Genomic DNA, 106,613 nt, shown 5'->3' with positions numbered 1-106,613 from the left:
GTTCAAATGGCTATTCTACGTTTGATTGGTTTTGGAAAAAAAGAAGAATTTAAGAAAGTGCTAGCAATTTTAAGAAAGAAAAAGCCTGATAGGACAAGGATCCTATGAAATTTGTCGTGTACAGAGACCCAAGCCATGACTTTTGCCGCTGCGCTACTGTTTTTCCGCAATGAAACAGGCTTTGGCGGTAACAACGGCTTTACCGGTTTTAAAACCATCTTAGGTCTAGATATTACCTCTGCACCAATGCGTGCAACCTTGTGTTTCCTCACTGCACTGACTTTGCTGGTCTGTTTTGTCGGTTTACGCCACCTGATGAATAAACCCTATGGTCGTGTACTTGGTGCAATTCGTGACAGTGAAAACCGTTTGCAATATTTGGGTTACCGCACCTTATGGTACAAGCTCTCTGCATGGGTGTTGTCTGCCGTGATCGCAGGGATTGCAGGTGCTCTGTATGTCCCTCAAGTCGGCATTATTAACCCGAGTGAAATGAACCCTGTCAATTCGATTGAAATGGCGGTGTGGGTGGCTGCAGGAGGGCGCGGTACGCTGATTGGCCCAATTTTGGGTGCAGGTTTAATCAATGGGGTGAAGACCTATTTCACGGTGGCTTATCCAGAGGCATGGTTATTGATTTTAGGTGCGCTGTTTATTGTGGTAACGATATTCTTGCCAAAAGGCGTGATTGGGCTATTAGAGCGGTTTAAAAAGGAGCGAAGCGAATGAATGATCAATGGGTTCAACCGCATGGCGGTCATGCTGTTGAAGGTTATGGACGACCGAAGGAGCAGGGTGCGGACTTCAGTCACGGGATTGCCCTGTATTTGGAAAAAGTCAGCGTTTGGTTTGATTCTTTCCGCGCATTAAATGATTTGTCGTTATATATCAAAGAAGGTGAGCTGCGTTGCATCATTGGTCCCAATGGTGCAGGCAAAACCACGCTTATGGATGTGATTACCGGTAAAACTCGCCCAAAAGAAGGTTCGGCTTTTTTTGGGCAAACCTATGATTTGGCAAAAATGAGCACGGAGCAAATAGCAGAAGCCGGAATCGGTCGTAAGTTTCAAAAGCCTACTGTATTTGAAAATTTTACCGTCATGGAAAACCTGTTATTGGCTGCACCTAAAGATAAACGAGTGAAAAAGAGTTTTTTCAGCAAACTCGATCCAGATGCGCAAAACGCATTGGACGAATCTTTAGCACAAATCCGCTTAGAAGAATTGATCCATAAACCGGCAGGGCTGTTGTCACATGGTCAAAAGCAGTGGTTAGAAATAGGCATGCTACTAATGCAGCGTCCAAAATTGATTTTGCTGGATGAACCTGTAGCAGGAATGACCGATGCTGAAACAGAGCGTACCGCAGAGCTGTGTTTAGAGTTGAAAAAGAACCATACCCTTGTTGTGGTTGAACATGACATGAGCTTTATTGACACCATCAGTGAAAAAGTCACCGTGTTGGCGCAAGGTGCGATTTTGGCAGAGGGTACATTGGCCGAAGTCCAAGCCAATGAAGATGTCATTGAAAAATATCTTGGACGTTAAGGAGCAGACCATGTTAGAAGTCAAAGACGTCAATCAGTTTTATGGTGGCAGTCATATTTTAAGAGATGTGACATTTGCCGCTCCTGTGGGCGCATGTTCGGTGGTGCTCGGGCGAAATGGTGTGGGTAAAACCACCCTCTTAAAATGTTTAATGGGTATGTTACCGATCAAGTCTGGGCAGATCTTACTGGATGGCAAAGACATTTCTAAACTGAGTCCAGAGCAACGTGTACGTGAAGGCTTGGCTTATGTACCGCAAGGACGGGATATTTTCTCGACCTTGACCGTTGAAGAAAATATTTTGATTGGGATGGCAAAATTTAAGGGCGCTAAGACCCGAAAAGTGCCAGAACATCTCTACGAAATTTTCCCCGTATTGGATGAAATGAAACATCGTCGAGGTGGAGATTTATCTGGTGGTCAGCAGCAACAATTGGCGATTGCCCGTGCGCTCGCTTCCGAACCACGGGTATTGATTTTAGATGAACCGACCGAAGGCATTCAGCCCTCGATTATTAAAGATATTGGCCGTGTGATTCGTCAGTTAGCCGATGGTGGAGAAATGGCGATTGTTTTGGTTGAGCAGTTTTACGATTTTGCAGAAGAACTGGCAGATGAATATACCGTGATGGCGCGGGGGCAAGTGATTGCACAAGGTGTCGGTAGTGAAATGCCTGAAAAAGGCATTCGGGAACTGGTGGCGATTTAACATTTAGTTGACTGCGATGTGTGGCGGGCTTGTATCAATCAAGCTCGTTACTCTTTTAATTCAATTTACTAAGATCAAAAAATCGTTGCTGATCATGGCAGTTGAATCAAAAAAACGAGTGGCATAAATTTTTTTTGTTTTAAGCCATAAGCTTGCGTTGTTCTCAGTATAGTCATTTGAAGTTTCAGCATGTCGTGCTTAAGTGATGCTAAACGCAGTACTCAGACTTTGGTAAAGGGCGAATGTGCATCCATCAGTATTCGATCAAATGCTGCCGAATATACAAAATATCTGCTTTATTTTTGTGTGGATTACATTAATCTAAATGTACGACATAACAAGAAGATAAGAATATGGACGCGATATTATATTTGATCCCACCGAATGATTTAGAAACACTGATTTTAGAAGCTGACACCCCTCAAGATGTCTTGGATTCACCCTTTGTACAACACTCCTTATTTTTAGGGGAAGCGTGGCAAGAGTTGAATCCATTATTAAGCGTGAACAGTGATTCAGTTGCGGCACTGAGTTATGCCATTCAGGCAGAACATCCATTGTCAGAGCGACGCCCAGGACTGAGTCTTGCAGTGCATTACAATACCGTAGTTCGCGTTGCAGAAATCCATCAGGCATTACAACAGTTAAGCGTGGATGAAATCAAAAAACGTTATTTGGTCACGATTGCAGAAACCGCACCTGAGCAAGAGCTTAAATTGGCCGAATTAAAACTGCTTTTTTTACAGTTACAAGATCTTTATCGTGATGCGGTGCGTCATAATTTATCGGTGCTGAGTGTGATACTAGATGGTATTCGTTTGGATAAATTACCATAAACACAGCTCAACACGGGTTATAACTGAAGTTGCATCAGGACCAGATCACGCCATTCATCAAATTTTTGTCCCACTTCAGGCATATAACCTGTTTGCTTAAAGCCTAATTTTTTGTGCAGGGCAATCGAGGCGCTATTGCCGTGATCAATGCCTGCAATCATCACATGTATATTTTGGCTTTTTGCATGCTGAATTAGGTGCTCTAATAATTGCTGACCGAGACCAAGTCGAGCATAGTTTGGGTCAATATAGACAGAATGCTCAACAGTATGTCGATAGCCAGCAAAATGACGGAAAGAACCATAGTCAGCATAACCGGCGATTTGCTGTTGATCCTGATCTTCAATCACCACAAATGGAAAATTTTGCTTTTGCAAATCCAGCAATTTCTGTTGGAAAGAGTCAAGGGTATAAGCTTGATCATTCCATGTCGCAAAGCCGTTGAGAACTTCATGATTATAGATTGCGAGAATGGCCGCTAAGTCTTGTAGAATTGCAGGTCGAATGAGAAAAGACATGCGCAAATTTCTGATAAAAATAAAGTTAATTTAAAAGCTTAGGCATAAAAAAAGCAAGGTAAAGAACCTTGCTTTTTTCTTCATCGCGTTCTGAGTTGAACTTAGAAGTGGTATTTCACCAAAGCGCTGACATCGTTTTGGTCCTGACCTTTCAGACCATATTTGTTGTTCCAAACCGAGTGTTCAACACCTACGTAGAGCTTAGTCTTAGGAGAGATATGCTTACCGATATTCCATTTATATTGGCTTGTCCAGTTTAATTCACTAGCTTGTGCCCCTTTTTCAGCTGTTGACCAGTCAAGGAAAGCATCTACTAGAAAATCTTCAGAGCCGATTTTAAATGGCACAGCATAAGTGATTGTCATTTGATAATCATCTTTAGTACCGGCTGATTTAGAATCGTTATCGGCTTTATAGAAGTTGATGTTTGCATACTGTGTATATGGAATGTCTAAAGCAAAGCCAATACCATACAAGAAGTTATTAAACTCAGAATTTTTGTCGTAGCCGGCATTATGTTCCCAAGTCGTTGCAATAAGAACGTCTTTGATCGGACCCATAGAAAGGTCTTTACCAGAAACTTCACCTAAGCTAAGGCGCGGTGCTAGCTCAAGGTAAGTCGATGCTTCATCATCTTTGTCCCAAGCTTGGTCAACGAAGAAGAATACATCTGAATATTTCAGTTTAGCGGCATATTCAGCTGTGATCGTTTTCTGTTCATTGTTGTCACCATCAAAAGGCACAACATAATTTTCACCATATAGGCCAGTTAAGCTGAAATCTTGCCATACGATAGGTGAAGCTTGAGTGAAAGCAGCAGCAGATGCTAATGCACATGATGCAACGATTTGTGTAAGTTTCATTAAAAAATATCTCCCCCGAGAAGCACTGAAAGCATACAGATTATTAAGCAAAAATAAAGCCAAATTTTACTCAACGGCAAAATTGTTTTGTAATTTGAAGGGGAAATATGCCGTGAATGATCAATGACGGTAAAAGCGAGATTTTAAGTTGGAGTGGAATTGTACAAATAGAAGGTGGGCGTCGAGGAAATGCACAAAAATATGACCCAAATCAATTAAAACAATGCAAATCTACAATAAAGTCTTACTTTTTGTATGGATATTAAAAAAATATCAAAATAGCACTTGCAAAATTCTAACTTAAGACCGATATTCAAAGTATAAGGACACGGATCTGCAGACTCTAAAGTGTTCATCATTCAATGTGGAGGACGACGTTCCATACAAAGTTGAAGATGGTCATTGCTGTAACTTTTACAGCAAATGTAACGTGCCAAGATAATAAGTTTTGCACAAATATTTATAGATATTACAGATAGATATGAGGATGATATTATGAACATAGAAATCCGTACAGATAAAAACATTCCTAATAGTGATCGATTAATTACATACGTTCGTGCAGAACTTAATGAAGAATTTCAGCGCCATAGTGAACGCATTACTCACTTTTCGGTGCATTTAAGTGATGAAAATGGGGACAAGGGTGGTAGCGACGACATTAAATGTATGATTGAAGCGCGTCCTGCTGGTTTGAAGCCTGTCGTGGTCAACCATCGTGGTCATAATGTAGATACAGCTATTCACGGTGCAATTGATCGACTTAAACGTAGTCTTGAACATGTGTTCGAAAAGAAAGAGAACCCACGCAGTACACAACCTGCTTTTGCTGAAGCAGATGACAGCGTAGACGACGAATAAGTCTCAAAATTTAAAAAAGCCCTGCGGGGCTTTTTTTGTGTGTTTTGTATTTTGTTTTACATGAAATTCAAACAAACGCAGCTTTATTCGGCATAATAGATCAAAATAAATTGAAGTGAGCTTTCCAGATGTTAACAGCGCAACAACAGCTTTTTGTGCAAGCGTTAGAAGAACAAGATCTTGCACAGGTGCAACGCCTGTTGGCAGATGGTCTAAATCCAAATTTTATCGATTTTGAAAAAGGACCTGCGGTTTCTGTATGGTCTGATGGTTTGTTTAAATGGTGGGAAATGGTTTGCGAAGCGTATGAAGCAGGTCAACCCTTAACAGCTGAACAGAAAACACAACATTTAGACGTACATATGCAAATCTTGGAAGCGCTGATTCAAGCCAAAGCCAATGTGCATTTATGGGATGCTGAAGAAATTTATGGTCCATTATGGGACGCCGCGAGTGCAGCATGTGTCCCTGCGGTACAGCGCTTATTGGATGAAAAAGTGAATCCAAATATGATTGATAGCGATGGTTTAACCATTTTATCGTCGATTAGTGAATTATTTTTTGACTGTGATTTTGACGCGGTAAATTGGTCGGAAGCATTGGAAGAAGAAAAACAAACCTTGGAGCTTTTGCGTAGCCATGGCGCAAAAATGAGCAAAGAATTAGCATAATTGTGAGTAAAAACATGACTGTATTTAAAGTTTTAAGCATTGCAACATTATCCGGTTTGAGCCTGTCTGCATTTGCGGCGGATTTTTCATTTGACCGTCCGGGCGCGGGTATGGGCACAGGCATTACCCCTGTAGGTCGTTTGGCATGGGAACAAAGTTTACCAACAGCGAGCTATAGTGAAAGTCGTGATGAAAATGGTGAAAAAGTAAAAAACACCACTTTAAATGCAGACATGTTATTCCGTACTGGTTTGGCAAAAGATTTGGAATTGCAATTGGGTTGGCAAGGTCCTGCATGGTCTAAAACCAAAGTTGCGGGTCGCTCAGTTGAAGAAGATGGTTTGGGTGATGTCAGCATTGGCCTGAAAAAAGCCATTGATTTGAATGATGAAAAATTGTCGATGGCTATTCTTGCTGAAGCCATTATTGCAACAGGCAATGAAGGCTTTAGTGCTGAAGATGACATTTATAGTCTGACTTCCGCTGTGGCTTATGATTATAGCGATACAATTGGGACTTCAATGACCATGCGTTACGAAGTTCAAGATGGTGATTGGGCTGTGAGTGCTATTCCTGGATTGGAATATCAAATAGCGGGTAATTTATCGGGTTTTTCTGAGCTGGTTTATCGCAAAGCAGAGAGTACCGATCAGGAAGTGTCATTAGCATCAGGTTTGACGTATGCCGTTTCGGATCGTATGCAGTTGGATGCGAGCGTCGGTCTAGAACTCACGGGCGGTCATAAAAATTATCAGTCAGGTTTAGGCGTATCTTACCTGTTCTAAAAGAACCCTAAATTTTAAAACGTATAAGTACAGACTGAGGATGAATTCAGCTGAATGAAACAATGGACTTATGTTGCGGCAGCGGCTGTGCTGTCGTTCAGTATGGGCGTCTCTGCTCAGGATGCATTACTTTCAGCTGAAGATGCTTTTCCTTTCTCGGTCGTCTCCGATCGTGCAGATCAGGCGGAGCTGAGTTGGGATATTCCAGCGCATTATTATCTGTATCAGCACAAAATAGAGGTGAAGCAGGGCAATCAAGTTTTAGCTTTGGATTTGCCTGCTGCTGAGGATTTAAAAGACGATAACTATGGTCATACGCAGGTGTATTACCAACAGTTGAGTTTTAAAATTCCGACTCAAAAACTGCAGACCTATCAAGTCAGTTGGCAAGGCTGTGCCAAGGATCGGGTGTGTTATCCACCACAGAGCATCAGCTTTGAAACGGATGCTTCTGGCTTGGTCACACAGCAAAATCTTGCCAGTCCAAATAAACGCTTACTCGACTTTGCAGCAGAAAATACTGCCGAACAGCCTATGGCGAATCGTTTAGATCAGCAGCGGGCAGAGAATGCTGCATTGGCTTCTGAACGCTATACCGCAAGTGACCAAATGTGGTCTGAAAAATTAGCACAAAGCTCTATATTTTATGGACTTTTACTGTTTTTTGGACTGGGTTTTTTGCTGGCTTTTACCCCATGTTCATTGCCAATGCTGCCGATTTTAACCTCACTGATTGTCCGCGACAGCCGAGGTTTAAAAGCATGGATGATTGCACTGACTTTTGTTACCAGTATGGCGATGGTGTATGCCATTCTTGGCTTGGTGGCGTCGTCTGCAGGTTTGAATTTCCAGCGTTGGTTGCAACAACCCTCGACCTTAATTGCCTTTAGCGTACTCTTTGTGGTTTTTGCCCTGAATTTATTTGGTTTATTTGAACTGAAATTGCCACGCAGTTGGGTCAATCGCTTAGACCAAGCTCAGTCGATGCAAAAGGGCGGTAGTCTCGTTGGAGCTGGGGTCATGGGGATGATTTCAGCATTGCTAGTCGGTCCTTGTATGACAGCACCGTTGGCAGGCGCATTATTATTTATTTCCCAAACCCAAAGTCAGTGGCAAGGTGCATTATTGTTATTCACCCTCGGCTTTGGCATGGGAACCCCGCTATTGTTGGCTAGTGTCCTTGGCTCACGGGTATTGCCTAAAGCGGGTTTGTGGATGAATCAAATCAAGGTGCTCTTTGCTTTCATTATGTTGGCATTGGCTTTGTATTTTATTCGACCATTGATCAGTGAAGCTTGGTTACAGTGGTTATCCCTTGCTCTGGGGCTGGTGTTTAGCGCTTATGTGCTTTGGCGCATTTTATGGCGCAGTACTCAGCTCAAATGGTTGTATATCTTGGTGTTCTGTGCAGCTGTACCTTATATTGTGTACAGTCAATATCAACACAGCCAACGTTTTTTAGTCGAAGAAAATCAACAACAAAGTGCTTGGCATGTGGCACATACAGCGGAAGAGTTTCAACGTTTGTTAAGTGAAATTCCTCAAGGTCAATCCGCGATTATTGATGTCTATGCCGATTGGTGTGTGGCCTGTCAGCCGATTGAACATAAAGTTTTAAAATCGGCTGCGGTACAACAGGCTTTGGCACCGTATTACTTAATTAAGTTAGATTTGAGTCAGTATGATGCAACCCATCAAGTACTGCTCAATCAATGGGATATTTTAGGGCCACCGACCTATTTATTTTTAGATACAGCACATCAAGAGATACGTGGACTGCGTTTGACGGGTGCTTTTAGTGAGGAAGAATTGCTAGCGCAATTGGAAAAATTTAAATCGCGTGGAGAATAAAAATGATGCAATTATATATTGCCAATAAAAACTATTCGACGTGGTCTATGCGACCGTGGTTGGTGTTACACGCGTTTAATTTACCCTTTCAAGAGATCTTGATTCCTTTTTCTGAAGAAGCAGATGGCGGAGCATTCAAGCAGCAAATGTTAGCCCTACATGCCAATGGTAAAGTGCCCCTACTGCAACATGACGGTGTGATGATTTGGGACTCATTGGCAATTTGTGAATATTTGGCAGAGCAGTTTCAAGATCTTCCACTGTGGCCAAAAGATGCTACACAACGTGCATGGGCACGGAGTATTTGCGCGGAAATGCACAGTAGTTTTATGCAATTGCGTAGCTTATGTAGTATGAATCTGCAGGCGGATTATGGTCGTTATGGTCAGAGATTATGGTCTGAACATGCTGAATTACGTGCTGAAGTAGCGCGAATCGAACAGATTTGGTCGAGTCGTCCTGCGGTGGATGGCTTTCTATGCGGTGAATTTAGTATTGCTGATGCGTTTTTTGCACCCGTGGTGACACGTTTACAGACCTTTCAGTTACCTGTGAGTGACAACACACAGCGTTATATGCAAAAGATTTTGCAGCATCCTTCTGTGGTGGCATGGATCACGGCTGCTCAACTGGAACAGCCAGTCCGTCGTATGGAACAGTATCCACGTTAAAAGCTTAATGCCGCATCTGAGCTATATAAAAGTTTTAAACCAAATGGCTAAAGCTTTGTTGTTCAGTGTAGGCCATCACCATGTTACGACCACCAGCTTTAGCTGCATATAGCGCCTGATCTGCATGGGTCAGCAATTGTTGCGGTACCAATTCTGGCGTAGAAATCGCAATGCCAAAACTGGCTGTCACATGAATTGACTGACCGTCATGTCCCCAAATTTCAAGCTGCTCAATGGCTTTTCGACAGCGCTCTGCAATGAATATTGCTTGTTCCAAGTTAGAATTTTTTAACACCAAAATAAACTCTTCCCCGCCAAAACGCCCAACCACATCACTACCGCGTAAATGTTGGTTTAATACTTGGCTGACGAGAATCAAGGTTTCATCGCCTTTATCGTGTCCATATTCATCATTGATGCGTTTAAAATGGTCTAAGTCCAACAAGACCAGTGCATATGTATCTGTTTTAGCACTATCGAGCTGTTCCAAACACTGATTGATACTGCGTCGATTAAATAAATTGGTCAGTGGGTCGACTTGACTAAGTTTTTGAATCAAATGCTCTCTGTGACGCCATTGGCTGAGTAAGATTTCAAATAAAGCCAAACAGGTTAATAAAATAGGAACAATGAAAAAGATCATTGAGAAGAGCCAAAAACTATTTTGATAGCCATAGGCATGAGGTTGAAAAATCGGGGCATAGGGGATAATGCCGCGGATGCTCAAATACATGCAAATGGATAAAAAAATCGTGGCTGGAATCAGCATGCTATAGACGATTTTTCGTGTAAATAGCACCAATCCAACGGTCACCAGGCTCACGTAGGAGATCATGGTGGCTGGGCTCATGACACCAATTAAGTAGCCGTCACGACATAAAGAAATGACGAATAAACCGACTGAAAGATAAGGTAAAACAAGCTGAATTTTTGGGTTTTCTTTTCCAGCATAGCAAGGCCAAATCAATAGCACCATTAAGCTAAAAAAGACAATGTTGGTCCACAATTGAGAATGGATTAGATCAAGGTTAACCCACTGCCAAAGTTCAGGTGTAAAAGAAATATATAATTTCCAAATAATCCAAAGCAGATGAATGGCTGAGCCAAGCATCAGCATGAGCATACACTTTTTCAGGATGCTCCAATTCATGACCACTTCATCTTCCAGTAAATACTGGGCGATTCTATTGCGAAGGATCATGTCACGTATGCTTGATTTCACCGTCATCCTGTGTCTTTGCCCTGTTCGAGTTATCAGTTTTTTTCTTAAAGTTTATATAGATATCATTTTATAGGCTTACATTAGCATGAAAATTTACACTTGATAACGGTCAAGAACCGCTCAGTAATTTTAAATTTTTTACGAGTTTAAAAAGATTGTTCTAAAAATAAAACATAGTGTCATAAGGATCGGGATTATTCTATTTATGAAAATTGATTACACTAGGCTCAAGTTAATAACAACAGCTTTAGGTTTTAGTCATGAAAATTTTGCATATTGATTCAAGCATCATGGGCGACGCTTCAGTTTCGCGTCAACTTAGCGCTGAAATTGTACAACAGCTACAGCAAAAACATGGGGATGATGCACAGGTTCAGCATCTCGATTTAGCTGTACAGCAGATTCCACATCTCAGCAGTGAAATTTTGATGGGTCAGAATGCAGAACAATCGGCTTTAGGCGAGCAACTGTTACAACAGTATTTAGATGCCGATGTTGTTGTGGTTGGTGCTGCTATGTATAACTTCGGTTTGCCATCAACTTTGAAAGCATGGATTGACCGTATCAGTGTTGCAGGTCGTACTTTTAAATATACAGAACAAGGTCCAGTGGGCTTGGCAGGTGATAAAAAAGTCTATATTGCCAGCAGTCGTGGCGGTGTGTATGGCGATAACAGCCCTGTAGATTATCAAGAAGGTTTATTAAAAGCCGTGTTTAATTTCACAGGTGTCAGCGATATTGATGTGATTCGTGCCGAAGGTGTCAATATGGGACCAGATATGAAAGCACAGGCAATGGCGACAGCTCAGGCTCAAATTCAAGCCATTTAACAGATTGACATTTCCCTCTTAGGTCAGCATCTGCTGACCTTTTTTTATGGTGACTTTGATCTGTTCTTAGGGAATTAGTTTTCAGGGATTAGTCCTGATCTAGTCGGTGTGCAAAATCGGCTAAATCACTCAGCGCACGCTGTCCTTCTTCAAACCATGGGCTAAACATTTGGAAGTTATGCCACATGCCAGTGTATAACTTGAATTCGACATCTAGGCCGGCTTCTTCTGCTTTGACTTTAAAACGCTGCGCATCATCCAATAAAATTTCTTTAGAACCCACTTGAATATGAATCGGAGGTAGTCCTTTGAGCTCTGCAAAAAAAGGCGAGACCAATGGATCAGCTCGATCGACCGAGCGGGGTACATAATAATCAATACCTGTTTCGAGGGCTTCTATGCTTAACAGCGCATCATGCTTACGGTTATAGCGTAGGGACTCACTGCTCAGCGTCAAGTCTAAAAACGGTGACATTAACACCAAACCACTGACTTGTGGAAGTTGTTCCTGTTGAATTTTAAGGGCTAAGGCAAGCGCCAAGTTTGCACCACAAGAGTCGCCTGACAAAATAATATCTTTGGCTTGAACCCCTTGATCTAATAACACTGCATACACATCAAAAAGGGCATCGAGTGCTTCAGGGAACTGTGTTTCTGGGGATAAAGGATAATCCAAATGTAACACTTGCATTTGCGTGCGTGCCGCAACTTGAGTCAGAAACGCCCGATGCGTGTTCATCGAACCCAAGAAAAATGCGCCCCCATGAATATGAAAAATGAGTTGGGTCGATGCCTGTTGTGGTTTGATTTCTTCGGCTTTTAAGCCGGCTAAGCGAATAGGACGAATTTGTACATCCGGGTTTTGGGGAAATGCACGACACATTTGTTCCAAAGCAAACCTTAAAGTATTGGGCGGTAAATTGAACTGGCTCGGCCCACGAATTGTGGTTTTTAAAATGCTTTCTGTAATCAGTTGTTTCGTCAGTGGCGATATCTTCATTGTCTTTCCATCTTTTTCTATTTTTGGAATCGTGTGAGCATATTTACCAACACAAATTACAAGGTTACACTAAACGGTCACATACAAAAATTGATAAATTGTTGTGACTTTTGGATACTAATGTCGTCTATATCAGACCAGGGAAATAAACAAAAATGAAAAAAATTGCACTAGCATTAGGATTGATGAGTTTAGCCGCATTTGCAAATGCTGCAGATCCGCTAAATGGTACAACTTGGAAAACCATTGATGATAAAACCAAGCAACCAAAAGCGATTGTAAAATTCACCGAGCAAAAAAATGGTACGCTTTCTGCGAGCATTCAGTCAGTTTTGACACCAGGTGAAGAGAACGCTTGTAAAAAATGTGAAGGCCCATATCACAATAAATCATTAAAAGGCTTACGTATTGTGACAGGTCTTAAAAATGTAGGTGGTACAAGCTATGAAAACGGTTCAATTTTGGATCCTCAATCAGGTAAAACTTACAAGTTAAAAGGTCAATTGGCTGATGGTGGCAAGAAACTAGAGCTTCGCGGCTTTATTGGCGTTGCTGCTTTAGGTCGTAATCAAACATGGATTCGTGCCAACTAATTTGACATGATTCAAACAAAAAAAGCCTGACAATGTCAGGCTTTTTTATAGCCTATTTTCAGCCACAATTGAACTAGAGCCGTGCATGAGTGTGATAAAAAAATTTATTTCAATGCACGGTAAGCGCTTTCATCAAAGCCAATCAATAAATCGCTACCTGTATCGAGTACAGGACGTTTAATCATGCTGCTATGCGCTATTAAACATTGAATCAAATTTTCTTCACTGGCTAACGCTGTCTGTTGCTCTTCTTCACTGAGTTTTTTCCATGTTGTGCCTTTTTTGTTGAGAATCACATCAGCGCCTTTGGCATTAAGCCATTTTTTTACGGTTTTAGCATCAATCGCTTCTTTTTTATAGTCATGAAATTCGTAGCTTAGGCCTAATTCGTTGAGCAAGTCGAAAGCTTTTTTCATGGTATTACAGTTTTTGATGCCATAAATTTTAAGCATGAACAGGTGTCCTCAATTATTCAAACAATAAGATAAAAATACAATTCAGCATTATCCTACAGGCTAATTCATCAATGCTCAAAGCTCGATCTGGATGTGGATTGAGAAATAAATGTTTTGCTGTAAAAGTCGCATGTAATAAATATTGGGTATTGTCATCAAAACGACATTTTGGTCTTTTAGAATAGCCTACAGAACAAAACGATGCTCAGAAAAGAAAGCGATGCAATAACAAGAAAATTCAGCTTAAGGTTGCACAGTCAAAAGTAGAAAGAAAGCGAGAATAAGAATTTGCTGTGCAGATCGAATTTTTAGCTGTTTTATTTGGGGGATGTTTGAGTCTATAGATGTGGGGACTAGATAAGAGAAAACCCGCATTTAATCATCCTGATCATGCGGGTCTCAATCCAACGTCCATTGTCACATCCTTGAAAACAAGCTAAATCATTTAGTTTGTTTTTATACTTCCTTCGGCGTCCAATCCTTTTATGTCATCCTGACATGTCCCTTTGCCGTGCGAGCATAATGCTATGTTCAAGTTATGAGATAAATCCACAAATTCGTCATGTAATGTGAGAAATAAGCTCTAATTGAGTAAACAATCGTTCACTCAATTAATTGTTGGAAGCTTAAATTTTATAATCAATAATCACAGGGGCGTGGTCGCTAAACCATTCATCTTTAAATATCCAAGCATTGACTGTACGTTCTTTCCAGTCTGGTGAACATGCATGGTAGTCGATACGCCAACCCACATTTTTGGCACGCGCTTGTCCTCGGTTAGACCACCAAGAGTAAAGCTCGGCTTCTTTACGTACCTCACGGAAGGTGTCGACATAGCCAAGCTCATCATAAATATGATCGAGCCATGCACGTTCATGTGGTAAGCAGCCTGAAGCCTTTTGGTTCCCAGACCAATTTTTAATATCAATACGTTTATGCACGATATTGTAGTCACCGCAAACAATCACTGACTTATTTTCAGCACGCCATTGCTTCAAAATTTGTTGATATTCGCCTAAAAATAGGTCTTTGCGCGCCTGAGCTTCTTCACCCGATGAACCAGAAGGCAGGTAGAGCGAGCAAATATGTGCAGTTTGTCCAAGTCCTAAATCGAACTCAGCAGAAATAAAGCGGCCTTGAGTGTCTGCCAATTCAAAACCTAAACCATCTGTCACTGAAACAAAAGGTAGGCGGCTATAAATCGCAGTACCGGCATAGCCTGGGCGTTCTGCAGGGAAAAGGTGTGTAAACCAACCTTCGGGTTTAAATTTATCGGTCCATTGTTCATGGGTAATGCGGCTTTCTTGCATGCAGATGACATCGGCATCTGAAGTTGCCATCCAGTCAAAAATACCTTTTTTTTCAGCGGAACGCAGACCATTCACATTAATTGAAACGACACGTAAAATTTTTTGATCACTTGGATAGCTACTCTTTGGTATCATGCTCAGGTTTAACCTCAAACTTAAAAAAATGGAGCACCTCATGACAGCGCAAGCGGCATTTAATCCACAAGCTTTTATCGAACTGGCATTATCACGTGGTGTGCTTAAATTTGGTGAGTTTACTTTAAAATCGGGTCGTGTGAGTCCTTATTTTTTTAATGCGGGTCTTTTGAATGACGGTGAAGCATTGTCATTATTGGCTTCTGGCTATGCAGCTAAATTAACAGAATGCGATAATGTGGAAGTGGTCTTTGGCCCAGCTTATAAAGGTATTCCATTTGTAGCAGCAACGGCTGTCGCACTGTCACAAAACCATGGTGTGAGTGTACCTTGGGGCTTTAACCGTAAAGAAGCGAAAGACCATGGTGAAGGCGGTGTGCTTGTGGGTGCATCAGTAGAAGGCAAAAAAGTCTGGATCATTGATGATGTGATCACTGCAGGTACTGCGATTCGTGAAGTAGTGACTATTCTGAAAAATGCCGGTGCACAAATTGCGGGCGTATTGGTGGCGCTAGACCGTCAAGAAAAAGGTCAGGGCGATTTTTCTGCGATTCAAGAAGTACAAAAAGAGTTAGAAATTCCTGTACATGCTTTAATCACTATGAAAGATTTGATGACTTTCTTAGATGCAAAAGGCGAAACTGAAGCCTTGGCGAAAATGGAAGCGTACCGTGTGAAATACGGCATCTAATTTTTCGGGATTTCAAAAGGCAGCTGAAGCTGCCTTTTTTTGTGTAGTTTTGAGATTAGGATTGTTGAATTTAGCTAATCAAAAATGTGGAAAAATTGATTGGTTGGTATTCATGAAACGTGAAAAATCATTAAAAAAGCCCAACCGGAGATGATTGGACTTTTCTCTATTATATAACACTATGATTTATAATGAATAAAAATAGAATTTCGTATAACGTGTATTATGTTAATTTTAGAAAAATTAAAAGCTAGGAGCTTTGTCTAACCAATCTTTGAAATTTTTAAACTTTACGTGATGTGGCATATCACCTAGATCAAAAACAAAAACTGATGGATCACCATCAATATCATCACCATTAAAATATGCAGTCCAATCCAATAAACGTGCAAATGGTATTAGGTTAAGACCTTCTCTTTTTCTGAATTCATATGCTAAAGACCCTGATTCTGTTTTTGCGTCATAAATCACCCAATTTTAAATATTAAAATAAAAATTAAAAAATATTATTTTTCTACAAGATCATAAATATACCTTCTTTCATAAAATAAAAAATAAACTTTTACATATTTAACCTTATAACACTTATTGCTTACATCTATTTCATCTTTAAAATAATAATACCTACTACCAAATGGTAAGACACTACTAACCAAATTAATTAAATAAAAGCTCTTTCCATCAACTTCAACCACATACCTAAAACCATCATATTTCGTATGATATTTCCCAGTAATAACCATACACCCATCAATAATATTATCCTTATCTTTAATCTTATTTTTTAAAATAAGATTATTATAAAAAACAGTATAAAAGATCATCGATAACAGCAAAAAAGAAGTTGATAAAATCAATTTCATATTAATTTCTCATACCTGCTAAAATAAAAATCAGTGAATATTTAAGTCCATTAGTATATTAATAGTTTTTTTGGCCTTACTTTCTCAATTTCACTAAATAAAGGCTTTGTTGCACAAACCTATCCATAAAAGCTTGTTTAGTAATATAGTTTCCAAATGAATAAGCCCACACCTAAAATCTATCGTACAACCAATTGGTCTACATACAACCGAGCACTCATTAATCGTGGAAATATTGCCATTTGGTTTGATCCAAACACTCAGTGGTATGCGCAATCACAAGGCAAGCAAGGTCGAAATCAAACTTATTCTGATACTGCTATACAATGCTGCTTAATGATCAAATATTTATTTCGACTCTCTTTACGCATGGTCACAGGTTTTGTTCAAAGTCTAATTAAACTGTGTGGTCTAGACTGGACAGCACCAGATTATTCCACCCTTTGCAGACGACAAAAGCATATCAATATTGCGATTAGCTATCAAAAAAGTACTGATGGGCTACATCTGTTCGTTGACTCTACTGGCTTAAAGTTTCTAGGCGAAGGTGAATGGAAGCGTAAGAAGCACCAACCAGAATATCGTCGCCAATGGCGTAAACTTCATATTGGTAAAGATGCTGAAACCCTGTAAATACGTACTATTCAACTCACTACAAATAATGTGAGTGATTCACAAGTGCTTGAAGATTTACTTGATCAGATTCCACAAGATGAGCAAATTGATTCCGTTTATACCGATGGAGCTTATGACACCAAGCAATGCCGTCAGGTCATTGCAGATCGGTAAGCGCATGCTGTGATTCCTCCAAGAAAAAATGCAAAGCCTTGGAAAGATACAAAGATCAGCTCGCGAGAGCGAAATGAATTACTTCGAACAGTTAAACGTTTAGGCAGGACACTATGGAAAAAATGGTCCGGCTATCATTGCCGAAGTTTGGTCGAAACTAAGATGCATTGCATCAAATTATTGGGGGATAAACTCAGTGCAAGAAAATTTGATAGCCAAGTCAATGAAATTCATGCACGTATAGCAGTCCTCAACAGATTTACGGAATTAGGTCGTCCTCAGACCCAAGCTGTCTCTTAAATTTGGAATACTTGGGATAGTTCAATCTCTCAAATATTTATGCAACAAAGCCTTTTGATTCTATCAAATACCTTAGAAATAGTTTCGATTTAACATAATGGCTGTTATAGGAGATGAAAAACCTAGGCATTAAATTCAAAAAACACATAAAAATTAAGGTTATAGTCTCAATTTTCCAACTTTGTATAACGTGTATTATGTTAATTTTAGGGAAATTTAATAAATAGAAGACTTTCATTATGAATGCCATCAGAACTTTTATTATTTTAATACATTTTACTGCTATATGTGGATGTACTGACTCTTCAGAACCTAGGTCTAAATCTTTATCAGAAAAATCGGATATTGAATATTATAAAGATATATCAAAATCAGGGGATTTAGTGACTTGGGGGATTTCATCGGATTTAATTATAAAAACAGTTGTAGGTGGTAAAAAGAATATTGAGCAAGGCATAGTTTTAAGTAACCCTTTTCTTGGGCAGTTTCCTATTAACTTCATTCCTACAGTAGAAATACTAAATGACGATGATAAAATTGAGAACGTTGCCGATTTTCAAAAGCCTATGCAATTTAATCTACTTTTGAATAATGCTAAGAATATAAAAATTAATAACTTTTATGATAGGAGTTATCAAGATCAAGTAAAAGTGCATCTACAAAATTTCAGTACACTTGATCCCATATCTTTTAAATATAAACGAACACCAAGAGAATGGATAAACTATTTAACATCACATAAATTTGTAAAATATGAAGATTCATTTAAAAAATTTGATTTAGAATGCTATTCAATAAATTTGGATTCTGATATTTCTTATCATTGTTTAGGTCATGCATCAGATCCATACCATTCTGAATTTTTAATGACAATTAATCGTAATCTTACAGACCAAATCGTAATAACCACAAAATCTGAAACACCTCTCTATCCTAACGTGAATATTGAATGGAGAATGCCTTATGAATCATTAAAAGATTGGAAAGCTGTAGATCAAAATATTTGGCGTTTATTAAAAGCTTGGAATGCTAATCAATAGAGTAACTATCGCAAAACTTCCACTATTTTTGAGTCTATTTAACATAATAGAGCTTATGCGAAATGCAATTGAAATAATTGCTTAAAATCAATAACTTAAAAAATTTCAACCACCCCGAAAAACAGCAAAAAACCGACTTTGAAACATGTCGCTTTCTTTTTGAGCAAATTTGTCATTTTTCGCCAACAAAAATGGTTGAAAAGTGATCAAAAACCGCAATTCCCTATAAGATATATGCCTTTTAAGATCAAATTCATCCCCAATTTCTGCGGACAACTCTCGGGATAAAAATCCACCAATTGTGTACGCCTGAGCGCACATGAATTTAGGGGTTTTGCGGATATTCACAATCCCTTGTATTCAATATCATGAAGTCATAAGAGAACAGGACGTTCCGCAGAATAAAAATAAATAATCGCACAAGGATCGGCGGTACGACAGGAGTCATGCCAAGCGAACCAATACGAAAAAGCCCGACATCCTGTCGGGCTTTTTTATTGCCTACATTTAAGATCTAATCAGTCTTAGCCAATTCATTTTGGTTGATAAGTTTAATCAGCGCATTTTGAACAAACTCATCAAGTTCAATCCCTTTTTCTTTTATGATGGTTTCTATCTTTGCTAGCGTTTCACTTTCTAATTCGAACTCGATTTCTGCTGATGTTTCCATGAGTAAATCATAGTTATTTTCGACCATCTTTTTAAAGGTTTCTTCTAGATCTTTTGTTGATGGAATATTGAAAGATAAGCGTAATGAGCTATTGATAATTTCAACATGGGTATACCCTAAATATTCAGTACTTTTTCCTACAAATCCTAAGTGCTTCATAAAAAACCTTCAATAAATATAGTAAAGAGCTGTCTAAATTAAGCCAGACTCTCTTTTACAAATTTTAGATCAGCAATAAATAACCGAATAACGCCCATTATGTTAATTTTAGAAAGTCTTCAAGCTCACCTTAAAGAATTAACCTACTAGAGGATGCTCTTTCATTAAATTCTGTATGTCATTTGGGTCATAACAACCACATAAGCCTAGAAGCACTACGTCTGATATCTCATCAATACAACAACCTGAAACGATTTGCATACGTTGATTTTTGTCATATCCAAAAACTGTATATGTCAAATCTTCATCATCAAAATGATCTTTACAGATTGAACAGCAATCAGGGTATTTCTTCAAAACCTTATCAATATCTTTTTGCTGAGTAACAGTAACGCTCATATAACAACTCAAATAACTTTTCTTGGCCATAATTTTACATCTATATTTTTCTGAATATCCTTTTATTTAGCATGATGGGCATTATTCGGAATGAGAGCGGACAGCTCTCGTTTTTTGTTATGGAAACTGCTAAAATACAAGTACGCCATTGACGTACAAAGAGTCCATGTTATTTATTGAAACTAGCATCTTTACCAAGCAAATTAAAGACCTTGTATCTGATGAGGAATATCGTCAACTTCAGGAAGATCTTTTGGTACAGCCTGATAGAGGTGATCTAATCAAGAATGGCGGTGGTATTCGCAAAGTACGTTGTGCTCAAGGTAACAAAGGAAAAAGTGGTGGCATTCGGGTGATTTATTATTGGGTCACCGAGGATGATCAGATATTTTTCTTAGTGGCTTATCCAAAATCAGTGAAAGATAATTTAACAGATAAGGAAACAGCCATTCTGCGCCAACTCGTGAAGGAGCAATTTCATGGATAACAACTTATTTGATGACTTGGTTGCTTCAATCAAAGAAGCTGGAGCTATCAAACGTAAAGAAGTTAAAGCAAGTCGAGTTACAGAACTCGAACTACCAGATATTAAAGAAGTACGTGAAAAAACAGGCTTGAGCCAAAATGAGTTCGCTGCACGTCTGCATATTAGTCCTCGTACCCTGCAAAATTGGGAACAGGGACGACGCTATCCAACTGGACCAGCAGCTACATTGATTCGAATTTTAGATGCTCATCCAAGTCTTATTTAAAAAATTACTTAAAAAATGGGAGCTTAAGGCTCCCATTTTTAGATTCGTATAACGTGTATTATGTTAATTTTAGGAAAGCTCACTAATCATCAAATTAAAAATATAAGAGAGACTTATGGACTCATATCTTAATTCAGAAGCTGGTTTTCCTGCTGGAACACGTATAAATACGGATAAAGGTTTAATCTCCATTCAGGATATTAACATTGGAGACTTAGTACTGTGTAAACCCCAAAATGAACAAGGGAAACTATGTTACAAACCTATTTTAAGAATGGTGTCTTATGAAAATAAAGGATTGTGGAAATTACATTATTTTGAAATTAAAGCTAATACTGACATATCCAAGCTGCATAAAGGTAAGTTAAGCGGTGTAAGTGTTACAGCGAATTATCTATTCAGGGTTAAAGATAGTGGTTGGACACGTGCAGATGAATTACAAAAGGGTCAGATTATCGAAACGATGAATCCTGATGTAGTCGCTCTAGTTTTCATGGTTAATCCATTACGAAAAACTAGTATGCCCAATATTGCAGGTGGTTATCATGTTTGTAATGTATTTGATGCTGAGCGTAAAGGTTTTGATATTAAAGATGTTGATTATTTTGATTTGTTTGAATATGACAAAACAGGATTATGTGGAATTCCGGATCAGAATGCACCTAGCCCATTAAAAATGAATGGTCAAAACGTTTATGTTTTAGAAGAAACGTTTAGGCAGAAAGTTTATAACTTTGAATTGGCAGATTGTGATACCTACTTTATTTTTAATGATGGTTTATGGGTTCTCAACCCTAACTGTACTAAAGCTAATAGTTGATTATAAACAATATGAGAAATCTATTAACCAATTTTCCCATTTAACATAATGGCTGTTATACAAAATTAAAAAAATACATAAAAATTAATACTATATACTCAATTTTTCAATTTCCTATAACATGTATTATGTTAATTTTAGGAAAACTTACAGAATGTATAATTTAAAGATTATGGTTTGGGTGATCCTTATCTTAGTAATCTTATGGGGAATACAATGGATGTTTCATGGCTTTCCAACAGGAAATTAAAGCTATACATTGGTGTTATTCCTAAGTAGAAATGTCCTACCTAATAACCAAATAGAAATGTCCTATATGGACATTTCCAAGTCAAGCACAGGATTCAGATTTCGTTGTTCAATCGCTGTTTTCTGTGCTTGTCTACGTGGCATCTTTTGAGAACGATTGCGTTTGTTTTGGTGTTCCAGTTCTTCATGCTGTTGTTGGATATGATTCAGAACAGCACCCAACCGTTTATTCTCAACAATCTCTCGCTGATTCAGCTGACTTAATTTATCGAATAGGCTGTAATTGATCTTTCGGCCATCATGCATGAGGGCTACAGTACCATCCGGGTATTCCAGGAACTCAAGATACTTACCGATCAACCTTTGATTTTCTTCGGTGTTTTCTAGGAGATATACGCATTTATCATAAGTAATCGTCAGGCTATTCGTGACTCTGCGGGGTTCGCGCCAAGTAAAAATATCATCTAATTCTTCGGCTGTTTCAGTGATAGGCCGATGTAGATTCTTAGGATTAAAAGCCATCTTGGCGAACTTCTGATTGAACTGCTCAATGAAGCAGGGTAGCCAGGCATTCGCTTGCTCAATCGAACAGATACCTTCCAAGCGCATTTCTTTGATCAGACGGTCCTGAAGCGTTCTATTCGCCCGTTCTACACGGCCTTTGGCCTGCGGTGAATTGGCGAAGATGATATCGATATTCAGGGTGCTGAGTACATGTCCAAACTGGGTAATCTTGGTGTCTTTCTTGCTGCTTTGATTCACTCTAAAGACTGAATGTTTGTCGCTGTAAAACGCTAAAGGCTTACCGTGCTGTTCGACATATAAACGTGTTGAAATCATATAGTCAAAAGTTGATTCTGACTCACAGAAGCGTAAATGCTGTAATTTATCTGTGGCATCATCAATGAACACCAGTAGACAGCATTTAGCAGCGCGTCCTTCAAACCAGTCATGGTGTGAGCCATCAATTTGGATCAGTTCACCAAAGCAATCCCGGTTGTAACGAGGCTGATACGGGCGTTTCAGGCGCTTGGATCGAGGAATCCATAAGTCAGCTGCAATCATCCAGGAACGCAGGGTTTCTACTGAAAGATCGAATCCATGCACGGTGGTGAGCTTTTCATGCGCTAAAGTGGGTCCGAAACCATAAAGTTGATCTGAAACAATATTGAGACACTTAAGTCTGAGTTCTTCAGGAAGTTTAGAATTGCTGATTTGGCCACGACCGGCATGGGCTAATGCAGCGGGACCTTGAGCTTTGTATTTCTGCAGTAAGCGTCTGATCTGACGTTCTGAGATATGAAGTAGCTGAGCAGCCTGGGATTGAGTTATACGTTGATCACAGATTTCCTGCAAGACCGACAATCGTTTAAGTTCTTTATCCGACATAGACACCAACATATCAAACCGTCCGCTAAGGAAATTGCAGAAGTGCATATTCTAAAAGCGGACATTTTTACTTTGGAGAAACCGGACATTTCTATTTTGGAGTTACAGCTCTCGTTTCGTATAATCCGTATTATGTTAATTTTAGGAAAGCTCACTAATCATCAAATTAAAAATATAAGAGAGACTTATGGACTCATATCTTAATTCAGGGGCTGGTTTTCCTGCTGGAACACGTATAAATACAGACAAAGGTTTAATCGCCATTCAGAACATTAAAGTCGGAGATTTAGTACTGTCAAAGCCAAAAAATGGTGACGGAGAGTTATGCTATAAACCTGTTATAAGAATATCTACTTGTGAGAATAGTGAGATTTGGGAGCTAACCTATTTCCAAATTAAAGCAAATACAGATTTATCAAAATTAAATAAAAGCAAATTATTGCAACTTTCTCGCAAAGGAAAAATGGTCAGTAATATGCTGAGGTCTAATCAGACATTCTGGGTTAAGAATATTGGATGGACGCGCTTGGATGAGTTGAAGAACGGTCAAGCTATAGAAACATCTGATCAAGAAATCATTGGTCTTGTTTTTATGGTGAATCCATTACGAAAAACAAGTATGGAAAGTGTGGCTGGAAGTTACCATCCTAGCAATATATTTAATGCGGATAAAAAAGGTTTTGATATTGAAAATGTTGAATATTTTACTTTTATCAAATATGGCTTAGAAGGACCTATCGAATGTATAGGTGATGATAATGTACCTAGTCCAATATGTGTTAATGGTGAAAGTGTTCACGTTCTCTCAGAGACATTCCGATTAAAAACTTACAGCTTTGACGTTGAGGATGATTATACTTGCTTTATTACGAAGCTAGGATTGTGGGTTAATAATACTGCCTATAAATAATATAAGAAATAAATTACTAATTTTCTTATTTAACATAATGGCGATTATACGAAATTTCGTTATTCCTAGCAGGTAAAACAATCATATGCCTTATCAGAACTTAAATATTATGTATGACTTCGGACCAATCGACGTAAAGGTCATAGAAATTTTTGAGCAAGATAATAAAATTAATTTTCCTTTAAGTTATAAAAAGCTGATTGCTTCCCACAATGGGGTGCAATTTATTGAGAATAGCTTTGAATATTCTGATTCTAACAATGAAGTTGGAGAATCTAGCATAGCCTTTTGTTGTTTTGGACAAGGGGTAGGAGGTGATCATATTGAAAACTGTCAAGATCAGGATATATATGGCCATGATAAGATAGTCGTCTTTGGACTAAATGGTTGTGGTGACTATATCGGATTTGACTACAGATCTGACGTTAATAATCCGAAAGTAGTTCTTATGTACCATGATCAATATATCAAGGATCAACATGGACAGCCTAAATTAGAATTGATAGAAGTATGTGATAGTTTTGATAATTTTTTGAACTTACTAAGATAGCTTAAATTATTAGCCTGAGACTATATTTAACATAAAATCTCTTATACGAAACTCTCTTCATCACACTTCTTACATTCCAACATTACCCCTAACTTTTCTTTCCGTCCTTGCTCAGTGATAACCCAAGGACGGTTTTGCCATGGAGGATCATGGCGGACATGCTGTGTATGACCACAAGCTAAAATGGCATACCAATGATTTTCATCATCCAAGGCAAAATCAACAATGGCTTGCTGCATATTAAACACCTATCTAAATTAAAATGATGCTGAAAAGGGAAAAGATTTCATGTTGAGCAATCACAACGGCTTGAATATCGAATTGCAAAATAAACTGTGAAATTTGGTTTATTTCTGGCGCACACTTAGGCCGCGACAATTCTATTTTTCCCGCCATGTTTAGCTTTATACAGCGCTAGATCAGCACGTTGAATTGTATCTTCGTAGGTGCAATCTTCAGGCATGATGGTTGTCACTCCTATGCTCACGGTGACATGCGCGTTATCTATTGAAAACCGACTTAATTCTTTTCTGGAATGTTCATGAATCCGTTTGGCAAACTGGATGGCCTGCTCGCAGCCCGTGTTGGGCAAGGCGACCACAAACTCATCTCCACCTAAGCGGCAGGCGCAATCGGTCTTACGCAGCGTTAAACGAAGAATATCTGCGACTGCTCGGATTGCCTCATCACCAACATGATGGCCTTTGCTGTCGTTGATCTTTTTGAGGTTATCAAGATCGAACATCAAGATCGAGGTCTGTATGGAATGCCGTAGGTATGATTCATAATGTAATGCTAAGTCATGTTCTAATTTTCTTCGGTTGAAAAGACCGGTTAACTGATCTGTATGGCTGAGTTCTTTCAGCTTGATTTCCAGGTTGTGACGCGCTGAAATATTACTTGCGACCCAAAGTACAACGTCTTCTTCATCTACCGAAAAACTGAGAGCTTGGATGCGCACCTCAAACCAAATGGACTCTTCAGGACCATAATCGGGCAGACCTTTTACATCCCTATTGCTCAATTCGTACTCTTCGATGAGTAGATTTCCTGACGCTAGAGCTTGGTCGATCAGTTGCATAAACAAGTTGGCTTTATCTGGCTTGATCACATCTGAAATATAGGTACCAACAAGACCGGAACCATCGTGGTAATAGCGATTATCGCGCCCACCAAAAACCGCAACGTATTTTCCACTACGCGATATGACAAAAGCAGGGTCTGGCAAAGCATCAAGAATGATAGCCATCTGCTCAATGTTAATCATTAATTAATTCTATTTCTTTATTTACAATAATTAACACAATAGCTAAAAAAAATAAAAAGCACGTGTTTTTTCACCAAAAATAGTGATGAGTGAGATGTAGGTGTGATGAATATCTGTCTCAATTGTTTGGCATCTATTTACGCAGGCCTAACACCATAATGCTTTCACGGCTTATTTCCGTTATAGAGATAAGGCAGATGATAGAAATGTTTTGAATTATCGCCTGCATCACACGAATCCATACATACACATGCAAAATCAGAATAAACAAAAGAAAAATCTCGGCTATACTCGTTCATAAATTAATAATGAACAGAGCACTGAATAATGCGTGTACTTGTTGTGATGGATCCCATCGAAAATGTAAACCTAAAAAAAGATACCTCAATGGCGATGCTATGGGCAGCAGCACGTCGTGGACATGAGCTAGGCTATGCATTACAGCAAGATTTATATATCGATCAAGGCAAAGCCTTTGGTTTGATTTCTCCGCTAAAAGTTTTTGAAGACTACAACCACTATTACGAACTCGGCGAAAAACAAAAAGAATCGATTGCTGCTTATGATGTGGTTTTGATGCGTAAAGATCCGCCGTTTGACATGAACTTTGTCTACACCACCTATATTTTGGAACAGGCTGAACGCGAAGGTGCATGGATTATTAACAAGCCACAAAGCCTACGTGACTGCAATGAAAAATTGTTTGCGACACAATTCCCTGAACTTCAAGTACCAACCTTGGTGACTTCACAGCAAAGTCTGATTCGTGAATTTTTACAAGAACATGGTGATGTGATCGTGAAACCATTAGACGGCATGGGTGGTATGGGCATTTTTCGTTTATACCAAGATGGCGTAAACATTGGTTCAACCATTGAAATCCTGACCAATAACGGCACACAGCCGATTATGGCGCAGCGTTACATCCCTGAAATTGTGGATGGTGACAAACGTATTTTGATGATCAATGGCGAACCCGTACCGTATTGTTTGGCGCGTATTCCGCAAAATGGTGAAGTGCGTGGCAACTTGGCGGCAGGTGGTTTGGGCGAGGCGCGTCCATTGACCGAAAATGATAAAGCCATTGCAGCCAAAGTCGGACCATTCCTTCGTGAAAAAGGTTTGGTCTTTGTTGGTTTGGATGTGATTGGTAATTACGTGACTGAAATTAATGTCACCAGTCCAACCTGCGTACGTGAAATTGATGCGCAATTTGGCACCTCGATTGCCGATGATTTATTTGATGTCCTTGAGACAGGTTTAAAAGCTTAATTTTGCACTAGATTTAAAAGAGTCCTTCACGGGCTCTTTTTTGTCCTGCGCTAAGGGGAGGGGAGCTAAAAAAGCAAAAAAACTGTAAGTGAATGCAATTAAAGTGAAAAATTGTCTGATTTTTTTTCAATTCTCATAGATTAATAATAAAACTAGTTTAAACTTTTAAAATAGTAGAAAAAAACAATCATACGCCTGTTGAAAAAAAGTAAATTACCTTTCACGGTCATGCGTTTGTGATTACAATTGTTTGCTTAAAATCGAATATCATTAGCCTCTTTTTAGAATTGAAGAATTAGACAGTGACCGAAGTAACGCAAGTAAAGCCGAAACATGTCATGATGATGGCTGCCGGAACCGGTGGTCACGTCTTTCCAGCGCTCGCTGTTGCCAAAGAGTTGCAACAACAAGGCTGTGAAGTTTCTTGGCTCGCAACGCCAACAGGCATGGAAAATCGCCTGCTTAAAAATCATAATATTCCAATTTATCAAATTGATATCCAAGGCGTACGCGGCAATGGAGTCGTGCGTAAGCTGATGGCACCGTTTAAAATTCTCAAAGCTACATTGAGTGCCATGCGTTATATGAAACAACTCAAAGTCGATGCAGTTGCAGGCTTTGGGGGGTATGTGGCTGGGCCAGGTGGCTTGGCAGCTCGTGCATTGGGCATTCCAGTCATTATCCATGAACAAAATGCGGTGGCAGGTTTTACCAATACGCAGTTGTCACGTGTGGCTAAAATTGTCTGTCAGGCATTTCCAAATACCTTTCCTGCACAAGATAAAATCGTGACCACAGGTAATCCTGTACGTAAAGAAATTACAGAAATTTTAAATCCGTCATGGCGTTACCAAGAGCGTGAAAAAGCTGGTTTGCCATTACGGGTTTTAATTGTGGGCGGCTCATTGGGTGCACGTGCCTTAAATGAATGTGTGCCAGCTGCCTTACAGCAATTAGAACAGCCCCTCAGTGTATATCACCAGTGTGGTCAAAATAATGCTGAAAGCACATTGGCTCGTTATGCAAATGCACCTGAACATATGCAAGTTGAAGTTCAGCCGTTTATTGAAGATATGGCAGCAGCCTATTCTGCAGCGGATTTGATTATCTGCCGTGCTGGTGCGCTAACCGTCACTGAAATTGCGACAGCGGGTGTAGCAGCCGTGTTTGTTCCTCTGCCAAGTGCAGTGGATGACCATCAAACTGCAAATGCCGGATTCTTGGCCAATATCAATGCCGCAAAAATTTGCCCACAAGCGGACATGACCGCAGAAAGTTTAACAGCGTTGTTGAAGCCGCTGATGAATCGCCAACGACTTATGGAAATGGCGGTTAAGGCTCGACAACAGGCACAACCCGATGCGACACAGCACGTGGTTGGTTTAATTCAAGATTTGTAAAATTCGAGTAATCTATGTCTCCATCAACGCCTGCCGATCAAGCGAAAAAGCTCATTAAAGTGCCAGAAATGCGCCGTATTAAACACATCCATTTTATTGGGATTGGTGGTGCGGGCATGTGCGGTATTGCCGAAGTATTGAAAAACCAAGGCTATAAAGTTTCAGGTTCAGATATTAAAGCGTCGAAAACTACGGCTCAGCTTGAAGAAAACGGCATTCAAGTTTTCATCGGTCATGCTGCTGAAAATATTCAAGGCGCCAATGTAATCGTGGTATCAACAGCCATTGATTCTGAAAACCCAGAAGTGAAAGCGGCGATTGAAACCCGTACACCTGTTGTACGTCGTGCAGAAATGTTGGGTGAATTAATGCGTTACCGTCATGGTATTGCCGTTGCGGGGACGCATGGCAAAACTACGACAACCAGTCTTGTGACCTGCATGTTGGCAGAAGAAAATCTGGACCCAACTTATGTCATTGGTGGTTTGTTAAATCGTACTGGTGTGAATGCTGCATTGGGTGCAAGTCGTTATATCGTGGCCGAAGCGGACGAATCAGATGCGTCATTCCTGCATTTACAGCCGATGGCAACGATTGTCACCAATATCGATGCTGACCATATGGATACCTATGGCGGTAGTTTCGATGTATTGAAAGATACCTTTGTGCAATTCTTACAGCGTCTTCCATTTTACGGTTTAGCTGTGATGTGTGGTGATGATGCCAACATCCGTGAAATTATGCCGCGTATTGGTCGTCCTGTCGTGACGTATGGTTTCAATGAAGACAACGACATTCGTGCTGTTGATGTGGCTCAAGAAGGCATGCAATCACACTTTACCGTTTTGCGTAAAGACCGTGAGCCATTACGTTTAACCATTAATTTGCCGGGTCTTCATAATATCTTAAATGCCTTGGCAGCGATTGGTATTGCAACGGATGAAGGTGTTTCTGATGCTGCGATTGCGCGTGCCTTAGAAAGCTTCAGTGGTGTAGGTCGTCGTTTCCAAGTACAAGGCGAATTTGAAGTTGAAGATGGCTTGGTGAAATTGGTCGATGACTATGGTCACCATCCAAAAGAAGTCGAAGCGACCATTAAAGCGGCACGTGCAAGTCATCCAGATCGTCGTTTGGTGATGATGTTCCAACCGCACCGTTTTAGCCGTACGCGTGACTGTTTTGATGACTTCGTCGATGTCTTGTCACAAGTTGATCAACTGTTGTTATTAGAAGTTTATCCTGCGGGTGAAAAACCAATTGTGGGTGCGGATAGTCGTGCATTGGCTCGAAGCATTCGTCTACGTGGTGAAGTTGAGCCGATTCTTATCGATCCAGTAGAAGGCAACTTACAAGCAGTAATGAAAAAAGTGTTACAAGCAAATGACTTGTTATTAACACAGGGCGCAGGTAATGTTGGAGCAATCTCAATCGAACTTGCTCAAAACAATCTCTATGTAAAATGATTACCGCTTGGTGATCCAAAGTTTGTTTAGACCGTAGATAAAAGTTTAAGGATATAAACGTGTCAAATGCTTCAAAATTCGGCAAAGTTGCCGTGTTATTAGGTGGGAAATCTGCCGAACGTGAGGTTTCTCTCGATAGTGGTAAAGCTGTACTTGAAGCATTGGTGCGTTCGGGTGTAAATGCCGAAGCATTCGATCCGCAGCAACGCAGTGTGACTGAGTTGGTGGCTTATGACCGTGCATTTATCGTACTTCATGGTCGTGGTGGTGAAGATGGTCAAATTCAGGGTACTTTGGAATGGTTAAACATTCCGTACACTGGAACGGGCGTTCAAGGCTCGGCGATTGGTATGGATAAAGTCAAAACTAAACAAGTTTGGCAAGGTTCAGAACTACCGACAGCACCTTATCGTATTGTCAGTAAAGATTCAGATTTACAAGAAATTGTAGATTCAATTGGTTTGCCATTTATTATCAAGCCGGTGCATGAAGGTTCAAGCATTGGTATGAGCAAAGTTGAAAAAATTGAAGACTTTGCAACCGCAATTGCAAAAGCGACCCAGCATGATGCAGTCGTGATGGCTGAAAAATGGATTACCGGACGTGAATTTACCATTGTGATTTTAAATGGTCAGGCATTACCGGTGATCCGTTTGGAACCGCCTGCAGATGTGGCTTTTTACGATTACGAAGCGAAATATAACCGTAACGATGTGCAATATGGTATTCCATGTGGCTTGACTGAAGATGAAGAAAAGCGTCTACAAGCTTTATCTTTACGCGCTTTCCAAGCGGTAGGTGCGAGTGGTTGGGGCCGTATTGACGCGATGCAAGATGCAGAAGGAAACTTCTGGTTACTTGAGGTAAATACTGTTCCGGGTATGACTAGTCATTCTCTAGTGCCAAAAGCTGCCAATGCTGTAGGCTATAGTTTTGATGATCTTTGTGTCGCGATTTTGGAACAAACCCTGACAGGTGCGGCACACTAAATTATGGCTCAACTTCCTGCGTCTATGCGCCGTAAACGTGCAGCAACGACATCGATACATGACAAACCACCGACACGTAAGGAAAAACTTACCAATGTGGGTGGATGGCTGTTGTTGTTTATTGCATGTGTGGTTTTGATTGCCGGAATTTGGGGGCTATATAAAGTCATGACGGATGCACGTGTGGCTGAACTTGATGTGGTGGGTGTGCGGAGCGCCCAAGAAAAACAACAAGTCATATCATACGTTTCACCGATGATGACTGAAAACTATTTTACCTCTGATTTACGTGTCATTCGTGACCGTACTTTAGAAATCTCTTGGGTCGATCGCGTGGTGGTATCGCGTGCTTGGCCAAATGCAATTCGTGTACGGGTGATGCCGCGTCAAGCGATTGCACGTTGGGGAACTGGGCGACTGTTAAGCGACAGTGGTGATGTATTTGCCGAATTAACCCCGACCAATCATCAGAATTTACCGTTATTGCATGGGCCGACGAGTCAGTCCAAAATGATGATGCGTCGCTATAATGAAATTAATCAACTATTTATACCTGTTGGCATTCGTTTAAAAGAATTATATTTAACCGAACGAATGACTTGGTTTATGCAGTTTGATTCAGGCTTACGCGTGATTGTCGATCAAGATCAGACCATGAGTAAGTTGCAGCGTTTAAGTTATCTCGCACACAGTGACTTAAAACCTGTATGGCCACGAATTTCTGCCATCGATTTGCGCTACCGAAATGGTTTAGCGATTCAATGGAAAAACTCTGTGCCAGCAAAGTCGGTAAATGGTCAGTTTGTTGTAACCAGTGATGACATAGGCATTGCGAATGCAGCGCCTGTAAAGCCATAATGATCGGCTTTATAAGTAGAGGCTTTAAGCCATAAATTAAACAAACATGTGAATGGTAGTAGTAAATAATGAATGAAGCTGTTCCCTCGGTTGTTGCGATTGACATTGGGACACACAAAGTTTCAGTTTTGATTGGTAAGGTACACGCGCCAGACAATATCCAAGTGGTAGGGATGGCGACCGCTCGTAACCGCGGCATGAATAAAGGGAAAATTGTCAGTCTCGATAAAGTTGTTACCGCAATTAAAAATGCAGTGCAGGAAGCGGAAGATATGGCGGAATGTCGTGTACATTCTGCGTGGATTTCCATTCCAAGTGCTGAACTAAAAAGTTTTTATGCCTCTGGTCGTACTCCAATTGAAAATAATGACCATGCGATTACCACCAATGAAGTGGTGCGTGCTTTAGAACTGGCCAAAGCCAGTCATTTAACGTCTGACCATTATTTGGTGAGTGCTGTACCTTTAGGTTTTGAACTAGATGATGAACCTGAATGGGTGTTAAACCCGATTCGCATGTCAGCACGGAGTATGACAGGACATTATCATTTGATGATGTTGCCCATCAGCACCATGCAGAATTTGGATCGCGCATTAAAAGGTGCCAATATTGGTGTTGAACGCATGGTCATTTCATCATTAGCAACAGCTGAAGCCAGTTTGCTTAAAGATGAAAAAGAATATGGTGTGTGCTTGGTTGATATTGGTGCTGGTACGACCAACATTGCGGTGTATTTAGATGGTCGCTTGGCGATGACACACACCTTGCAACGTGGCGGTGAGCATGTAACACGTGATATTGCTGCTGTATTGCAAACCACAACAGAAGAAGCTGAACGCATTAAGCTGTTGTATGGTTGTGTTGATCTGAAAGTGGTTAAACCTGAAAGTATGATTCAGTTCCAAGGTATTGATGGTCCACAAACCATTAGCCGTATTGAACTGACCGAAATCATTATTGCGCGCTATGAAGAAATCTTTAATCAAGTGCGTAATGAGTTGGTCGATCATGGTGCGATTCATGGGTTATACCATGGTGTTGTACTCACAGGTGATGCCTGCCAAATTGAAGGGATGGTGACATTTGCGCGTCGGATGTTAGGTGTTTCTGCACATTTAGGTAACCCACCTATGCAAGTGTATGCTGATGATCAACAGCAAGCCGCTTTACGTCGTTCACAATACGCGACTGCCGCAGGTCTGTTAATTTTCAGTCAAAGTGAAACACAAGATACGATCGTTGAGCCAGAAGATACGGAAAAACTTTCAGTATTGAATCGGGTAAAACGTGCATGGTCGGGCTTCAATGACACCTTGAAGTCGATCTTTTAAGTTGAAATATTTGGGAATATTGTTGGGAAGTTGTACGGATTATTGCTTGTACTTGACAAGCTGGAACTTGGACAGCATTCTAAAAAACAATTTTTATTAAGATCAAGGCAGTATACGGGCTGAAGTGTCTGCCAATTATGGATTAGGAATTTTTTAGGCATGGCCTCATTTGAATTTTTAGAAGATGATCAAAGCGACAGCAACGGTCAAGCCCGTTTCACAGTATTCGGTGTAGGTGGTGCTGGCGGTAACGCTGTGCAACACATGTTGGAATCAGATATCGAGGGTGTAAAATTTGTTTGTGCCAATACAGACAAACAAGCACTCGACCGCATGAATGCACAATTTAAAATCCAACTTGGCGAGCAAAGTACGCGTGGTTTGGGTGCAGGTGCAAATCCACAAGTGGGTCAAACTGCTGCTGAAGAAAGCCGTGAGTTGATTCGCCAACACCTTGAAGGTACGGACATGGTGTTCGTGACTGCAGGTATGGGTGGTGGTACAGGTACCGGTGCTGCGCCAGTTGTTGCTGAAATTGCCAAAGAAATGGGTATCTTAACTGTAGGTGTGGTGACGACTCCGTTTAACTTTGAAGGTAAACGTCGTCAGCAATCTGCTGAGAAAGGTATTGAAGCACTTGAGCAACATGTTGATTCTCTGATTATTATTCCGAACCAACGCCTGCTGAAAGTGTTCCGTGATATCTCGATGAAAGATGCTTACAAAAAAGCAGACGACGTACTGTTAAATGCTGTACGTAGTATCTTTGATCTTGTCGTGCGTCCAGGTCATATCAACCTTGACTTCGCCGATTTGAAAACTGCCATGAGTACTCGTGGTTATGCAATGATGGGCGCAGGTTCTGGTCGTGGTGAAAACCGTGCACGTCAAGCAGCTGAACAAGCGATCCGTAGCCCATTGTTAGATAACGTGACCATCATGAATGCAAAAGGCATTTTGATTAACGTTACAGGTGGCGATGACGTAACCTTCGGTGAAATTGAAGAAATCACTGATGTGGTGAACCAAATTGTGGATCTTGATGAAGGTCAAGTGTTCTACGGTACGGTATTTGATCCAGATGCACGTGATGAAATTAGTGTAACGGTGATCGCAACGGGTTTAACTCGTAATTCTGCCGATTCTGCTGAGCCAGTGAAACGTCCTGTCGCACAAGCAACGCGTACAGTCGCTTCTGCACAAGTACCTGTAGATGAAGATGATGTGCCAGCGATTCAACGTCAGCACAATGAAGCAACAGCTCCATCTGCAGCAGCGGCGTCAGCATCCAATTCACGCCCTACGCCAATGAGTATTCAAGACTATTTGAAAAATCAGCAGCGTAAATAAAATAAATTCAATGACTTAAAAGTCTGTTGATTACAAAAGGTAGCTGATCAGCTACCTTTTTGTTTTTTATCAATAGCTAAATATGCTAACGTATAGCGGTTTTGTGAACTGATGATAGAAGACACATGTTGAAACAACGTACCCTGAAACGCATCGTGAAAGCGAGTGGCATCGGACTGCATAGTGGGCAAAAAGTGATGATTAACTTTGTGCCACATCATGCCGATGGGGGGATTGTGTTTCGTCGTATCGACTTAAATCCACCGATTGATATTCCAGCCGATGCTATGCTGATTCAAGAAGCATTCATGTGTTCTAACTTGGTGCAAGAAAATGCCAAGGTGGGCACAATTGAGCACATTATGAGTGCGATTGCTGGTTTAGGGATTGATAACCTGATCGTGGAAGTGTCGGCGTCTGAAGTGCCCATTATGGATGGGAGTGCCGGCCCGTTCATTTATTTGCTTATGCAAGGTGAACTACAAGAACAAAATGCACCTAAAAAATTCATAAAAATACGCAAACCTGTCGAAGCACTGATCGATGATAAACGTGCTGCCTTCCAACCCCATGACGGTTTCCAATTAAATTTTACGATTGATTTTGACCATCCTGCATTTAAGAAAGAATTTCAGTCGGCAACTATCGACTTTTCAACCGAAACATTTGTCTATGAAGTTAGTGAAGCGCGGACTTTTGGCTTTATGAAAGATTTAGATTACCTCAAAGCTAATAATTTGGCTTTAGGGGCGAGTCTCGAAAATGCCATTGGTGTAGATGACAATGGTGTGGTCAATGAAGAGGGCTTACGCTTCTCGGATGAGTTTGTTCGTCACAAAATATTAGATGCTGTGGGTGATTTATATTTGCTCGGTCATCAAATTATTGCGAAATATGATGCCTATAAGTCAGGTCATGCATTAAATAATCAGTTATTACGCAATGTCAAAAGTGATCCAGACAGCTATGAAATTGTAACATTTGATGACATTAAAGATTGCCCAATTAGTTATGTGAATGTGACATAAGTCATTGTCTTATAATAGTGATGTTATATTGTATCATTTGTAAGTGTTAAGTCTGTCACATTCTGAATATTCAAATTTATCTGTTACAACTCGGTGGTTACTTTTTATTGCTTGCCAAACGCAGCATTGCTTGGCTAAGCTTAGGGTCGCTCACAAAGTCAGCAGCATTACGGAGTAAATCCTGAGTTTCTGTACTGAGGGTTCTTGAAATTTTTTCAGGGGAATGGGGCGTTGGAGACGGAGTTCTCAGACGAACTTGAATCTTGTGTAAATCCTTGAATTCGTATATTTGTGATAACTGTGCAATATATTGCTTTTGTAAATAGGCCAACTGACTTATCAGTGCCTGATTTTCACCAGTTAATATAAGTACACCGTTTATATAACAAACGACTTGCCATTGATCCGGTTGGGGCAATAGCGGTTGGACAATTTTCGTAAGCTTCTGCCATGCAGCAACTTGCGTTGAGAGAAACGAAAAGTTTCCTGTTTTTATGTGTTTTCTTGTTGGTTGAAAGACGTTGACAGGTTCTGACATACATATTTCCTACATGTTTATGTCTTAATCTTATGCGCTCCTTTTGGCTGATATCAAGGACGAAATCACACAAGGAACAAAAGAGAACAGTTTATAGAGGTTTTTTATGCATTTACGACGTATTTTATTGGCGTTTTCATTGGCTGCTTCGGCCGCTTCAGTCGCTTTTGCAGATTTAGTTGAATTAAATCAAGCAGATTCATCAGATCGTATTGAACAGTTAACTCGCACTTTGTCTCAAGGTGCTTACTCTGAAAGCAATGATATTGATATTCCAGCAGAAACAAAGTTGAATGTTAAAATTCGTGAAAAATCAATTGAACTTAACAATGCGACAATCGCAAAAAAATACGGTTCAAGCAATTCCTCTAAAAACTATTCAGCAAGTTCAAATAATCCATATTCATGGTTAATTGCCCACCCACTTCCAGACATGAAGCGTGTAAGTTCAAACTATGGTGGTCGTACCATGGGTGGCCGTGCAGAAAATCATTCAGGTTTAGATCTTTCTGCGGCTAGTGGCACACCTATTTATGCAACGGGTCCAGGCATTGTAACAAAGTCAGGTTGGGGCACAGGTTATGGTCAATATGTTGAAATTAACCATGGTAATGGTTACCTGACACGTTATGCACATGCATCACGCTTAATTGCACGTGTAGGCGACCGTGTTGCTGCGGGTGAGCATATTGCTAACGTTGGTTGTACTGGTCGTTGTACTGGCCCACATTTACATTACGAAGTAGTGAAAGATGGTCAACGTAAAAATCCATCAACGTATTTAGCGATGTTACCATAAGCACATATAACATCTATATACGAAGCCATTGTCTGAACCTCTACAGACAATGGCTTTTTTATTTATCGCTAATAACTATAAAATTATCATTTTAAAAAATATTGTCTGTATGAAAAATGGCGAAAATTGACCCAAAAATGTAAATTTGTGTAATTGTTAATCAATGAGTATTTAGTAAATAAATAACAGAGCTATTTCGTATTCATTTGTGGCGATAACTGAGCCTAGCCAAAATATGGTACTAATAGAGCCATATATTTAGCACATAGGATAGGTGAAGTATGGCGTTTTATGGCGATACAGATGCGCAAGAAACCCAAGAATGGCAGGACGCATTTGATTCAGTTTTACAGCACATGGGAACTGACCGCGCTGCATTTTTGCTTGAAAAACTCTATCAACAAGCGATTGCTAAGCACGTTCCCATTCAGCGACTAAATACTCCTTACTTAAATACCATTTCAGTTGAAGAACAACCGCCTATGCCGGGTGATTCGGATATGGAGCGCCGTATTCGTGCGCTGATCCGCTGGAATGCTTTAGCGATGGTACTGCGTGCCAATAAAACAGGTGATGACTTAGGTGGTCACTTGGCAAGTTTTGCATCATCTGCAACTTTATATGACGTGGGCTTTAACCACTTCTTCCGTGCCAATAGCGACAGCTTTGGCGGTGACATGATCTATTATCAAGGTCACTGTGCGCCGGGTATCTATGCACGTTCGTTCTTAGAAGGTCGTTTGACTGAAGAACACTTAAATAATTTCCGTCGTGAAGTCGGCGGTAAAGGTTTGCCGTCATACCCACATCCATATTTGATGCCAGATTATTGGCAGTTCCCAACCGTATCGATGGGTCTAGGTCCAATCATGTCGATCTATCAAGCACACATCCAAAAGTACTTGATGAATCGTGGCCTGATCAAAGAAGAAAACCGTAAAGTTTGGGCTTACCTCGGTGATGGTGAAATGGATGAACCTGAAAGTACAGGTGCCATTTCACTTGCAGGTCGTGAAAAGCTCGACAATCTGATTTGGGTCGTGAACTGTAACTTACAGCGTCTTGATGGCCCAGTTCGTGGTAATGGTAAAATTATTCAAGAACTTGAATCATTGTTCCGTGGTGCAGGCTGGCGCGTAATTAAGGTGGTTTGGGGTCGTCATTGGGATCCGCTACTGGCAAAAGATGATTCAGGTGCCTTAAAAGCGGTGATGGAAGAAGCGGTCGATGGTGACTTCCAGCGTTATCAAGTGAAAGGCGGTGCGTATACGCGTGCACATTTCTTTGGTAAGTATCCTGAAGCTGAAGAGTTGGTGCGCAACTTAAGCGATGAAGATATTGATAACCTGAACCGTGGTGGTCATGACCCATTCAAAGTGTATGCGGCTTATGCCGAAGCGATGAAGGAAACGGGTCAGCCAACAGTTATCTTGGCAAAAACAGTCAAAGGTTATGGTTTGTCGGAAGAGATTGAAGCAGTCAATAAGACGCATCAAATCAAGAAAATGCAGCTTGAGTCGTTGAAATACGTGCGTAACCGTTTCAACTTGCCATTTACCGATGAACAGCTTGAAGAAGTGCCATTCTACCGTCCAAGTGAAAATTCACCTGAAATTAAATACATGAAAGCACGTCGTGAGGCATTGGGTGGTTATTTACCTGCACGTCGTAAAGAAAGCGAGCAGCTGGCGATTCCTGAATTGTCTGTGTTTGATGCGGTACTCAAAGGCAGTGGCGGTAAAGAGCAATCGACGACCATGTTGATGGTACGTTTGATTTCATCATTATTGAAAGAAAAAGCCATTAAAGATCGTGTCGTACCAATTGTGCCAGATGAAGCGCGTACTTTCGGTTTGGAAGGTATGTTCCGTCAGTTGGGGATCTATGCTGCGCATGGTCAAAAATATACCCCTGAAGACCAAGAACAGTTGATGCATTACCGTGAAGCTAAAGATGGTCACATGTTACAAGAAGGGATTAACGAAGCGGGTGCGATGAGTGCTTGGGCTGCGTTAGGAACCAGTTATTCAACCAATAACTTGCCAATGATTCCGATGTATATGTACTACTCGATGTTCGGTTTCCAGCGTATTGGCGATATTGCATGGGCTGCAGGTGATGCGCAGGCGCAAGGTTTCTTGTTAGGCGCAACTGCGGGTCGTACAACACTGAACGGTGAAGGTTTACAGCACCAAGATGGTCATTCACATATCTTGGCAAATACGATTCCAAACTGTATTTCTTATGACCCATGTTTTGGTTATGAGTTGGCAGTAATCGTACATGATGGTTTAAAACGCATGTACGTGAACCAAGAGCGTGTGTTCTACTACTTAACAGTAATGAATGAAAACTACGAACATCCAGCTATTCCTGAAGGTGCTGAAGAAGGCATTAAACGTGGTATGTATCTCTTCGAAGAAGATGAGAAAGCAACGGTTCAATTGATGGGTTCAGGTGTGATTCTGCGTGAAGTGATTAAAGCAGCGAAAATCCTTCGTGATGAATATCAAATTCATTCAAATGTGTGGAGCGTCACTAGCTTTAACGAATTAGCTCGTGATGGTATGGCGTGTGAAGAATACAACCGCCTACATCCATTGGCTGAAGATACGAAAGAAGCTTGGATCTCTCAATTACTTCGTGAAAAAGACGGTATTGTGGTATCGGCAACCGATCACATGCGTGCTTATAGCGAACAAATCCGTGCTTATCTTCCAGACAATCGTCCGTTCGTTGCATTAGGCACAGATGGTTATGGTCGTTCAGATACACGTGGCAACTTACGTAGCTACTTTGGTGTCGATGCCGCACATATTGTGGTAGCAACATTGAAAAAACTCGCGGATGAAGGCGAAGTTGATGCGCGTTTAGTCAAAGATGCTATCTCAAGCTTTGAACTAGATACTGACCGTCCAGTGGCATGGGCTCCGCAGGAAACGCCGGAACTGCATGCTGTGGCTGACTACAAAGAGGAGAACTAATCATGCGAATTACGACTCCTGATATTGGTGTAGATAAAGCAACGGTCGCTGAGATTTTAGTGAAAGTCGGCGACACCATTAGCGTTGATGACAGCATTGTGTTGTTAGAGTCTGACAAAGCCTCTGTTGAAGTGCCAAGCACTTCGGCAGGCGTGGTGAAAAGCATTGCAGTTAATCTAGGTGACAGTGTTGCTGAAGGTGCTGTGCTGATCGAGTTGGAAGCAGAAGGTCAAAGTACTGCTACCGTTGAGCCAGTACAAAATGCAACTGAAGACCAAGCAGCAGAACCAACTCCGGTTGTGGAAGCAGAACAAGCTGCAGCAGCACCTGTTGCAGCCAATGCTCCTCAGTCGCAAAGTGTCGATGTGCAAGTCCCTGATATTGGCGTAGAAAAAGCTACGGTAAGTGAGATTTTGGTCTCTGTTGGTGATGAGATTGATGTTGATCAAAGTATTATCGTGGTGGAATCAGATAAAGCGACAGTCGAAGTCCCAAGTACTGTATCAGGCCGTGTCGAATCGATCACGATCAGCGCTGGCGATGTAGTGAAAGAAGGTGTAGTGATTTTAACGGTGAAAACGGCGGCTTCATCTGCTGCGGTTGAATCGGCTCCTGTGCAAGAAACTGCACAGCCTGTTGCTGCACCTGTTGTTGCAGAAGCAGCACCAGCGCCGTCTACGGCTGCGGCGTCTGGACCTGTTGAAATTGCAGTGCCTGACTTAGGTGTTGATAAAGCAGCAGTGGCTGAAATTTTAGTCGCTGTGGGTGATGTGGTTGAAAAAGACCAAAGCATCATCGTGGTGGAATCAGACAAAGCAACGGTAGAAGTGCCAAGCTCTACCGCTGGTAAAATCACCGCGATTCATGTTCAGTTAGGGCAAAGTGTCTCTGAAGGCGTCGCTTTAGTGACGATTGAAGCCGAAGGTCAAGCTGTTGCAGCACCTGCACCAGCGCCAGCAGCGAAACCTGCACCAGCTGTAGCACAGCCTGCGACAGTTGCACCTAAAGCTGAAAGCAAAGTTGAAGCAGCAGCACCGCAACCACAAGGCGCAGATAAGCTCACCAAAGAGCAAAATGCTGCCAATGCCAAAGTGTATGCAGGACCTGCCGTTCGTAAGCTTGCACGTGAATTGGGTGTGGTTTTGGCAGAAGTCAAAGCATCGGGCCCGCATAAGCGTTTAATGAAAGAAGATTTGTTCGCTTATGTGAAAACCCGTTTGACCACTCCGCAAGCTGCACCTGCAGCTCAAGCTGTGGCACAGGTTTCAGGTTTGCCGAAGTTGCCAAGCTTTGATGCTTTTGGTGGTGTCGAAGAGAAAGTTTTGACGCGTTTACAACAAGTGTCGATTCCGCAATTGTCTTTAAACAACTTTATCCCGCAAGTGACGCAGTTCGATGCAGCGGATATTACTGATCTTGAAGCTTGGCGTAATGATTTAAAAGCTAACTTTAAGAAAGAAGGTATTGGCTTAACCATTATGGCTTTCATCATCAAAGCAGTGGCTTATTTGTTGAAAGAAGAGCGTGAATTTGCAGGTCATTTGTCTGATGATGGCAAGTCAGTATTGTTACGTAATGAAATCCATATGGGGATTGCCGTTGCCACGCCTGATGGTTTGACCGTGCCTGTACTGCGTAATCCAGATCAAAAATCGATTAAGCAGATTGCAATTGAGCTGGGTGAACTGAGTCAAAAAGCACGTGACAAAAAACTGTCGCCAAAAGATCTACAAGGTGCGAACTTTACCATTACCAGTCTGGGTTCAATAGGTGGCACGGCATTTACACCGTTGGTCAACTGGCCACAGGTGGCGATTTTGGGTATTTCACCTGCAACCATGCAGCCAGTATGGAATGGTGAAAGCTTTGATCCACGTTTGATGCTGCCGCTGTCATTGTCATACGATCACCGTGTAATTAATGGAGCAGATGCTGCACGTTTTGCCAATAAACTGACGAAGCTGCTCAAAGATATCCGAACTTTATTGATCTAATCTGACCTGTTTAAGTTTCAAAATGAACCCTGCTTTGGCAGGGTTTTTTTATGGCGTGGTGGTGGACTGACAAAGCCAATCAGGAAGTTCAATGGGTGAAGGGTAGAGCTTTAATGCCGAGTTTGCGTTGAGGTTATAGGTGAGTGGAAGCGTACGATGTGGCTGCGCCGTCGACCAAAGCTTATGTCGTAAATGTTCAAAGCGTTGGAAGTCTTTTAAAAATAAACCCCAAAACTTTTCATAATGTCCCAGTTCTTGCACATGTTGATGCTGATAAGCATGTGTTTGACCTTGTTGGTGTTGAAAGTCATAGCCCATCAGCCAAATACGATGCGGTTGAAAGAGATGTGCGAGTGAATAGGCTTGAAGGCCGCAATTATTACCATACACAAAGTACGGTGAATGAAATAACTCTGCTTGCGTATCGATACGCACGGTTTTAAAGTTAATCACTTCATGTTCAGGATATGGACGGTTGTGACCTAAACCACATCCGCTAATGATGTCACCTTGAAAGCAGGCTTTGAGCATGGGCTGATACTGTAACCACCATGCATAGTCTGAATGATGAGCAATTTGAGCCTGAGGAAGTTGAAGAAAACTTTGATTACAGCAAATGATCAGCAGTTTTTTTGAGGGCTGAATGGTGGTTAAGTCGAAATTGAGCTGAGACGGGCCGCCTGCAATGATTAATACATCCTGCACATGCATATAGTGTTGAATAAATTCTTGAAATTTTTGATTATTGTTTTGCATATCAAATTGAGTCATCGAAAATTAAAATTGCGAAAACATGCATTCCTCGCTAGAATAGCATTACTTCATTGGGGAGTAGCCGCTTTTTACGCAAAGTAAAAAGGTGATGGTCAACATATTTGCTCTAAAACGAGCATGGTCATCATAGCAAAGAACCAAATGAGCTCTTCGTAGCTTTCTTTTGTTGGCAAGACCTTTGATTTATCACTCTGCACATTGGCTAGCAGGAGGGATAAGTCATCGGTATATGTTATTGCTAGCCAGAGAAATGCACCATGTTAACCGCTTTCTTCATTTCCCTTGCTGTTGTTGCCCTGTCAGAAATGGGCGATAAAACACAATTACTTGCCTTACTGCTTGCTGCACGTTTTCGTAAACCCGTTCCGATCTTAATTGCAATTTTCCTCGCGACTGTGGTGAACCACGGGGTTTCTGCTGTGTTGGGTCAATGGATTACCACTGTTTTAAGTCCAACCGTTTTATTGTGGATCGTTTCTCTGGGCTTTATTGCTATGGCGGTGTGGATGTTGATCCCCGATCAATTGGATGATGAATCTGAAAGTATCAATAAATGGCAAAAATATGGGGTTTTTGGTGCCACTTTCGTGTTGTTCTTCTTGGCTGAGATTGGAGATAAAACCCAAATTGCTACAGTTGCACTGGCAGCACGATTTGACAGTATTGGCTGGGTGACATTGGGGACGACACTAGGCATCATGTTGGTTAATGCGCCTGCGGTATTTATTGGCAACAAACTAGCAGAAAAACTACCGATTTCACTGATTCATAAAATTGGCGCCTTGGTATTCTTGGTGATTGGTTTGGCTGCGTTGGCACAACACTATTTATTTTAAATACCAATCTCACCATATTAAAAAACACATGAAATCCTGAGTTAAAAACTCAGGATTATTTGCCAATAAATGAGACCCAATTTACTGATATTTCAGATAATATTGACTGAATATTTATTGTAAGTTTCCCTAAATAAATATATGTTATTCACCTATAGAATATATATTTTTTGATAAAAAATTTGGGGAATGGGAATGGCTTTCGAACGCACAACATCACAGGTACTTTATGATGATGGAAAGCATAAATGTATTAGCTTTACCAGTTTGGTAAAAGGCGAGGGCGTACAGGCGAACCAGTTCCTGATTTTGGATAATGAGCGCGCAGCAGTGCTTGATCCAGGTGGTGACTTGACCTATGTCCCACTGACTATGGAACTGAATAAATATACCCGTTTGACCAATCTTGACTATGTGATGGCCTCGCATCAGGACCCTGACATTATTACTTCGATGCCACGTTGGTTGGTTTATACCGACGCCAAAGTAGTGGCATCTAAACTGTGGGCGCGTTTCTTACCGCATTTAAACTCTGCATTTATGAGTGACCGTATGAAAGGCAACTGGCTAGATCGTCTGATCGAACTGCCAGATCATGGTCAGGTGATTCCATTAGGCAACAGCCATTTGGTGGCTGTTCCTGCACACTTCCTACATTCGGTTGGTAACTTCCAATTTTATGACCCGATTGCCAAAATTTTATTCTCAGGGGATATGGGCGCATCTATGGTGGATGATGCCTCTAAACCTTTAGAAAATTTTGCCGCTCATATTCCTAAAATGAAAGGCTTCCATCAGCGCTATATGTGTTCAAACAAAGTGATCCGTCTGTGGGTCAACATGGTACGGACGATGGATGTGGAAATGATCGTACCGCAGCACGGCACGCCATTTATTGGTAAAGAACAGATCAATCAATTCTTAGATTGGATCGAAACCTTGCAGTGTGGTGTCGATTTAATGGATGAAACAGTCTTTACTTGCCCAGTATAATGACTTGAAAATTCAGAAAAAATAATTGAGTTTGCAGATAACATTTTTTAATATTTTTCGTCCATAAAATAAGCTTTTAGATGACGAGAATAGATAAAAATGTTGTCTCAAATACCGACTCAGGATGCATGTTTAACCTGTGGAGCATGTTGTGCTCACTATCGCGTTTCTTTTTATTGGGCAGAAGGGCTAAATATGCCTGAACATTATACGGAACCTGTGACATCGGTGTATTCATGTATGGTGGGTACAAATCAGGCAAATCCACGTTGTATTGCTTTAGGTGGAGAAGTAGGCAAACAGGTGAGTTGTAACATGTATGAGGCACGTAGTTCATCTTGTAAAGAAGTTCAAATCGCCGATGAGCAATGTAATAAAGCACGCATCGCGCATCAAATGATTCCATTGCATGACGCTGAAAATGACGAAGATTTCGATCAAGTCAGTTAAGGCTTTAGTTCCAGAATAAATTTATTGAAATTAAGCGGTAGAGTCTTCGGATTCTGCCTGTATTGAACAAGTTGCTGACTAACCCTCAGTGTATTCTTGCTGAAAACAGCATATTCGATGGTTAATATTGAAAACTCCGTAAAGAATTGCCGCAATTAAAATGAAAATTGAACGGAAATTTGTATATAATGGCTCACGGAAATTACCAGCGAGACTGTTATGTTGACCATCGTTCAAGAAGCCCTAACCTTTGATGATGTCTTATTACTCCCTGCCTATTCTACTGTTCTCCCAAAAGATGTCTCTCTTAAGACACGTTTCACACGTGGCATCAATTTGAATATTCCACTTGTTTCTGCTGCAATGGATACTGTGACTGAATCACGTATGGCGATTGCAATGGCGCAAAACGGTGGTATCGGTATCCTGCATAAAAACATGGATATTGCTGCACAAGCTGCAGAAGTTCGCCGCGTGAAAAAATTTGAAGCAGGTATGGTGAAAGACCCAATTACCGTTACACCAGAAACGACTGTACGTGAGCTGATTGCTTTAACTCAAGCAAATAACATCAGCGGTGTACCAGTGGTGAAAGACGGTCAAGTGGTGGGTATTGTTACTGGTCGTGACACTCGTTTTGAAACCAATCTTGAGCAACCTGTTAGTAACATCATGACAGGTCATGATCGTTTGGTGACTGTTCGTGAAAACGAATCAAAAGAAAACATCCAAGCATTACTTCAAAAGCACCGTATTGAAAAAGTCCTTGTTGTAAATGACAACAACGAACTGAAAGGTTTAATCACGGTTACTGATTTCCGTAAAGCTGAAAACTATCCAAACAGTTGCAAAGATGACTTAGGTCGTTTACGCGTTGGTGCTGCAGTTGGTACAGGTGCAGAAACACCAAGCCGTGTAGAAGCATTGGTGGAAGCGGGTGTTGATGCGATTGTTGTTGATACAGCACATGGTCACTCTGCAGGTGTAATTGAACGTGTACGTTGGGTAAAAGCCAACTATCCACAAGTTCAAGTGATTGGCGGTAACATCGCGACTGGTGATGCAGCTCTTGCATTATTAGATGCTGGCGCAGATGCAGTGAAAGTGGGTATTGGCCCGGGTTCAATCTGTACTACACGTATTGTGGCTGGTATTGGTATGCCGCAAATCTCTGCGATTGACAGCGTTGCCAATGCACTAAAAGATCAAATTCCATTGATCGCAGACGGTGGTATCCGTTTCTCTGGTGATATGGCAAAAGCGATTGGTGCAGGCGCGAGTACCATCATGGTAGGTTCATTGATGGCGGGTACAGAAGAAGCACCGGGCGAAGTTGAATTCTTCCAAGGTCGTTACTACAAAGCCTATCGTGGTATGGGTTCATTGGGTGCGATGGCAGGTGCAACAGGTTCTGCTGACCGTTATTTCCAAGACTCAAAAGCAGGCGCTGAAAAACTTGTACCAGAAGGTATTGAAGGTCGCGTACCGTACAAAGGCCCAATGGGTAACATCGTTCATCAAATGATGGGTGGTTTACGTTCATCTATGGGTTATACCGGTTCTGCGGTGATCGATGACTTACGTAAAAATGCACAGTTTGTCAAAATTACTGCGGCAGGTATGTCTGAATCTCACGTACATGACGTGACTATTACTAAAGAAGCACCAAACTACCGTGTTGGTTGATATTTAGTAGCTTTTAGCCGAAAAGGCCGTCATTAATATGACGGCCTTTTTGTTTTTGGTGTAAAGTATTTGCAGTAAAAAGTGATGATTAAGATCACCATTAAGAAGTGAGTACAACATGAGTTATTTTGGTACAGATGGCATTCGTGGCAAATTCGGTGAATTGCCTATTACCCCTGAATTTGCATTAAAACTAGGATTTGCCGCAGGTAAAGTATTAAAACAATACAGTAAAAAAGCAAAGCCCATCGTTGTACTAGGTAAAGATACCCGATTATCGGGCTATATTTTAGAGTCAGCATTACAAGCCGGTTTAAACGCAGCAGGTGTTTATGTTCACTTGTTGGGTCCATTACCTACACCCGCAATTGCCCATTTAACCCGTGCATTACATGCCAGCTTAGGCATCGTGATCTCGGCGTCGCATAATCCGTATTTTGACAATGGTATTAAGTTTTTCTCGAGCGAAGGTAAAAAATTGCCGGATGAAATTCAAGAAGCCATTAACAAAGAACTTGAAAATGACTTGGTGATCGAAGACCCTGCAAACTTAGGTAAAAGTGTGCGTGTAAAAGATGCCAATGGTCGTTATATCGAGTTTTGTAAATCAACCTTCCCGTACCATTTTGACCTGACAGGCTTAAAAATTGTGGTGGACTGTGCCAATGGTGCAGCCTATAGCGTCGGCCCTTCGGTGTATCGTGAACTCGGTGCAAAAGTGATTGCGCTGTTTAACGAACCGGATGGTTTAAACATCAATAAAGACTGTGGTTCGACACATCCTGAGTTTTTACAAAAAGCAGTGGTTGAACATCAGGCAGATTTAGGGATCGCTTTTGATGGTGATGCCGACCGCGTGATTATGGTCGATAAAAACGGTCAGCAAATTACTGGTGACCATATTCTTTATATTTTAGCCACTCAAGCGAGTCAAAAACCTGCGGGTATCGTGGGTACCGTAATGAGCAATATGGCGCTTGAAATTGCTTTAGATCAAGCCAAAGTGCCGTTGCTTCGTGCCAAAGTTGGTGACCGCTATGTTCTACAAGGCCTAGAAGAAAAGGGCTGGGTAACGGGCGGTGAACCATCAGGTCATATCTTGACTTTGGACAAGAGCACCACAGGTGATGCGATCATTGCTTCACTTCAGGTGTTAACGGTGATGGTTGAGCAAGGTAAAGCTTTGCATGAATTGGTGGAAGGGTTTGAGTTATTACCAAATGTCTTGGTGAATGTTCGCTTGGCTGCGATGTTTGATCCCTACGCCGTACCTGCACTGGTGAGCGAGTTTGAAAAAGCTGAAGCTCAGCTTAAAGGGCGTGGTCGCATCTTGATTCGTAAATCAGGCACAGAGCCGGTCATTCGTGTCATGGTTGAAGGTAATGACCTTGAAGAAGTCACCGCATTGGCAAATCATTTGGCTGATGCTGTTCGTGCCAATGCAGCTTAAATCAAGAGGGGAAATTGCATGAATGATGTGATTAAGGACTTAAGTGAACTGCGTTTAACTTATCAAAAAGGTGAGTTGCATGAAGATCAGGTGAACCGTGATCCACATGAGCAGTTTTTATTATGGTTTAACCATGCCTTAGAAGCACAATTGCATGAACCCTATGCTATGTCTTTGGCGACGGCAAATGCCCAAGGTCGTCCGCACGTGCGGACGGTCTTGTTGCGCGGTGCGACCCATGCAGGTTATGACTTCTACACCAACTATGACAGTCAAAAAGGTAACGATCTGCTCAATAATCCTTATGCAGAGTTATTGTTTTATTGGCAAGAGCAGGAACGTCAAATTCGGGTCAGTGGTCGTGTGGAAAAGATATCTCTCGAAGAATCGACGGATTATTACCATAAACGACCGCGTGACAGCCAAATCGCAGCACACATTAGCACTCCACAAAGTGGTGTTATCGCCAGTCGTGAAGAATTACAACAGCGATTCCAAAATTTGCATGATCAAGTGGAAAGCAAAGACGTATTGGCGAAACCTGAGTTTTGGGGTGGCTATCGTTTAGTTCCGGATTATTATGAATTTTGGCAAGGCCGTCCGAATCGTTTACATGACCGCTTGAGTTATAAACTACAGGATGGTCAATGGGTTTTACAGCGACTGATGCCATAAATGTCTAAACTTTTAATTCAACAAAGACCCCATTTGACGCGCCCTGAAGATATTCAGGGCGTTGCCCCGTTTATTGCTGATTTATTGGCACGTCGCGGGGTTTCTTCCGCACAAGAGCTGGAATTGAAGCTTAAGCACTTACATGCGCCAAACTTAAAGGGTTTAGAGCAAGCGATTGAAATAATCGATCAAGCAATTGATACTCAAAAGAAAATCGTCATTGTTGGTGATTATGATGCCGACGGTGCGACCAGTACTGCATTGATGGTCTTGGCACTACGTGATATGGGCGCGGATGTTGAATATCTGGTTCCAGATCGTTTCAAATATGGTTATGGCCTGACACCCGCCATTGCTGATTTGGCCTTCGTGAGCTTTACACCAGATGTGCTGATTACGGTCGATAATGGTATTTCGAGCCATGCTGGTGTAGCACAGGCACAGGCGCATGGTATGCAGGTGATCATTACCGACCATCACCTGACCACAAAGGAAACACCACAAGCAGAAGCGGTGGTAAATCCCAATCAATTGGGATGTGAATTTCCAAGTAAAGCCTTGGCTGGCGTAGGTGTTGCATTTTATGTGTTGGCAAATTTGGCCAGTATGCGCAAAAAAAATGCTAAATCCACAGCCAACCTCAGCCAATATTTGGACTTGGTGGCTTTAGGCACTTATGCCGATGTTGCAAGTCTAGATCTGAATAATCGGATTTTGATCGATGCTGGTTTGAAGCGGATACAGCAAGGATTATGTCGTCCAGGGATCAGTGCATTATTGGATATCGCCGGTCGTGATCCTGCACAGTTAAAAGCACAGGACTTGGGCTTTGTAGTTGGCCCACGACTCAATGCAGCTGGGCGTATGGAGACTATGGATATTGGGATTGAGTGTCTGATTGCGGCAGATTTAAGTACGGCTTATCCGATTGCGCAGCAGTTGAATCAACTCAATATTGAAAGACGCCAAGTCGAAGGGCAGATTAAACAGGAAGCTCTGGCTGAGTTAGAACATATTCAGCTTGATCAGGATAACTTACCTGCAGCCTTGATCATGTTTGAACAGCATTGGCATCAAGGGGTGATTGGGATTGTTGCAGGGCGTTTGAAAGAACAATTCCATAGACCTGCAATCGTCTTTGCCGCAGATGAGGATGGCGTACATATTAAAGGCTCTGCGCGTTCTATCGAAGGTATTCATATTCGAGACAGTATTGAGCGTATTGCTGAATTACATCCGCATTTAGTGAGTCATTTTGGTGGACATGCTGCCGCAGCAGGACTAACCATTCAAAAGCAGCATTTTTCTGAATTTAAAACCGCTTTTGAAGCACTCATCGCTGAGCAAGATGAAAGTTTATTTCAGGCGACTATTTGGACAGATGGTGAATTGCCTGATTCGGCCATTAATGTCGAAACCGTGGATCTTCTGCAAAATTTAAGTCCATGGGGACAAAAATTTCCTGCACCGGTCTATGAAGGTCTATTTAAAGTCTTAGATTATCGTTGGTTGAAAGATGTGCATCTGAAATTAAAACTTGCTTTAGATAATGGCTTAATAGTGGACGCAATTGCATTTAATGCGGCAGAAAAGTATGAATTTAATCCTATGCAAGATCAAATTCGCTTGGTCTATGAACTCGATAAAAATGAATTTAGAGGAAATGTCAGTGTTCAATTGAGAGTTTTACACTTGGCTTAATAAATTCTATTTTTACAGACAAATAAAAAAACCGCTCAGAAGAGCGGTTTTTTTATGGTTTTGACTTCAATGGATTAGAAGCGGTATTTCGCTGCTACACCAAATGAATTGTAGTCATTGTTGCCAACTTCACCGAAACCAACACGACCTTCAAGGCTCACTTGTTGGTTAAAGAATTTACGTGCATTGATCCCAACTTCGTTACGATCAGTGACATCGTTGTTGTAGTAGTCAGCACCAACACTGAATGTTTTGTCAATGAAGTAATCCGCTGCTAGATTGAATTCATCTAGATCACCGAATGCTGCACCCGCTTCAAGGTTGATGTCTTTACCATTGCTTAAAGTTGTTACGTATTTAGCACGTAAAGTTGGATCTACACCATCATCATCATCGTTATCCCAACCTTTCACACCAACTGCAACTAAGAAGCCTGGTGCTGGAAGATAACCGACTTCAGCGCCGTAGTAGGTTGTATCGTTGTCTACTGTGCCAAATGGAGTGTCAACTTCGACATTATTACGGCTTACATCACCAGATACATAGAAATCTGAGTTTGGTACGAAGTATTCGATACCAACGCCATAAGTATTGTCGTCAACATCGCCACGGTCAGCGAAAGTTGCATGTGCATTTACGTTACTTGCACGGTTTAAGAATGCAGCTTCTGCAAGAGGAGCGTTACGAGTTTGAACAGGGTTGAAGTAATAAGTACCGTTTACACCAAATTCACTGCCAGAGCTTCCATTATCTGGGTCGATGTAACCAGCTGAAGCGCCCACTTCTGCTTGATAAGCATGAGCTGTACCTGTAATAGCAAGTGCAGAAAGAAGTGCTGAAGCAATTGCGAGTTTTTTCATGGAAACTACCCCTCTAAATTGTTTGGCTAAATTTAATACATTTTTTGTTACAAGTTTTAGTCTAGAGAAATTTTAAAGATGGTCAATCGCTGCAAAGTTGCAGAACTGTGTATTTGGTAATTTTATGTAATTTTAATAATTTAAGATGTTGAAAAATATACAATTATTATTAATGTTTTGTTTTATTAAAACTGTGTAGATAATATGAATTTGTAGATTATTTGGTCAATAACTGGACTTTTTTTAAAGTAAATATTACATCCAAAAGAAAAAAGCACCTCAAATTTGAGGTGCTTTTTTTAATGTAAATTCTAATTCAAACGAAATTAGAAACGGAAAGTTGCATTGATGTTGAACGCTTGAACGTCATCACCAAAACCAACTTGACCACCGATTGCTAGGTTCGGGTTAAGGAAGTATTTTGAACGAATAGCGAAGTAATCCGTGTCTTCATTACCATCATCAACGATGTTATAAGCTGCACCCACGCTAAAAGCTTGGTCGAAGTAATAGTCTGCACCAATTGTTGCAGAATCAACGTCGCCAAAAGCACCATCTGCTTCAAGGTTGATGTATTGACCATTGTTCAAAGGCGCAACATATTTTGCTTTTACAGCAAAACGGTTATCGTCATCACCATCTTCAATTTTAGCGCCGTCAACACCAGCAGCTAAAAGTAAATTAGAAACAGGTAAGAAACCAACCAATGCACGGTAAGTTGTTATATCATAGTCGTCTTTATAAGAACCTGACCAACTAGGGAATTTATAATTTTCTTGGTATTTAACTCGAGAAGTACCAATTTCACCATTTACATAAAATTGTTGATAGTAGTATTCGATACCAGCCGAAATCGAATGTGTATCTTGTTCATCTTTGCCTGAACCAAATTCTGAAATAGACTCATCAAATGCAATATAATCAACGCTTTCTTTACGATTAAAAGCATATTGCGCATAGACGTTGCTGTTATGTCCAAGGAATGCGGCTTCATTTAACGGACCATTACCAGTTTTTACTGACTCAAAGTACAATGTACCTTTTACATCAACAGAATGATCTGAATCTGTATAGTCATCATCCCAATCAGTATATGTATAGCCACCATCAATTTGCGCATCATAAGCAAAAGTTGATGAAGTGATAACAGCTAACCCTAGTGCAAGTAATGTCTTTTTCATAAAACCCTCGAAACATTATTGTTGTAAATAAAATGTAATAAATAGTAACGCGAGCGTATTGTTCATATTATGTGCATTGAAGTCAATGATTTGGATGATCAATCTGGCTGAATCTGTGCAAATTCTCTGTGATATAATAGGCGGCTATTTAAGCCAAATTTTTTGATTGAGAGTAATTCACGTGGAAATTAATCCGTATCTATTACAGCTAAAAGACTTAAACGACCGTGGTCAAACATTACGGGGGTATCTTTGACTACGATCTGAAAAAAGAGCGTTTAGAAGAGGTTCTACGTGAGCTGGAAGACCCAGCAATTTGGAATGATCAAAGCCGTGCACAAGCAATGGCAAAAGAAAAAGGTGAACTCGAAAACGTCATTAACGTGCTCGAAGGGCTTTCAACTCAACTAGAAGATGCCCAAGCGATGTTGGATCTTGCGGTTGAAGCAGAAGAAGAAAGCTTACTTGCGGATGTGCAAGCAGAGTTAACTTCAGCGGAAGCAGAACTTGCGAAATTAGAATTCCGTCGTATGTTCAGTAATCCGATGGACCCGAACCCATGCTATGTCGAAATCCAAGCAGGTTCTGGTGGTACTGAAGCACAGGATTGGGCATCCATGTTACTGCGTATGTATCTACGTTGGATTGAACGTCATGGCTTTAAAGCAGAAGTCATGGAAGAGTCTGATGGTGATGTGGCAGGGATCAAGTCTGCAACGATCCGTGTAGAAGGTGAGTATGCATATGGTTGGTTACGTACAGAATCTGGCGTACATCGTTTAGTCCGTAAGTCACCTTTTGACTCAGGTAATCGTCGCCATACTTCTTTCTCAGCGGTTTTTGTATCGCCTGAAATTGATGACAATATTGAAATTGAAATCAATCCTGCTGATGTTCGTACTGATACCTATCGTGCATCTGGTGCGGGTGGTCAGCACATTAACAAAACAGACTCTGCGGTACGTTTAACTCACGCTCCAACAGGGATTGTGGTGGCATGTCAGAACCAACGTTCACAGCACGCCAACCGTGACCATGCATGGAAACAGTTACGTGCAAAATTGTACGAACTTGAAATGCAAAAACGTAATGATGCGGCACAAGCGTTGGAAGACACCAAGTCAGATATCGGTTGGGGCAGTCAAATTCGCTCATACGTTTTAGATGACTCGCGTATTAAAGACTTACGTACCAGTGTGGAAAGTTCAAACACCGGCGCAGTACTTGATGGTGATTTAGATAAGTTTATTGAAGCCAGCCTCAAACAAGGTTTGTAATTTAAATTTATATAGAAAACAAAGTTCTATCTGTTCTTGATCAATATATCTAAAAAAATCGATATAAAAATCGAAAAAATACGATATAGTGTATTCAAGATGCTGAATAGAACTTTGTTGTCCAAATTTTTATTTAATTAAACCCGTTTAAATTATGGATATTGATTTAATTTTTAAAGCACTTGCCAATCCGACTCGACGTCAAATCTTGGAATGGTTAAAAACACCTGAACAATTTTTGTCAGAAGAACAATGTGGCGGCTTTAATCGTGGTGTATGCGCTGGCAATATCGAAAAACTCGGTAATGTTTCGCAGTCTACGATGTCTAATCATTTGTCTGTGTTACAACAGGCGGGCTTAATTCAAGCCGAGAAATATGGTCAATGGTCGTATTTTTCACGCAATGAAGAACTCATTCAGCAATATATTGATTATCTGCAGAACTCACTTTAAATCATTTTTCGCATTTGAAGTGTCAGGCGAGACATATATGGCTGAACTTAATACTCCTCTCATTTTGGGTGATTTACACCTCAAAAATCGCGTTGTAATGGCGCCACTAACCCGTAGTCGTGCAACCATTGACCGTGTTCCAACGCCGATGATGGCTGAATATTATGCACAGCGCGCAAGTGCTGGATTAATCATTTCAGAAGCAACAGTCATTTCAGAAGCAGCTAATGGCTATTTGCAGACGCCGGGTTTATTTACCGATGCTCAAGTTCAGGGCTGGAAATTGGTGACCCAAGCCGTACATGAACAGCAAGGTTTAATTGTGGCACAATTGTGGCATGTCGGACGTGTCTCACATCCCGATCTTTTGAATGGTGATACACCAGTTTCTGCCAGTGCGGTACAACAGGCGGGTTATGTCAGTCTGCTTCGCCCAAAACGCGAATATGTCGTGCCACGTCCATTAGAGATTGCAGAAATCAAAAGCATTGTAGAACAATACAAACAGTCTTCGATCAAAGCCAAAGAAGCCGGCTTTGATGGTGTGGAATTGCATGCGGCCAATGGTTATTTGATCGATCAATTCCTACAAAGCAAAACCAATTTACGTGAAGATGAGTATGGTGGTTCTGTCGAAAACCGCGCACGTTTATTGCTTGAAGTGGTGGATGCGCTGATTGAAGTGTGGGGGGCAGGTCGTGTAGGTGTGCATCTTGCGCCGCGTGGTGATGAACACGACATGGGCGATCATGATCCACGTGAAACCTTTGGCTATGCTTTAGAGCAGTTGGGGCAGAGGAAGATTGCATTTTTCTTTACCCGTGAATATCTAGCGGATGACAGTATCAGTGATTATCTGAAACAGCGCTCAAATGGTGTGCCATATATTGCCAATATGCGTTTAAGCCGTGAAGATGCTGTAGATTTATTGGCCTCAGGTAAAGCCGATGCAGTGTCTTTTGGTAAAGCCTATATTGCCAATCCAGATTTGTTTGAACGTTTAATGGCGAATGCTGCACTGAATGAATTGCAGTTGGAAAATATGATTGGAACAGATGTTGCCGAAGGCTATATTGATTATCCAAGCATGAAAAATAAATTTGGTTCAGGTCGTTCAACCTATTAATCGACACTTGAATACGCATTATCCATTAACATGTGGATAATGCTCTGATATATTCTGCCGATTCAAACCGTTTTTGAGCGTAATAATTTGACTACTCCTTTTTGGTATAACGCAGCTTTGGCACTGATTAAGCCGCTATATCAATGGCGCCTCAAAAAACGTGCTGAAGATCTCCAACTATATCAGCAAGAGTGTCTTGAGCGCTTTGGGCCATTTCAGCCGGTTAAAAACCGCAATGCAATTTGGTTTCATGTGGTTTCCGTAGGAGAAACCAACGCTGCACAGCCGCTGATTGAACATTATCTCAAAGCAGGTCATCCGGTCTTAGTCACCAATACCACCAAAACCGGACAAGCGCGTGCGAAACAATTATTTTTAAAAGCACCGTATGAATCACTGTTTCAGGCCGTGTATTTGCCGGCAGATCAAAAAAAATTAGTCCGTCGTTTTATCGAAAAATATCAACCGAAAATGTTGGCTCTGGTCGAAACTGAACTCTGGCCAAATTTGATGATTGAAGCCGATCAGGCCAACGTTCCGTGTTTATTGATTAATGCCAGATTATCTGAAAAATCTGCGAAGGGTTATGGCAAAGTCCCGAGTTTGACGCAGCCGATGCTAAAGAGTTTGAAACAATTATTGGCGCAAGATCAGGCAACTTTAGCGCGATTTATTGAGTTGGGTGCAAACCCGCATACCAGTCAGGTCGTGGGAAGTATCAAATTTGATATTCATGCGCCCGATAGCTTTGTGCAACAAGCAGCGCAGTTACGAAAAGATTGGGCTTTGCAAGGGCGTAAAATCATCACCATTGCCAGTACGCATGCACCCGAAGAACAAAAACTGCTCGCGGCACTGCAGCCGATTTTGCAACAACAGCCTGAGGTGTTATGTATCGTCGTACCACGTCATCCTGAACGCTTTGATGACGTTTTTGTAGAAGCGCAAAAACTAAATTTAAATACCCAGCGCCGCAGCCTTAATCAGACCATTTTGCCTGATACACAAGTGTATTTAGCAGATAGTATGGGTGAATTATGGCTTTGGCTGGCACTGAGTCAGGCGTGCTTTGTCGGCGGGTCTTTAAATGAACCTGGTGGTGGGCATAATATTTTGGAGCCCATTACGTTACATGTCCCGACAGTATTAGGTCAGCATTATTTTAATTTTCAAACCATTGTGGATGAATTTGTAGCGGCCCATGCGGTTGTGGTTGTGCGGGATTTCGAGCAGGCGGCCAGTGCATTGGTTGACATCATTCAAAATACTGCGAAAGCTCAGGCTTTAAATGATGCAGCTCAGCTGATTATGCAAAAGAATACTGGGTCGCTGCAAAAGCATATTCAGGTGATTGATCAGTACCTTTAAGTTTTAATTTTGCGATACATTAATTTTTATTAAGCAAGTTTTATCACGGCCTTATTTTATGGTGATCGTTGAACATCCTATTCGTAGGCATAATCTACTTTTAAAGGATTAAAAGTAGCAAAAATCCTCTGTACGCTGAAGGTACTTCCTGTACCTCAGCGCACAGGCGACATCCATGTCGCCTGTCCTCAATGACATATGCTTTGCGTGAATTGATATGGTTATTTATGAACATCGTCTTGCTTGATCCTCGTCAAACTGAATCTGAACTTTGGAGTATTAGCGCCAAACGTCAAATTGAGCATTTAAAAAACCATGTGAATATACAGGTGGGCGATACACTCAAAGTCGGGATTCGGGAAGGAAAACGCTATTTAACCCAAATCGTCAGTATCAGTGATGAGCGCATTCAACTTAAACCCTTACAAGAAGAAGAAGTACCTGCAAAGCATCCGGTGACTTTAATTGTGGCAATGCCTCGTCCGAAAGTGTTGCGCCGTCTGATCATGGATGCAGTCACTTTAGGTGTAGAAAAAATCATTCTGCTGCACAGTTATCGCGTGGATAAAAGCTATTGGCAGACACCATTTTTACAGCAGCTCGATCACTATGTGACGTTGGGTTTGGAGCAGGCAGGTGACACCATTGCGCCCAAAATTGAATTGTATAAACGCTTTAAACCCTTTGTGGAGGATGTTTTGCCGAGCATGATCTCCTCGGCCTATCCGGCTTATGTGGCGCACCCTTATGTCGAAGATGTGATGCCTGCAGGGATTCAACATGGATGTACGATCATTATTGGGCCTGAAGGTGGATTTATCCCTTATGAGGTCGATTTGCTCATAAAAAACGGTTGCCAAGCAGTCAGCTTAGGCAACCGAATTATCCGGACAGAAACTGTGATTCCGTACGTTTTAGGGCGATTATTTAGCTGTTGACGCTTCTGTCTCAGCTTGATCACCACGGTAAACTTTCACTTCCTGTACAGGGTACGGAATTGAAATACCATTTTGATTAAATGCTTGGATAACGTGTTCTTGCACTTCACTAATTGAGTTCGCAGTGGTGGTTTCTGTGGTATCTACCCACCAACGGACATTCAGATTGACTGAGAAATCAGCCAAAGCATTTACGTTTACGGTAAACGCAGGTTGGCTCAAGATGGTTGGGTCTTTGTCCAAAATAGCCAAAACAATATTTTTAGCTTTCTGAATGTCATCTTCATAACCAATACCAACAACAAATTCACAACGACGACGTTGATAAGCGGTATTCACCGTTACCGCACTGGTGTAAACCGTCGCGTTTGGAATCACGATACGACGACCATCTGGAGAACGTAGGAAGGTTGCACGGATCTGAATATCTTCAACCGTACCTTCCATGCCTGACACAATAATGTCATCACCGATTTTGAACGGTTCACCGAGGAGAATCAAAATACCTGACAGTAAGTTCTGGAAAATATCTTTAAACGCGAAACCGATTGCGACCGAACCAATCCCTAATGCACTCATGAGCTGACCCGGTGTGAAACCTGGGATCGCAATGACCATTGCAATTAGGAAACCGAAGAACATAATGGCTGAGCTACCCACACGGTTCAGGACCAAAACTAGATTTTGTTTTGAGTAAGAACGGTCAGTGAGCGCTTTACGAACAAAGAATCTAAAGAGTTTAGACAGTAGATAGAAGATCGTAAAAACAATTAATGCGATACAAATATATGGCAGGCGTTCCCAAAATCCATCGACAAATTTATCGATCGTTGAGTATGCGTCATTATATTTAGAGGTATGTTCCAGCACGGTTTGTGCCGTTTTTTCTGTTGCCTCTTGCAAAAGTTGAGTCGTGCCTTGAGTGACATCACTCAAGGCATTTTCTTTTTCAGCCACGAGTTTTCCAAATGTTCCGGTTTTTCGCTATTTTGCCTGAAATTAGTGGCGAAAATAACCCTCATTTACAGGCTTGCGAACAGATGTATCAAAATTCAGACAGGCTCAGATTCGGTCAGTGGCTTAGAAATATTCAGTACCTTGTTGAATGATTTCTGTCGGCGATTCAATTTCACCGCTACCCATCATATACGAGGTGATGCTACCTGTAGCCAAGAGCGACAAGACACTGATTAAAATCATCAACCATGCCAGAATTTTTTCCCAAACGGCAGCAGGGCGTGGCGCGCCGTATTGATTTACGGTCGGTGTGCCTGAGGCCAATAATAAATACAGGATAAAGAATAGATTGATCACGGGGATAAATAAAAGCAGTAGCAACCAACCGGCTTTATTGAGGTCATGCAGTCGACGGACGACAAAGACACAATAGAAATAGATATAGAGAATAATAATTGCCAAATAGGCGAGGCCAGATACCCCGGTGAATATGCCAACAAATTGCTCATTTAACGCCATGGTATTGATGTTAAAAATACCCACGGCAAGGCTTAAAGCGATTATGGCAAAAAAGCTGATGATATTGAGAAAGCCATACCAACCAATCATGCTCAGTCGACCAAAACGTCCATCAGGTTTCAGGGGATTATCCGATGTAGTGGTCGTCTGACGGGAAAAGAAAGAAGAGTCATTGGTGTTCATGATCGGATCAACTCAACGTATATGAAAGAATGAAAAAGCGGAGTGCTGAGTAAAATTACCTTTGCAGTATAGGTTTAATTGAACTGGTCAGATACTGAATTAAAACATGTTTTTGTTGAAATTTTGCTTATAGATGTGCTTTAAATGGGAAAGAATAATACGACCAAAGCATGATTGCTGCGATTAAAAATTAATCGTCATACTGCTGTGATGCAGGAATTATAAAAGTAGAAATGTGGCATGGCATCTCGTGATGAGATGAATCAGATCAAGGAAAATACAATATGAAAGAGATCTATCCAGTACCTGAAAGTTTCAAAAAAACCGCACGCATCAACGAGTCGGAGTACTTTGAGCGTTATCAAAAATCGATTGAACAACCAGATGAGTTTTGGGCGGAGCAAGCGCAAAAGATCGATTGGATCAAACCGTTTACCCAAGTTAAAAATACAAATTTTAAGCAAGATGATTTTAAGATCGAGTGGTTTGCTGACGGTGAATTGAATGTCAGTGCTAACTGTCTCGATCGACATTTAAAAGAACATCCACATAAACCGGCCATTATTTGGGAAGGTGATCATCCTTCACGGCATAAAATTATTTCTTTTGAAGAACTGCATGATGAAACTTGCCGTTTTGCCAATGTGTTAAAAAAACATGGCGTGGGCAAAGGCGACCGTGTGGTGTTGTATATGCCAATGGTGCCCGAAGCGGCAATTGCGATGTTGGCCTGTACCCGAATTGGTGCAGTACATTGCGTGGTTTTTGGCGGTTTCTCACCAGACTCATTGGCAAGTCGTATCGATGACAGTCAGGCGAAAGTCGTGATTACTGCGGATTGTGGGATGCGTGGTGGTAAGCCGATTCCACTCAAAGAAAATGTCGATCTTGCACTCGACATCGAAGGCACATCTTCGGTTCAAAATGTCATTGTGGTGCACCGTACAGGTAACCCGATCGAAATGAAAGCGGATCGTGATTTGTGGTATCACATGGAAATCATGTCAGTTAATGATATTTGTCCACCTGAACCCATGAATGCCGAAGACCCGCTATTTATTTTGTATACATCAGGTTCAACAGGAAAACCGAAAGGTGTATTGCATACCACAGGCGGCTATTTAACCTATGTGAATTGTACTTTCCGTGAAGTTTTTGACTTAAAACAAGATGATGTGTTTTGGTGTACTGCCGATGTTGGTTGGATTACGGGACATTCTTATGTGTTGTATGGGCCATTGTCGAATGGAACCACGACCGTGATGTTTGAAGGGGTGCCGCAATATCCAAGTTGGGCACGTACGGGACATATTGTCGATAAGCACAATGTCACTATTTTATATACGGCACCGACTGCAATTCGCGCCATGATGCGAGAAGGGGATGCCTTTGTCCGAGAAAGTGATCGCAGTAGTCTGCGTTTACTAGGTTCGGTGGGTGAACCGATTAACCCAGAGGCATGGAATTGGTACTACACCGTGGTAGGTGAAAGTCGCTGTCCAGTGGTGGATACATGGTGGCAAACAGAGACGGGTGGTTTCATGATTACGCCATTGCCGGGAGCAACCGATTTAAAACCGGGTTCGGCGACGCGCCCATTCTTTGGTGTTCAACCTGCGATTGTCGATGCTGAAGGCAATGAGCTTGAAGGTGCCGTAGAAGGCAATTTGGTGATTAAGGATTCTTGGCCGGGACAAATGCGAACCATTTGGGGTGATCCTGAGCGCTTTATTGAAGCCTATTTCTCCACTTATCCGGGGACGTATTTTACAGGTGATGGCGCACGTCGTGATGAGTCTGGCTACTATTGGATTACGGGCCGTGTGGATGACGTCTTGAACGTTTCAGGGCATCGATTGGGAACGGCTGAAATTGAAAGTGCATTGGTTGCACATGATGCTGTGGCAGAGTCTGCAGTGGTGGGTATGCCGCATGATATTAAAGGGCAAGGGATTTGCGCCTTTGTGACCTTACAAGCAGGGACAGCTGAGTCGGATGAGTTACGTCAGGAACTGGTGGCTTGGGTACGCAAAGTCCTTGGACCAGTGGCAACGCCAGATGCATTACATTGGGCGCCGGCCTTACCGAAAACCCGTTCTGGTAAAATCATGCGCCGTATTTTAAGAAAAATTGCGGCCAATGAATTGGACTCTTTAGGTGATACTTCGACCTTGGCAGAACCTCAAGTGGTTGAACATTTGATTGCTACGGTTTATCCGAAGTCATAAGAACAATTTGAGCGTCAGTGATCACGTTCTGATGAAAGTTCACTATGGCTTATATGAAGGATTATTAAAGCAATAATGAACGTCCTTTCTCCTATATAAAGTTGATTAGGATGAAGGGACGTTCATGATGCATTTTATCCATCCTAAATACGACGTATAAAATGATCAAATTATAAGTCGCCTGAATCTTGGTGACTTAGATTTCATGAGATATAGATTTTACAGATATAGACTGCAGGCATTGAGATAAGCTGAATGCCTCTACTTTGTTAAGCTAAAACTGTAACAGAATAATCAGACAGACATATGAATGCTTCAACTCCATTGACTCAAGATCCGATCGATATTGCCCAAAAACTGGCGGCAGAATTTGCCACGACGGCTGCTCAGCGTGATAAGCAGGGGGGAAATCCCAAAGCTGAACGTGATTTGATTCGTCAAAGTGGTTTACTTGCATTGTCCATTGGAAAACAATACGGTGGACAGGGTGCAGATTGGCAGACGATTTTTAAAACCATTCAAACCATTGCTCAAGTGGATAGCTCATTGGCGCATGTTTATGGTTTTCATCATTTATTGATTGCAACCGTGCAGTTGTTCGCGCAGCCCGAGCAATATGGCCCGTGGTTTGAACAGACTGCACGTGAGCATATATTTTGGGGCAACACCCTAAACCCTTTAGACCGCCGTACTACAGCGACGCAACTGTCTGAACATGAATATGTGTTTCATGGCGATAAAAGTTTTTGTTCGGGTTCCATGGATTCAGACATTTTGCTGTGTTCTGGCTTCAATGAAGATGGAAAATTATTGATCGGGGTGATTCCTACAGCACGTGAAGGCGTCAGTTTTCTCGGCGATTGGGACAATATGGGACAACGTCAAACCGACAGTGGAAGTAGCCATTTTGAACAGGTAAAAATTTCCAAAGATGAATTACTACTGAACCCAGGCCCATTAAGTACACCTTATTCGAGTTTACGCCCTTTGATTGCACAGTTGATCTTTGTACATATGTTCTTGGGGGTAGCCGAAGGGGCTTTTGAAACAGCAAAACAGACGGTTCAAAACCAAAAAGCATGGTCAAAATCATTGGTTGAAAATGCAGTGAATGACCCATTTATTCAAAAGCATTTTGCTGAGTTTTATGTGCAATTAGAAAGTGTACGTTTATTGGCAGATAAAGCGGTTCAGCGTTTGCAATGGGCTTGGGAGATTGGTGAAGCTTTAACGGCGGAACAACGTGGAGAAGTTTCTATTGCGATTGCAACAGCCAAAATCGCAGCCACCAATAGCTCGCTATACATTACGCAAAATATTTTCCAAGTGATGGGCGCACGTGCCACAACTGCCAAACTAAATTTAGATCGCTTCTGGCGCAATGTACGTACCCAAACCTTACACGATCCGATTGATTATAAATATCAGGAGGTCGGTGAATGGGTGCTCACAGCGAAAGTGCCAGATCCAAGTTTTTATTCTTAAACGTATATTGCACATGAGCCAATAAAAAGCCTCCGTTTTGGAGGCTTTTTTGCAATGTGCTGTCAGTCGATTTAACGCTGATGAATATTTTCTAAGGTATCAACTAAGGTTCGCGTTGTTTGATCAATCTCATAATTCACGGCATCACCGACTTGGACATCTTTCCATGTAGTGAGGCGCAGTGTTTCAGGAATAAGATCGATTGAAATTTCACTGCTGGCACGATCAACACGGTTCACAGTCAAACTACAACCATTGAGCCCAATAAAACCTTTGAGAAAGAAATATTTAATATTGCCTGCCGGAATGTGAATATCGAGATGAAAGGTTTCCCCGCGATGCTCTAAGTTTTTGATCGTGGCTGTGCCTTCGATATGACCATACAGATTATGACCACCATTTTCTGCCCCAACTTTGGCTGAGCGTTCGACATTGACCTCATCACCGGCCTTGAGTGCTTTTAATGTGGTGAGTTGATTGGTCAAATCAGAGACATCAAAATGCACTTGGTTGGCTGCCAAATCAATATGTGTAGCCGTTAAACACACGCCATTAATCGCCACACTTGCCCCGATAAAGACATCATGAAAAAAATTCTGATGATTTGAAATCACCAAGGTTGTGAAGCCATTACCTTGACGAATCTCTAAGACTTTTTCTAAACCTTGCACGATGCCTGTATACATGGGAGCGTCTCTAAAATGATTTGCGTTTTCTGTATTGTAGGGACAAAACGAACGCTCGGCTATGCCTTAGAGTGACCATTTCAGTACAGCATTTTGATCTGTCGCAGTTCGATTTTGGCAATGGCCTACAATGCTCGGAATGTTTCAATTGCCGCTAGGCGAGACTGTTTTAAGTCAACGATCGGCTGAGGGTAGTTCAATTCCAATTGAGGATTTTTGGCAAAGGGTTGGTGAATTTGCTTTGCATCCAAATCTGCCAGCTCAGGTAGCCATTGACGTAGATAATCTCCGTTCGGATCAAATTTCTGAGATTGGCTGATCGGGTTAAAAATCCGAAAATAAGGTACAGCATCTGTACCCGTCGAGGCGCACCATTGCCAACCGCCATTATTGGCCGCTAAGTCGCCATCGACAAGGTGCTGCATAAACCATTGCTCCCCCAACCGCCAATCGATCAGTAGGTTCTTACTAAGGAACATGGCACAAATCATCCGCACCCGATTATGCATCCAACCCGTAGCCAGTAGTTGACGCATCCCTGCATCGACGATCGGAATGCCCGTTTGGCCGTATTGCCACGCAGCAAAGTCTTGTGGTGCATGGCGCCATTTTATTTTTAAGGTTTTGGTTTGAAACGGCTGGTGCTGAGAAACTTGCGGGTAGTCAAATAAAATGTGCTGGTAAAATTCACGCCAAAGCAGCTCATCGAGCCAAGTTTGTTGTCCTCTGTGGTCGATCTGGAAATAGCCGCCTTGTTCACGAAACAGGGCTTGCAGACATTGGCGAATAGACAAGATGCCCAAGTTTAAATACATGCCAATTCGACTGGTTCCATTGAGCGCAGGAAAGTCCCGATCATCAGCATAACGATGCAGATGTTGTTCAATAAATTCATCTAAGCACTGTATTGCGTGATCTTCTCCAATCGGCCAAAGCTCGATTTGAGTAGCTAACAGCGATGTGGGATAAAAAGGACGTAAATCAAATTGATTTTGCCACAGCGGATGCGGTTCGAGAGCCGCTTGGGCTTCAATAGTGGGATAACAAGTAGGCAGACTGATACTCAATTTTTCGTAGCAATTTTTCTTAAATGCACTGAAAACTTGATAAGGATGTCCAGATTGATTGCGAATACTGCCAACAGGAAACAGGGTGCGGTCATGGTACAGCTCAACAGAGATCTGCTGCTGTTCTAATAACTGTTGTACTTCGCGATCTCGTTTAAGTTCATTCACACCATGTTCAATATGTGCATGAACAGTGTGTATATTGAGCTGAGTACATAAGGTTAATAGCTCAGTGGCGATGTCTGACCAATGGGGAATATGCTGAATAATCAGTGGAATATTTAGTTCAGCCAATTGCTGTCGCAAAAGTTCCAGTTGGGCAAGATAGCGATGGATTTTAATGGGGGCATCATCATGCCTTGCCCATTGTTCAGGAGAAAGCGCAATAAAGGCAATCGTTGGACCAGACTGTGTCGCCTGCCACAGTGCGCTATGGTCATGTCGTCTTAAATCTTGTCGAAACCAAACCAGTTGCATGTTTATTGCCTCTTGTTTTGTTGGAAATATCACAGGAATTACGGGGTGTCTATTGGTGATAAAATCATCTAAAAAATATCGATTTTTATAAAAAACCATATAATATCTATGGTTTAAGTTAACCGATTGCGCACAATCCTGTCAGCTTAAGCGTACAAGCAACGAAGTTTTTAGACGCTATGCGTGCTTTTAAATTTTACCTAAGATGAACTTATACAGGAACAGGACGTTCCGGAACATAAAACAATAACAAAGTGTTCACCATCAGGACTGTGAAGCAAGACAGGAGTCATGCTTAAGTATCCATATAGAAAAAGCCCGACAGGATGTCGGGCTTTTTCTTTGTCTACAGGTCAGCTCATTTTCTAGAATCAGAGCATGTCTTTAAATGGTACTCGAGATAAAAAATCCCCTAAGCCGAGCCTTAGGGGAGGAAAGTGAAGTGAGCCGATTGTGATTATTATGCTGATTACATGAGCTGTGACTCCATCAACAATTATGCTGATTTAGCCTGCACAACTTGCTGCTGTTGAGCTTCCAGTTCACGAACCAGTGGCAACACTTTTTCGCCAAAGTATTCCACTTCTTCAATGAAGTGGAGAAAACCTGAGAGAACCAAATCGACACCTACACTTTTGAGTTCCACAATGCGTTCGGCAATTTGTTGTGGCGTGCCAATCAGATTGGTTTTAAAGCCGTCGTTATATTGAACCAAATCTTCAAAAGTAGATTTTGCCCAGTTACCTTCGCCTTCTTTTGTGGATGCACCTGCTTCACGAGTTGCATCGCCAAAGGCATTGACCGCTTCAGTATTGGCATTGTCGATAATAGCTTGAAGCACCGCTTGGGCTTCTTCCTCAGTATCTCGGGCAATGATGAAGGCATTCACCCCGATTTTGACCTGATGGTTATTGGCCTTGGCTTTTTCACGAATATCATCGATCTGCTTTTTCAACTCAGCAGGGGTATTGCCGTTGGTGAAGTACCAATCGGAAACACGTGATGCCATGTCACGTGCTGCACGTGAACTGCCACCTTGGAAGATTTCAATATGCGGTTTTTGCACCGGTTTCGGAGATAGAGTGTAGTCTTTAAATTGATAGTATTTACCATCAAAACTAAAGTTATCCTGCGTCCAAACACCTTTTAGGCTACGAATGAACTCTTCAGAGCGCGCATAGCGTTGATCATGCTCGGGCCATTCTTCACCAATCGCATCAAACTCACCACGGAACCAGCCACTCACGACATTAATCGCAATACGGCCATTGGTAAGATGATCGATGGTCGACAATTGTTTCGCAGCCAGAGCCGGTTTCCAAGGGCCGGGTAAAATCGCTGCAATGACTTTGAGCTTTTCAGTTTTGGCCAAAATACCATGACTGAAGCTAACTGATTCGTGTTGATTTTCCGCGTTATAGCCTGCGGTAAAACGAATTTGAGTCAGCGCATAATCAAAGCCACTTTTTTCTGCAGCTTGTGCCAAACGCACGTTATAGTCATAGCTCCAATCGGTACGCTGTTCAATATTACTGACCACCAAACCACCACTGACGTTTGGTACCCAATACGCAAATGTAATGTTTTTTTCTTGTACTGACATTTTGCAAACCCTCGGGATCGAATTGTTATGCTGTGGTGTTTAGGCCACTTGCGTTTTTGGCTTTTTACTATGCAGTCGAGCTTCAGCAGCATCCAAACTTGGAACGGCTGCAGAAGGAAGGACTTCTTCTTGCTCGATTTGCTTATTAATGCCCAAGTTTTGGTTGGCTTGTTGAGACTTGGCTTTCACCACTTCAGCACGCTGACCTTTGGCTGGAGCCCATTCCAAAATCGGCAGCGCACGTGCTACAGCTAAAGTAATGCGGTCACGGAGTAATTCACTATGAATGGTGTATTCAGGGGTGAAATCACGATCTGTTGCATAGACCCCAATCGGTAATGTTTGCGCTTGAAAGAAACTGAACAATGGACGCAGTTGATGTTCAAGCACTAAGGCATGGCGTTCAGAACCACCCGAAGCTGCAAGCAAGACAGGAACATCGACCAATGCAGTTTGTTCGACAAAGTCAAAGAAGTGTTTAAACAGACCTGTAAATGAAGCACGGTAAACTGGCGTTCCAACAATCAGTGCATCAGCAGCTTCAACGGCAGCAAGGTCATCTTGTACACGTTGTGGCAATTGGTTACGGTAAATCGCACCACCTAATAAATTGCCAATTTCGCTAAACTTAATAAAATGCACATTGATTGGAGTCGCATCACCGAGCTCATCAACAATAGCTTGTACCAAAGCTTCAGTTTTAGATGGATTGTTTAGACCACCTGACACAGCAACAATATTCAGGGGTTTTTGTAGATTAACTTGAGACATTTTTTAAACCTAAAAGTGTGGTTTCTCGGAATGCCTTTTATTAATCCCGATGGGGTGGATCACTGTAAAATAACGAAAATCAGAAAAGTTATCTGATTTTTAGATATGTTGGAAAAATCACAAGATTCGTGAAATTTCAAATTTTAAACTGTTGATATTTCAACATATAATGCTTAGATATAAGCATTTTTACTGTGTTGATAAAATTTATATGAAAATATGATTAGATTTAAAGATTTATAGAAAATGCGAAAAAAGACGCATTTTAGGTGAAAATCTACATTTTAAATGCAAAAAAATAAGTTCTTGCATATCCTTCACATAGCATGTGTGGTTAGAATAGGGTCATTGTGCACAAGATCTCTCACGTTGCTTATGAATATTTTAATCGTTGATGATCACCCGCTGTTTCGTCATGCTTTAATTCAGGCGGTTCGTTATAGTTTGCCTCAGGCGCAAATTCATGAGACTGCAGCAGTCAATGAATGCTATGAACGTCTTGAAAATGGCCCTGAGCCTGATCTTGTGTTATTGGATTTAAACTTGCCGGGTGCTTCAGGCTTTTCTGCTTTGGTGCATATTCGCGCACAATATCCATCGATTCCAATCATTGTGGTCTCTGCGCATGAAGAAGCGTCGATTATCCAACGTGCAATTGCACATGGTGCGATGGGTTATATTCCAAAATCTGCGCATCCAAGTCACATTGGTGAAGCGATTCGTCAAGTCTTAGAAGGAGAGATTTGGTTGCCACCAAATTTACCTGCCAATATGAACTTTGATCCACGTGCTGCAGATGAAACGGCATTGGCAGAACGTATTCAGTCTTTAACACCGCAACAATTCCGCGTGTTAATGATGGTGGCAGAAGGTTTGCTGAACAAACAAATTGCCTATGAGTTGGATGTGTCTGAAGCAACTATTAAAGCGCATGTAACGGCAATTTTCCGTAAGTTGGGCGTACAAAACCGAACCCAAGCTGTATTGGCAATTAATGCATTGAATATTGAAGAAAAGAAAATCTAAGGATTTTTTCAAAAAAAAGACCTCCACGATGGAGGTCTTTTTTTTTGTTTAAGCACTAATGCTGGCGCTGGATCATTTCGCTTTAAATGCCGTGCGGTTATTAAAAGCGACAAATCAATCCAACAATAACTTAAGCAATATAGTCTTGCTTAGGCGTCAAATCCGTACAGTACAAAGGGTTGAGCGCACATTGCAATTCATCAATTTGTTCATCGGTCACATAGCCGCGCGCTTTGAGATAATCCGCGACACGGTCATCACGTAAACTCAAAAAGGCAGCGTCATAAACGCCCAAATCCACAAATAGAGCTGCAGTTTCTAAACTGTTAAAACGGTCCAGATAGACATCATTGTCATACATCAGGAAGATATGGTCTTGCTTGGAGTTGGCATCGACATTTAAACGTTGAGCCAATTCAAATGGCGCCGTTTTAATAAACAGTAAATCGGATAATTCATCAAACTGTGTTTTATCCAGCTGGTTTTTGTCGGTTTTGACTTTACCGAGCCACGCTTTAAATACCAAGACCGCACCACCACGCAGTAGCATGCTCCAAATCTGATGACGGGTGTCCAAACCTAAGCTATTGGATTCTGCTTCTAAATTTTGCAGCAGTAGATCTTCTTGTTCTGCCAGTCGATCGAATAAGCCAAGACCTTGGGGTTTGTAAGCATTCGGTGCAAAGACATCAAAATTCAGTTCGTCAAATACCTGTAACGCAAGAGGAACGGCACTGCGATAGAGCGTTTCCAACGCTTCGACTTGCACATCACTTAATTTGCTGTACTTAAATAATTGACGCCAATCGATCTCTGGCAAAATGGCATTGGCACCATACTGACGATGAAACTGTAGATTTTGATCAAAACCATGCGGCATTGTTTCTGAAATATTCACAAGATCACTCCTAATATGCGGGGGATCAGCTTCTCAAGTGTTGAGTTATGACGCTTCTTGAATTGGCTTGAAACTGATCAACTTCTTATGAATATTTTTAAAACGAACGGCGGCAGCTAAATATAAGACTAAAGTTTTAGTTTATATTTTTGCTTGTAAAAATCTGATTTAAATCAAATATATTTTTAATTGTAACTAAGTGTACAAGTGTTCACTCATGCATTCGATATCTTTTGCCATAGGCAATCAAAATTTGATATTTATGGCTAATAAATAGACGAAATATCGGGGCTATTTTGAATGATCTTGCCGCTGAGACAAATTTTTTTGCCAGTTAGGTAAGTTTAAGTAAAAGTAAGGTAAACAAAAGCCCATTTCATGTGAATGAAATGGGCTACTTTTCACAGAGCGATGTCCTGTAACAGCGCTACTGATTTGAAATCTTCAAACCAGATAACCATGAACGCAGTGAAGCTGGTTTCAATGGTTTTTTCAGTAAGACGATGTTTAACTCTTTTAGACGTTGCGGTAGTTCAGGATCAGAATCTGCAGTAATCAGCGCCACAGGGACATTTTCCTGACGGTTATCTAAAATAAAGTCGAGACCGATCTTATTATTATTTAAGTGTTGGTCAACCAACCAAACTTGAATATTTTCTTGTTGAATTAACTTCATGGCCTGTTCAGGTTCAGTGGCCTTAAAGACTTGATAGCCCCATTTGGTCAGTAAGGTCGACATCCCTTCCAAAATGGTTTCATCATTGTCTAAGCACAGAATTTTATAGGCTTTGGTTTTCAGCGGAACGGCTTGAGTCGGTGCAGCGACCACTTTTGGCGCAGCGACTACAGGGACTTCAATCATAAAGCATGAACCATGACCAAGTTCTGAGAACACATGTACTGGGTAGTCGAGTAAGCTGGTCATGCGTTGCACGATGGCTAAACCTAAGCCCAAACCCTGTTCACCCCATGGAGAGGTATGTCCACAGCGTTCGAACTCTTGGAACAACTTAATGCGCTGTTCTTCCGCGATCCCAGGACCTGTATCCCAAACGCCAATACGAATATGCCCCGGACGTGCTGAACGTAGCACACCCACCACAACACGACCACGCGCCGTATAGCGTAGGGCATTGCTGACGAAGTTTTGAATAATACGACGAATCCACTGTGGGTCGGTGTCAATCCAGAACTGAGCATCGTGTACGGTCAGTTTGATATTACGCTGTGCTGCAATCGATTTAAATTGCAGTTCAAGATCGCTGAGTAAGTCATGTAGCGGATAAGGCTGACGTTTCGGTTGAATGGTTCCACCTTCGAGTCGTGCAATGTCCAAGAGGGCAGAGAGCATACTTTCCGCACCATGCAGCGCACGATCAAGTTGCTGAAGCGTTTTACGATCATCGTCATTTTGTACGCTTTGCTCGAGGGCGGTACTAAACAGACGCGCAGCATGCATCGGTTGCAATAAGTCATGGCTTGCAGCAGCAATAAAGCGGCTTTTCGACATATTGGCTTTATCGGCTTGCTCACGTGCCAGTTGTTGTTCTGACAGGGCATCTGCCAACTGTTGGGTACGATCTTGCACACGCCCTTCAAGCAAGGCTTCATTTTCACGGAATGCGGTAATATCGGCAAAGGTCGTGACGAAACCACCGCCTTCGATTGGGTTCCCGCGCATCTGAATTACACGACCATCTTTACGAATTCGTTCAAATTCGTGTGCGCTGCCGACTTGCATCCAATGCATGCGTTTACGCACATGTTCTTCGACTGAACCGGGACCACATTCGCCGCGTTCAGCGTTATAACGAATCAAGTCTGAAATTGGGCAACCGACGTAGACAATGTCTTTTGGATAATCAAACAGTTTGAGGTATTGATTGTTCCATGCCACCAAACACATATTTTCATCAACCACGGACACACCTTGAGTCATATGGTCGATCATGGTCATGATCAGGTTTTGGTTAAAGCGCTGCCACTGTGAGGCTTGGTCAAGAATATTGGCGACCTGACCGAGTGCTAAACCATTATTAACCATGGCTGTGGTGAGTAAGGTACGGGCAGATGCCGCACCGATGGTGCCTGCAAGATACTGTTCGGTAAAACGCCACCACATGCCGTTGGCGCTGCTATTTTCATTCAAAACGACATTGTTTTGTGCGCAGAACTGGTTGAAGGCACGCATGGTTGGACCTTCACCGGTAATGCGTTTTGCCAAAGTAATCAGATCACCTACTTTTAAGCGCGCCACATCATGGTGAATATAACTGATGTCATTCGATGTACTTTGAGCAGGAAGGGGCTTGGTTTCATAATAAAAGAAACTTTCGGCCTGAATTTGCTCGGCAACACTTGGACGGAAGACGCGGGAAATCCAAATATAGAGGGTGATATTTAAACCGAGTGCCCAAACTACGCCATGGGTAAGTGGATCGAAAGATTCAAACCCTAACAGTGCTTCAGGACGTAACCAACTCAAGCCTAGCGGACCCTGACTTAAAAGATTTTCGGTAAATGTTTTAAATTGTTCAGGTAAGCTACGCAATACGGTTGGTAATAACAGGGTATAAGCCCACATGCCAAAACCGACCAACAGACCCGCATATACACCTTGCTTACTTCCGCCACGCCAATACAAACCACCAATTAGCGCCGGTGCAAACTGTGCCACAGCACTGAAGGCTAATAATCCAAATACCGATAATTGGTCAATGTCATTGAAGAAATGGAAGAACAAGAAGCCCAATAACATGACCGCTAAAATACATACACGACGTGTGAATTTCAGTACGAGTGGTAGGCGCTTATCATGGCGTGATAATAAACGTGTACGCCATAGTGCAGGCATGATCAAGTCATTACTGAGCATAATCGACAAGGCCACTGACGACACCAACAGCATACCTGTCGAAGCTGAAAAACCACCGAGAAATGCAAGTAAGGTCAACCAGTCTTGGTTATAACTTAAAGGCAGTGAGAGCACGGCAACATCGGGTATTGCCAAGTAAGCCGGTGCTGCATGCAGCGCCCAACTGGCAATCGGGATGATCGCGATAATGGTTAAAATCAGATAAATGGCAAACCAACGACGAGCACCACGAATATGCTTTTCATCTCGCAGTTCAACCACCGCGACATGGAACTGACGTGGTAGACAAATAATCGCTAAAGCAGCCAATAATGTTTGAATCCAAAAGCTTTCTGGCACACCTTTGAGCTGGACATCTTTAAATGTACTGCTAATGTCATGGCTGATTTGCGCCATGTTTTCAGGTGATTCAAAAACAAAGAAAAATGCGACTGCAAGTAGTGCAAACAGCTTGACGAAAGACTCAAATGCCACAGCCAACATTAAGCCGCCGTGCTGTTCAGTATTGGCAATCTGTCTTGTCCCAAACATCATCGCCAAAATCGCCAATATACCGGTCAAAAACAGCACACTATTGGTGGTACCTGTCAGACCAGCGGTCGGTTCTAAAATGACTGTTGCACTTAAGGCAATCGCACGTAGCTGCAAGGCTAAATAGGGAATAATGGCAATTACGGCAAGGATCGTGACCAGTGATGCTAAGGGGCCACTTTTACCATATCGTGCTGCTACAAAGTCGGCAATCGATGAAATGGCATGATGCTGACGGACACGCCCTAAACGTCGCCAAATATCATAGCCGAGCGCAACAAATAGCAGCGGTCCCAGATAAATTGGCAGGAAAATAATGCCCTCACGAACGGCGGCACCTGTTGCGCCATAAAATGTCCAAGATGAACAGTAAACCCCTAAAGTTAGGCTAAAGAGAAGCATTCTGCCGCGAGTACTGAGCCTGCTGGCATGCTTTTCACCAAAGAATGCACATACAAAGAGTAATGCGATGTAAAGGGCCAATACCCCGACGATAAGCCAACTATTCATAAAGCCTGCAGCATATTAATTCTCGCTTAATGATAACGCATCCATAGGCTTAGGGAGGTTATTGCTCAAAATTTAACGACCAAAGTCTAAATTACAAGAGATAAGGAACATTGGTAAGTTTAGCTTCGAAATAATTCGAATTAGAAAATTGCGCGCCAAGGTTCGGCGTAAGGAGAATATTATGGATGAGAGACAGGTAGAACAAATTCTACAGAATCCAAAATTTAAGGAAATGGTCAGCCGTAAAAGTAAGTTGAGCTGGACTTTGACGATCATCATGTTGGTGGTCTATGTCGGCTTTATGCTCCTTGTGGGCTATAACAAAGAGTTCTTGATGCAATCCGTGAGTGGTGGTGTGACCACGATTGGTATGCCATTAGGTCTAAGCATTATCGTATTGTCATTCTTACTGTGTGGTGTTTATTCGTATATTGCAAACAACAAGTTGGATGCATTAAACGCAGAAGCAATGCGTGAAGTAGAAGCAATTACTCAAGAAAAAGGACCGCACTAAGATGAAATGGAATTCATTGAAAGCAATAGTATTAGCGGCTCCTGCTCTGCTCATGTCAAGCATGGCAATGGCTGGACCAGATTTAGGTGAAGCACAGCAACAAGCAACCAACTGGCATGCGATTATCATGTTCGCAATTTTTGTTGGCTTGACTTTGTTTATTACCAAATGGGCAGCGAAGCAAACCACCAACACTGCAGACTTCTATACTGCCGGTGGTGGTATTTCGGGTTTCCAAAATGGTTTAGCGATTGCCGGTGACTACATGTCAGCAGCATCGTTTCTCGGTATTTCCGCAATGGTATTCAGTTCAGGCTTTGACGGCTTGCTGTATTCATTGGGCTTTATGGTGGGTTGGCCCATCGTATTGTTCTTGGTGGCTGAGCGTCTGCGTAACTTAGGTAAGTTTAACTTATCTGACGTGGTGTCATTCCGTCTAGCTGAGAAACCTGTCCGTACCCTTGCAGCAGTAAGCTCACTTGTGGTTGTAGCGTTCTACCTGATTGCACAGATGGTGGGTGCAGGTCAGTTGATTAAACTGCTATTCGGTTTGAACTACAACATTGCGGTTGTGATCGTTGGTCTACTGATGATGGCTTATGTAATCTTCGGTGGTATGTTGGCAACAACTTGGGTACAGATCATTAAAGCAGTGATGCTACTTTCTGGCGCAAGCTTCATGGCATTCATGGTCATGAAAGGCGTGGGCTTCAGCTTCTCTGAAATGTTCACTCAATCGATCCAAGTTTTCTCTAAAGTACATGATGTATCTTTAGCTGAAGCTGCAAACATTATGGGTCCAGGTAAACTTGCAGCCAACCCAATTGATGCGATCTCTCTAGGTCTTGCATTGATGTTCGGTACAGCAGGTCTTCCACACATTTTGATGCGTTTCTTTACTGTAAAAGATGCAAAAGAAGCACGTAAATCAGTAGTTGTTGCTACAGGTTTTATTGGTTACTTCTACCTATTAACTTTCATCATCGGTTTTGGTGCGATCCTTTATGTATCGAACAACCCACAATTTCTTGATGTAGCGAAAATGGCGGTAACTGGCAAGTTAGAACTTGTTGGTGGTAACAACATGGCAGCGGTTCACTTGTCTGATGCATTGGGCGGTGACTTGTTCATGGGCTTCATTTCAGCGGTAGCATTCGCAACCATTCTTGCAGTAGTTGCAGGTCTAACGTTGTCTGGTGCTTCAGCAATTTCACATGACTTGTATGCAAACGTATTCAAGAAAGGTCAAACTACACCTGAATCTGAACTTCGTATGTCTAAAATCGCGACTTTAGGTCTTGCGATCTTCGCAATGATTTTAGGTATCTTGTTCGAGAAACAAAACGTTGCATTCATGGTCGGTCTTGCATTCTCTGTAGCTGCATGTGCAAACTTCCCAGTGCTTGTATTGTCGATGTTCTGGAAAGGATTAACGACGCGTGGTGCAGTGATTGGTGGTGTGGTTGGTCTAGCAACTGCCGTGATTCTAATTGTATTGTCTAAAGCAGTTTGGGTAGATACATTCGCAATCTCTGAAACACCAATTAACCCATTCAATGGTCCTGCTATCTTTGCAATGCCATTGGCATTCATCTGCTGCTGGTTGTTCTCTGTGACTGATAATTCAGCACAAGCACAAGCTGAGCGTAAAGCATTCGATGCACAGTATGTACGTTCACAAACTGGTATTGGTATCTCTGGTGCTTCAGATCACTAATCTGAATCGCCTAAAAAGCCCCCTAATAAGGGGCTTTTTTTATATTTAGTGAATGATATGACGTAGAGGTTTGTAGACAAATCTCTGTCCTATTTGCGTGTATAATTTTCTCCATTGATCGACATTTTCCAATGGCCTTGATCATCTTGATAAGGCGAGCGCTGAATGGTGAATTGTTGAGAGAAATTATCCTGACCGATGCTAAAGCTCTGATCACCAAAACTGCTCAAATGGGCTTTTATTCGCGACTGTTCAGCACCAATGAAGGTTTGGTTGGCAATACTTTTTTCAGTATGTGCTTGATGATGATACGTCACTTCGCCCGACGATTTGATCACTAATTCACTGTGGTTGTTTTGCCAAGTCCCCACATAATTTTCATGGCCTTTGAGGAGCGGACTGTTTTGTGTACAGGCAGAGAGCATGAGCAGACAGAGGGGTGCAAATACGAGATGTTTTTTCATAATGAAATCTACCACGTAGGAGATTCCTTTGAATATGTGCCTGAAAACTGAAACTTACAGTAGGTTTTTTGAACCTCTTTGGTAATAAGAAACCCAGCTAGAACAGTGCTCATATGGATGCTTTTTTAGATTAAGATCAACAAATTTTTGCATTAAAAAAAACTCACTTCGTGCTAATTTAAAATCAATCAGTTGATGATGCTTCAGATCGATCATTTCAGCGCATGAAAAAAATATAGAGATTGAAAATAATGCAAGGTTTTGTAGATTTTTGGAAAAGCTTTAGACTTTTACCCTCAGCATGGCTGTTACTGGTGCAGTTTCTGATCTTGGTTTTAACCGCGATTACCCGAGAAAGTCTGTCTTTTCGTGCGCTAATTTGGGTACTTGGGGTGTCGGTACTATTGATCATTGCCAAAGTGATTCGCCAAACTCCAATGTTTACGATTCTAGGACTGAGTTTTGTTGGCTGCGCCGTATTGTTTTCTACTTTGATTATGCTCGGTGTAAATCATCCCAATATTCAAATTATTGCGCATGGTTTTGAAGCATGCGCATATTTTAGTGCAGCCTATGGCTTATTACGCTATATGTTTGCCGATCGCTATTTAACCAAAGACGAACTTTTTGCAGCAGGGGCAGTATTTACCCTCATCGCATGGGGTTTTGCCTTTCTCTATAGTATTTGTCAGCTGATTTATCCGGATAGTTTTGTGAATCCTGCAGAGCCGGGTATGCAGTCGTGGTTAGATTTATTATTTTTAAGTTTTAGTTTGCAGTCTGCCACGGGCTTGTCAGATCTCATGCCAGTGAGCGCGCCTGCACGGGTGTTGGCGATGCTTCAAATGTTCTGTGGGGTGATGTATTTGGCTCTCATCGTTTCACGTTTAATAGCATTGCAATATATTGCCCATTTACCGGAACGCCATGAGCCCAAAGACAAATAATGACAGAATAAAAAAAGGACGCAAATGCGTCCTTTTTGGTATTCAATATCTAATATGAATTAGAAACGGAATTTAGCGTTTACGCCAACAGTTTGAGTGTCAAGCGCAACTTCTTCAGCATTAGCATTTACATAGCTAGCACCAACTGCAACAGCAGGAGTGATGAAGTAGTTTACGTTCGCGCCCCAAGCTGAGTCTGGAGTACCAGCAAAGCTAGATTCAGCGTAAGAAGCACCAACGCTTAATTTAGGAGTTACGAAAAGATCAGTTTTGAATTGGTAAGCAGTGTCATCACCGTAGATGATGCCTGATTCGAAACCAATTGCCATGTTAGTGTCGTCGATTGCGCCAACATATTTAGCACGTGCAGTGATAGCGTCTTGGTCTTGGCCAATAGTTGTAGCTTCAGCAACAGCTTTAGCAACACCGTTACCCATAACGTTGAACGCGTCAACAGCAGCTTGGTCAGCAACGCTAGTGTAACCAACAGCAACTAAGAAGTTTTGAGTTGGAAGCGCACCAACTTCTAATGCATAACGGTCGCCGTTGTCTTCTAATACTTTAGATGCTTGGTTTTTAGAATCTAAAATAGTGTGGCTGTAAGACGCGCTTGCATATACAGGAACAACTTTAGTTGGAACATAAGCTTCAGCTTTAGCACCAAAGTTATGAGCAACTACGTCAACACCTTGTGAACCAACTTCACCGTAGTTGTAAGCAACAGATACGTTAGAAGCTTGGTTTAAGAATGCAGCTTCTGCTAAAGGACCTTTTGTAGAGTCAACATTTTTGAAGTAGTAAGTACCTTGAACACCACCAATGAAATCTTTGTCATTTGCAGTTGTGTCGATGTATTCTGCTTGGCCTTGAACTTCAAATTGGTAAGCTTGAGCACCGGTCATGGCTAATAATAAAGCAGTGGCTAAACCGAGTTTTTTCATGATTTTCTACCAGTTGTTACAAATGGATTAAACATTGAGCATTGTATTGTAACAATATATTAAGTCAATGATCCTAAAGGTTATTATTCAGTCTCTGACTCAGATCTTTATTTCATAATAAGAAATTCAGTTTTTACTCTAACTAATAAGTCACTGAAAAAAAATCATTGAGAACAATTAAGTAAGTTTGATTAAATTCTTAATTAAAAAAATACACTTGAAAAAATACACAACTTTTCAATCTAAAATAACAATTATTATTTTTATTTTAATTCAAAATAACATTTATTGTAGTGGGTAAATTCTAACGCTTTTCACGCATTTGAGGTAATAAATCGGGACTTTGACTGCTGAATTGTTGGGCTAAAACCACTTATTTGTATATTAAATAGACATTTTTGTTTTAAGTTTGAGGGATATGTCACTTAAATATGTGTCTTTGTGATATTTTTAATATCCTAGTGAAATACTTGGCTTTACATCAGGTTTTATTTGATCCATAATTTGCCAATCGAGTCGTCACACTGTTTAAAAGTGTGACTTTGACCCTGATTCTCCATTATTGTTTTTTATTCGCCCAGCTTTCCCCAAGGTTGGGCTTTTTTTTATTCAAAAATGCAACTTTATATTAAAGATAAAATATAGAGCAAATATCTCGTAGAAATAAATGCACTTTTATGGTGCGTTAATAATTCTATTTATCTTTCAATTAAAGTGATATAGACAAAAAAAATCCTGATTTTCAAGGAAAATCAGGATTTTTTAGCCAAAATTTTCGGGAAACTAAAATATTCTGCTGAGGAAGAAATCTAGTGTGCCCTAATACGGTGCATTCTGCACCAATTTATTGCAATTGTAAATATTTATTTAAACAAGTTAATAAAAAATATTTCGCTTTGAAATATGCTGCTGTTTTTTAGCAAATTATCTCGTTCTAAAGCGATAAAAATGTGACAGATTAAGCACATTTATATAGAATTTAGAGCTATAAATGTTCACTTTACAAATTAATAAATTATTGGTCATTAATTTAAATATTCCCGCGTTTAGTTGAGAAGTGGGTTGGGGTATGCAACAAGTGTGGGGCATAAAATAGATGCAAACATTACGAACAGAGCATATTAGTAAGCGCTTGCAACTTGCGATGCTAGTAATCGTCTTGTCTATCGTATTTATCAGTGTTCCATTGATTGTGAGCAGCAATCAACATTACCTCAAAAGTGCCGAAGCGCTGAAAGAAATTCAGATGCTGAAAATGGTGGCAGATTTAACCAACCAAATTTCCCGTGAACGTGCGCCAGCTAACAGTGCAATGTCGAGTCAAGGTGAACAGCGCGAGCAAAAAATTATTGAGTTGGCTGAATATCGTCAAGGCGTTGATCGGCAATATCAAGATACACTGAAAGTTTTAAAAGAAACGGGCTTTGCACCGATCGCCCAGCAGTTAGAGTCCAATTTATATCCATATTTGTTGCAGGGTCGCAAAACGGTCGATCAATATATTGCGCTGCCGACACAACAGCGTGAAGCTAAAAAATTGGATCATGCCATTTTGGCGATGTTCCAAGCTTGGGATCAAAGCTATATTGCCATGCAGAAATTGGTCAATCATTCACATGGTAAAGATACCCGTGTATCGAATTATTACACGCTGATTTTATTATTGGCAGAATTACGTGATCAGGCGGGAAGAGTCGCATCAAATATTATGGCTGCGGTATCATTTCAACAGGAAATTCCAGAACAAAATTTAGCGCGGAGTTTACAAACCCAGCGTCAAACACGCTATCTATGGGAATTGATCAATGTCGTGCAGTCCGAACATGACAAAACTCCCGAGTTTAAACAGTTACATCATGCGGTAAGGACGGAATTTTTAGATAAAGGTTTGCCAATTATTGATGGTTTGACTCAAAAAAGTCTTCAACATCAGCGTTATCACATGGATGGCACCCAGCTCACTGATGCAATGGTCAACAAATTTGTCACAGTGGTGGAATTGCAAAGTTATATTTTAGATTACAGTCTCAAAGTAGCTGCGGATGAACAACGTGAAGCGCGAAATAAATTGATTTTCACGCTTTTTGTCTCGCTCGTGTCATTACTGACTGCATTATTAACGATGTTCTATGCCAAGAAATGGGTGTTTGAACCTTTAATTCGTGCTCGTAATCAGTTATTTAAACTGGCTCGTCACCGACAAATGGATCAAGGCGTGATTGAACCTGCCAAAGTAGGTTATCTCAGTTTATTTGATGCCATTCAGCATATTGAAAACATGTTGGAACAGCGTGATGCCTTTGAATTTCAGCTTAAACATATTGCCAATACTGACTCACTCACCAATGTCGCCAATCGTTTTGCCTTAGATGAATATATTAAATTTCGCGACAGCCAAAATTCAGGCTTTTTACATACAGCACTGATCGTGATTGATATTGATCACTTTAAACAGGTGAATGATCGCTATGGGCATATTGTCGGCGATTTGGTGATTCAACATGTTGCCAATCAATTACGAAAACATATTCGTTCATCCGACTTGGTGGTGCGATATGGAGGAGATGAGTTTTTAGTCCTGATCGAGGGGATTAATATGCTCAAAGCCCAACACATTGCCGAAACTATACGGCACGATATTCAGAATGTGAATTTTAATTTGGCAAAGGACGAAGCCGATCTCATTGTGACGGTGAGTATTGGTGTGGCAGTGGGGGCTGAAAACTGGATCGATTTATTAGAGCGAGCAGACCAAGCATTGTTTAAAGCCAAAGCTGCGGGGCGTGATCGTGTTTCAGTCTAAACGCAGCTTGGCAGATTCATAAAGTTAGCCAGACAAATGAATTAATCTTCATCTTTATATAATTTATTGCAGGCTTGTTGGTTCATTTGACTGCCGTCTTCATTCCAACACTGGGCTTGGGTAATTTTGCCTAAATCGTACTGAAGCACCGCTTCAGGTTGCCCATCGTCATACCAAATTTTATAACTGTTATGACGAACGCCATTACGATAATAACCTTGGCGTTCTAGTTTGCCGTTTTCAAACCACATTTTCAGCTCGCCAATCAGTTTATTGTTTTGAAAATTGGCATAGGTCCATGGTTTACCATTACTGTACCAGCGTTGGCGCAGGCCATTTTCGAGACCATTTTTATAATTTTGAGAAAAAGCCAGTTGCCCATTTGGATGCCAAATTTTGTAATCCCCCTGCGACTCACCATTGATGATGCTACTTTCTTGCTCTTTTATCCCATTGGCAAACCAAAACTCAAGTTTGCCCTCGTACTCCCCATTTTTATAGGCAATGCGGCTACGGGGTTTGCCGTTGGGGAAGAAACTTTCAAATACGCCTGAGCCTTGAATACCATCTGGAAAGTGAATGAGATGTTCACATTCACCGTTTTTAATTTTGCTGTTGCTCAGAAAGATGGTGGTTAGGGCATTGCCATTGGCATAGACATATTGATTTTCAAAGATCCCTTTGTGTGGTGTCGGGGTGCTGAGGGCTTTACACTGCGGCTTATCTTTCCATGGGCTAAGATCGGGGTCTTCTTGTGAGACAAACAGCACCATGTATTCGTTTAGATAGCCATCGGCAAAGCTATATATCGGACATAATAAGAGGCTGAAACTTAAGATAAATTTATTCATTGTTAGTATGCTTTTATATTTTAAAAAATTAAAAATTATTCGTTGTTGAGTTCACGATAGGCGTCATCATAAGGATGTTTTGTTTAAAAATAAATAGTCGATATGCTAAGTTTGCAACAGATACAAGACTGTTGAAAAGTACACAATTCAGGTCTGAACTTCATCTTATACTGTGGACTTTAAACGCCATAAAAATAGTGCAATGAAAAAAATATATCTATCGTTGATGACTGTCCTGGGTTTGTCAGCATGTACAACAAATGAAGGCATGTTGGATTCATCTCAACACTTAAAACAAACCACTCAAGCCAATTTAGAAAATTCACGGGTGAGTGAGATTCCGTCTTTATTTAATCAAGCACAAACACAGGCAGTATTTGTCACATTTGATGGTCAGCGTTTAAGTCATTATGGCAATGACTTACAGCGCGCCCACACTGAATACATTCCTGCATCTACCTTTAAAATGTTAAATGCTTTAATTGGTTTGCAGCATCAGAAGGCGACAGCCAATGAAGTTTTTAAATGGAAAGGTGAAAAACGTGCTTTCCCCTCATGGGAAAAAGACCTGACTTTGGGTGAAGCCATGCAAGCATCTGCAGTTCCTGTATATCAGGAACTGGCAAGGCGAATAGGTTTGGCGTTAATGCAACAAGAAGTCAAACGGGTCGGTTTTGGCAATGCCAATATTGGCAAACAGGTGGATAATTTTTGGTTGGTTGGGCCGTTAAAGATTACGCCTGAGCAAGAAGTCCAATTTGCTTATCAACTTGCCACACAAACCTTGCCTTTTGATGTTGCTATACAGAAGCAAGTCAAAGACATGCTTTATATTGAAAGCCGTGGAGATGCGAAGTTATATGCCAAGAGCGGTTGGGGCATGGATGTTGAACCCCAAGTCGGTTGGTATACCGGTTGGGTAGATGATGGTCATGGCAAGATCACGGCGTTTAGTTTGAATTTGCAGATGGCTGCAGGGGATGATGTGGCGGAGCGTAAGCAGTTGACGTTGGATGTGTTGGATAAGTTGGGTGTGTTTCATTATTTACGTTAATTTTTTGAATTTTGAATTTTGAGTTGGCACGTCCTCGCTTTGCATTAGGTTTTAGCTTCCATTGCGTAGGATTTATCTTACTTTTGAAAGCACAAAAGTAAGCAAAATGCTTTTGTTTGGTTGAAGGTACGTCCGAACGGTTCGAGTAGAATGTATAAAATGATGGCACGAATTTTGTGGATGGATTTAGTTCAGGTTATTTTCAAAAAAATATGCTTTCTAAACGTCCTCGCTTTGCATTGGGTTTGAGTTTCCATTGCGTAGGAGATTCCTACTTTTGAAAGCACAAAAGTAGGCAAAATGCTTTTGTTTGACTGAGGGCACATCCGTGCTGCCCCAGTCAAACAGGCGACATCCATGTCGCCTTCATGTGATTGAATGTTGTGAAGAACAAGAATTTATTTAGAAATGGCTTTGTTTAAGCTCGTATAAAGTGATTTTCTAGCTTCTAAAATTTCAACTCTATATTGAGCAGTTGTTTCAACATTGATAGCTCCATTTTTACAAAGTGTATAAGCGTTAAATTTTCCGAGTAATTCGCCATAAATTCTTAGCTTTTCTTGTTGTTCAATATATCCATGTAAAAGAAGTAAACCTTCATTTTTGCTAAGTAAATTAAAGTCATTAAAAAGTGCGTGTCTTAGAGGTTTAAGTCTGTCTGAAATCTCATTAAGAGCTGGTTGAGATTGTTTTGTTTCAAATTCAAAAATTGCCCAAATTTTTAAAACGAGATGATTTATTTCCTCGAGATCTTTGGAAATATTGGTCAATAAATTACGATTATATAGAAGGTTATCTTTTGCTACTGATGCTGAAATATTTGCCTTTTGATTTAAGTAGGTAATTACGCCAGTTATCAGTGCTCCTAAACCAATTTTTATGGCTGTATCAATTATCTCTAATAAAGTCATATAAATAAAAAACGGTGAATGAATCACCGTTTTATCATGCACTTAAAGGAAAGTGAATCTCATTTCAACATCGGCTTTAAAAACTTTGCTGTATGCGACACTTTATTCTTAGCCACCTGCTCAGGTGTACCTTCAGCAATAATCATACCGCCACCTGCACCACCTTCAGGGCCTAAGTCCACAATCCAATCGGCAGTTTTAATCACATCCAAGTTATGCTCAATTACCACGATGGTATTGCCCTTATTACGTAGCTCATGCAGGATGTCGAGCAATTTGGCAATATCATGGAAGTGTAGACCTGTCGTCGGTTCATCAAGCACGTACAAGGTTTTGCCTGTATCACGTTTCGCCAACTCACGTGCCAATTTCACACGCTGCGCTTCACCACCTGAAAGTGTGGTTGCAGACTGACCCAAACGGATATAGCCCAAGCCTACTTGGTTCAAGGTTTCCAAACGACGGTGAATCACAGGAATGGCATCGAAGAAATGCATTGCATCTTCAACTGTCATTTCTAACACATCAGAAATGTTACGACCTTTATAGCCAACTTCTAAAGTTTCACGGTTATAGCGCTTGCCGTGGCAGGCATCACAAGGTACGTACATATCAGGTAAGAAATGCATTGCGACTTTAATCATGCCGTCACCTTCGCAGGCTTCACAGCGACCACCTTTCACATTAAATGAGAAACGACCTGCGGCATAACCACGAGCCTTAGCTTCAGGTGTTTGCGCAAACAGTTCACGAATTGGGGTAAACAAACCGGTGTAAGTTGCAGGGTTTGAACGTGGTGTACGACCAATTGGGCTTTGGTCAATATCGACGACTTTATCGAGGAACTGTAAGCCATCAATCGAGTCAAATTTTTCCGCAGTCAGTGTGGTTGCACCGTTCAATTGAGTTGCTGCAAGTGGCAATAATGTCCGGTTAATCAGGGTCGATTTACCTGAACCCGACACACCCGTTACACAGGTCATTACCCCTAAAGGAATGGTCAGGTCGACATTTTTTAGGTTATGACCCGCAGCGCCCATTAACTTGATTTGTTCTTCAGGTTTGGGTGGCTGTACACGTTGTTTTGGAACTTCGATTTTTAACTTGCCTGATAAATACTGACCTGTCAGTGAGTCAGGGTTTGCCAAAATTTCATCATAAGTTCCTTCGGCAATGACATGACCGCCATGCACACCTGCACCCGGGCCAATATCAATAATATGGTCGGCCGCTCGAATAGCATCTTCATCATGCTCAACGACGAGCACGGTATTACCAAGGTCACGTAGGCGAACTAAGGTTTCAAGCAAGCGGTCATTATCACGCTGATGTAGACCAATTGACGGTTCATCGAGGACATACATCACGCCCATCAGACCCGCGCCAATTTGCGAAGCCAAACGAATACGCTGAGCTTCACCACCCGACAGTGTTTCTGCCGAACGCGATAAACTTAAATAGTTCAAACCGACAGAGACTAGGAAGTGCAAACGTTCACGGATTTCTTTGAAAATCTTGTCGGCAATTTCGCCTTTGGCACCGCTTAAGTTGAGGTCTTGATAATAGCTTTCAGCATCGCCAATCGACATCTTGGTGATTTGCGCGATGGTTTTATCTTTAACTCGGACATGGCGTGAAATTTCATTGAGACGTGAGCCACCGCAAGCATCACATGCGGCATTTGACAAATACTGTGCTAAATCTTCACGTACATAGTTCGACTCCGTTTCACGGTAGCGACGTTCTAAGTGCGGCAAAATCCCTTCAAACGCTTGTACACGTTTGTGCGAACGACCACGCTCATCAATATAGCTGAGGTCAACTTTTTCCTTGCCTGTACCATAAAGGAATTTCTTTTTGGTGTCGGCATCGAGTTCATTCCACGGTGTGTCTAAAGAATAACCAAAATGATCTGCCACTTTTTGGATCATGCTATAGTAATACGGACGTTGACGGTCCCAACCGCGAATCGCCCCTTGGCTAATCGAAACTTCATTATTGGGAATCAATTTGTCAGCACTAAAATGGCTGCGTGTGCCTAAACCATCACAAACAGGGCAGGCACCGAATGGATTGTTGAAGGAAAATAGACGCGGTTCGAGTTCACCTACGGCACGTTCACATTCAGGGCAGGAGTGTTTCGCAGAGAAGACACGGTCTTCTTGTTCGCCTTTCATCCAAGACAAAATGGCAATATCACCGCCCATGCGTAAAGCCGTTTCAAAACTTTCTGCAATCCGGTTGCCAAGATCATCACGTACTTTAAAACGGTCGACCACCACTTCAATGGTGTGCTTTTTCTTTTTGTCTAATTCGGGTGGTGTATCGATATCAATAACTTCACCATCGACACGCGCACGGACAAAACCCTGACCTTGTAATTGTTCAAATAAGTTGGTGTATTCACCCTTACGGTCACGGACCACAGGGGCAAGCAACATAAGCGCCGTGCCTTCTTCTAGACCTTTGACGGTATCGACCATTTCAGACACAGTCTGAGCCACCATCGGGAGGTCATGTTCAGGACAATACGGCGTGCCGACACGGGCATAGAGTAGACGTAAATAGTCGTAAATTTCGGTGATTGTTCCCACTGTTGAGCGTGGGTTGTGGCTCGTTGATTTTTGTTCGATGGCAATCGCAGGACTCAAGCCTTCAATCGAGTCAACTTCGGGCTTTTCCATTTGCGAAAGGAATTGGCGTGCATAGGCAGATAAGGACTCAACATAGCGACGTTGACCTTCAGCATACAAGGTATCAAAAGCCAAAGAGGACTTCCCTGAACCAGAAAGACCCGTAATGACCACAAACTTGTCGCGTGGAATATCGAGTGACACATTTTTTAAGTTATGGGTACGTGCGCCTCGAATACGGATATGGCTTTGGCTCATGCAAGGGGTCCTAAAATATTCATCGAAAAACCTATATATGATAGCGCATGAAAAATGTTCAAGTGTAATTTAAACCTAGATTTATGCGTGACTTTGTGAGAAAAATGGCCGAATCAAAATATAGCTGTCTGTGCCGATGCCCTAAAACATCTGCAAATCAGCAATCTAGGACTTTTAACATGAAATGGCAACTTCATCTCAATCCAACATTAGGTGTGATGGGTTTATTGATGTGTAGTATGTTTTTGAGTGCATGTACCCCGAACCACACACCGAAAGCGCAAAAATATGACAGCTTAGAACAAGCAACTTTGGCGCTGAATACCGAAAGTGAAAAAATTGATCTGTATATTGCGAAATTAGGTCAAGCCAAAACAGAAGCTGAAAAAAAGCAGCTGGCTTGCGAAAAAATTCCTCAACAGTTTGATTTGGTTTTGGCGATTGTCGAAAACAATCAACATTTGATGAGCGCTGAAGATTTAAAAGTTCAAGCGCAGTTTAAGCAAATGGCTGAGCAACAAAAGGCGCGCTTTACATCTAGCCTATGGTGTAAAGGTGCATAAATATAAAAGCGCTGTGACTGTTTTGAGTTCATCGTTTAAATCTCCTGTGTCATGCGCATAACAATCCATTGGAAAACCTCAGCACTATCGCAGAAAAGGCGTAAAATGCAGTTTTCTCGAAACTTTAGAATGCCATGTTGTCCTTATTTCTCAAAAGCTTAATGGGTGCCTTTGTTGTGGTATTAATTGCTTTGCTGTCTAAAAGTAAGGCGTTTTATATTGCAGGTTTGGTTCCATTGTTTCCGACTTTTGCGTTGATTGCTCATGTCATTGTTGCAAATGATCAGGGTGCAGCCGCATTACAAAAAACAGCACTGTTTGGACTCTGGTCTCTCATCCCATATTTCATTTATTTGTTGATGGTGTACCTGCTCGCAACACGTATGAGTTTAACGGCATGTTTGAGTGTAGCAACGTTGAGTTGGGTACTTGCTGCGGCTGTTTTAATTTATGCATGGCAGAGTTTTCAGTAAGCAGCAAAGCCAATATCGGTACTGATTCAGATCATTTATAAAACTATAGATTTGGCTAAAATTATGATGAATTTCCAATCGTTAAATGTGTGATTTTAAATGTAAGTATTTGAATATTTAATTATAATTCTGACAGAACAGCAAATAATCATGATAAGAGCAAATAATGTTAAAACAATTTTGGGTGATCATCTGCCTCATGTTTTCAAGCCAAATCCTGTGGGCTGAAGACAGTCAAATCCTCGCGTTTGAACAGTTTATTGACCCGGTAGCCGAGCAGCGTTATAGCGTGAGCGTGCCTGCGGTCGCGCAAAATGAACAGCTATGGTCTGTGGTATATATGGTGCTACAAACCAACCAAGTCCCTGACAATACCGTATTGGACTTTAAAGTCGTTCCCCAAGGCTTATTATTGAAAAATAATCCTGCACAAAAAATACAAGAGTATGCTTTTGACGGCGTGCAGTTGGCACAGAAAAAAGACTATGTACTGTCCCAATTTTCCGATTTGAGTGAGCAACTGGAAGATCAAACGGGCAAGAAAGTGCAGGATGCATCAATCTTTGATACCAGTCGTGCCCATGTATATGCCCGCGTCGAAGATTGGGTGCCTGACTATAATGCACAAGCAACTCAACTGAATATTGAACTGGGTAAACTCAATGAAATGCAGGTGAAAGGGCTGTATCTGATTTTAGGTAAAGGTGAAAAGCCCAAAGATTTATTGGCCATTGCTCAACTTGATCCGATGATCAAATCACAATTTCATTCAGAAGAAATGCAGGAACGCAAAGCAGCGCGCAGTGAATTGCGTGAAGCACGTTTTGCGATTTTTTTGGTGATTATCGCGATGGGGATTTTCCTCGGATGGTATCGTTTTAAACGCTAATACACTGAATGATCTTGCAAGGTCATTCTAAACACCAAATCCAACCGTATTAAAAAAAGGATCTAAAAGTAATTTTAGATCCTTAAATTTTTATACAATTTAATCAAAGGTTTATTCAACGGGCCATGTCCGCTGTTGATACGCGCTGTCCCAGAACATCCATTCTAATTTTGCGCCGTTCGTATAAGCCGCATGCATTTTTTCAAGTGTATCTGCATCGCAGCGGGCTGCCACTCGATCAATGGTTTGAATCACGTTTTGTACAGCAGTATTGAAGTCTTCACCTGAGTAGGTGTCGATCCATGCTTGGTAAGGGTTATTTGGCACAGATTGGCTTACAATGGCTTTGCCGACTTCCGCATAGATCCAAAAGCAAGGCAGGAGTGAGGCAAGGACCACAGGGTAACTTTCTGACCATGCTGTCGCTGTTAGAAATGAAGTGTAATGATGGCAGGCAAGGGTCAGTGGGGTATTTTCAAACTGTTCTTTGCTGATGTTGAAACCTTGCATAAAGTCATTGTGCAGACTGCGTTCCACCACGATGGCAATTTTTGCCGCTTCAGAAAACTGAATCACATCGTCGGCATCAAATGCCTTGGCTGCACACACTGCAAGTGCACGACCATAGGCCAATAAATAATGGGCATCCTGAATGACATAGTGACAAAAGGCGTCGCGGCTTAAGCTGCCCTGAGCCAATTCCTGATTAAACGGTAGATGGAGTATCTGCTGATATAACGCGGTATTACGTTGCCAAACTTCTTCAGAAAAACGCATTGAACATTCCTGTCGTTAAAAATGAAAGACGGGTCTACACCATGATGCGATGTAATTGAGAGACTCCATCTTAGAGTGTTTATTCAAAATGTAACGAATAATTTTTGGTTTCAATCCTGAAAAGCGGCATAATTGCGCCATAAACTTAGCTTCAAACTGGGTATTCCCTCATTTTGAAATCTTATTGAATGAATAGGTCGATCTATCATGATGAAACATTTTGGTTTCTCAATCGTCTTTACGATCGTGTGTCTTGCTATTTCTGCATATTGGGGGCTGAATCATGGCCCAAATGCAGGCGTGCAAGCCATGCTGACAGCACTGACCATCACTGCCATTTTAGCGGTGATGGAAGTGTCTTTGTCTTTTGACAATGCCGTTGTCAATGCATCTGTACTCCGTGGTTGGGATCATTTTTGGAAAATGATTTTCTTAACCGTCGGGATCGTGATTGCTGTCTTTGGTATGCGTCTGATTTTCCCAATTGTGATCGTGGCTGTTACTGCAGACATGGGTGCAATGGAAGTGGTGCAATTGGCGTTGAATGATCCAATTCAGTATTCAGCTAAATTGATGGCCCATCATGCAGAAATTGCGGCCTTTGGTGGTGCTTTCTTATTATTGGTGTTCCTGAACTTCTTCTTAGATGAAGGGAAAGATACCCATTGGTTCCGTTGGTTAGAGCGCCGTTTAGCTAATCTTGCAAACGTTCCTGCGATGTCCGTGTTTATTGCCCTAATTGCGTTATTGGTAATGGCAGCAAACGTGGCTGAAGCTTCTCGTTTAGCGGTAGTGATGGCGGGTATTTGGGGGATCGTGGTATATATCGGTGTCCAAGTACTGAGTCATTTATTGGGTGGCGAACCTGAAGTCGATGAAAACGGTAATGCGGTTGGACATGACGCAAATGGCGTACCGACGGGCGTGATCAAAGCAGGTTTTGGTGGTTTCCTTTACCTTGAAGTACTCGATGCCTCATTCAGTTTTGATGGTGTGATTGGTGCATTTGCGATTACCTCTGATGTGGTAATCATTATGCTCGGTCTTGCTATTGGTGCTATGTTCGTGCGTTCAATGACCATTTACTTAGTGGATAAAGGCACCTTAGATGCTTATATCTTCCTTGAACATGGTGCGCATTATGCGATTGGTGCTTTGGCCTTCATTATGTTGGCGAGTGGCACAGGTCTTCATGTCCCTGAAGTGGTAACGGGTCTAATTGGTGTGGCATTTATTGTTTGGGCTGTGATTGCCTCAATTCAATATAAAAAGCGTCAAGAAAATCTAGGCTAATTTAAATTTGCCTAAAATCTCCCAAAAAGCGCAGCGTCAGCTGCGCTTTTTATTTGTCCAATCATCAGGATATTTAAAATCAATAAAAATCCTGCTTCGCTTTAAGCTGAATGTCCTATAATCCCATTCCAAGATTAATGAATTTTTAACCAGCTATGATGAATGCTCTTGAACGACGCTCAACTTTTGCTTTGAGTAGTATTTTCGCCTTACGTATGCTGGGGCTGTTCATGATTATTCCTGTTTTCTCTGTGGCAGGTCAGCAATATGCAGGGGCAACACCGGCACTCATTGGTTTAGCGGTGGGTGTCTATGGCTTGACCCAAGCAATTTTACAGATTCCGTTTAGTTTGATTGCAGACCGTTATAGCCGTAAACCGTTGGTGGTGATCGGGCTGCTGTTGTTTGCTTTAGGCGGTGCAATTGCTGCAATGTCCGATAGTATCTATGGCGTAATTATCGGGCGTGCGATAGCCGGTGGTGGCGCTGTGTCAGCGGTGGTGATGGCCTTGTTAGCCGATGTCACACGTGAAGAACAGCGTACAAAAGCTATGGCGATGATGGGGATGAGTATCGGTTTGTCCTTTGTGGTCGCGTTCAGCCTTGGGCCTTGGCTCACAGGTTTAGTCGGCATCTCGGGTTTATTTTGGGTGACCACCATCATGGGACTTGCCGCGATTGCGATGTTGCTATTGGTACCGAAAGTAACGCGTCATCATAAAAATTTTCAACAAGGTTATCTGACGCAGTTAAAGCAAGTACTGAAAATGCCTGATCTAAATCGTTTACATGTTTCAGTCTTTTCATTGCATTTACTGCTCACAGCGATGTTTATCTATGTGCCGTCTCAGTTGATTGACTTTGCCAATATTCCATTACATTCACATGGTCTGGTGTATTTGCCGCTTTTGGTCGTGAGCCTGTTTTTTGCATTTCCAAGTATTATTTTGGCGGAAAAATATCGCAAAATGCGTGGCATTTTCTTGACCGCCATTGGTGGCATTATTTTAGGATTGGGCATCTTAATTTTTGGTTTCGAATCAAAATATATTTTGCTGACAGGCTTAGGTTTATTCTTTATTGCATTTAATGTGATGGAAGCATTATTACCGTCATGGTTATCGAAAGCAGCTCCAATTCAATCCAAAGCGACTGCCATGGGGGTGAACGCCAGCAGTCAGTTTCTGGGGGCATTTTTTGGTGGTATGATTGGTGGGCAACTTCTGTTGCTAAATGATACGGCAATGGGATGGGGCATCCTGACAGGGCTAGCCATTTTATGGTTGATCATTAGTTTTGGGTTGGCTCAGCCGCGTTATTTATCGTCTATGGTTTTCAGTTTGCCTGAAGATAAAGAAACGGATGAATGGACTTCTCAGCTTTTAGCAATTCGTGGTATTGAAGAAGTTGTGGTGATGTCTGACCAACAAGTGGCTTATGTAAAAGTGGATAAGCAGCAGATGGATGAATCTGCGCGACAACATTTAACGCACTTGTTAGGGAAAGAGGTAGCCATTTAACCATAACTCTTATAAAGTAAATAATAGAAACAAATAGGAAGAATACGTCTGATGCGTGGTGTAAATAAGGTCATTATTACTCATTAATCTTTTACTCTAACATTTTACTATAAGAATGCTATGTATTCATTTATACTATTTCCTATAGAACATACTCTAGCAAAGTAGTTCGATAGGAGAAGAGAAGGTGTATATATGGCATATATTGATAAGTTAGCTGAAGTAACACTTGGTAAGACTACTTATAAGAAATTTCCTGTAATTTTAAATATACATCATATTCTCAATCGTCTTGTTCTAAAATATTTTCTTTCACATAGGATAGTGTGGAGTGAAAATACACTTCATACGTATAGTAAACACTTATGTGATTTTTTCTCTCAACTCGAAGTTGAAAATCCAGAAGCATCCTTTGATCATATTAATGATGTTTGGTTAGAAGCATATGCATATCAAATACTAGAGAGAAATCAGAATTCCCCTGTTTATATTTCACAAATTTTAACTACTGTTATTCATTTTTTAGTTTGGTGTGAAGATAACGGGTACTGTAAAAATTTAATTGGTCCTACTTCTTCTTTCAAAATCCAAATAATTTCAGATGAAGATTCTGTTACTCACCCATTGATTAAGCATTTTGCTAAGAAAAAGTCTCCACTTAAGCTTGCACCTAAAGAAGAATGGATTTGTAAAGTATTAGCAGTAAATCATTTCAAATCTAATAGGCTCGAAACTCGTTTTAGTTTAATGGTGGATTGGGCGCTAAAGGCTGGACTACGTGCTCATGAGATTTGTTCCTTAAACATTGATCAAATCCCTACTAGAGAGAGAATAGAAAGAAGTAGGATAGATGAGGAAAATCTTTATATTTATTTAATTGTGACGAAGGGGGGGAAGCGAAATTCAATTCCTGTTAATTCTGATTTATTGAAAAGAACCCGAGACTATATAGATTTTGAAAGACAGGAGATTATCAAAAAATTTAGACAAAAAGCATCTTTAGAAAAAGAAATATACGATCCAGCTAAAGAAATATTTCTTTCCTTAAAAACTGGTCAAGCGCTTCATCCACGAACGCTTTCAAATCAAATTAAGTCAGCTTGGCATCAGGTCGTGAAGAGTGGAGAGCTCGCAGAAGACCAACATGTATGGACACATGGATTAAGACATCGTTTTGCTACCAACCAATCAAAAGGTTTTTCAAAAGCGGATCATATTAGTAATCCTCAGCAAGTCGTGAAATTACTTACGAGACATAAGCATGAATCTACTCTCGATATTTACACAGCTCGTCTTCATTTAGAGGGAGAGGGTATCGATGAGTAAGTTACAACGTAGCCCTATTTTTCTAAAAAAATCTAAAAGTGACCCAATTGTAGATTTTCCAAAAGCAGAAATAAAAGTTGGAAATAAATACTATGATCTTAGTGGCTTGAGTACATTAGATAATTTTTATGAAATAGTTTCGGGAATTAAGTCTTATCTTCAGGGCAGGCGTGCACCTAGCAAGCAGTTCCTAATATTAAAATATTTTTTGATGATTGTTTCTAAATTTTCAACAAAAATTGATAAGAAAACAATGACCTTTTATAAGAATCAATTGGATGCTAATCCTGATATTACTTTATCTACTAAGTGGCAAAAATATTCAATAGCATGTAATTTTATTAACTATTTAATTTCAAAAGAAATTATTGATGATTTTATTGTTCCCCCAAATTTTGAGAACATAGAAAAAAAGCCAATACCTTCATTTGCTGATATAGCGCGGAATTATATAGAGAATGATGATAATTTCGATAAATTAGATATTGAAGAGATTAGTAGTTTTTTTTCGTTAGCTTCTTTAGAAGCTAAGACTTTAAGTTATTGCTTAACTTCAATTGATTTAATACATGCTAAAGCTATCGAGGATATACATAAATGGGAGAAAGATTGGGATAAAGTACAAGAAATTATTGATAATATAAATAAATTTAACTTGGATAAAATAAGTAAGGTGCATGATTTTAATAGGGATTTTCAGATTCCTGAGCGAACATTAAGTGAGGCTCTTCAAATATTATATTCCAAATTTGGGAACAATATTCCAGCAGTCAAATGCTGGCCTAAAGGTATGGAAGACTTCTTTCGTTCTATAAATTGGAAAACTAGCAGAGTTAAAAATTTATTTAAGGGTGCTGAAAAATATACTGGAGATTTGGAGCTTTTAAATAAAGCAATTAGTAATCTGTCTTTAGTTGAACAGAATAAATTTAAGGAACTTAAAGATTATTATTTTAATTCTGAAGAGAGAGACCCACGAAGTATCGAGTTAGCTCTATCGGTTCTTTTTGTACATTATGGACGTATTCTACCTGATTCAACTCAATGGCCAAAAGGTATAGTAGATTACCTTAAATATAGAGAATGGACACCTAATCGAGTTAGAGCTGCATTTTTCCCTCATCCTGATACTTTAGCTCCTTTTATAGTAGGGTTGCTGTCTCATCCAGAATTAGCTCCAAATGTTGATTCTGTAGCATTTTATTGTTATCTAAATAGTTTTAAATTAAGTACAAACAAAGAGAAGGTTAACGTTTATCTAGGAAAATTTAGAGGAAACGCTTTATATAGAGATGTAAATGAATCTGATCCACTAATTTCTTGTTGTAGGAGTCATGCTCAAAGAATGTTGGATGTTCTAAAGACTTTGGATGATAGAGAGGAGATTAAAGTTATTTTGACTGAAAAAAATATCCCTCTATTCTTACAATTTACTCCTAATAATAATAAATATATTCGAACATTAGACCCATCAACTGTGACTAATGTTATTAAGAGATTTTTAGCAGATTTAGCAACTGAAGCACCTTCAATTTTTCCTTTAGTACAAGGGAATTGCACGGGGAAAAACTTTAGACCAACTATAGCTTTGATTGAAAGATTAAGTGGAACTAGTCTACTTTCAATTCAAAAATTATTGAATCATGCTCATTCTACTACTACGGCAATTTATACTGAACGTGTCCATACCAATTCAATCCTATTAAATAAATCAAAAGAGTTCCAGCGTTACTTAGTTGATAACGCTTTAAATGGAGATAGGGAGCATAAGAATAAAACAAAGAATAAAGAATTTGATGAGCCTGCTGATCAGTGGCTCAACTGTGAAGCAAAAAGAATATGGTTTAAAGATCATGAAGTAATTGCAGAATGGATTGCGTGGGAACAGGCAATTCTAGAAGCTGAAGATGAGTTAAAATTTGACAATCTTCTAAGATGGGAAAATTATTGGATACCAAGATTAGTAAAGTTTCAAAGCTTAATAGCCATGGTGCTAGAGGTAGATAAAAAACATGCTTTGGAATTAGCTAAGCAAATTAAACTTCCACCACTATCTTAAAGAAAATTTATAATGGAACAGTCTAGAGATCACATTTTTTCTATAAAAAATAATAATGCTGTTGAAAGGGATGAAGAACTAGTCCAAAGACATACACCCTGGTTATTAAATAACTATGAAGATGATGTTTGGAAGTTAAAACCTCATATTCATTCGGATGATAATTCAAAATATACGGTTAATTGGAACATTTTTGATACTAATCAATACATTGGGATTTTTAATAGGTGGGATTATTGGAAAAGTGCTGCTAAGGAATTAGCTTATTGGATAATGAATGCCCCTACCAATAAATGTAAGACCACTACTTCCTTAGCTAATTTTAGTCGTTCTATTCGAGAATTATATGAGTGGTTATGTTTTGAAAGAAAATGTTTTTCTTTATCTGAAGTAAAACAAGAAGATATAACATCTTTTATAGAGTATATTGCCTCAAAAAATCTGACTGAAGGTACAGTCTTGAATAAATTAATTGTAATTTCACATGCTTATACTCATCGAGAATATTTGAGTGAATCTTTTACATTTAATCCATTTAAATCAAAAAAAGTAACAGCTTTAGCTAAAGCTTATTCAATTGAAAATGGTCATACGCCGACATTGTATCCTCAAGAAATATTTGGATTACTAAACCATGCTTTAAAATTAGTAAAAGAGTCTAAAAATATATTACATCTTTTTGATAAATATATGGAAATGCATTCTGATACTTCTGTAGCTCATACATCATTGAATGTACGGTTTCATAAGTTAATGGGGGTTAAAACTAGTGAAGTACAAATGCAGGTGCGTGCCTTATATGGAGCAGCAATAACAATAATACTAATCTTACTTGCTGAAAGAAAACATGAATTGTCTCTTACAAGAGAGGATGATGTTATCAATATGCTGAATAATGATCTTGATATTCTTGTTGGTTTAGAAATGAAAACAGCAAAAACAATCACAGGGAAAAAAACAGAAAGAGCAGTCATTCAAGAAGTTAAAGATGCTTTAAACGTGATCTTAGAATTAACTAAATACACAAGAGTAAAGTCTGGATTAGAAACTATTTTATTAAAATTGCCTTTTGGTCATTCTGCAAATGGACAAGGAAAAAAGAGTTTCTATCTCTCGACAAATGGTTTGTATGTGGTTTTAAGATATTTTGCAGATTCTGCGAAATTTAATAGAGTTGAGATAAGACCACATATGTTTAGGCGAGCATATTCGATGCTGTGGACTTGGAGGTATGAAATTGGTGACCTTGAAGAATTAAGATTAATGTTAAAACATAATAGTTTAAATTTTACTCAGAAATATACTGATGATGAAGAAGTCTGGGAATTTATGGGGAAAAATGAGCAAGATTTAGCTTTTGATTTGTTGAATAGAGCTTTTCAAAAGAAAATTGTTGTAGCAGGAAAAATGGGTAAGACTTTAGAAAGATACAGTCGCATTATTCAAGCGAAATCTACCTTGCTTGATGTTATGAGTATTGCGGATCATATAGATGAAATCATAATAGATACTGGTTTACGTGTGGTAGCTCATGCTGATGGATTTTGTTTTATAAATCATACAAGTTTGCAAAATGCTTTATGTCGAACTGAAGGGATAGGTTTAGATCCTGTTAAAAGAAAAGACTCAATATGTATGAATTGCCCGAACTTTGCTACAGATAATTCTCGTAAACCATATTGGGAAAAAAGAATTGAATTACATCAAGAAGTTGTTGAATTAAGCAAAAATGTACAGCTTGTTGAGAGTTCAAAAAATTTTTTAAAAAAAGCCGAAAAAATATTAGAGACCATATCTTAGCTAATAACTGGCATGCAGCAACTTAATGCTATAATAGGCATATATTTTCAGTTAATAAAAAGTATAGTTGCATACTATAAAAGATAACTTGAAGTAACTGATAGGTCTTAGAGAGAGATAACTTTTGGTGAATAGTAAGGATAGATTCCAAAAAGCAGTAAGAGAATCATTGAACCAATTAGTTGCTAATGGTGAAAAAAAAATTACTCACGCTAAAATTATTGCCAATGCTAAATATGAAGATGGGTCTCCAGTAGGAAAAACTACGTTATATGCAAAAAATGCTGTTACTAAAGAACCTATCCATGGAACTTTGATAGATGAGATAAATACAAAGATTGCTAATCTGCCGAAAAATGACTTCAGTAAAAAAAAGACATCAATTGAAACAAATAAAGAGCTCAAATTGAGGATCACAGAGCTTGAAGAGAAAAATAATCAACTTTTGATTCAAATGGTTGAAATAGAAAATAGTTTTGAAAATACAGCTCATCGGAATGATGAAAATCAAATACAAGATTTAGAGTTAAATTTGTATATATTAGCTTTCTTATTGAATTCACCACTTTTAGGGAGAGGGCATCCAGAGTTGTATAAAACAATAAAGAGTTTTGAAGCAAAGCATCATGGAAAACCGAAAATGGAGTTTGCAAAAGAACAAATTCAAAAAATGAAAAATGAGATAGAATGTTCTAAAGTCATTTCCATGAAAGGAAGTTTTAAGGAAGACTGATAGCCTTATGCTTCACGATAAATATGGTGTGTTCAGTTAAGTGTTAAATGTATTGAAATTAAGAGGTTATCATGGCTAGAGGTTCGGTTAACAAGGTCATTCTGATTGGCAGTTTAGGAAAAGACCCTGAGACCAAAAGTTTCCCAAATGGTGGTTCACTTACACAGTTTTCAATAGCTACTAGTGATTCTTGGGTAGATAAAAATACTGGTGAGCGTAAAGAGCAAACGGAATGGCATCGTATTGTGTTGCACAACCGTTTAGGCGAAATCGCTCAGCAATTTTTACGTAAAGGTTCTAAAGTTTACATTGAGGGATCATTGCGTACCCGTCAATGGACGGATCAAAATGGTCAAGAGCGTTACACTACAGAAATTCGTGGCGAACAAATGCAAATGCTAGATTCAGCTCGTCAACAAGGTGAGCAAGGTCAAGGTGGTGGTGAATTTAATCAACCACGTTTTAACAACAATCAAGGTGGTTATAATAATAACCAAAACCAAGGCGGCTACGGCAACCAAGGTGGTTATGGTAATAATCAACCGGCTCAAGGCAATAGCTACGGCAACAATAACCCGGGTGGTTTTGCGCCGAAACAACAGCCTGCACCGACACCAGCACCAGCACCAGCAGACTTAGATGACGATCTACCGTTCTGAGACACACTAGAGATATATTTTTGTAAAGTTTATAAAATTTATCTTTATATTTAGTAGGTTACAGAGAAAGTTTACAGATACTAAAATAGTTCTGTAAACTTTTTTTTATTATGATTTAATATATTTAATACTTAGACTTTTTGTAAAATTTATGCTTTCAGTTAAAAGATTTGTCATGAATAGTGGGGAAAGATTTGCTGTCTTAATTGATAGTAATGGTCTCCCTCTAACATACCCAAATCTTTATACGATGATTTATTTGAGAAACAGAGGGCATTCGGTTAACACAATTGTTGCGGTACTTGAAGATATTGAACTGCTTTACCATATTTTTCATAAATGGCTTTGTTGCACAAACCTATCTGTAAAGGGTTTTTCAGCGATATAATTTTCAAATGAAGAAGCCTGCACACAAAATCTACCGCACAACCAATTGGCCCGCATATAACCGAGCACTCATGAATCGCGGAAATATTGCCATTTGGTTTGATCCTGCTACGCAATGGTATGCGCCATCAAAAGGCAAACAAGGGCGAAATCAAACCTACTCCGACGCAGCCATCCAATGCTGCTTAATGATTAAATCTTTATTCCGTCTGTCTTTACGTAAGGTCACTGGCTTTGTGCAAAGTCTGATTAAACTTTGCGGATTAAATTGGATAGCTCCAGATTACACCACGCTTTGTAGAAGACAAAAGCATATTGATATTGTAATCAGCTACCAAAAAAGTAGTGATGGGCTGCATCTACTCATGGACTCTACAGGCATGAAGTTTCTAGGTGAGGGCGAATGGAAACGCAAGAAACATGGATCTGAATATCGTCGCCAATGGCGTAAACTTCATATTGGTATAGATGCTAAAACCCTACAAATACGAGCAGTTCAGCTTAAAACCAATAATGTCAGTGATTCACAGGTGCTTGGTGATTTACTTAATCAGATTCCACAAGATGAGCAGATTAACTCTGTTTATACCGATGGAGCTTATGACACCAAGCAATGCCGTCAGGTCATTGCAGATCGGCAAGCGCATGCGGTGATTCCACCTAGAAAAAATGCGAAACCATGGAAAGATACAAAGAGTAGCTCGCTAGAGCGAAATGAATTACTTCGAACAATTAAACGTTTAGGCAGGACACTATGGAAAAAATGGTCAGGCTATCATCGGCGAAGTTTGGTTGAAACTAAGATGCATTGCATCAAATTATTAGGAGATAAACTCAGTGCAAGGAGTTTTGATAGCCAAGTGAATGAGATCCATGCACGTGTAGCAGTCCTTAACAGATTTACGGAATTAGGTCGCCCACTTACCCAAGTTACGCCTTAAATTTAGCTCAATTAGGGGCGCTTTGCATTTCAAATCTTTGTGCAAAAAGCCTATCGCTGAAAAACCCTTTACAGATAGGTTTGTGCAACAAAGCCTAAAAATACTATAGAATAGATGAAAAATTTAACAATATTTTTATGGGGTTGAGGGTAGTTTAGTGGCTAAAATTTTTATTAGTTATGCACATAAAGATGAAGATCATAAGAATGCATTAACAGAGCATTTATCTCCCTTAGTAAGAACTGGTTTGATTGAAGAATGGAACGATAGAAAATTAGTACCAGGCACAAATTGGGAAAATGAAATATCAGAAAATTTACAAAATTCCACAATTATTCTTTTTTTAATTAGTTCTAGTTTTCTAGATTCAGACTATTGTATAGAAGTAGAAGCACAAACCGCATTAAAAATGCACAAGGAAGGTAAAGCACAACTTATACCAGTAATTCTTAGACCTAGTATGTGGAATAAGAACTCTGATTTATCAGAGCTTCAAGCATTACCAACAGATGCAAAGCCTATTACTAAATGGGATGATGCAGATGAGGCTTGGTTGGATGTAGTGCAAGGTCTTAATACTGTAATTACTACTTTTCAGCCAGTCGAGATTATGAAAACTAATAAAATTATAGATTCTGAAGAGAATATCGGTATAACTACAGATATTGAAAATTGGTTAAATGATACTGAAATAACTCTAACCCATAGAAATGTTACAAAAATAGGATTAGATCAAATCTTTATTACCCCTGATGTAGAGATAAAAAATGAAAATATAGGGGATGAATTAAAATTTTATCATGACTCAGGAGATGTATTAAGAAAATGGGATGAAATATTAATTGTAGCGGAAGAGCAACAGGGTAAATCATCACTTCTAAAATATCATTACAGAGATCAACTTATTAAGGGTTTTTTACCTTTATATATAAGTGCAGCGGAAATTAAAAAATCTAATACGGAAGAAATAATTAAGAAACAGTTAAAAAAACAATATAACAATTTAAGTTTTGATGATTATATTAATTCTAATAAAGCAATTTTATTATTAGATAATGTTGATCAAATCGGTTTAAATCCTAAATATCGCAATATACTTTTAAGTGAATTTAATAAAATTTTTATAAAGAAAATTTATACATCTCAAATTTCATATTTATTAATGATTAATGATATACCACCTCTTTTAAATTTTACAAAGGCAGAGATATTAGGCTTAGGGCATAAGAAAAGAGAAAAACTAATTCAAAAATGGGTTTCGTTAGGTATTGAAGAAACTATTCAAGAAAAAGATTTATATGAAAGATGTGATGATTTAAAAGAACGACTTAATACTATTGTTAAAAGAAATATTGTTCCATCAAAGCCAATATATATATTAATGATGCTTCAAATGTTTGAAGCTCATAAAAACTTAAATTTAGAGCTATCTTCCCATGGTCATTGTTATCAACAATTAATTTACCAGTCATTTGAGAATGCAAAAATAAATGAAAGAGAATATGATAAGTATTTAAATGTATTAACAGAATTAGCATGGAGAATATTTGTTAAAGAATCAGATTTAAATGCTTATGAACTTGAAGAATTTTTTTCTTATTATCAAAAAGAATTTCTAAATATAGATAAAGAAATAATTCTTAAGAAATTAGTAGGACATTCAATATTAATGAAAAATGGTATTTATACAGGATTTAAATATCCATATATATTCTATTTTTTTGTAGGTAAGAAAATTGCTGAATCATTTTCAGAGGATGAAGAAGCTAAAGTAAAAGTGGATTACTTAATAGATAATATGCATCGTGAAGACTTTGCAAACATTCTTATTTTTATAACACATCATACTAAAGATGCATGGGTTCTTGACAAAATAAATAATATAATGCAGTCACTATTTGATTTTAATGAGGAGGCTTCTTTAGAAAAATCCCAGCTTAAATTTATGGATGAGTTTATGAAACAAATTCCTGAAATAATAATTGAACAAAGAGTTGTTCAAAGTGAGCGTGATAAACATAATGAAAATTTGGATCTAGCTGAAAGATCAGGTAATCATGAAATTAATAAACTTGAAGCAAATTATGTAGATGTTTCTAAAGATATATTAGCGAATATTAATAAGGCTTTTAAAGGGATGGAAATTTCTGGCCAAATTATCAGAAATAGACACGCTTCATTAAAAAGAAGAGCATTAAATGATTTAGCAATAAAAAGTATTAAATCAGGGTTAAGGTTTTTACAATATTTTATTCAGGTTACTGATATTGCTAAAAAAGAAATAGTTCAGTTAATTTCACAACAATTAGCTGAAAACCCTAGTCTTTCAAATAAAGAAATAGAAAAGTATGCTGAAAATGCTTATACACATTTAACATATAATGTTATGCAAGCAGTAATAAGAAAAATAGCAGCTTCGATCGGATCGAAAGAAGCTTTAGAAGTTTATGATAATATTAAAGAAGAAAATGAAACACCGGCTTTAATTTTATTAAACCAGTGCATTCATCTACATTTTAATAAAAAGCTAGATATGTCAAAAATTTCTAATACAGCGGATCAATTAAGAAGTAATCCAGTTTGCTTTAGAATTCTTAAAGAACTAATAGTACAACATATATATATGTTTCCAACTGACTATAAGGAAAAACAACAGCTTTCTCAATTACTGCGCCTTCCTATTCAACAACAAAATATAATAGGAAAAAAGCAAAAAAGCTTAGCTTAGTAAGTATTTAGTATATGTCTTTTCTTGCTACCCATTGAGTGTGTTCGCGAGAAAAGGCATTTTCTGCATCACCAACAAATACAGAAAATTCGTCTTCGTTCATTTCATCTAATGCTTGAGACTTGATAATATTAATTTCATGTGCAGCTAAAGTATATGAAGCAGCCAGTTCTGAAAATCTTTTAGCTTGTATCCATGTTAAAATGCTTGCTGCTGCTGCAATAAAAATATCGGTAGGCCACGGTGTAATATCAGCAAAAGCTATTTTTGTAGCTGCTAATATGACTGCGATACTATTCATTATAATCAATATTATGAAGAAAAAATTTGATTTATCTTGATTATATTTTGCTTTTGCTGAATACCAATCGTTCTGGTCTTTAATTCTATATAGGTGATAATTTTGTTGTCTTGTCTTTAGATCTTTTGAACGCATTTCGATCATTTTTTTAGTGATTTGTTCATCACCAAGATGATTTGAATAGTTTTGACAGACTTCTCGATTTTGCTGGACTGCTTGATTTAAAGTTTTAATAAACTCACTTTTAGATTCTTTATCTTCATTATTAAATGGTTCTGCTTTACTAATATATCTCCAAGTTAATGTCTTAATTGATTCAGCAAGAGCTCTGCCAGAATACCAAATTTTTTCCGGTTTTTGAGTGGCTAAGTATATTGAACACAATAAAGTGGTTAATAGTACAAGTAATTGTAGTAAAGGAATTATCCAATGTGATATAGGAATGAAGGATAAAATTGCAGCTATTACTAAAGTAATTAAATTTGTTTTTAAAACAAGTTTAAATTTATCTTGATAATTTTTCGCTACTTTATCTGCGGCTAGAAATAAACCTGGAAAGTCTTCCTCTTTCATACTCACTCTCAATATCCAAGTTGTTGATAAATAGAATCTGGGTAATACCAGTTTCCACTTGGCTGCTTAACCCAATACTGTAGAGCATAGGCTACGATCTCTGCTGAAAAAGGAACAAATACTGCACCAATATCTTGTAAAAAAGTTGGACAAGTAGAGAAATTTAATTGGCGTGATCCATCTAAATTTACAGCAATGATTCGGCAGTTTTTTTCTAAGGCAACTTCAACTTCCCACTTAACAAATGTATTTTTCAAATAAGTATCTTTTCCTACTAGTACAATTAATGTACCAGCCATATTGATACGTTCTCTGCATAATCTTTTTATATAAGCTTCATTTACCGATTGTATAGCAGTATGTAATTGGCAATCAGTAAAATTAAAATTTATGTGCTTATTGGCTTTCCATGCCTGCATTAATCTGTAGTAATGAATATCAGTACTACTGAAGCTAACAAAAGTTCGAGGTAACCCCATAATTTTATGAGCCTTGATGATTAGAAAATGATTAAAATCTTAACAAAATTTTCATACAAATAGTTTAAGAGTTTTAAAAGTGAATTAAGACGACAAAAAAATTAACATTATTGTATTAAGTGCATAAAAGAGTTAGAAAAAGTGGGGCTCAGCGGACGCTTCCGTTCTAGATCATATACCCAAGTAATTTGTTAAGTTGTTTAAAGGTTTATTGTTTTAAATTCATTTAAATTCAGTTTCTTAAACAGTAAAATAGCTCCTTTTATTTTGTAAATAAGAGGAGCTATTTTTTTAAACTTTAAAAATGTTAAGTTAAAAGTGCATATATAATTTATTTTGTGTAAGCGTCCGCTGAGCCCCACTTTTTCTAACTTCTACAAATCTGATTGTTGTTCACTTCCAGTGTGTTTTTTAGATTGGAAATATCTAGATTTATCTAAAAATATCTGAAATTTATCACTTGTGTGGTAATCCTCCCATAAATAACCGAAGTTAAAAGTAGAGGTTAAGCAGCCATTAGAGGTGGCTTTCCTTTGTTAGCTTGATGTGGTCTTTCATGGTTGTAATGCCACAACCAGTTTGTTGCATAATCTTGTACTTCATCCAAAGTATCAAATAAATGCTTGCTCAGCCAACTATAACGTATGGTCCGATTATAGCGTTCAATATACGCATTCTGCTGTGGCTTACCCGGTTGAATATATTCAATACGAATACCGTGCTCAGTAGCCCAGCGCACAAATTCGTGACTGATAAATTCGGGACCATTATCGCATCGGATCACTTACGGTTTTTCTCTCCACTCCAGCAATTGATTCAACGTACGAATAACCCTGATTGTGGGCAATGAGAACCCTGCTTCAATGGCTAGGCCTTCGCGGCGGTAATCATCAATCACATTCAATAATCGAAACTTGCGACCATCGGAAAGCTGATCATGCATAAAATCTAATGACAAAACCTGATTTTCTCGGATTGGTTCTTTCAATGGTTCAGGCGCATGCCGTTTTAGTCTTCTTCTCGGTTTAATACGCAGATTCAGTGCCAACTCACAGTAAATGCGGTAAACCCGCTTGTGATTCCAGCAGCAACTCTCAACATGCCGTAAATACGAGAAGCACAAACCAAAGCCCCAATCGGAATTTTCCTCAGTGAGTTCAATGAGCTGTTCAGCAATGAGTGCATTGTCATCGCTGAGTTTGGCTTGATAGCGGTAGCAGGTTTCACTAATGCCAAATGCTTTACAAGCCAAACGAATACTAATGGCATGCTGGGCAACTGCCTGTTGTGCCATCTTACGCCGGCAAGATGGCTTTACCACTTTTTTGCCATCGCTTCCTGGATGATTTCGGCCTTTAATCGCTCTTCCGCATACATCTTTTTAAGTCTGGTATTTTCGGCTTCTAGCTCTTTCAGTCGAGCCATTAATGATGTATCCATACCACCATATTTGGCACGCCATTTATAAAAGGTAGCATTACTCATGCCGTGTTCACGGCAAAGGGTCGCTACAGGTGTGCCAGATTCTGCCTGTTTCAAGATGGACATGATCTGACTGTCAGTAAATTTAGATGTTTTCATGCAGAATCTCCTGCTCGTATCTTAAGAGAAAATTCTACTTTTAGATCCTATTATTTTTAGGGGGGATTACCCTTTAAAAAAGCTTTCTTGCAATATATAAGCAGCTGCTTTAGCGATATCACGCTCAGATGTTGGTTTTTTAGTTGGCATATCAAAAACTCTCATAAGTGATAATTTTAAGCATGTTTTTAACCACTGCATAAAAATAGACCAAAAATTAAGCTTTTTTAGTTTTACAGATTCGAAAATAAATAGTAATAATTCATGAATAGTAGCCGAAGCTACCATTCATGAATCCAAATCATACTATTTTAAAAAACTAATTCGATGCCTGCACCATATTTCCATCCCTTTTCAGACTCTGTTGCCTCTTGCATAGAAGTGGCTTTCTGTCCTTTTTCAAATTGGTAAGCAACATCAATGAAAGGTTTAATTCGCTTAGTAATCTCATATCGGGTTTTGATACCAGTTTTTAGTTCTGATAAACCTGATTTTGCAGCATAGTTAGAATCATCGCTAAATATTACATCTGCTTCGATATAAGGTTGAGTAATAAGTTTCTGAGTTAAAAGCAAATCACGTTCTAATTCAAAACTTGCTCCCCAAAAATTATTCTCACCGCCATAAAGATATGCTTGTGTTTCAAAGAAATAAGGAGCTAGACCTAATATACCAATAACCCCATCAACTCGATCACTGTTGCTGCTATTTTTATCTTCGCTATATCTTACACCAGCTTGTATATCCCAAAATGGGGCTACGTTACGGCTATAAAGTGCTGATACAGCATATTTTGGATCATTACTTTCTGACTTTTCCGAATTGGCTTCAATAAATAGACGATTTTCATCTGTTCCAATCAAAGTTTCAAGCTTTGTTCCTAGGTTGCCCTTACCGTCTTCATCAACCATCCATGCATTTTCAAGTCTTGTTACTTGATAAATTTGTCCGCCATGTTCTTTAAGATGATCATCGTGAGATCCGTCTGATCTCTTTCTTGCAGTCAAAATAATATGGCACTGTTGCAAATAGGCTGACATGATAAGCTAAATATCTTATTTATTTCGAGATACAGCAGATGAATCCCTTCCACGGTCGGCACTTTCAAGGTGAAATCATTCTTTGGGCTGTTCGTTGGTATT

Annotated in this window: 94 protein-coding genes, 5 pseudogenes and 1 riboswitch; of the genes and pseudogenes, 63 read left to right on the top strand and 36 right to left on the bottom strand. The window is 40.3% G+C overall.

All coding sequences use genetic code 11. The annotated features are described in order from the left end of the window. Nucleotides 1-126: 126 nt before the first annotated feature. From FTV50_RS12850 to FTV50_RS12835, 4 genes and pseudogenes are all read left to right on the top strand, one after another. A pseudogene (locus FTV50_RS12850) lies at nucleotides 127-729 on the top strand (urea ABC transporter permease subunit UrtC); the annotation flags it as partial. Next, a complete protein-coding gene (gene urtD / locus FTV50_RS12845; RefSeq protein WP_180024642.1) occupies nucleotides 726-1,547 on the top strand; it encodes an urea ABC transporter ATP-binding protein UrtD in 822 nt (273 codons plus the stop codon). The pseudogene FTV50_RS12850 and the gene urtD, both read left to right, overlap by 4 nt. 10 nt (nucleotides 1,548-1,557) lie before the next feature. Beyond that, nucleotides 1,558-2,256: an urea ABC transporter ATP-binding subunit UrtE gene (gene urtE / locus FTV50_RS12840; RefSeq protein WP_180024641.1), complete on the top strand. Its 699-nt coding sequence runs from the start codon at nucleotides 1,558-1,560 to the stop codon at nucleotides 2,254-2,256. 353 nt (nucleotides 2,257-2,609) lie between these two features. Next, a complete protein-coding gene (locus tag FTV50_RS12835) occupies nucleotides 2,610-3,092 on the top strand; it encodes a DUF1877 family protein (protein ID WP_180024640.1) in 483 nt (160 codons plus the stop codon). A gap of 17 nt (nucleotides 3,093-3,109) precedes the next feature. On the opposite strand, the gene FTV50_RS12830 is transcribed toward FTV50_RS12835, so the two are convergent. Both FTV50_RS12830 and FTV50_RS12825 read right to left on the bottom strand, forming a co-directional pair. Next, entirely contained in the window at nucleotides 3,110-3,610 is a 501-nt protein-coding gene (locus FTV50_RS12830) for a GNAT family N-acetyltransferase (protein WP_180024639.1), read from the bottom strand. A gap of 101 nt (nucleotides 3,611-3,711) precedes the next feature. After that, nucleotides 3,712-4,473 carry an outer membrane protein OmpK gene (locus tag FTV50_RS12825; protein ID WP_168379688.1) on the bottom strand — a complete coding sequence of 254 codons (762 nt, stop codon included), beginning with the start codon at nucleotides 4,471-4,473 and terminating at the stop codon, nucleotides 3,712-3,714. 495 nt (nucleotides 4,474-4,968) lie between these two features. Here FTV50_RS12825 and FTV50_RS12820 point away from each other — a divergent pair, with 495 nt between their 5' ends. The 5 genes from FTV50_RS12820 to FTV50_RS12800 all read left to right on the top strand — a co-directional run bounded on the left by FTV50_RS12820 (nucleotide 4,969) and on the right by FTV50_RS12800 (nucleotide 9,312). Continuing rightward, entirely contained in the window at nucleotides 4,969-5,334 is a 366-nt protein-coding gene (locus tag FTV50_RS12820) for an HPF/RaiA family ribosome-associated protein (RefSeq protein ID WP_111885127.1), read from the top strand. Nucleotides 5,335-5,462: 128 nt separating this feature from the next. After that, complete coding sequence (locus FTV50_RS12815) at nucleotides 5,463-6,005, top strand: ankyrin repeat domain-containing protein (protein ID WP_111885128.1); 543 nt, start codon at nucleotides 5,463-5,465, stop codon at nucleotides 6,003-6,005. Nucleotides 6,006-6,019: 14 nt separating this feature from the next. Next, nucleotides 6,020-6,790 carry a transporter gene (locus tag FTV50_RS12810; RefSeq protein WP_180024638.1) on the top strand — a complete coding sequence of 257 codons (771 nt, stop codon included), beginning with the start codon at nucleotides 6,020-6,022 and terminating at the stop codon, nucleotides 6,788-6,790. Between the two features lie 54 nt (nucleotides 6,791-6,844). After that, nucleotides 6,845-8,641, top strand: coding sequence for a protein-disulfide reductase DsbD (gene dsbD, locus FTV50_RS12805; protein ID WP_180024637.1), 1,797 nt, complete (start codon nucleotides 6,845-6,847; stop codon nucleotides 8,639-8,641). A 2-nt stretch (nucleotides 8,642-8,643) separates the two neighbouring features. Further along, on the top strand, nucleotides 8,644-9,312 hold the full coding sequence (locus tag FTV50_RS12800; protein WP_180024636.1) for a glutathione S-transferase family protein: 669 nt from the start codon (nucleotides 8,644-8,646) through the stop codon (nucleotides 9,310-9,312). 34 nt (nucleotides 9,313-9,346) lie between these two features. On the opposite strand, the gene FTV50_RS12795 is transcribed toward FTV50_RS12800, so the two are convergent. After that, nucleotides 9,347-10,540, bottom strand: coding sequence for a GGDEF domain-containing protein (locus FTV50_RS12795; RefSeq protein WP_180024635.1), 1,194 nt, complete (start codon nucleotides 10,538-10,540; stop codon nucleotides 9,347-9,349). A 254-nt stretch (nucleotides 10,541-10,794) separates the two neighbouring features. On the opposite strand from FTV50_RS12795, the gene FTV50_RS12790 reads away from it, so the two are divergent. Continuing rightward, a complete protein-coding gene (locus FTV50_RS12790; protein WP_180024634.1) occupies nucleotides 10,795-11,364 on the top strand; it encodes an FMN-dependent NADH-azoreductase in 570 nt (189 codons plus the stop codon). Between the two features lie 88 nt (nucleotides 11,365-11,452). Here FTV50_RS12790 and FTV50_RS12785 read toward each other — a convergent pair whose 3' ends face one another. Further along, entirely contained in the window at nucleotides 11,453-12,364 is a 912-nt protein-coding gene (locus FTV50_RS12785) for an alpha/beta hydrolase (RefSeq protein ID WP_180024633.1), read from the bottom strand. 155 nt (nucleotides 12,365-12,519) lie between these two features. Between FTV50_RS12785 and FTV50_RS12780 the strand changes: the two genes are divergently transcribed. Continuing rightward, entirely contained in the window at nucleotides 12,520-12,957 is a 438-nt protein-coding gene (locus tag FTV50_RS12780) for a DUF2147 domain-containing protein (RefSeq protein ID WP_180024632.1), read from the top strand. Nucleotides 12,958-13,061: 104 nt separating this feature from the next. On the opposite strand, the gene FTV50_RS12775 is transcribed toward FTV50_RS12780, so the two are convergent. Beyond that, a complete protein-coding gene (locus FTV50_RS12775) occupies nucleotides 13,062-13,409 on the bottom strand; it encodes a Spx/MgsR family RNA polymerase-binding regulatory protein (protein ID WP_180024631.1) in 348 nt (115 codons plus the stop codon). A 629-nt stretch (nucleotides 13,410-14,038) separates the two neighbouring features. Beyond that, nucleotides 14,039-14,857, bottom strand: coding sequence for an exodeoxyribonuclease III (locus FTV50_RS12770; RefSeq protein ID WP_078193225.1), 819 nt, complete (start codon nucleotides 14,855-14,857; stop codon nucleotides 14,039-14,041). A 40-nt stretch (nucleotides 14,858-14,897) separates the two neighbouring features. Here FTV50_RS12770 and pyrE point away from each other — a divergent pair, with 40 nt between their 5' ends. Then, nucleotides 14,898-15,548 (top strand): orotate phosphoribosyltransferase, encoded by a 651-nt coding sequence (gene pyrE / locus FTV50_RS12765; protein ID WP_180024630.1) that lies wholly within the window; start codon nucleotides 14,898-14,900, stop codon nucleotides 15,546-15,548. A 243-nt stretch (nucleotides 15,549-15,791) separates the two neighbouring features. Here the strand turns inward: pyrE and FTV50_RS12760 are convergent, their stop codons facing one another. Together FTV50_RS12760 and FTV50_RS12755 are read right to left on the bottom strand one after the other, a co-directional pair. Next, nucleotides 15,792-16,019: a hypothetical protein gene (locus FTV50_RS12760; RefSeq protein ID WP_180024629.1), complete on the bottom strand. Its 228-nt coding sequence runs from the start codon at nucleotides 16,017-16,019 to the stop codon at nucleotides 15,792-15,794. A 35-nt stretch (nucleotides 16,020-16,054) separates the two neighbouring features. Beyond that, entirely contained in the window at nucleotides 16,055-16,411 is a 357-nt protein-coding gene (locus FTV50_RS12755; protein WP_180024628.1) for a hypothetical protein, read from the bottom strand. 156 nt (nucleotides 16,412-16,567) lie between these two features. Between FTV50_RS12755 and FTV50_RS12750 the strand changes: the two are divergent. Together FTV50_RS12750 and FTV50_RS12745 are read left to right on the top strand one after the other, a co-directional pair. Then, nucleotides 16,568-17,500: pseudogene (locus FTV50_RS12750) on the top strand (IS5 family transposase). Nucleotides 17,501-17,739: 239 nt separating this feature from the next. Beyond that, the gene (locus FTV50_RS12745; RefSeq protein ID WP_151204773.1) at nucleotides 17,740-18,540 is read left to right on the top strand and encodes a hypothetical protein; all 801 of its coding nucleotides are present in this window, start codon (nucleotides 17,740-17,742) and stop codon (nucleotides 18,538-18,540) included. Between the two features lie 514 nt (nucleotides 18,541-19,054). Here the strand turns inward: FTV50_RS12745 and FTV50_RS12740 are convergent. Continuing rightward, complete coding sequence (locus FTV50_RS12740; RefSeq protein ID WP_058971764.1) at nucleotides 19,055-19,369, bottom strand: hypothetical protein; 315 nt, start codon at nucleotides 19,367-19,369, stop codon at nucleotides 19,055-19,057. 138 nt (nucleotides 19,370-19,507) lie between these two features. Further along, nucleotides 19,508-19,768, bottom strand: a complete 261-nt coding sequence (locus tag FTV50_RS12735; RefSeq protein ID WP_068976015.1) for a hypothetical protein — start codon at nucleotides 19,766-19,768, stop codon at nucleotides 19,508-19,510. A 166-nt stretch (nucleotides 19,769-19,934) separates the two neighbouring features. On the opposite strand from FTV50_RS12735, the gene FTV50_RS12730 reads away from it, so the two are divergent. From FTV50_RS12730 to FTV50_RS12720, 3 genes are all read left to right on the top strand, one after another. Next, on the top strand, nucleotides 19,935-20,255 hold the full coding sequence (locus FTV50_RS12730) for a type II toxin-antitoxin system RelE/ParE family toxin (protein ID WP_058971762.1): 321 nt from the start codon (nucleotides 19,935-19,937) through the stop codon (nucleotides 20,253-20,255). After that, on the top strand, nucleotides 20,248-20,520 hold the full coding sequence (gene nadS / locus FTV50_RS12725; protein WP_000369781.1) for a NadS family protein: 273 nt from the start codon (nucleotides 20,248-20,250) through the stop codon (nucleotides 20,518-20,520). Before FTV50_RS12730 ends, nadS begins: the two co-directional genes overlap by 8 nt. Nucleotides 20,521-20,635: 115 nt before the next feature. Further along, entirely contained in the window at nucleotides 20,636-21,340 is a 705-nt protein-coding gene (locus tag FTV50_RS12720) for a Hint domain-containing protein (protein WP_180024627.1), read from the top strand. A gap of 312 nt (nucleotides 21,341-21,652) precedes the next feature. Here the strand turns inward: FTV50_RS12720 and FTV50_RS12715 are convergent, their stop codons facing one another. Next, nucleotides 21,653-22,978 carry an ISNCY family transposase gene (locus FTV50_RS12715; RefSeq protein ID WP_180024626.1) on the bottom strand — a complete coding sequence of 442 codons (1,326 nt, stop codon included), beginning with the start codon at nucleotides 22,976-22,978 and terminating at the stop codon, nucleotides 21,653-21,655. Between the two features lie 187 nt (nucleotides 22,979-23,165). Between FTV50_RS12715 and FTV50_RS12710 the strand changes: the two genes are divergently transcribed. Together FTV50_RS12710 and FTV50_RS12705 are read left to right on the top strand one after the other, a co-directional pair. After that, entirely contained in the window at nucleotides 23,166-23,888 is a 723-nt protein-coding gene (locus FTV50_RS12710) for a hypothetical protein (protein WP_180024625.1), read from the top strand. 85 nt (nucleotides 23,889-23,973) lie between these two features. Next, complete coding sequence (locus FTV50_RS12705; protein WP_076753373.1) at nucleotides 23,974-24,438, top strand: SMI1/KNR4 family protein; 465 nt, start codon at nucleotides 23,974-23,976, stop codon at nucleotides 24,436-24,438. A gap of 41 nt (nucleotides 24,439-24,479) precedes the next feature. Here the strand turns inward: FTV50_RS12705 and FTV50_RS12700 are convergent, their stop codons facing one another. Beyond that, nucleotides 24,480-24,677: a DUF3565 domain-containing protein gene (locus FTV50_RS12700; RefSeq protein ID WP_180024624.1), complete on the bottom strand. Its 198-nt coding sequence runs from the start codon at nucleotides 24,675-24,677 to the stop codon at nucleotides 24,480-24,482. Nucleotides 24,678-24,802: 125 nt separating this feature from the next. Further along, entirely contained in the window at nucleotides 24,803-25,705 is a 903-nt protein-coding gene (locus tag FTV50_RS12695) for a sensor domain-containing diguanylate cyclase (protein WP_180024623.1), read from the bottom strand. 327 nt (nucleotides 25,706-26,032) lie between these two features. On the opposite strand from FTV50_RS12695, the gene gshB reads away from it, so the two are divergent. The 8 genes from gshB (at nucleotide 26,033) to lpxC (ending at nucleotide 35,396) form a co-directional block, all read left to right on the top strand. Beyond that, nucleotides 26,033-26,977 carry a glutathione synthase gene (gene gshB / locus FTV50_RS12690; RefSeq protein WP_180024622.1) on the top strand — a complete coding sequence of 315 codons (945 nt, stop codon included), beginning with the start codon at nucleotides 26,033-26,035 and terminating at the stop codon, nucleotides 26,975-26,977. Between the two features lie 302 nt (nucleotides 26,978-27,279). Then, nucleotides 27,280-28,377, top strand: coding sequence for an undecaprenyldiphospho-muramoylpentapeptide beta-N-acetylglucosaminyltransferase (gene murG, locus FTV50_RS12685; RefSeq protein WP_168379398.1), 1,098 nt, complete (start codon nucleotides 27,280-27,282; stop codon nucleotides 28,375-28,377). Between the two features lie 14 nt (nucleotides 28,378-28,391). Then, nucleotides 28,392-29,840, top strand: coding sequence for a UDP-N-acetylmuramate--L-alanine ligase (gene murC / locus FTV50_RS12680; protein WP_078190576.1), 1,449 nt, complete (start codon nucleotides 28,392-28,394; stop codon nucleotides 29,838-29,840). Between the two features lie 59 nt (nucleotides 29,841-29,899). Further along, nucleotides 29,900-30,829: a D-alanine--D-alanine ligase gene (locus FTV50_RS12675; RefSeq protein ID WP_078193219.1), complete on the top strand. Its 930-nt coding sequence runs from the start codon at nucleotides 29,900-29,902 to the stop codon at nucleotides 30,827-30,829. Nucleotides 30,830-30,832: 3 nt separating this feature from the next. Further along, the gene (locus FTV50_RS12670) at nucleotides 30,833-31,687 is read left to right on the top strand and encodes a cell division protein FtsQ/DivIB (protein ID WP_078193218.1); all 855 of its coding nucleotides are present in this window, start codon (nucleotides 30,833-30,835) and stop codon (nucleotides 31,685-31,687) included. Nucleotides 31,688-31,755: 68 nt separating this feature from the next. Further along, nucleotides 31,756-33,018 (top strand): cell division protein FtsA, encoded by a 1,263-nt coding sequence (gene ftsA / locus FTV50_RS12665; RefSeq protein WP_111884462.1) that lies wholly within the window; start codon nucleotides 31,756-31,758, stop codon nucleotides 33,016-33,018. 159 nt (nucleotides 33,019-33,177) lie between these two features. Continuing rightward, entirely contained in the window at nucleotides 33,178-34,368 is a 1,191-nt protein-coding gene (ftsZ, locus tag FTV50_RS12660; RefSeq protein ID WP_180024621.1) for a cell division protein FtsZ, read from the top strand. Between the two features lie 125 nt (nucleotides 34,369-34,493). Further along, nucleotides 34,494-35,396 (top strand): UDP-3-O-acyl-N-acetylglucosamine deacetylase, encoded by a 903-nt coding sequence (lpxC, locus tag FTV50_RS12655; protein ID WP_078193215.1) that lies wholly within the window; start codon nucleotides 34,494-34,496, stop codon nucleotides 35,394-35,396. Nucleotides 35,397-35,493: 97 nt separating this feature from the next. On the opposite strand, the gene FTV50_RS12650 is transcribed toward lpxC, so the two are convergent. Next, nucleotides 35,494-35,934 carry a DciA family protein gene (locus tag FTV50_RS12650; protein ID WP_111884464.1) on the bottom strand — a complete coding sequence of 147 codons (441 nt, stop codon included), beginning with the start codon at nucleotides 35,932-35,934 and terminating at the stop codon, nucleotides 35,494-35,496. A gap of 106 nt (nucleotides 35,935-36,040) precedes the next feature. On the opposite strand from FTV50_RS12650, the gene FTV50_RS12645 reads away from it, so the two are divergent. The 3 genes from FTV50_RS12645 to FTV50_RS12635 all read left to right on the top strand — a co-directional run bounded on the left by FTV50_RS12645 (nucleotide 36,041) and on the right by FTV50_RS12635 (nucleotide 41,711). Continuing rightward, the gene (locus FTV50_RS12645) at nucleotides 36,041-36,733 is read left to right on the top strand and encodes a M23 family metallopeptidase (RefSeq protein ID WP_111884465.1); all 693 of its coding nucleotides are present in this window, start codon (nucleotides 36,041-36,043) and stop codon (nucleotides 36,731-36,733) included. 281 nt (nucleotides 36,734-37,014) lie between these two features. Then, nucleotides 37,015-39,717, top strand: a complete 2,703-nt coding sequence (gene aceE / locus FTV50_RS12640; protein ID WP_180024620.1) for a pyruvate dehydrogenase (acetyl-transferring), homodimeric type — start codon at nucleotides 37,015-37,017, stop codon at nucleotides 39,715-39,717. A 2-nt stretch (nucleotides 39,718-39,719) separates the two neighbouring features. Further along, the gene (locus FTV50_RS12635; protein ID WP_180024619.1) at nucleotides 39,720-41,711 is read left to right on the top strand and encodes a 2-oxo acid dehydrogenase subunit E2; all 1,992 of its coding nucleotides are present in this window, start codon (nucleotides 39,720-39,722) and stop codon (nucleotides 41,709-41,711) included. Between the two features lie 48 nt (nucleotides 41,712-41,759). On the opposite strand, the gene FTV50_RS12630 is transcribed toward FTV50_RS12635, so the two are convergent. Further along, nucleotides 41,760-42,467: a methyltransferase type 11 gene (locus FTV50_RS12630; RefSeq protein WP_180024618.1), complete on the bottom strand. Its 708-nt coding sequence runs from the start codon at nucleotides 42,465-42,467 to the stop codon at nucleotides 41,760-41,762. Nucleotides 42,468-42,525: 58 nt separating this feature from the next. Continuing rightward, a riboswitch (yybP-ykoY riboswitch) is annotated at nucleotides 42,526-42,668 on the top strand. A 74-nt stretch (nucleotides 42,669-42,742) separates the two neighbouring features. Here FTV50_RS12630 and FTV50_RS12625 point away from each other — a divergent pair. The 7 genes from FTV50_RS12625 (at nucleotide 42,743) to recJ (ending at nucleotide 50,276) form a co-directional block, all read left to right on the top strand. After that, the gene (locus FTV50_RS12625; RefSeq protein ID WP_078190565.1) at nucleotides 42,743-43,321 is read left to right on the top strand and encodes a TMEM165/GDT1 family protein; all 579 of its coding nucleotides are present in this window, start codon (nucleotides 42,743-42,745) and stop codon (nucleotides 43,319-43,321) included. A 195-nt stretch (nucleotides 43,322-43,516) separates the two neighbouring features. After that, the gene (locus tag FTV50_RS12620; RefSeq protein WP_078190564.1) at nucleotides 43,517-44,314 is read left to right on the top strand and encodes an MBL fold metallo-hydrolase; all 798 of its coding nucleotides are present in this window, start codon (nucleotides 43,517-43,519) and stop codon (nucleotides 44,312-44,314) included. Between the two features lie 99 nt (nucleotides 44,315-44,413). After that, nucleotides 44,414-44,764 (top strand): YkgJ family cysteine cluster protein, encoded by a 351-nt coding sequence (locus tag FTV50_RS12615; protein ID WP_180024617.1) that lies wholly within the window; start codon nucleotides 44,414-44,416, stop codon nucleotides 44,762-44,764. A gap of 219 nt (nucleotides 44,765-44,983) precedes the next feature. Next, the gene (gene guaB / locus FTV50_RS12610) at nucleotides 44,984-46,450 is read left to right on the top strand and encodes an IMP dehydrogenase (RefSeq protein ID WP_078190562.1); all 1,467 of its coding nucleotides are present in this window, start codon (nucleotides 44,984-44,986) and stop codon (nucleotides 46,448-46,450) included. A 118-nt stretch (nucleotides 46,451-46,568) separates the two neighbouring features. Continuing rightward, entirely contained in the window at nucleotides 46,569-47,900 is a 1,332-nt protein-coding gene (gene glmM / locus FTV50_RS12605; RefSeq protein WP_111884469.1) for a phosphoglucosamine mutase, read from the top strand. 18 nt (nucleotides 47,901-47,918) lie between these two features. Next, nucleotides 47,919-48,575 (top strand): pyridoxamine 5'-phosphate oxidase, encoded by a 657-nt coding sequence (gene pdxH, locus FTV50_RS12600; RefSeq protein WP_180024616.1) that lies wholly within the window; start codon nucleotides 47,919-47,921, stop codon nucleotides 48,573-48,575. Beyond that, on the top strand, nucleotides 48,576-50,276 hold the full coding sequence (gene recJ, locus FTV50_RS12595; RefSeq protein WP_180024615.1) for a single-stranded-DNA-specific exonuclease RecJ: 1,701 nt from the start codon (nucleotides 48,576-48,578) through the stop codon (nucleotides 50,274-50,276). It begins immediately after the preceding gene. A gap of 74 nt (nucleotides 50,277-50,350) precedes the next feature. Here the strand turns inward: recJ and FTV50_RS12590 are convergent, their stop codons facing one another. Together FTV50_RS12590 and FTV50_RS12585 are read right to left on the bottom strand one after the other, a co-directional pair. Further along, entirely contained in the window at nucleotides 50,351-51,136 is a 786-nt protein-coding gene (locus FTV50_RS12590; RefSeq protein ID WP_180024614.1) for a putative porin, read from the bottom strand. A gap of 326 nt (nucleotides 51,137-51,462) precedes the next feature. After that, nucleotides 51,463-52,317 (bottom strand): putative porin, encoded by an 855-nt coding sequence (locus FTV50_RS12585; RefSeq protein WP_180024613.1) that lies wholly within the window; start codon nucleotides 52,315-52,317, stop codon nucleotides 51,463-51,465. A 181-nt stretch (nucleotides 52,318-52,498) separates the two neighbouring features. Here FTV50_RS12585 and prfB point away from each other — a divergent pair. From prfB to FTV50_RS12560, 5 genes are all read left to right on the top strand, one after another. Further along, nucleotides 52,499-53,594, top strand: a protein-coding gene (prfB, locus tag FTV50_RS12580) for a peptide chain release factor 2 (RefSeq protein WP_111884474.1) whose coding sequence is annotated in 2 segments (ribosomal slippage) — nucleotides 52,499-52,570 and nucleotides 52,572-53,594 — 1,095 coding nt in all. Because the reading frame shifts where the segments join, the coding sequence is not laid out codon by codon here. A 154-nt stretch (nucleotides 53,595-53,748) separates the two neighbouring features. Next, entirely contained in the window at nucleotides 53,749-54,048 is a 300-nt protein-coding gene (locus tag FTV50_RS12575; RefSeq protein ID WP_078190555.1) for a helix-turn-helix transcriptional regulator, read from the top strand. A gap of 37 nt (nucleotides 54,049-54,085) precedes the next feature. Beyond that, nucleotides 54,086-55,174 carry an alkene reductase gene (locus FTV50_RS12570; RefSeq protein WP_180024612.1) on the top strand — a complete coding sequence of 363 codons (1,089 nt, stop codon included), beginning with the start codon at nucleotides 54,086-54,088 and terminating at the stop codon, nucleotides 55,172-55,174. Between the two features lie 87 nt (nucleotides 55,175-55,261). Next, nucleotides 55,262-56,542: a 3-deoxy-D-manno-octulosonic acid transferase gene (locus FTV50_RS12565; protein WP_180024611.1), complete on the top strand. Its 1,281-nt coding sequence runs from the start codon at nucleotides 55,262-55,264 to the stop codon at nucleotides 56,540-56,542. A 227-nt stretch (nucleotides 56,543-56,769) separates the two neighbouring features. Continuing rightward, nucleotides 56,770-57,480, top strand: a complete 711-nt coding sequence (locus FTV50_RS12560; RefSeq protein ID WP_180024610.1) for a 16S rRNA (uracil(1498)-N(3))-methyltransferase — start codon at nucleotides 56,770-56,772, stop codon at nucleotides 57,478-57,480. Here FTV50_RS12560 and FTV50_RS12555 read toward each other — a convergent pair. Together FTV50_RS12555 and FTV50_RS12550 are read right to left on the bottom strand one after the other, a co-directional pair. Next, entirely contained in the window at nucleotides 57,466-58,437 is a 972-nt protein-coding gene (locus tag FTV50_RS12555) for a mechanosensitive ion channel family protein (RefSeq protein WP_078193200.1), read from the bottom strand. The two genes, FTV50_RS12560 and FTV50_RS12555, sit on opposite strands and share 15 nt — an antisense overlap. A 123-nt stretch (nucleotides 58,438-58,560) precedes the next feature. Further along, complete coding sequence (locus FTV50_RS12550; RefSeq protein WP_078193199.1) at nucleotides 58,561-59,139, bottom strand: DUF805 domain-containing protein; 579 nt, start codon at nucleotides 59,137-59,139, stop codon at nucleotides 58,561-58,563. A gap of 284 nt (nucleotides 59,140-59,423) precedes the next feature. Between FTV50_RS12550 and acs the strand changes: the two genes are divergently transcribed. Both acs and FTV50_RS12540 read left to right on the top strand, forming a co-directional pair. Further along, nucleotides 59,424-61,367, top strand: coding sequence for an acetate--CoA ligase (gene acs, locus FTV50_RS12545; protein ID WP_180024609.1), 1,944 nt, complete (start codon nucleotides 59,424-59,426; stop codon nucleotides 61,365-61,367). Between the two features lie 306 nt (nucleotides 61,368-61,673). Further along, the gene (locus FTV50_RS12540) at nucleotides 61,674-62,852 is read left to right on the top strand and encodes an acyl-CoA dehydrogenase family protein (RefSeq protein WP_180024608.1); all 1,179 of its coding nucleotides are present in this window, start codon (nucleotides 61,674-61,676) and stop codon (nucleotides 62,850-62,852) included. Nucleotides 62,853-62,923: 71 nt separating this feature from the next. Here the strand turns inward: FTV50_RS12540 and FTV50_RS12535 are convergent, their stop codons facing one another. The 4 genes from FTV50_RS12535 to msuE form a co-directional block, all read right to left on the bottom strand. Beyond that, nucleotides 62,924-63,538: a riboflavin synthase subunit alpha gene (locus tag FTV50_RS12535; protein ID WP_180024607.1), complete on the bottom strand. Its 615-nt coding sequence runs from the start codon at nucleotides 63,536-63,538 to the stop codon at nucleotides 62,924-62,926. 125 nt (nucleotides 63,539-63,663) lie between these two features. Beyond that, complete coding sequence (locus tag FTV50_RS12530) at nucleotides 63,664-65,082, bottom strand: deoxyribodipyrimidine photo-lyase (protein ID WP_180024606.1); 1,419 nt, start codon at nucleotides 65,080-65,082, stop codon at nucleotides 63,664-63,666. 496 nt (nucleotides 65,083-65,578) lie between these two features. Continuing rightward, nucleotides 65,579-66,685: a dimethylsulfone monooxygenase SfnG gene (gene sfnG, locus FTV50_RS12525; RefSeq protein ID WP_180024605.1), complete on the bottom strand. Its 1,107-nt coding sequence runs from the start codon at nucleotides 66,683-66,685 to the stop codon at nucleotides 65,579-65,581. Between the two features lie 39 nt (nucleotides 66,686-66,724). After that, nucleotides 66,725-67,456, bottom strand: coding sequence for an FMN reductase (gene msuE / locus FTV50_RS12520; RefSeq protein ID WP_078190544.1), 732 nt, complete (start codon nucleotides 67,454-67,456; stop codon nucleotides 66,725-66,727). A 375-nt stretch (nucleotides 67,457-67,831) separates the two neighbouring features. Here msuE and FTV50_RS12515 point away from each other — a divergent pair, with 375 nt between their 5' ends. Next, on the top strand, nucleotides 67,832-68,482 hold the full coding sequence (locus FTV50_RS12515) for a response regulator transcription factor (RefSeq protein WP_078190543.1): 651 nt from the start codon (nucleotides 67,832-67,834) through the stop codon (nucleotides 68,480-68,482). Between the two features lie 130 nt (nucleotides 68,483-68,612). Here FTV50_RS12515 and FTV50_RS12510 read toward each other — a convergent pair whose 3' ends face one another. Then, entirely contained in the window at nucleotides 68,613-69,380 is a 768-nt protein-coding gene (locus tag FTV50_RS12510) for a hypothetical protein (protein WP_180024604.1), read from the bottom strand. 427 nt (nucleotides 69,381-69,807) lie between these two features. Next, complete coding sequence (locus FTV50_RS12505; RefSeq protein WP_180024603.1) at nucleotides 69,808-73,296, bottom strand: PAS domain-containing hybrid sensor histidine kinase/response regulator; 3,489 nt, start codon at nucleotides 73,294-73,296, stop codon at nucleotides 69,808-69,810. 181 nt (nucleotides 73,297-73,477) lie between these two features. Between FTV50_RS12505 and FTV50_RS12500 the strand changes: the two genes are divergently transcribed. Continuing rightward, nucleotides 73,478-73,810, top strand: coding sequence for a DUF485 domain-containing protein (locus FTV50_RS12500; protein WP_078193192.1), 333 nt, complete (start codon nucleotides 73,478-73,480; stop codon nucleotides 73,808-73,810). A 1-nt stretch (nucleotide 73,811) separates the two neighbouring features. Then, nucleotides 73,812-75,527: a cation acetate symporter gene (locus tag FTV50_RS12495; RefSeq protein WP_111884487.1), complete on the top strand. Its 1,716-nt coding sequence runs from the start codon at nucleotides 73,812-73,814 to the stop codon at nucleotides 75,525-75,527. A gap of 89 nt (nucleotides 75,528-75,616) precedes the next feature. On the opposite strand, the gene FTV50_RS12490 is transcribed toward FTV50_RS12495, so the two are convergent. Continuing rightward, nucleotides 75,617-75,991, bottom strand: coding sequence for a hypothetical protein (locus FTV50_RS12490; RefSeq protein WP_180024602.1), 375 nt, complete (start codon nucleotides 75,989-75,991; stop codon nucleotides 75,617-75,619). A gap of 251 nt (nucleotides 75,992-76,242) precedes the next feature. On the opposite strand from FTV50_RS12490, the gene FTV50_RS12485 reads away from it, so the two are divergent. Further along, the gene (locus FTV50_RS12485; protein WP_180008803.1) at nucleotides 76,243-76,938 is read left to right on the top strand and encodes an ion channel; all 696 of its coding nucleotides are present in this window, start codon (nucleotides 76,243-76,245) and stop codon (nucleotides 76,936-76,938) included. A gap of 59 nt (nucleotides 76,939-76,997) precedes the next feature. On the opposite strand, the gene omp33-36 is transcribed toward FTV50_RS12485, so the two are convergent. Beyond that, nucleotides 76,998-77,879, bottom strand: coding sequence for a porin Omp33-36 (gene omp33-36, locus FTV50_RS12480; RefSeq protein ID WP_180024601.1), 882 nt, complete (start codon nucleotides 77,877-77,879; stop codon nucleotides 76,998-77,000). A gap of 1,096 nt (nucleotides 77,880-78,975) precedes the next feature. On the opposite strand from omp33-36, the gene FTV50_RS12475 reads away from it, so the two are divergent. Next, nucleotides 78,976-80,682, top strand: coding sequence for a diguanylate cyclase (locus tag FTV50_RS12475; protein WP_180024600.1), 1,707 nt, complete (start codon nucleotides 78,976-78,978; stop codon nucleotides 80,680-80,682). A 41-nt stretch (nucleotides 80,683-80,723) separates the two neighbouring features. On the opposite strand, the gene FTV50_RS12470 is transcribed toward FTV50_RS12475, so the two are convergent. Then, complete coding sequence (locus FTV50_RS12470; protein ID WP_180024599.1) at nucleotides 80,724-81,533, bottom strand: toxin-antitoxin system YwqK family antitoxin; 810 nt, start codon at nucleotides 81,531-81,533, stop codon at nucleotides 80,724-80,726. Between the two features lie 202 nt (nucleotides 81,534-81,735). Between FTV50_RS12470 and blaOXA the strand changes: the two genes are divergently transcribed. Next, nucleotides 81,736-82,587 carry a class D beta-lactamase gene (blaOXA, locus tag FTV50_RS12465; protein ID WP_373683691.1) on the top strand — a complete coding sequence of 284 codons (852 nt, stop codon included), beginning with the start codon at nucleotides 81,736-81,738 and terminating at the stop codon, nucleotides 82,585-82,587. Between the two features lie 398 nt (nucleotides 82,588-82,985). Here the strand turns inward: blaOXA and FTV50_RS12460 are convergent, their stop codons facing one another. Both FTV50_RS12460 and uvrA read right to left on the bottom strand, forming a co-directional pair. Continuing rightward, nucleotides 82,986-83,498 carry a hypothetical protein gene (locus FTV50_RS12460; RefSeq protein ID WP_180024598.1) on the bottom strand — a complete coding sequence of 171 codons (513 nt, stop codon included), beginning with the start codon at nucleotides 83,496-83,498 and terminating at the stop codon, nucleotides 82,986-82,988. A gap of 59 nt (nucleotides 83,499-83,557) precedes the next feature. Next, nucleotides 83,558-86,389 carry an excinuclease ABC subunit UvrA gene (gene uvrA, locus FTV50_RS12455; protein WP_180024597.1) on the bottom strand — a complete coding sequence of 944 codons (2,832 nt, stop codon included), beginning with the start codon at nucleotides 86,387-86,389 and terminating at the stop codon, nucleotides 83,558-83,560. A 179-nt stretch (nucleotides 86,390-86,568) separates the two neighbouring features. Between uvrA and FTV50_RS12450 the strand changes: the two genes are divergently transcribed. The 3 genes from FTV50_RS12450 to FTV50_RS12440 all read left to right on the top strand — a co-directional run bounded on the left by FTV50_RS12450 (nucleotide 86,569) and on the right by FTV50_RS12440 (nucleotide 88,314). Continuing rightward, nucleotides 86,569-86,952 (top strand): hypothetical protein, encoded by a 384-nt coding sequence (locus FTV50_RS12450; protein ID WP_180024596.1) that lies wholly within the window; start codon nucleotides 86,569-86,571, stop codon nucleotides 86,950-86,952. 134 nt (nucleotides 86,953-87,086) lie between these two features. Continuing rightward, nucleotides 87,087-87,425 carry a GlpM family protein gene (locus FTV50_RS12445; protein ID WP_078190528.1) on the top strand — a complete coding sequence of 113 codons (339 nt, stop codon included), beginning with the start codon at nucleotides 87,087-87,089 and terminating at the stop codon, nucleotides 87,423-87,425. A gap of 166 nt (nucleotides 87,426-87,591) precedes the next feature. Continuing rightward, nucleotides 87,592-88,314, top strand: coding sequence for a hypothetical protein (locus tag FTV50_RS12440; protein WP_180024595.1), 723 nt, complete (start codon nucleotides 87,592-87,594; stop codon nucleotides 88,312-88,314). A gap of 111 nt (nucleotides 88,315-88,425) precedes the next feature. Here the strand turns inward: FTV50_RS12440 and tenA are convergent, their stop codons facing one another. Further along, a complete protein-coding gene (gene tenA, locus FTV50_RS12435; protein ID WP_078190526.1) occupies nucleotides 88,426-89,091 on the bottom strand; it encodes a thiaminase II in 666 nt (221 codons plus the stop codon). Nucleotides 89,092-89,298: 207 nt separating this feature from the next. Here tenA and FTV50_RS12430 point away from each other — a divergent pair, with 207 nt between their 5' ends. The 10 genes and pseudogenes from FTV50_RS12430 to FTV50_RS12390 all read left to right on the top strand — a co-directional run bounded on the left by FTV50_RS12430 (nucleotide 89,299) and on the right by FTV50_RS12390 (nucleotide 102,537). Next, nucleotides 89,299-90,384, top strand: a complete 1,086-nt coding sequence (locus tag FTV50_RS12430) for a DUF475 domain-containing protein (protein ID WP_180024594.1) — start codon at nucleotides 89,299-89,301, stop codon at nucleotides 90,382-90,384. Nucleotides 90,385-90,539: 155 nt separating this feature from the next. Continuing rightward, nucleotides 90,540-91,904 carry an MFS transporter gene (locus FTV50_RS12425; protein ID WP_111884498.1) on the top strand — a complete coding sequence of 455 codons (1,365 nt, stop codon included), beginning with the start codon at nucleotides 90,540-90,542 and terminating at the stop codon, nucleotides 91,902-91,904. A gap of 195 nt (nucleotides 91,905-92,099) precedes the next feature. Beyond that, a complete protein-coding gene (locus FTV50_RS12420) occupies nucleotides 92,100-93,230 on the top strand; it encodes a tyrosine-type recombinase/integrase (RefSeq protein ID WP_151838363.1) in 1,131 nt (376 codons plus the stop codon). Further along, entirely contained in the window at nucleotides 93,223-95,289 is a 2,067-nt protein-coding gene (locus FTV50_RS12415; protein ID WP_180024593.1) for a motility associated factor glycosyltransferase family protein, read from the top strand. Before FTV50_RS12420 ends, FTV50_RS12415 begins: the two co-directional genes overlap by 8 nt. 12 nt (nucleotides 95,290-95,301) lie before the next feature. After that, the gene (locus FTV50_RS12410; protein WP_151838364.1) at nucleotides 95,302-97,089 is read left to right on the top strand and encodes a site-specific integrase; all 1,788 of its coding nucleotides are present in this window, start codon (nucleotides 95,302-95,304) and stop codon (nucleotides 97,087-97,089) included. 127 nt (nucleotides 97,090-97,216) lie between these two features. After that, nucleotides 97,217-97,822 (top strand): hypothetical protein, encoded by a 606-nt coding sequence (locus FTV50_RS12405; RefSeq protein ID WP_228130655.1) that lies wholly within the window; start codon nucleotides 97,217-97,219, stop codon nucleotides 97,820-97,822. Between the two features lie 71 nt (nucleotides 97,823-97,893). Continuing rightward, nucleotides 97,894-98,481, top strand: a complete 588-nt coding sequence (gene ssb / locus FTV50_RS12400; protein WP_087554243.1) for a single-stranded DNA-binding protein — start codon at nucleotides 97,894-97,896, stop codon at nucleotides 98,479-98,481. Nucleotides 98,482-98,632: 151 nt separating this feature from the next. Next, nucleotides 98,633-98,821, top strand: a pseudogene (locus FTV50_RS16745) (site-specific integrase); the annotation flags it as partial. Nucleotides 98,822-98,876: 55 nt separating this feature from the next. Next, a complete protein-coding gene (locus tag FTV50_RS12395; protein ID WP_180024592.1) occupies nucleotides 98,877-99,809 on the top strand; it encodes an IS5 family transposase in 933 nt (310 codons plus the stop codon). Between the two features lie 157 nt (nucleotides 99,810-99,966). After that, nucleotides 99,967-102,537 carry a toll/interleukin-1 receptor domain-containing protein gene (locus FTV50_RS12390; RefSeq protein WP_180024591.1) on the top strand — a complete coding sequence of 857 codons (2,571 nt, stop codon included), beginning with the start codon at nucleotides 99,967-99,969 and terminating at the stop codon, nucleotides 102,535-102,537. A 7-nt stretch (nucleotides 102,538-102,544) separates the two neighbouring features. Here FTV50_RS12390 and FTV50_RS12385 read toward each other — a convergent pair whose 3' ends face one another. The 5 genes and pseudogenes from FTV50_RS12385 to FTV50_RS12365 form a co-directional block, all read right to left on the bottom strand. Continuing rightward, on the bottom strand, nucleotides 102,545-103,411 hold the full coding sequence (locus FTV50_RS12385) for a DUF4231 domain-containing protein (RefSeq protein ID WP_058952493.1): 867 nt from the start codon (nucleotides 103,409-103,411) through the stop codon (nucleotides 102,545-102,547). 8 nt (nucleotides 103,412-103,419) lie between these two features. Then, a complete protein-coding gene (locus FTV50_RS12380; protein WP_058951564.1) occupies nucleotides 103,420-103,890 on the bottom strand; it encodes a TIR domain-containing protein in 471 nt (156 codons plus the stop codon). A 505-nt stretch (nucleotides 103,891-104,395) separates the two neighbouring features. Then, a pseudogene (locus FTV50_RS12375) lies at nucleotides 104,396-105,471 on the bottom strand (IS3 family transposase). Nucleotides 105,472-105,537: 66 nt separating this feature from the next. Beyond that, entirely contained in the window at nucleotides 105,538-105,759 is a 222-nt protein-coding gene (locus FTV50_RS12370) for a hypothetical protein (protein ID WP_058870629.1), read from the bottom strand. A gap of 23 nt (nucleotides 105,760-105,782) precedes the next feature. Beyond that, nucleotides 105,783-106,454 (bottom strand): annotated as a pseudogene (locus FTV50_RS12365) (copper resistance protein B); the annotation flags it as partial. Nucleotides 106,455-106,613 lie beyond the last annotated feature (159 nt).

The sequence above is a fragment of the Acinetobacter sp. YH1901134 genome (assembly GCF_013416965.1).
GTDB lineage: Bacteria > Pseudomonadota > Gammaproteobacteria > Pseudomonadales > Moraxellaceae > Acinetobacter > Acinetobacter amyesii.
This window is presented reverse-complemented; position numbering and strand designations above follow the sequence as displayed.

What these genes read in the sequence shown, in the direction of transcription:
- urtD (WP_180024642.1), top strand. Translation starts at nt 726, where the DNA reads ATGAATGATCAATGGGTTCAACCGCATGGCGGTCATGCTGTTGAAGGT.
- urtE (WP_180024641.1), top strand. Translation starts at nt 1,558, where the DNA reads ATGTTAGAAGTCAAAGACGTCAATCAGTTTTATGGTGGCAGTCATATT.
- FTV50_RS12835 (WP_180024640.1), top strand. Translation starts at nt 2,610, where the DNA reads ATGGACGCGATATTATATTTGATCCCACCGAATGATTTAGAAACACTG.
- FTV50_RS12830 (WP_180024639.1), bottom strand. Translation starts at nt 3,610, where the DNA reads ATGTCTTTTCTCATTCGACCTGCAATTCTACAAGACTTAGCGGCCATT.
- FTV50_RS12825 (WP_168379688.1), bottom strand. Translation starts at nt 4,473, where the DNA reads ATGAAACTTACACAAATCGTTGCATCATGTGCATTAGCATCTGCTGCT.
- FTV50_RS12820 (WP_111885127.1), top strand. Translation starts at nt 4,969, where the DNA reads ATGAACATAGAAATCCGTACAGATAAAAACATTCCTAATAGTGATCGA.
- FTV50_RS12815 (WP_111885128.1), top strand. Translation starts at nt 5,463, where the DNA reads ATGTTAACAGCGCAACAACAGCTTTTTGTGCAAGCGTTAGAAGAACAA.
- FTV50_RS12810 (WP_180024638.1), top strand. Translation starts at nt 6,020, where the DNA reads ATGACTGTATTTAAAGTTTTAAGCATTGCAACATTATCCGGTTTGAGC.
- dsbD (WP_180024637.1), top strand. Translation starts at nt 6,845, where the DNA reads ATGAAACAATGGACTTATGTTGCGGCAGCGGCTGTGCTGTCGTTCAGT.
- FTV50_RS12800 (WP_180024636.1), top strand. Translation starts at nt 8,644, where the DNA reads ATGATGCAATTATATATTGCCAATAAAAACTATTCGACGTGGTCTATG.
- FTV50_RS12795 (WP_180024635.1), bottom strand. Translation starts at nt 10,540, where the DNA reads ATGACGGTGAAATCAAGCATACGTGACATGATCCTTCGCAATAGAATC.
- FTV50_RS12790 (WP_180024634.1), top strand. Translation starts at nt 10,795, where the DNA reads ATGAAAATTTTGCATATTGATTCAAGCATCATGGGCGACGCTTCAGTT.
- FTV50_RS12785 (WP_180024633.1), bottom strand. Translation starts at nt 12,364, where the DNA reads ATGAAGATATCGCCACTGACGAAACAACTGATTACAGAAAGCATTTTA.
- FTV50_RS12780 (WP_180024632.1), top strand. Translation starts at nt 12,520, where the DNA reads ATGAAAAAAATTGCACTAGCATTAGGATTGATGAGTTTAGCCGCATTT.
- FTV50_RS12775 (WP_180024631.1), bottom strand. Translation starts at nt 13,409, where the DNA reads ATGCTTAAAATTTATGGCATCAAAAACTGTAATACCATGAAAAAAGCT.
- FTV50_RS12770 (WP_078193225.1), bottom strand. Translation starts at nt 14,857, where the DNA reads ATGATACCAAAGAGTAGCTATCCAAGTGATCAAAAAATTTTACGTGTC.
- pyrE (WP_180024630.1), top strand. Translation starts at nt 14,898, where the DNA reads ATGACAGCGCAAGCGGCATTTAATCCACAAGCTTTTATCGAACTGGCA.
- FTV50_RS12755 (WP_180024628.1), bottom strand. Translation starts at nt 16,411, where the DNA reads ATGAAATTGATTTTATCAACTTCTTTTTTGCTGTTATCGATGATCTTT.
- FTV50_RS12745 (WP_151204773.1), top strand. Translation starts at nt 17,740, where the DNA reads ATGAATGCCATCAGAACTTTTATTATTTTAATACATTTTACTGCTATA.
- FTV50_RS12740 (WP_058971764.1), bottom strand. Translation starts at nt 19,369, where the DNA reads ATGAAGCACTTAGGATTTGTAGGAAAAAGTACTGAATATTTAGGGTAT.
- FTV50_RS12735 (WP_068976015.1), bottom strand. Translation starts at nt 19,768, where the DNA reads ATGAGCGTTACTGTTACTCAGCAAAAAGATATTGATAAGGTTTTGAAG.
- FTV50_RS12730 (WP_058971762.1), top strand. Translation starts at nt 19,935, where the DNA reads ATGTTATTTATTGAAACTAGCATCTTTACCAAGCAAATTAAAGACCTT.
- nadS (WP_000369781.1), top strand. Translation starts at nt 20,248, where the DNA reads ATGGATAACAACTTATTTGATGACTTGGTTGCTTCAATCAAAGAAGCT.
- FTV50_RS12720 (WP_180024627.1), top strand. Translation starts at nt 20,636, where the DNA reads ATGGACTCATATCTTAATTCAGAAGCTGGTTTTCCTGCTGGAACACGT.
- FTV50_RS12715 (WP_180024626.1), bottom strand. Translation starts at nt 22,978, where the DNA reads ATGTCGGATAAAGAACTTAAACGATTGTCGGTCTTGCAGGAAATCTGT.
- FTV50_RS12710 (WP_180024625.1), top strand. Translation starts at nt 23,166, where the DNA reads ATGGACTCATATCTTAATTCAGGGGCTGGTTTTCCTGCTGGAACACGT.
- FTV50_RS12705 (WP_076753373.1), top strand. Translation starts at nt 23,974, where the DNA reads ATGCCTTATCAGAACTTAAATATTATGTATGACTTCGGACCAATCGAC.
- FTV50_RS12700 (WP_180024624.1), bottom strand. Translation starts at nt 24,677, where the DNA reads ATGCAGCAAGCCATTGTTGATTTTGCCTTGGATGATGAAAATCATTGG.
- FTV50_RS12695 (WP_180024623.1), bottom strand. Translation starts at nt 25,705, where the DNA reads ATGATTAACATTGAGCAGATGGCTATCATTCTTGATGCTTTGCCAGAC.
- gshB (WP_180024622.1), top strand. Translation starts at nt 26,033, where the DNA reads ATGCGTGTACTTGTTGTGATGGATCCCATCGAAAATGTAAACCTAAAA.
- murC (WP_078190576.1), top strand. Translation starts at nt 28,392, where the DNA reads ATGTCTCCATCAACGCCTGCCGATCAAGCGAAAAAGCTCATTAAAGTG.
- FTV50_RS12670 (WP_078193218.1), top strand. Translation starts at nt 30,833, where the DNA reads ATGGCTCAACTTCCTGCGTCTATGCGCCGTAAACGTGCAGCAACGACA.
- ftsA (WP_111884462.1), top strand. Translation starts at nt 31,756, where the DNA reads ATGAATGAAGCTGTTCCCTCGGTTGTTGCGATTGACATTGGGACACAC.
- ftsZ (WP_180024621.1), top strand. Translation starts at nt 33,178, where the DNA reads ATGGCCTCATTTGAATTTTTAGAAGATGATCAAAGCGACAGCAACGGT.
- lpxC (WP_078193215.1), top strand. Translation starts at nt 34,494, where the DNA reads ATGTTGAAACAACGTACCCTGAAACGCATCGTGAAAGCGAGTGGCATC.
- FTV50_RS12650 (WP_111884464.1), bottom strand. Translation starts at nt 35,934, where the DNA reads ATGTCAGAACCTGTCAACGTCTTTCAACCAACAAGAAAACACATAAAA.
- FTV50_RS12645 (WP_111884465.1), top strand. Translation starts at nt 36,041, where the DNA reads ATGCATTTACGACGTATTTTATTGGCGTTTTCATTGGCTGCTTCGGCC.
- aceE (WP_180024620.1), top strand. Translation starts at nt 37,015, where the DNA reads ATGGCGTTTTATGGCGATACAGATGCGCAAGAAACCCAAGAATGGCAG.
- FTV50_RS12635 (WP_180024619.1), top strand. Translation starts at nt 39,720, where the DNA reads ATGCGAATTACGACTCCTGATATTGGTGTAGATAAAGCAACGGTCGCT.
- FTV50_RS12630 (WP_180024618.1), bottom strand. Translation starts at nt 42,467, where the DNA reads ATGCAAAACAATAATCAAAAATTTCAAGAATTTATTCAACACTATATG.
- FTV50_RS12625 (WP_078190565.1), top strand. Translation starts at nt 42,743, where the DNA reads ATGTTAACCGCTTTCTTCATTTCCCTTGCTGTTGTTGCCCTGTCAGAA.
- FTV50_RS12620 (WP_078190564.1), top strand. Translation starts at nt 43,517, where the DNA reads ATGGCTTTCGAACGCACAACATCACAGGTACTTTATGATGATGGAAAG.
- FTV50_RS12615 (WP_180024617.1), top strand. Translation starts at nt 44,414, where the DNA reads ATGTTGTCTCAAATACCGACTCAGGATGCATGTTTAACCTGTGGAGCA.
- guaB (WP_078190562.1), top strand. Translation starts at nt 44,984, where the DNA reads ATGTTGACCATCGTTCAAGAAGCCCTAACCTTTGATGATGTCTTATTA.
- glmM (WP_111884469.1), top strand. Translation starts at nt 46,569, where the DNA reads ATGAGTTATTTTGGTACAGATGGCATTCGTGGCAAATTCGGTGAATTG.
- pdxH (WP_180024616.1), top strand. Translation starts at nt 47,919, where the DNA reads ATGAATGATGTGATTAAGGACTTAAGTGAACTGCGTTTAACTTATCAA.
- recJ (WP_180024615.1), top strand. Translation starts at nt 48,576, where the DNA reads ATGTCTAAACTTTTAATTCAACAAAGACCCCATTTGACGCGCCCTGAA.
- FTV50_RS12590 (WP_180024614.1), bottom strand. Translation starts at nt 51,136, where the DNA reads ATGAAAAAACTCGCAATTGCTTCAGCACTTCTTTCTGCACTTGCTATT.
- FTV50_RS12585 (WP_180024613.1), bottom strand. Translation starts at nt 52,317, where the DNA reads ATGAAAAAGACATTACTTGCACTAGGGTTAGCTGTTATCACTTCATCA.
- FTV50_RS12575 (WP_078190555.1), top strand. Translation starts at nt 53,749, where the DNA reads ATGGATATTGATTTAATTTTTAAAGCACTTGCCAATCCGACTCGACGT.
- FTV50_RS12570 (WP_180024612.1), top strand. Translation starts at nt 54,086, where the DNA reads ATGGCTGAACTTAATACTCCTCTCATTTTGGGTGATTTACACCTCAAA.
- FTV50_RS12560 (WP_180024610.1), top strand. Translation starts at nt 56,770, where the DNA reads ATGAACATCGTCTTGCTTGATCCTCGTCAAACTGAATCTGAACTTTGG.
- FTV50_RS12550 (WP_078193199.1), bottom strand. Translation starts at nt 59,139, where the DNA reads ATGAACACCAATGACTCTTCTTTCTTTTCCCGTCAGACGACCACTACA.
- acs (WP_180024609.1), top strand. Translation starts at nt 59,424, where the DNA reads ATGAAAGAGATCTATCCAGTACCTGAAAGTTTCAAAAAAACCGCACGC.
- FTV50_RS12540 (WP_180024608.1), top strand. Translation starts at nt 61,674, where the DNA reads ATGAATGCTTCAACTCCATTGACTCAAGATCCGATCGATATTGCCCAA.
- FTV50_RS12535 (WP_180024607.1), bottom strand. Translation starts at nt 63,538, where the DNA reads ATGTATACAGGCATCGTGCAAGGTTTAGAAAAAGTCTTAGAGATTCGT.
- FTV50_RS12530 (WP_180024606.1), bottom strand. Translation starts at nt 65,082, where the DNA reads ATGCAACTGGTTTGGTTTCGACAAGATTTAAGACGACATGACCATAGC.
- sfnG (WP_180024605.1), bottom strand. Translation starts at nt 66,685, where the DNA reads ATGTCAGTACAAGAAAAAAACATTACATTTGCGTATTGGGTACCAAAC.
- msuE (WP_078190544.1), bottom strand. Translation starts at nt 67,456, where the DNA reads ATGTCTCAAGTTAATCTACAAAAACCCCTGAATATTGTTGCTGTGTCA.
- FTV50_RS12515 (WP_078190543.1), top strand. Translation starts at nt 67,832, where the DNA reads ATGAATATTTTAATCGTTGATGATCACCCGCTGTTTCGTCATGCTTTA.
- FTV50_RS12505 (WP_180024603.1), bottom strand. Translation starts at nt 73,296, where the DNA reads ATGAATAGTTGGCTTATCGTCGGGGTATTGGCCCTTTACATCGCATTA.
- FTV50_RS12500 (WP_078193192.1), top strand. Translation starts at nt 73,478, where the DNA reads ATGGATGAGAGACAGGTAGAACAAATTCTACAGAATCCAAAATTTAAG.
- FTV50_RS12495 (WP_111884487.1), top strand. Translation starts at nt 73,812, where the DNA reads ATGAAATGGAATTCATTGAAAGCAATAGTATTAGCGGCTCCTGCTCTG.
- FTV50_RS12490 (WP_180024602.1), bottom strand. Translation starts at nt 75,991, where the DNA reads ATGAAAAAACATCTCGTATTTGCACCCCTCTGTCTGCTCATGCTCTCT.
- FTV50_RS12485 (WP_180008803.1), top strand. Translation starts at nt 76,243, where the DNA reads ATGCAAGGTTTTGTAGATTTTTGGAAAAGCTTTAGACTTTTACCCTCA.
- omp33-36 (WP_180024601.1), bottom strand. Translation starts at nt 77,879, where the DNA reads ATGAAAAAACTCGGTTTAGCCACTGCTTTATTATTAGCCATGACCGGT.
- FTV50_RS12475 (WP_180024600.1), top strand. Translation starts at nt 78,976, where the DNA reads ATGCAAACATTACGAACAGAGCATATTAGTAAGCGCTTGCAACTTGCG.
- FTV50_RS12470 (WP_180024599.1), bottom strand. Translation starts at nt 81,533, where the DNA reads ATGAATAAATTTATCTTAAGTTTCAGCCTCTTATTATGTCCGATATAT.
- blaOXA (WP_373683691.1), top strand. Translation starts at nt 81,736, where the DNA reads ATGAAAAAAATATATCTATCGTTGATGACTGTCCTGGGTTTGTCAGCA.
- FTV50_RS12460 (WP_180024598.1), bottom strand. Translation starts at nt 83,498, where the DNA reads ATGACTTTATTAGAGATAATTGATACAGCCATAAAAATTGGTTTAGGA.
- uvrA (WP_180024597.1), bottom strand. Translation starts at nt 86,389, where the DNA reads ATGAGCCAAAGCCATATCCGTATTCGAGGCGCACGTACCCATAACTTA.
- FTV50_RS12450 (WP_180024596.1), top strand. Translation starts at nt 86,569, where the DNA reads ATGAAATGGCAACTTCATCTCAATCCAACATTAGGTGTGATGGGTTTA.
- FTV50_RS12445 (WP_078190528.1), top strand. Translation starts at nt 87,087, where the DNA reads ATGTTGTCCTTATTTCTCAAAAGCTTAATGGGTGCCTTTGTTGTGGTA.
- FTV50_RS12440 (WP_180024595.1), top strand. Translation starts at nt 87,592, where the DNA reads ATGTTAAAACAATTTTGGGTGATCATCTGCCTCATGTTTTCAAGCCAA.
- tenA (WP_078190526.1), bottom strand. Translation starts at nt 89,091, where the DNA reads ATGCGTTTTTCTGAAGAAGTTTGGCAACGTAATACCGCGTTATATCAG.
- FTV50_RS12430 (WP_180024594.1), top strand. Translation starts at nt 89,299, where the DNA reads ATGATGAAACATTTTGGTTTCTCAATCGTCTTTACGATCGTGTGTCTT.
- FTV50_RS12425 (WP_111884498.1), top strand. Translation starts at nt 90,540, where the DNA reads ATGATGAATGCTCTTGAACGACGCTCAACTTTTGCTTTGAGTAGTATT.
- FTV50_RS12420 (WP_151838363.1), top strand. Translation starts at nt 92,100, where the DNA reads ATGGCATATATTGATAAGTTAGCTGAAGTAACACTTGGTAAGACTACT.
- FTV50_RS12415 (WP_180024593.1), top strand. Translation starts at nt 93,223, where the DNA reads ATGAGTAAGTTACAACGTAGCCCTATTTTTCTAAAAAAATCTAAAAGT.
- FTV50_RS12410 (WP_151838364.1), top strand. Translation starts at nt 95,302, where the DNA reads ATGGAACAGTCTAGAGATCACATTTTTTCTATAAAAAATAATAATGCT.
- ssb (WP_087554243.1), top strand. Translation starts at nt 97,894, where the DNA reads ATGGCTAGAGGTTCGGTTAACAAGGTCATTCTGATTGGCAGTTTAGGA.
- FTV50_RS12395 (WP_180024592.1), top strand. Translation starts at nt 98,877, where the DNA reads ATGAAGAAGCCTGCACACAAAATCTACCGCACAACCAATTGGCCCGCA.
- FTV50_RS12385 (WP_058952493.1), bottom strand. Translation starts at nt 103,411, where the DNA reads ATGAAAGAGGAAGACTTTCCAGGTTTATTTCTAGCCGCAGATAAAGTA.
- FTV50_RS12380 (WP_058951564.1), bottom strand. Translation starts at nt 103,890, where the DNA reads ATGGGGTTACCTCGAACTTTTGTTAGCTTCAGTAGTACTGATATTCAT.
- FTV50_RS12370 (WP_058870629.1), bottom strand. Translation starts at nt 105,759, where the DNA reads ATGGTAGCTTCGGCTACTATTCATGAATTATTACTATTTATTTTCGAA.